Origin of the sequence: Geoalkalibacter ferrihydriticus DSM 17813 (assembly GCF_000820505.1) — a bacterium.
Lineage (GTDB): Bacteria > Desulfobacterota > Desulfuromonadia > Desulfuromonadales > Geoalkalibacteraceae > Geoalkalibacter > Geoalkalibacter ferrihydriticus.
In genome coordinates this window covers 971,501-1,086,843 of sequence record NZ_JWJD01000001.1, presented here as the reverse complement: position 1 = coordinate 1,086,843, position 115,343 = coordinate 971,501, and the positions used below count along the sequence as shown (strand labels likewise).

Annotated in this window: 90 protein-coding genes (1 of these 90 cut by a window edge); 21 read left to right on the top strand and 69 right to left on the bottom strand. The window is 60.6% G+C overall.

Going from position 1 to position 115,343, the window contains the following annotated elements:
• Positions 1 to 186, top strand: the final stretch of a protein-coding gene (locus GFER_RS04975; protein ID WP_235264004.1) for a circularly permuted type 2 ATP-grasp protein. 2,385 nt of this gene lie to the left of the window's left edge; only the last 186 of its 2,571 coding nucleotides appear in the window; the start codon falls outside the window, past its left edge; it ends in the stop codon at positions 184 to 186.
• Complete coding sequence (locus GFER_RS04970) at positions 183 to 1,094, top strand: transglutaminase family protein (RefSeq protein ID WP_040096590.1); 912 nt, start codon at positions 183 to 185, stop codon at positions 1,092 to 1,094. Before GFER_RS04975 ends, GFER_RS04970 begins: the two co-directional genes overlap by 4 nt.
• A gap of 19 nt (positions 1,095 to 1,113) precedes the next feature.
• On the opposite strand, the gene GFER_RS04965 is transcribed toward GFER_RS04970, so the two are convergent.
• The 6 genes from GFER_RS04965 to GFER_RS04940 form a co-directional block, all read right to left on the bottom strand.
• Complete coding sequence (locus tag GFER_RS04965) at positions 1,114 to 2,184, bottom strand: zinc-binding metallopeptidase family protein (RefSeq protein WP_040096587.1); 1,071 nt, start codon at positions 2,182 to 2,184, stop codon at positions 1,114 to 1,116.
• Positions 2,185 to 2,200: 16 nt separating this feature from the next.
• On the bottom strand, positions 2,201 to 2,713 hold the full coding sequence (locus tag GFER_RS04960; RefSeq protein WP_040096585.1) for a lipocalin family protein: 513 nt from the start codon (positions 2,711 to 2,713) through the stop codon (positions 2,201 to 2,203).
• A gap of 71 nt (positions 2,714 to 2,784) precedes the next feature.
• Positions 2,785 to 3,105 carry a YajD family HNH nuclease gene (locus tag GFER_RS04955; RefSeq protein WP_052446057.1) on the bottom strand — a complete coding sequence of 107 codons (321 nt, stop codon included), beginning with the start codon at positions 3,103 to 3,105 and terminating at the stop codon, positions 2,785 to 2,787.
• A 472-nt stretch (positions 3,106 to 3,577) separates the two neighbouring features.
• Entirely contained in the window at positions 3,578 to 3,991 is a 414-nt protein-coding gene (locus GFER_RS04950) for a hypothetical protein (RefSeq protein ID WP_040096580.1), read from the bottom strand.
• 53 nt (positions 3,992 to 4,044) lie between these two features.
• Positions 4,045 to 5,271, bottom strand: coding sequence for a vWA domain-containing protein (locus GFER_RS04945; protein ID WP_052445970.1), 1,227 nt, complete (start codon positions 5,269 to 5,271; stop codon positions 4,045 to 4,047).
• 74 nt (positions 5,272 to 5,345) lie between these two features.
• Complete coding sequence (locus tag GFER_RS04940; RefSeq protein ID WP_040097456.1) at positions 5,346 to 6,407, bottom strand: hypothetical protein; 1,062 nt, start codon at positions 6,405 to 6,407, stop codon at positions 5,346 to 5,348.
• Positions 6,408 to 6,623: 216 nt separating this feature from the next.
• Here GFER_RS04940 and GFER_RS04935 point away from each other — a divergent pair, with 216 nt between their 5' ends.
• The gene (locus GFER_RS04935; protein WP_040096578.1) at positions 6,624 to 6,818 is read left to right on the top strand and encodes a hypothetical protein; all 195 of its coding nucleotides are present in this window, start codon (positions 6,624 to 6,626) and stop codon (positions 6,816 to 6,818) included.
• A 141-nt stretch (positions 6,819 to 6,959) separates the two neighbouring features.
• Here the strand turns inward: GFER_RS04935 and tpx are convergent, their stop codons facing one another.
• From tpx to GFER_RS04840, 19 genes are all read right to left on the bottom strand, one after another.
• Entirely contained in the window at positions 6,960 to 7,478 is a 519-nt protein-coding gene (gene tpx, locus GFER_RS04930) for a thiol peroxidase (protein ID WP_040096575.1), read from the bottom strand.
• A gap of 46 nt (positions 7,479 to 7,524) precedes the next feature.
• On the bottom strand, positions 7,525 to 7,893 hold the full coding sequence (gene sugE / locus GFER_RS04925; RefSeq protein WP_052445969.1) for a quaternary ammonium compound efflux SMR transporter SugE: 369 nt from the start codon (positions 7,891 to 7,893) through the stop codon (positions 7,525 to 7,527).
• Between the two features lie 80 nt (positions 7,894 to 7,973).
• Positions 7,974 to 9,698, bottom strand: coding sequence for a radical SAM protein (locus tag GFER_RS04920; protein ID WP_040096572.1), 1,725 nt, complete (start codon positions 9,696 to 9,698; stop codon positions 7,974 to 7,976).
• A gap of 352 nt (positions 9,699 to 10,050) precedes the next feature.
• Positions 10,051 to 11,214, bottom strand: coding sequence for a cell division protein FtsZ (gene ftsZ / locus GFER_RS04915; protein ID WP_040096570.1), 1,164 nt, complete (start codon positions 11,212 to 11,214; stop codon positions 10,051 to 10,053).
• A gap of 66 nt (positions 11,215 to 11,280) precedes the next feature.
• A complete protein-coding gene (gene ftsA, locus GFER_RS04910) occupies positions 11,281 to 12,510 on the bottom strand; it encodes a cell division protein FtsA (RefSeq protein ID WP_040096568.1) in 1,230 nt (409 codons plus the stop codon).
• Between the two features lie 25 nt (positions 12,511 to 12,535).
• Positions 12,536 to 13,378 carry a cell division protein FtsQ/DivIB gene (locus GFER_RS04905; RefSeq protein ID WP_040096566.1) on the bottom strand — a complete coding sequence of 281 codons (843 nt, stop codon included), beginning with the start codon at positions 13,376 to 13,378 and terminating at the stop codon, positions 12,536 to 12,538.
• Positions 13,379 to 13,419: 41 nt separating this feature from the next.
• A complete protein-coding gene (locus GFER_RS04900; protein WP_040096564.1) occupies positions 13,420 to 14,346 on the bottom strand; it encodes a D-alanine--D-alanine ligase in 927 nt (308 codons plus the stop codon).
• Positions 14,347 to 14,407: 61 nt separating this feature from the next.
• A complete protein-coding gene (gene murC, locus GFER_RS04895) occupies positions 14,408 to 15,805 on the bottom strand; it encodes a UDP-N-acetylmuramate--L-alanine ligase (protein ID WP_040096562.1) in 1,398 nt (465 codons plus the stop codon).
• A gap of 41 nt (positions 15,806 to 15,846) precedes the next feature.
• Positions 15,847 to 16,926, bottom strand: coding sequence for an undecaprenyldiphospho-muramoylpentapeptide beta-N-acetylglucosaminyltransferase (murG, locus tag GFER_RS04890; protein ID WP_040096560.1), 1,080 nt, complete (start codon positions 16,924 to 16,926; stop codon positions 15,847 to 15,849).
• The gene (gene ftsW / locus GFER_RS04885; protein ID WP_040096558.1) at positions 16,923 to 18,029 is read right to left on the bottom strand and encodes a putative lipid II flippase FtsW; all 1,107 of its coding nucleotides are present in this window, start codon (positions 18,027 to 18,029) and stop codon (positions 16,923 to 16,925) included. Before ftsW ends, murG begins: the two co-directional genes overlap by 4 nt.
• A gap of 2 nt (positions 18,030 to 18,031) precedes the next feature.
• A complete protein-coding gene (murD, locus tag GFER_RS04880) occupies positions 18,032 to 19,396 on the bottom strand; it encodes a UDP-N-acetylmuramoyl-L-alanine--D-glutamate ligase (RefSeq protein WP_040096556.1) in 1,365 nt (454 codons plus the stop codon).
• Between the two features lie 5 nt (positions 19,397 to 19,401).
• Positions 19,402 to 20,478 carry a phospho-N-acetylmuramoyl-pentapeptide-transferase gene (gene mraY, locus GFER_RS04875; RefSeq protein ID WP_040096554.1) on the bottom strand — a complete coding sequence of 359 codons (1,077 nt, stop codon included), beginning with the start codon at positions 20,476 to 20,478 and terminating at the stop codon, positions 19,402 to 19,404.
• 8 nt (positions 20,479 to 20,486) lie between these two features.
• Positions 20,487 to 21,881: a UDP-N-acetylmuramoyl-tripeptide--D-alanyl-D-alanine ligase gene (locus GFER_RS04870; protein ID WP_040096551.1), complete on the bottom strand. Its 1,395-nt coding sequence runs from the start codon at positions 21,879 to 21,881 to the stop codon at positions 20,487 to 20,489.
• Complete coding sequence (locus GFER_RS04865; protein ID WP_040096549.1) at positions 21,881 to 23,401, bottom strand: UDP-N-acetylmuramoyl-L-alanyl-D-glutamate--2,6-diaminopimelate ligase; 1,521 nt, start codon at positions 23,399 to 23,401, stop codon at positions 21,881 to 21,883. The genes GFER_RS04870 and GFER_RS04865 overlap by 1 nt, the downstream gene beginning before the upstream one ends.
• Positions 23,402 to 23,433: 32 nt before the next feature.
• Entirely contained in the window at positions 23,434 to 25,425 is a 1,992-nt protein-coding gene (locus tag GFER_RS04860; protein ID WP_052445968.1) for a penicillin-binding protein, read from the bottom strand.
• A 28-nt stretch (positions 25,426 to 25,453) separates the two neighbouring features.
• A complete protein-coding gene (gene ftsL, locus GFER_RS04855) occupies positions 25,454 to 25,771 on the bottom strand; it encodes a cell division protein FtsL (RefSeq protein WP_052445967.1) in 318 nt (105 codons plus the stop codon).
• A gap of 21 nt (positions 25,772 to 25,792) precedes the next feature.
• Positions 25,793 to 26,746, bottom strand: coding sequence for a 16S rRNA (cytosine(1402)-N(4))-methyltransferase RsmH (rsmH, locus tag GFER_RS04850; RefSeq protein ID WP_040096546.1), 954 nt, complete (start codon positions 26,744 to 26,746; stop codon positions 25,793 to 25,795).
• A gap of 3 nt (positions 26,747 to 26,749) precedes the next feature.
• Positions 26,750 to 27,193 (bottom strand): division/cell wall cluster transcriptional repressor MraZ, encoded by a 444-nt coding sequence (gene mraZ / locus GFER_RS04845; protein WP_040097450.1) that lies wholly within the window; start codon positions 27,191 to 27,193, stop codon positions 26,750 to 26,752.
• Positions 27,194 to 27,389: 196 nt separating this feature from the next.
• Positions 27,390 to 28,652: an HlyC/CorC family transporter gene (locus GFER_RS04840; protein WP_040096544.1), complete on the bottom strand. Its 1,263-nt coding sequence runs from the start codon at positions 28,650 to 28,652 to the stop codon at positions 27,390 to 27,392.
• Between the two features lie 395 nt (positions 28,653 to 29,047).
• Here GFER_RS04840 and ligA point away from each other — a divergent pair, with 395 nt between their 5' ends.
• Both ligA and GFER_RS04830 read left to right on the top strand, forming a co-directional pair.
• Positions 29,048 to 31,069 (top strand): NAD-dependent DNA ligase LigA, encoded by a 2,022-nt coding sequence (gene ligA / locus GFER_RS04835; protein ID WP_040096542.1) that lies wholly within the window; start codon positions 29,048 to 29,050, stop codon positions 31,067 to 31,069.
• Positions 31,066 to 31,344, top strand: a complete 279-nt coding sequence (locus GFER_RS04830; protein WP_040096540.1) for an acylphosphatase — start codon at positions 31,066 to 31,068, stop codon at positions 31,342 to 31,344. The genes ligA and GFER_RS04830 overlap by 4 nt, the downstream gene beginning before the upstream one ends.
• A gap of 29 nt (positions 31,345 to 31,373) precedes the next feature.
• Here the strand turns inward: GFER_RS04830 and rsmI are convergent, their stop codons facing one another.
• Genes rsmI through GFER_RS04810 form a run of 4 tightly spaced genes read right to left on the bottom strand, consistent with a single transcriptional unit; the run spans position 31,374 to position 35,207 of the window.
• The gene (gene rsmI / locus GFER_RS04825; protein ID WP_040096538.1) at positions 31,374 to 32,216 is read right to left on the bottom strand and encodes a 16S rRNA (cytidine(1402)-2'-O)-methyltransferase; all 843 of its coding nucleotides are present in this window, start codon (positions 32,214 to 32,216) and stop codon (positions 31,374 to 31,376) included.
• A gap of 9 nt (positions 32,217 to 32,225) precedes the next feature.
• The gene (locus GFER_RS04820) at positions 32,226 to 34,184 is read right to left on the bottom strand and encodes an NAD(+) synthase (protein ID WP_040096537.1); all 1,959 of its coding nucleotides are present in this window, start codon (positions 34,182 to 34,184) and stop codon (positions 32,226 to 32,228) included.
• Between the two features lie 19 nt (positions 34,185 to 34,203).
• Positions 34,204 to 34,566 carry a YraN family protein gene (locus GFER_RS04815; RefSeq protein WP_040096535.1) on the bottom strand — a complete coding sequence of 121 codons (363 nt, stop codon included), beginning with the start codon at positions 34,564 to 34,566 and terminating at the stop codon, positions 34,204 to 34,206.
• On the bottom strand, positions 34,563 to 35,207 hold the full coding sequence (locus GFER_RS04810) for a ribonuclease HII (protein ID WP_040096533.1): 645 nt from the start codon (positions 35,205 to 35,207) through the stop codon (positions 34,563 to 34,565). Before GFER_RS04810 ends, GFER_RS04815 begins: the two co-directional genes overlap by 4 nt.
• Before the next feature lie 156 nt (positions 35,208 to 35,363).
• On the opposite strand from GFER_RS04810, the gene GFER_RS04805 reads away from it, so the two are divergent.
• On the top strand, positions 35,364 to 35,546 hold the full coding sequence (locus GFER_RS04805; protein ID WP_040096531.1) for a hypothetical protein: 183 nt from the start codon (positions 35,364 to 35,366) through the stop codon (positions 35,544 to 35,546).
• A 69-nt stretch (positions 35,547 to 35,615) separates the two neighbouring features.
• Here GFER_RS04805 and rplS read toward each other — a convergent pair whose 3' ends face one another.
• The 7 genes from rplS to GFER_RS04770 all read right to left on the bottom strand — a co-directional run bounded on the left by rplS (position 35,616) and on the right by GFER_RS04770 (position 39,719).
• Entirely contained in the window at positions 35,616 to 35,963 is a 348-nt protein-coding gene (gene rplS, locus GFER_RS04800; protein WP_040096529.1) for a 50S ribosomal protein L19, read from the bottom strand.
• A 44-nt stretch (positions 35,964 to 36,007) separates the two neighbouring features.
• Positions 36,008 to 36,757: a tRNA (guanosine(37)-N1)-methyltransferase TrmD gene (gene trmD / locus GFER_RS04795; protein WP_040096527.1), complete on the bottom strand. Its 750-nt coding sequence runs from the start codon at positions 36,755 to 36,757 to the stop codon at positions 36,008 to 36,010.
• A 17-nt stretch (positions 36,758 to 36,774) separates the two neighbouring features.
• Entirely contained in the window at positions 36,775 to 37,317 is a 543-nt protein-coding gene (rimM, locus tag GFER_RS04790) for a ribosome maturation factor RimM (RefSeq protein WP_040096524.1), read from the bottom strand.
• Positions 37,314 to 37,547, bottom strand: coding sequence for a KH domain-containing protein (locus GFER_RS04785; RefSeq protein ID WP_040096522.1), 234 nt, complete (start codon positions 37,545 to 37,547; stop codon positions 37,314 to 37,316). The genes rimM and GFER_RS04785 overlap by 4 nt, the downstream gene beginning before the upstream one ends.
• 60 nt (positions 37,548 to 37,607) lie before the next feature.
• Positions 37,608 to 37,871: a 30S ribosomal protein S16 gene (gene rpsP, locus GFER_RS04780; RefSeq protein WP_040096520.1), complete on the bottom strand. Its 264-nt coding sequence runs from the start codon at positions 37,869 to 37,871 to the stop codon at positions 37,608 to 37,610.
• A gap of 99 nt (positions 37,872 to 37,970) precedes the next feature.
• A complete protein-coding gene (gene ffh / locus GFER_RS04775) occupies positions 37,971 to 39,320 on the bottom strand; it encodes a signal recognition particle protein (protein ID WP_040096518.1) in 1,350 nt (449 codons plus the stop codon).
• 123 nt (positions 39,321 to 39,443) lie between these two features.
• Positions 39,444 to 39,719, bottom strand: a complete 276-nt coding sequence (locus tag GFER_RS04770; protein ID WP_040096516.1) for a DUF3343 domain-containing protein — start codon at positions 39,717 to 39,719, stop codon at positions 39,444 to 39,446.
• Positions 39,720 to 39,921: 202 nt separating this feature from the next.
• On the opposite strand from GFER_RS04770, the gene GFER_RS04765 reads away from it, so the two are divergent.
• Positions 39,922 to 40,182, top strand: coding sequence for a hypothetical protein (locus GFER_RS04765; RefSeq protein WP_052445965.1), 261 nt, complete (start codon positions 39,922 to 39,924; stop codon positions 40,180 to 40,182).
• The gene (locus GFER_RS04760; RefSeq protein WP_040096514.1) at positions 40,179 to 40,712 is read left to right on the top strand and encodes a DciA family protein; all 534 of its coding nucleotides are present in this window, start codon (positions 40,179 to 40,181) and stop codon (positions 40,710 to 40,712) included. The genes GFER_RS04765 and GFER_RS04760 overlap by 4 nt, the downstream gene beginning before the upstream one ends.
• Here the strand turns inward: GFER_RS04760 and GFER_RS04755 are convergent.
• From GFER_RS04755 to alr, 12 genes are all read right to left on the bottom strand, one after another.
• Positions 40,679 to 41,434, bottom strand: coding sequence for a tRNA1(Val) (adenine(37)-N6)-methyltransferase (locus GFER_RS04755; RefSeq protein WP_040096512.1), 756 nt, complete (start codon positions 41,432 to 41,434; stop codon positions 40,679 to 40,681). The two genes, GFER_RS04760 and GFER_RS04755, sit on opposite strands and share 34 nt — an antisense overlap.
• A 171-nt stretch (positions 41,435 to 41,605) precedes the next feature.
• On the bottom strand, positions 41,606 to 43,867 hold the full coding sequence (locus GFER_RS04750) for a hypothetical protein (protein WP_040096510.1): 2,262 nt from the start codon (positions 43,865 to 43,867) through the stop codon (positions 41,606 to 41,608).
• 327 nt (positions 43,868 to 44,194) lie between these two features.
• Positions 44,195 to 44,845 carry a cytochrome c3 family protein gene (locus GFER_RS04745; RefSeq protein WP_040096508.1) on the bottom strand — a complete coding sequence of 217 codons (651 nt, stop codon included), beginning with the start codon at positions 44,843 to 44,845 and terminating at the stop codon, positions 44,195 to 44,197.
• A gap of 273 nt (positions 44,846 to 45,118) precedes the next feature.
• Positions 45,119 to 46,180 carry an NHL repeat-containing protein gene (locus GFER_RS04740; protein ID WP_040096505.1) on the bottom strand — a complete coding sequence of 354 codons (1,062 nt, stop codon included), beginning with the start codon at positions 46,178 to 46,180 and terminating at the stop codon, positions 45,119 to 45,121.
• A 41-nt stretch (positions 46,181 to 46,221) separates the two neighbouring features.
• A complete protein-coding gene (locus GFER_RS04735) occupies positions 46,222 to 47,217 on the bottom strand; it encodes a cytochrome c3 family protein (RefSeq protein ID WP_052445964.1) in 996 nt (331 codons plus the stop codon).
• Between the two features lie 124 nt (positions 47,218 to 47,341).
• Complete coding sequence (locus GFER_RS04730; protein WP_040096503.1) at positions 47,342 to 48,418, bottom strand: 6-bladed beta-propeller; 1,077 nt, start codon at positions 48,416 to 48,418, stop codon at positions 47,342 to 47,344.
• Positions 48,419 to 48,483: 65 nt separating this feature from the next.
• Positions 48,484 to 50,109, bottom strand: coding sequence for a cytochrome c3 family protein (locus GFER_RS17490; RefSeq protein ID WP_052445963.1), 1,626 nt, complete (start codon positions 50,107 to 50,109; stop codon positions 48,484 to 48,486).
• Positions 50,110 to 50,413: 304 nt separating this feature from the next.
• Positions 50,414 to 50,737: a cytochrome c3 family protein gene (locus GFER_RS04720; protein ID WP_040096501.1), complete on the bottom strand. Its 324-nt coding sequence runs from the start codon at positions 50,735 to 50,737 to the stop codon at positions 50,414 to 50,416.
• A gap of 126 nt (positions 50,738 to 50,863) precedes the next feature.
• A complete protein-coding gene (purD, locus tag GFER_RS04715; protein ID WP_040096499.1) occupies positions 50,864 to 52,141 on the bottom strand; it encodes a phosphoribosylamine--glycine ligase in 1,278 nt (425 codons plus the stop codon).
• A 110-nt stretch (positions 52,142 to 52,251) separates the two neighbouring features.
• Positions 52,252 to 53,817, bottom strand: coding sequence for a bifunctional phosphoribosylaminoimidazolecarboxamide formyltransferase/IMP cyclohydrolase (gene purH / locus GFER_RS04710; protein WP_040096497.1), 1,566 nt, complete (start codon positions 53,815 to 53,817; stop codon positions 52,252 to 52,254).
• A 67-nt stretch (positions 53,818 to 53,884) separates the two neighbouring features.
• Positions 53,885 to 55,096 carry an ASKHA domain-containing protein gene (locus GFER_RS04705; RefSeq protein WP_235264002.1) on the bottom strand — a complete coding sequence of 404 codons (1,212 nt, stop codon included), beginning with the start codon at positions 55,094 to 55,096 and terminating at the stop codon, positions 53,885 to 53,887.
• 106 nt (positions 55,097 to 55,202) lie between these two features.
• Positions 55,203 to 56,324, bottom strand: a complete 1,122-nt coding sequence (gene alr / locus GFER_RS04700) for an alanine racemase (RefSeq protein WP_040096494.1) — start codon at positions 56,322 to 56,324, stop codon at positions 55,203 to 55,205.
• A gap of 162 nt (positions 56,325 to 56,486) precedes the next feature.
• Here alr and GFER_RS04695 point away from each other — a divergent pair, with 162 nt between their 5' ends.
• The 6 genes from GFER_RS04695 to GFER_RS04670 all read left to right on the top strand — a co-directional run bounded on the left by GFER_RS04695 (position 56,487) and on the right by GFER_RS04670 (position 65,606).
• Positions 56,487 to 56,675: a CooT family nickel-binding protein gene (locus GFER_RS04695; protein ID WP_040096492.1), complete on the top strand. Its 189-nt coding sequence runs from the start codon at positions 56,487 to 56,489 to the stop codon at positions 56,673 to 56,675.
• A gap of 112 nt (positions 56,676 to 56,787) precedes the next feature.
• Positions 56,788 to 58,200, top strand: coding sequence for a bifunctional hydroxymethylpyrimidine kinase/phosphomethylpyrimidine kinase (thiD, locus tag GFER_RS04690; protein ID WP_052445962.1), 1,413 nt, complete (start codon positions 56,788 to 56,790; stop codon positions 58,198 to 58,200).
• Positions 58,201 to 58,387: 187 nt separating this feature from the next.
• On the top strand, positions 58,388 to 59,695 hold the full coding sequence (gene thiC / locus GFER_RS04685; protein ID WP_040096489.1) for a phosphomethylpyrimidine synthase ThiC: 1,308 nt from the start codon (positions 58,388 to 58,390) through the stop codon (positions 59,693 to 59,695).
• A 154-nt stretch (positions 59,696 to 59,849) separates the two neighbouring features.
• The gene (locus GFER_RS04680) at positions 59,850 to 60,947 is read left to right on the top strand and encodes an efflux RND transporter periplasmic adaptor subunit (protein WP_040096487.1); all 1,098 of its coding nucleotides are present in this window, start codon (positions 59,850 to 59,852) and stop codon (positions 60,945 to 60,947) included.
• Positions 60,944 to 64,120 (top strand): efflux RND transporter permease subunit, encoded by a 3,177-nt coding sequence (locus GFER_RS04675; RefSeq protein WP_040096485.1) that lies wholly within the window; start codon positions 60,944 to 60,946, stop codon positions 64,118 to 64,120. Before GFER_RS04680 ends, GFER_RS04675 begins: the two co-directional genes overlap by 4 nt.
• A gap of 241 nt (positions 64,121 to 64,361) precedes the next feature.
• Positions 64,362 to 65,606: a ChaN family lipoprotein gene (locus GFER_RS04670; RefSeq protein WP_235264001.1), complete on the top strand. Its 1,245-nt coding sequence runs from the start codon at positions 64,362 to 64,364 to the stop codon at positions 65,604 to 65,606.
• Positions 65,607 to 65,658: 52 nt separating this feature from the next.
• On the opposite strand, the gene GFER_RS04665 is transcribed toward GFER_RS04670, so the two are convergent.
• Together GFER_RS04665 and GFER_RS04660 are read right to left on the bottom strand one after the other, a co-directional pair.
• Complete coding sequence (locus GFER_RS04665) at positions 65,659 to 65,973, bottom strand: DUF3024 domain-containing protein (protein WP_040096482.1); 315 nt, start codon at positions 65,971 to 65,973, stop codon at positions 65,659 to 65,661.
• A 416-nt stretch (positions 65,974 to 66,389) separates the two neighbouring features.
• Positions 66,390 to 67,370 (bottom strand): class II fructose-bisphosphate aldolase, encoded by a 981-nt coding sequence (locus GFER_RS04660; protein WP_040096480.1) that lies wholly within the window; start codon positions 67,368 to 67,370, stop codon positions 66,390 to 66,392.
• Positions 67,371 to 67,598: 228 nt separating this feature from the next.
• On the opposite strand from GFER_RS04660, the gene GFER_RS04655 reads away from it, so the two are divergent.
• The 4 genes from GFER_RS04655 to GFER_RS04640 are packed head-to-tail and all read left to right on the top strand — an operon-like array spanning position 67,599 to position 74,316.
• The gene (locus tag GFER_RS04655; RefSeq protein WP_040096479.1) at positions 67,599 to 69,650 is read left to right on the top strand and encodes a TonB-dependent receptor plug domain-containing protein; all 2,052 of its coding nucleotides are present in this window, start codon (positions 67,599 to 67,601) and stop codon (positions 69,648 to 69,650) included.
• A complete protein-coding gene (locus tag GFER_RS04650; RefSeq protein WP_052445961.1) occupies positions 69,638 to 70,303 on the top strand; it encodes a YfiR family protein in 666 nt (221 codons plus the stop codon). The genes GFER_RS04655 and GFER_RS04650 overlap by 13 nt, the downstream gene beginning before the upstream one ends.
• The gene (locus GFER_RS04645; protein ID WP_052445960.1) at positions 70,300 to 72,309 is read left to right on the top strand and encodes a hybrid sensor histidine kinase/response regulator; all 2,010 of its coding nucleotides are present in this window, start codon (positions 70,300 to 70,302) and stop codon (positions 72,307 to 72,309) included. Before GFER_RS04650 ends, GFER_RS04645 begins: the two co-directional genes overlap by 4 nt.
• Positions 72,310 to 74,316 carry a TonB-dependent receptor plug domain-containing protein gene (locus GFER_RS04640; RefSeq protein WP_052445959.1) on the top strand — a complete coding sequence of 669 codons (2,007 nt, stop codon included), beginning with the start codon at positions 72,310 to 72,312 and terminating at the stop codon, positions 74,314 to 74,316. It abuts the gene before it with no gap.
• A gap of 7 nt (positions 74,317 to 74,323) precedes the next feature.
• On the opposite strand, the gene GFER_RS17485 is transcribed toward GFER_RS04640, so the two are convergent.
• Positions 74,324 to 75,535 carry a rhomboid family intramembrane serine protease gene (locus GFER_RS17485; RefSeq protein ID WP_052445958.1) on the bottom strand — a complete coding sequence of 404 codons (1,212 nt, stop codon included), beginning with the start codon at positions 75,533 to 75,535 and terminating at the stop codon, positions 74,324 to 74,326.
• 193 nt (positions 75,536 to 75,728) lie between these two features.
• Between GFER_RS17485 and GFER_RS04630 the strand changes: the two genes are divergently transcribed.
• Complete coding sequence (locus tag GFER_RS04630) at positions 75,729 to 76,385, top strand: fumarylacetoacetate hydrolase family protein (protein ID WP_040096477.1); 657 nt, start codon at positions 75,729 to 75,731, stop codon at positions 76,383 to 76,385.
• Positions 76,386 to 76,393: 8 nt separating this feature from the next.
• Here the strand turns inward: GFER_RS04630 and nfi are convergent, their stop codons facing one another.
• The 6 genes from nfi to recO form a co-directional block, all read right to left on the bottom strand.
• The gene (nfi, locus tag GFER_RS04625) at positions 76,394 to 77,086 is read right to left on the bottom strand and encodes a deoxyribonuclease V (protein WP_040096474.1); all 693 of its coding nucleotides are present in this window, start codon (positions 77,084 to 77,086) and stop codon (positions 76,394 to 76,396) included.
• 102 nt (positions 77,087 to 77,188) lie between these two features.
• On the bottom strand, positions 77,189 to 77,623 hold the full coding sequence (locus GFER_RS04620; protein ID WP_040096471.1) for a hypothetical protein: 435 nt from the start codon (positions 77,621 to 77,623) through the stop codon (positions 77,189 to 77,191).
• A gap of 170 nt (positions 77,624 to 77,793) precedes the next feature.
• A complete protein-coding gene (gene ppdK / locus GFER_RS04615; RefSeq protein ID WP_040096468.1) occupies positions 77,794 to 80,457 on the bottom strand; it encodes a pyruvate, phosphate dikinase in 2,664 nt (887 codons plus the stop codon).
• A gap of 74 nt (positions 80,458 to 80,531) precedes the next feature.
• The gene (gene glyS, locus GFER_RS04610; RefSeq protein WP_040096466.1) at positions 80,532 to 82,598 is read right to left on the bottom strand and encodes a glycine--tRNA ligase subunit beta; all 2,067 of its coding nucleotides are present in this window, start codon (positions 82,596 to 82,598) and stop codon (positions 80,532 to 80,534) included.
• A 70-nt stretch (positions 82,599 to 82,668) separates the two neighbouring features.
• Complete coding sequence (gene glyQ, locus GFER_RS04605; RefSeq protein WP_040096464.1) at positions 82,669 to 83,541, bottom strand: glycine--tRNA ligase subunit alpha; 873 nt, start codon at positions 83,539 to 83,541, stop codon at positions 82,669 to 82,671.
• A 139-nt stretch (positions 83,542 to 83,680) separates the two neighbouring features.
• A complete protein-coding gene (gene recO, locus GFER_RS04600) occupies positions 83,681 to 84,451 on the bottom strand; it encodes a DNA repair protein RecO (RefSeq protein WP_052445957.1) in 771 nt (256 codons plus the stop codon).
• 311 nt (positions 84,452 to 84,762) lie between these two features.
• Between recO and GFER_RS04595 the strand changes: the two genes are divergently transcribed.
• Entirely contained in the window at positions 84,763 to 85,287 is a 525-nt protein-coding gene (locus GFER_RS04595; RefSeq protein ID WP_040096462.1) for a hypothetical protein, read from the top strand.
• Positions 85,288 to 85,373: 86 nt separating this feature from the next.
• On the opposite strand, the gene mgtE is transcribed toward GFER_RS04595, so the two are convergent.
• Both mgtE and GFER_RS04585 read right to left on the bottom strand, forming a co-directional pair.
• Positions 85,374 to 86,729 (bottom strand): magnesium transporter, encoded by a 1,356-nt coding sequence (gene mgtE, locus GFER_RS04590; RefSeq protein WP_040096459.1) that lies wholly within the window; start codon positions 86,727 to 86,729, stop codon positions 85,374 to 85,376.
• A 103-nt stretch (positions 86,730 to 86,832) separates the two neighbouring features.
• Positions 86,833 to 88,044, bottom strand: coding sequence for a cytochrome c biogenesis protein ResB (locus tag GFER_RS04585; protein WP_040096457.1), 1,212 nt, complete (start codon positions 88,042 to 88,044; stop codon positions 86,833 to 86,835).
• A gap of 103 nt (positions 88,045 to 88,147) precedes the next feature.
• Here GFER_RS04585 and GFER_RS04580 point away from each other — a divergent pair, with 103 nt between their 5' ends.
• Positions 88,148 to 88,837 carry a hypothetical protein gene (locus tag GFER_RS04580; protein WP_040096456.1) on the top strand — a complete coding sequence of 230 codons (690 nt, stop codon included), beginning with the start codon at positions 88,148 to 88,150 and terminating at the stop codon, positions 88,835 to 88,837.
• A gap of 187 nt (positions 88,838 to 89,024) precedes the next feature.
• Here GFER_RS04580 and GFER_RS04575 read toward each other — a convergent pair whose 3' ends face one another.
• The 10 genes from GFER_RS04575 to GFER_RS04530 all read right to left on the bottom strand — a co-directional run bounded on the left by GFER_RS04575 (position 89,025) and on the right by GFER_RS04530 (position 115,209).
• Complete coding sequence (locus GFER_RS04575) at positions 89,025 to 93,524, bottom strand: fibronectin type III domain-containing protein (protein WP_152611415.1); 4,500 nt, start codon at positions 93,522 to 93,524, stop codon at positions 89,025 to 89,027.
• Positions 93,502 to 96,921, bottom strand: a complete 3,420-nt coding sequence (locus tag GFER_RS04570) for a cytochrome c3 family protein (protein WP_459542342.1) — start codon at positions 96,919 to 96,921, stop codon at positions 93,502 to 93,504. The genes GFER_RS04575 and GFER_RS04570 overlap by 23 nt, the downstream gene beginning before the upstream one ends.
• Positions 96,922 to 97,665: 744 nt before the next feature.
• Positions 97,666 to 105,795 carry a cytochrome c3 family protein gene (locus GFER_RS04565; protein WP_040096453.1) on the bottom strand — a complete coding sequence of 2,710 codons (8,130 nt, stop codon included), beginning with the start codon at positions 105,793 to 105,795 and terminating at the stop codon, positions 97,666 to 97,668.
• A 238-nt stretch (positions 105,796 to 106,033) separates the two neighbouring features.
• Complete coding sequence (locus GFER_RS04560; RefSeq protein WP_082047850.1) at positions 106,034 to 106,969, bottom strand: right-handed parallel beta-helix repeat-containing protein; 936 nt, start codon at positions 106,967 to 106,969, stop codon at positions 106,034 to 106,036.
• Positions 106,970 to 107,007: 38 nt separating this feature from the next.
• Positions 107,008 to 108,057: a hypothetical protein gene (locus tag GFER_RS04555; RefSeq protein WP_040096450.1), complete on the bottom strand. Its 1,050-nt coding sequence runs from the start codon at positions 108,055 to 108,057 to the stop codon at positions 107,008 to 107,010.
• On the bottom strand, positions 108,054 to 109,424 hold the full coding sequence (locus tag GFER_RS04550; protein WP_040096449.1) for a right-handed parallel beta-helix repeat-containing protein: 1,371 nt from the start codon (positions 109,422 to 109,424) through the stop codon (positions 108,054 to 108,056). The genes GFER_RS04555 and GFER_RS04550 overlap by 4 nt, the downstream gene beginning before the upstream one ends.
• Entirely contained in the window at positions 109,402 to 110,433 is a 1,032-nt protein-coding gene (locus GFER_RS04545; RefSeq protein WP_139172209.1) for a carboxypeptidase-like regulatory domain-containing protein, read from the bottom strand. Before GFER_RS04545 ends, GFER_RS04550 begins: the two co-directional genes overlap by 23 nt.
• A 50-nt stretch (positions 110,434 to 110,483) precedes the next feature.
• Entirely contained in the window at positions 110,484 to 111,677 is a 1,194-nt protein-coding gene (locus GFER_RS04540; RefSeq protein ID WP_040096444.1) for a right-handed parallel beta-helix repeat-containing protein, read from the bottom strand.
• Positions 111,674 to 112,768: an MSCRAMM family protein gene (locus GFER_RS04535; RefSeq protein WP_040096442.1), complete on the bottom strand. Its 1,095-nt coding sequence runs from the start codon at positions 112,766 to 112,768 to the stop codon at positions 111,674 to 111,676. Before GFER_RS04535 ends, GFER_RS04540 begins: the two co-directional genes overlap by 4 nt.
• Positions 112,769 to 112,779: 11 nt before the next feature.
• Positions 112,780 to 115,209, bottom strand: coding sequence for a spermine/spermidine synthase domain-containing protein (locus tag GFER_RS04530; protein ID WP_161807381.1), 2,430 nt, complete (start codon positions 115,207 to 115,209; stop codon positions 112,780 to 112,782).
• Positions 115,210 to 115,343: the final 134 nt, after the last annotated feature.

The following is a 115,343-nucleotide window of genomic DNA, read 5'->3' as shown; positions in this document are numbered from 1 at the left end:
CTGGCCGAAGTCGCCCAGCTCACCCGGGCAGATGAAAACACTGACGACCTTGAGGTTCTTGCTGAATTGCTCGACAACCAGGCTGCCGGCTTGTGGCGCCTCTCCGAAATCATCACCAGCACCTATTTCAGCCATGCGCAGCCGTCCCAGCAATTGGCTCCGCAACTGCAGGACGAAGATGTATGAAATACCGTGTGACTCACATCACTGAGTTCATCTACGAGGCGCGCGTCGGGCTCTGCTACAATTTAGCGCGCCTGGTGCCGCGCCAACTCCCCCATCAGCAGGTCCGCGACGCCAGTTTGCACATCGACCCATACCCGCAGGACCATGACCGGGAAATCGATTTTTTCGGCAACCAGACCGACTATTTTTCCATCCAACACCCTCATGACAGCTTACGGGTGACGGCAGTCAGCGAAGTCGAAGTGCAGGGGGCGAAACCGGAACCGCGCGGCCGGACAGAAAACCTGTCCTGGGAAGAGGCATGCGAGCGGCTGCGCAACGACCACTCCCCGGAAAGCATCGACGCCCTGCAGTTCACCCTGGATTCTCCCATGATCGCCGTGGAAGATATTCTGGCAGACTATGCCCGCCCCTCCTTCCGGCCGGGGCGTCTCCTCGATGAGGCGGTGCATGACCTGATGTGCAGAATTTTCAAAGACTTCAAATATGATCCCGAATTCTCCAGCATCGCCACGCCGCTCAAGGAGGTCATGGAACACCGCAGCGGGGTTTGTCAGGATTTCGCCCATCTGGCCATCGGCTGTCTGCGCTCCCAGGGTCTGGCGGCGCGCTATGTGAGCGGCTACCTCGAGACCGATGCGCCGCCGGGCAAAGAGCGTCTGATCGGTGCCGACGCCTCGCACGCCTGGTTCTCCGTCTATCACCCCGCAAGCGGATGGCGCGATTTCGACCCGACCAACAACCAGCGGCCGGGAGAGCGCTATATTACCCTCGCCTGGGGTCGCGATTTTGCCGATGCCACGCCTTTAAAGGGCGTGGCTTATGGAGGCGGAGAGCATCAGTTGAAGGTGTCGGTGGATGTCGCGAGGATCGACCGGTCTGGCCGCAAATCCCTTGCCGAAAGATAAGGTCGAGACTAGGGGGGCGCTAACGATATGCCGAGACAAGGCGGTGAATAAAAGCGAGCTTCTCCATCACCGCCGGGACAATGACAAAAGGATAGGCAAGAGCATGCCCCATGCTCCGGTTGAGGCTGTTCAGGGCAAAGGTCAGAGGCAGCCAGTCCGTGATGAGCTCATCAAAAGAGATGGGCTGATAGGGATCAAGCGTCTCAAGCCCGACGGCCAGCTTCGGGTCCTGGCCCGCCGAGGGAGCGATCCGAAGCCCGAACTGCGATGCGGTTTCCAGAGTGTCGGCGATGTGCAGGTAGTGCGCCCAGGTTTCCGCCCAATCTTCCCAGGGATGGGTGCTTGCATAGGAACTGACAAATGATTCCTGCCAGTTCGCAGCAGGTCCCTGGGCATAGTACCTTTCCAGCGAAGCGCCATAATCGGCGGTCTCGTCGCCGAAAAGTTGTCTGAACGGTTCATGCCAGGAGGTTCCGGCCACGAGCCTGCCCCAATAATAGTGCCCGGCCTCATGGCGAAAATGCCCGAGAAGAGTCCGATAAGGCTCGGCCATATCGTTGCGCATCTTTTCGCGTAAAACAGGGTCGGCTTCGGCAATGTTGAGGGTAATCAGTCCCGCCGCATGACCGGTTAAGACGCGTTTGCGCTCGCTAAACAGATTGGCGTTGTCAGCTAGAAAATCAAACTCCAGCCCATCCTGCCTTTGTGAGCGTGGTGCCAACGGCAGACCCATCCGCAGCAGGGAATAAACCAGCCGGTGTTTTTCAATTTCAAGGGTATGCCACAAGCGGATATTGTCGCCGATACTCAAATCGGGGATTGTCCGGTTTAAACGGCACGCCGGGCAAAACGACTCCTGACTCTGCTGCGCAACCATCCAATTGCAGACCTGATGGACCGCGTAATTTTCACACATTTTATAGCGACGCTGGTTGTGCTGCGCCAGCCAGAGGTTGTCCGTCCCAGTGGGTGTCATCGCACCGAGGATCATATCGTCTGGAAAAAATCCGAGTGCGGCGCCACAGCTGGTGCACGCAGTATTTTCAAAATACAGAAGATTTCCGCAATTAAAGCAGGTGAAAAGTTTCACGGCAGCCCCCTCCTAATTAGTCATGGTCGACAAACAACAACTTGCTGGTATCAAAACCAGACTCTGCTGCCTTTGCTACGAGGCTCTCCCTTAAATCCTTTTCCATCTCCGGAGTTCTGGACAAAATCCATAAATAAGTTTTTTTCGGACCGGAGACGAGTGCATATTGATAGCCCTCATGGTCAAGCTCAAACACGATATACGAGCCATAAAAGGGGCCAAAGAAAGAAACTTTCAAAAACCCCAGGTCAGGCCCTTTAACAAAGTAGGCCCGACCTTCGGCTTCTTTCCAGGTCTTGTTTTTTTCGTCATAACCCCGGTTTAATACTCTTATACCGCCATCATCACGCAATCGATAATCAGCGGTTACGTGAGTCAACCCTCGTTCAAAAGAATGATCAAGTCTTGCAATTTCGTACCAGGTTCCCAGGTATGCATTTAAATTGAAATTATCAACCGGTTTCACATGTTCCGGGATTCTGACGCATCCTGCTAGCGACACAATAAACACCATAAGCAGAAATTTCATCCAGCCTCTCCTCTGCTATGAAAAATAATCTGTTCAGCGACGCGAGCAGATCCGTCCCCAGACACCGCGACTTACTTTTTAAACCGCTCCGCCAGCGCCGCAAAGGGTGAGTGTACCAGCGAGGGGCGGGTTGTCTCGCCCGAGGAGCTGTCTGCGTCGCGTTGCTCCTGTACGCCGCGAGTATGCTCGTGGTCGTGGCAGTAGATGCACAAAAGCTCCCAATTGCTGCCGTCGGGGGGATTGTTATCGTGATTGTGGTCTCTGTGGTGAACGGTCAATTCGCGCAGCTTTTTGCCTTCGAATTCGCGCGTGCAGCGACCGCACACGTGGGGAAAGAGCTTTAGGGCCTTCTCCCGATAACCGGCCTGGCGCTGCTCCTCTTCCTTGCGCATTTCGGCCACAAGGCGTTCACGTTGTTCATCCTTAGAATTTTTGGACACGGTCTCCTCTTTTCATCAAAAAATGTGAATTTGCGCAGTTCCTGCCGGGGTAAGCTCCCCCCTGGTCATCTCCGCTGGAAACGACCAAGCGGGGCCGGACCACGGAAAGCACCCGCCCTATAACAGCAATCCCCTCAAGGATAGCATTGATGGCGTCGCAAAAAGTCCGCCCTACGGCGTTACGGCGTTTTTTCAGGACCTCGACATACCTGATGTATGCCTTCGCCCCTGAAAAACCACCNGATGGCGTCGCAAAAAGTCCGCCCTACGGCGTTACGGCGTTTTTTCAGGACCTCGACATACCTGATGTATGCCTTCGCCCCTGAAAAACCACCAGGCCTTGTAGGACGAAATTTTTGCTTAGCCATCCTCTGAGTTTTTGCGAGTGCATCATAGCATTGATTCGGGCGGCGAAATTGGATGTCTACAAATCCCCCGTCAACTCCTGCAACTTGAAAATCTTCGGATTGAGATCGCGCACCACGCCGATGATCTCACGCAGGGTCGCCTCGTCGACACTTTCTTCCTCGTCGCGTCCCTGAAACCAAGCATAACCACGAGGCAGGGGGGAGTAGCCGCCGTCACGCAGCAGAGCCACATCGACCATATCGTTGACACGGCCGGCGGCTTCCCAGGGATCGCGGTAGTTGTATTGGCGGGCGACGACCTGCAAGCCCAAACCGTTTGGGAACAGGGCGCGCACTTCAAAGGAGAATTCACGCGGCGCACCATAGTTGTTGGAGCGTCCGCCGCGCGAACCGACCCGCGCACCGGCTTCTTCGAGCAGCGTGCGCACGGATTCTTCGGTCATGGGGGATAAAGTCTGGTCCTTGGTCATTTGTCCTTTGTCCTTTGGAGAAGCTCAGTCGCTGTTGCTGATCTCATCACCCGTCATTCATCCAGCCGCAGCTCAACGCCCCACTCAACGGGTTTTTGGCCGTCTTTGGTCAGCGCCCAGAGGGTGGGGAATTCCATGTGTTCGGGGGCTTCGCCGTAGCCGTCGGTGAGGTAGATGACGGCTGCGGGGCGCGGCTGCAGGGTGCGGGCGTAGTCGAAGACCGGGCGCAGATCGGTGAAGCCGCCGCCCTGATAGACTTCGGCGACGGCTTCGTTGCCGCGAAAACTCGCGATCTTCTGAATGCGGCTGCCGGCGTAGAGCACCGTCAGCAGAGTATCGCGACTGCGGGCGATGCGCAGCAGTTCGGCAGCGAAGGCTTCGCGCAGGGCGTGAATGTTGGTGGAATCGCTGACGTCGACGCCGATCAGCAGGTTCAGACGGCGGCGTTTGCGCTGGCCCGGGGTGGCGTGGGCGAAGCGCCGGTGTTCGCGCTTCCAGGTGCTCCGGCGCCCGACCCGCCCGGCGGTGGCGACGAATTGCTGCAGCACCTGCCGCCAGGCAATGGGCGCCGGGGCGAGCATGGCCGCAACCAGCGCCCGGAGATCGCCCGGCACTTCGCCGTCGCTTTTGCGCCAGGCATCCTGCACCAGCGCGCGCACCCTCTGTTCCGCCAGGCGCCGGGGTACGGCATCGGCTTCAGCCCAGAGGCTGTGATCATCCAGGGGCGAGGTGTCGTGGGCGACATCGAGGGTGCTGCTGCCCGCGCCGCTGTCGCCGCTGCTTTCCTGCGTAGCGTCACCCAACCCCTGCCCTTCGAGATTGCCGGTGTCGAATGGACGCGACAGCAGACGGTAATATTCCTCGGCAGCAAGTCCCGCATCAAGTTTGAAGCGCGCGGGTCCCGGCGCCTCGACCGGCATCCCGGCGATGCCGGGATTGATGGCGAGATCGCAGGCCACATCCCAGGTCAAGCCGTGGCGCTCCTTGCGCCGCGTCATGTGCAGATGCAGCACATGCTTGATAACATGCTCGAGCAGCGCCTCCTGCTCTTGGGCCGGATAGGCGGCAAAACGCTCCGGATTGACCTCCAGCAGCGGCGCCCCCCCAACCAGCGTCACGCCCAGAGGATAAGCCCCCGCCCCCAGCCGCCGACGAAAGTTCAACAGCAGATGGCCGTAAAAGGGCCGGCGCTTGAGCAAGCGGATGATCGCATCTTCAAGAAGCTGCGTGTCCCTTGTCCCTTGTCCTTTATCCTTTGCTGAAAGGCGCTGGTTGCTCATCCTAACCCCATTGCTCGCTCAATCCTGTCTTCGCCCTCAACAAAGAACAAAGGAAATGCTCAGGGACAGCTTTTTTAACTTGCCTCCCGGCTGATCTGCTCGATGGCATCGAATACCACCGCATCATGCTGATCCTTGCTCAGCACCGCCGCCACGGCGGGGATCTTGAGCAGAGACTTGACCAGACCGAAGCGCAGATCGCGGGGCAGCACGTCGATATAGGCAACGAGATTTTCTTCCTGAGCGGTGGTGAGGCGCGCATTGTTCTGCAGGCGCGTGACCAGCAGGTTGAGAGTGGCGGCCTGCAGATCGTCGCGCTGGGCGCGCACCCGCGCGGCGCTCTCAGCCCAACCGTCGAGCACCTCTTCGGCCGTCACCGGGCGCTCGCGGTTTTCCAGACACCATTGCAGAAACAGGCCGGCCGCCTCGTTGCCGACGATGCCGGCGTAGATTTCCATCTCCAGATCCTGGGGAAAGCGGCACTTGCGGCGCAGGGTGCTGACCATCTCCCAGGCGCGCTCACTGGGCTCCATCTGCATATCCAGCGGACTGCCCTGGCAGGCGAGCATCTGGTTGTGGGCGGCGAGAAACTGGCGTACGTCGCGGTCGAAATTTCTGCTCTCGGCATAACGCGCCCAGCAGCGGTAGTCGGTTTCGACGTAGATCATGACCATGCGGTCGAGCAGCGCGCGGTCGAGCGTGGCGACCTGATAGGTGCCGTCGGGGGGATTGATGGTGACCACCACCTTGTGCCGCGGGTCGAGCTGATGGGTGTGCAGGGCGCGGTGCTGGCCCTCGGCGGGTGGTTCGACAAACTGGAAGATGGCCTGCAGGGTGTCTTCCTGCTGGGCCCGGTTGAGCTCGTCGCAGTGCACGATGGTGGGCGGATCGGTCTCCATGGGCCACCAGGAGGGACGCGACCAGCGCATGATGTCGCCCTCGCGATAGGGGATGCCGACGAGATCGCCGACTTCCATCTGCCCGAGGCGCAGGGGCACGTAACGCAGGCCGGCCTCGCGGCACACCTGAATGATGCCGGCGGTCTTGCCCACGCCGCGATGGCCGACTACGCAGGGGGTAAGATCGGTGCGGGTGAGAATCTCGCGCACCACGTGTTTCATCTGCTCGACGTTCATGGTTTTTTTGGCCTTCTTGCGGGTCAGCCGAGTATCCCGAGACACCGGCGGTCAATGGATTGTTCCTTACGCTTTTTTGTTTTGATGAAAATGTCCGACGTTTCACGATAAATCAAGCGCTGCCGGCAATGCAAGTTGCGGCGCGGGAAAACCTTGTCTTTGCCAGGTGCCTCGGGCTATGATCGGAGTCAATTCAGTCGTTCTGGAGTTTTCCTCATGTTTGGTTTTGGTTTCCTGGAAATCGGCCTGCTGATTCTGCTGCTAGTGGTGCTGTTCGGCGCCCGCCGCGCCGGTGACATGCTGCGCCGCGGCATGGAGATTCACGGCCAGGTCAACCGCGCGCGCAGCGACCTGCGCAGCTTCTTCTCCATCGACACCCTCCTCGGCCGCAACCGCGATCGCAAGCCCTGAAACGCAGCAAAGCCCCCGACCGCGTGGCCGAGGGCTTATTGCCTGAAAAAATCACTGGGACGCAGATTTTGCGGATCAAGTCTTTATCCGCCTTGATCCCGCCTCTTCCGCGTGCATCTGCATCCCCTGCCCTTGCCTGTCTCAGGCCAACTTTTTCACCGCTTCCAGCGCCGCGTTGTAATCGGGCTCCTCAGTCACTTCCTTAACGATCTCGCGGTAAGCCACCTTGCCCTGCGCATCGATGACGAATACCGCACGCGCCAGGAGTTTCAATTCCTTGATGAGCATGCCGTAATTCAGACCGAAGGAGCGATCCTGATAGTCGGAGAGGGTCTGGACCTTATCGATGCCGGCGGCTGCGCACCAGCGCTTCTGGGCAAAGGGCAGATCCATGCTGATGGTGTAAACCGCGACGCTGTCGGGGAGTCCGGCGGCATCCTGGTTGAACTTGCGGGTCATGCTGTCGCAGACCGGGGTATCGATGGAAGGCACCACGGTGATCAAGCGCACCTTGCCTCCCGAGTCGGCCAGAGTCACGGGTGCCAGCCCATTGTCGACCACGCGAAAGTCAGGAGCCTTGTCGCCGACTTTGACGTCGGGGCCGAGCAAAGTCATGGGGTTGCCTTTAAAGGTGATGATGCCGGTTCTTTCCTGAGCCATGGGGAATCCTCCTTGAGCAGGGATAGAAAGATAATCGAATCGGTCATCATTCTACCTGGCGGCGGCCCTCTGTCAAGCCGACCTCTGGTGTTTTTTTCTGTTCCGCCGACCATTTGAGCCCGGCGATGCCGATAACGATCAGGGCGATGAAGAACAGCCGTGACCAGGTGCGCGGTTCGCCGAGAAACAGCATCCCGATGATGGCGATGCCCACCGCGCCGATGCCGGTCCACACCGCATAGGCGGTGCCCACGGGCAGGGTGCGCAGCGCCTGAGTGAGAAACCAGAAACTGGCGGCCATGGCGACGAGGGTAAAAATGCTCGGGCCGAGGCGGGTAAAGCCGTGGGTGAACTTGAGGCCCAACGCCCACAGCACCTCAAAAAACCCCGCGATAAACAACTGAATCCACGCCATGCTTTTTTGTCCTTTGTCCTTTGTCCTTTGTCCTTTGTCCTTTGTCCGTCCGCCCTCAGACCTCAGCTTCCATCTGCCTTCTACCCACAGACCCCGCAGCGCCGACATCCAGGGGCGCAGCGCGGCGTTATCTGCCCCTGCCGGGCGCGTTGATATTCCTGCCACAGGTAATCGCGACGCACCCCGTTATCGATGACTTCCCAGGGAAACATCTCAGCTTCGCCGCGCGGGCGCGTGACGTAGAAATCCGGATCGAGGCCGAGTTCGCGGCACGCCGCCTTGAGATTGCGTCCGGCGGCCAACAGCGGCAGCGCTTCACCGACGCGCCGATCGCCGCGGGCGAAAAAAGCTTGCAGGGTCGCCGCGCGCAGAGATTCGCAGATCATTTCGGTGTTGGCCAAACGCGCCACCCCAGAGCGGATGCGCCGCAGGGTTTTCTGCAGAGTCTTCTCCGATGCCATAGGCGCCCACTGCAGGGGTGTAAAAGGCTTGGGCACAAAGGGGTTAAGCGACAAGGTCAGATGGCCGAGGCGTCCGCGCTTGCGCCCGGCCTCCAACCACAGCCCGCGGATCGCACCGACCAGGCGCAGGAGTTCATCCACATCCGCCTCGTTCTCGCTCGGCAGACCGATGAGAAAATAGAGCTTGAGGTTTGGAATCCCGGCCTCGGCGAGCAACTCAACGGCTCTGAGAATAGCCTCTTCGGTCAACCCCTTGTTGACCAGATCGCGCAGGCGCTGGCTGCCCGCCTCGGGAGCGATGGCCACGGTGCGATGTCCGGCGGCGGCCAGCGCGGTGACTTCTTCTTCGCGCAGGGCATCGATGCGCAGACTCGACACCGACACTCCGCCACCCTGGGCGACGATGTGATCCTGCAGGGCCGCGGCATCCGGATGGTCGGCCACCGCCGCGCCCACCAGGCCGATGCGGCGGCGGCTGCACAAACCTTCGTCAGCCTGCGCGGCGAGATTTTTCAGGCTGCGTTCGCGCGGCGGCAGATAGAGAAATCCGGCGGCACAGAACCGGCAACCGCGCGAACAACCCCGCGATATCTCGCTGAGATACATGTCGCCGAATTCCGTCTCCTCGGTGAGCACGAAAGAGACGCTCGGCGAGGCATCCAGATCGGCAAGCCATTGGCGGCGCACGCGCGCCGGGGCACCGTTTTTGGCCCGCCGTGCAGCCAGGCTGCCGTCCGGGTTGTAATCCAGTTCGTAAAGACGCGGGACATAAATGCCCGCCAAACCCGCCAGCCGTTCAAGGAGCGCCTGCCGCGAGAAGGCTTCGTGTTTAAGCGCATCTATCAAGCCGGGAAGAAGCGGCTCGGCCTCGCCCACGGCAAACAGATCCATGACCTCAGCCAGGGGTTCGGGATTAAGAAAGGCGCACACCCCGCCGGCCAGCAGCAGCGGATGCCGGGCATCGCGTTCGGCCGCGCGCCAGGGCAGGCGCGCCAACTCGAAAATGACCGGCAGGTTGAGATAATCGTTTTCAAAGGAGATGGAGAATGCAACCAGATCGAATTCGTCGAGAAAACGCCCTGACTCCAGGGAAAAGAGCGAATAGCCGGTGGCGCGATGTTCGACGAGATCCTCCTCGTCGGGCAGAAAAAAGCGCTCGCACAGGACATCCTCACGGCTGTTGAGCATATGGTAAACGGTGAGAAAACCGAGGTTGCTCATAGCGTGACGGTAGGTGTTGGGATACACCAGCGCCACTGCCATCCGCCCCCCCCAGGGGTTGGACCGGCAACCGCTTTCCGCTGCCAGGCGGCGATGGGCTTTATCCAGAAGTCGATGGCTCACGAGGTTGTCCGTTGTCCGTTGTCCGTTGTCCGTTGTCCGTTGTCCGTTGTCCGTTGTCCGTTGTCCGTTGTCCGTTGTCCGTTGTCCGTTGTCCGTTGTCCGTTGTCCGTTGTCCGTTGTCCGTTGTCTCGATCATAACGAAAGGTTTTACAAATGACCAATGGCAAAGCAAAAAATAAAGGGACCGCACGCAGCAGTCCCTTGGGGGGGGAGGATTTATACACACAACATTGCATACACTCTTCCCCTCAAGCGCCGGGCGGAGAACCGGCTCGGGGATGTGAGAAGAAACCCGTCTTTTCAACAACCTGCCCTGACGGGGAATGCCTTTGTAACGCGCTTGCGCCCTGCCTCAGTCGACCCGCTTGCGCAGGAAGGTGGGGATGTCGTATTCATCGTCCGTCCCGGCGATATTGGGGCCGAGGTTACTGCGCATGCTGCGGATGCTTTCGCGCTGGCGCTCGCGGATGAAGGCCGGAATATCGCGATTTTCCTTGCCGCTCAGGGCCAGGGCCGCCTGGGCCTTGAGTTCTTCGGTGGCGCCGCGAGTCTGCTCGAAGGATTCGCCGAAACCAGTGGCGATCGCAGTGATTTTGATATTCTCGCCCATCTCTTCGTTGACCACCAGACCGATGATGATGTTGGCGTCTTCGTGAACCTTGTCGTGGATAATGCGTGAAGCCTCGTCGAACTCCTCCATGGTCATGCTGCTTGAGCCGCAGATGTTGACCAACACGCCCTTGGCGCCGGAGATGTCGATTTCTTCGAGCAAGGGGCTGCTGATGGCTTTTTGTGCCGCTTCAGCAGCGCGCTTTTCCCCGGAAGCCAGACCGATGCCCATCATTGCCATGCCGCGCACGCTCATGATGGCCTTGACGTCGGCGAAGTCGACGTTGATCAGGCCGCTGGTGGTGATGAGGTCGCTGATCCCCTGTACGGCCTGACGCAGCACGTCGTCGGATGGCTTGAAAGCATCAAGGATGCTCATGTTTTTGCCGGCCAGCCCGAGCAGCCGATCGTTGGGAATCACGATCAGCGAGTCGACCACCTTTTTCAGACAATCCACACCCTGGGTGGCCTTCTTGGCCCGCTGCTTGCCTTCGCGGGTAAAGGGCTTGGTCACAACCCCGACGGTGAGAGCGCCCAGTTCTTTGGCGACCTCGGCAATAATCGGCGCGGCCCCGGTACCCGTTCCGCCACCGAGTCCCGCTGCGATAAACACCATGTCGGTGCCTTCGAGAAACTCGGCGATACGGGCGCGATCCTCCTGCGCAGCTTCACGGCCGATTTCGGGGTTGGCGCCGGCCCCCAGGCCCTTGGTGAGCTTGTTGCCAAGTTGCACCTTCATCGCCGCCTTGCTGTTTTTCAGCGCCTGAGCGTCCGTGTTGGCCGTCAGGAACTCGACGCCCTCAAGGTTACAGTCGATCATGGTATTGACCGCGTTACCACCGCCGCCGCCGACTCCGATGACCTTGATTTTCGCCGGGCGATCCAAACTCTCGTCAAATTCAAACATATATCCCTCCCCGTTAGCTGTTCCGGGTATCTCCGCGACCCCGGAAGGTTTGTCTTCCGAACCTGATCAGAAAAATTCTCCGAACCATTCCTTCATGCGACGAACGATCTTTTCGAAGGTATTTTCCTGGCCGATACTGAAATTTTTCGTTTCCAGGTTTTTGCATCCATATTTGACCAGGCCGACCCCGGTCGCGTATACGGGAGAATTGACCACGTCGGTCAATCCGCCAATGTCGCGCGGTACTCCACGGCGCACCTGCATGCCGAAAATCTGCTCGGCCAGTTCGGGCATGCCGGGAAGAATCGAGGTTCCCCCCGTAATGACGACGCCCGAAGCGATGAGATCCTCGTAACCGCTGCGAATGATCTCGCGGTTGACCAAGGTGAAAATCTCTTCGACCCGCGGCTCAAGAATTTCCGCCAGAAGCTGGCGCGACAGGATTCGTGGTTCGCGGCCGCCCACCGACGGCACCTCGATGGTGGCATCCTTATCGACCATGGAGGTCAGGCAGCAGCCGTAGGCGTGCTTGATTTTTTCGGCCTCGTTCATAGGGGTGCGCAATCCGACCGCGATATCATTGGTCAGATGATTGCCACCCAGGGACAGCACCGAGGTGTGCTTGATGGCGCCGTCGATGTAGATGGCAATATCAGTGGTCCCACCGCCGATATCGACCATGGCTACGCCCAGTTCCTTTTCATCGCTGGAGAGTACCGCTTCGGCCGAGGCGAGCTGTTCGAGCACAATGTCGGCCACGTCGACGCCGGCACGGTTGCAGCTCTTAATGATGTTCTGGGCGCTGGCCACGGCACCGGTCACGATATGCACCTTGGCTTCCAGGCGCACGCCGCTCATGCCCAGGGGCTCCTTGATGCCGTCCTGATCGTCGATGATGAATTCCTGCGGCAGAATGTGGATCACCTCGCGGTCCATGGGAATGGCCACCGCTTTGGCAGCGTCGATGACGCGGCGCACATCTTCGCCGGTCACTTCGCGGTTCTTGATAGCGATCACGCCCTGGGAATTGAAGCCCTTGATATGGCCGCCGGCGATGCCCGCGAACACCGACTTTATTTCGCAGCCGGCCATCAACTCGGCTTCCTGCAGAGCTTTGCGGATAGCCGCCACGGTACTCTCGATGTTGATTACCACGCCTTTGCGCAGTCCCTTTGAAGGGCTGACGCCGATACCGACGATGTCAAGACCATCTGCGGTCAGATTACCGACAATGGCGCAGATTTTGGTGGTTCCTATATCCACCCCGACGACCAGATTTTCTCTCCTGTTGCTCATAACATTTTCCTTTCCTCGGCGGCTGCTATCCTCTGCCTCGCTGCGGTCTGTTTTCAATCTTGACGATCACACGGCCGGGCACCTTGAGATCGATATACTCCAGGGCGGTCAAGCGCGGCTCCAGTTCTTTGTAAATATGCTCCAGGCGATCGAGCTTGCGCCCGTAATCTCCTTCACCGAGCCGCACCGGGATACCGCCCATGTAGGTGTAAAGGGCAATCCCTTCGTCGGGGTGCAGGTTGATCTCGGAGACCGATTCCAGATTGAATCGGCGCCGCTCTCTCAATTCATCAAGCACCGCCAGGGCTGTCCGCAAGCGCTCTTGCGTCTTCTCGGGCTGCTCCAGCATGTCCTTGCGGGCGATACCGGTAATCACGGGATAATCCAGGCGATCACCGGCATTGAGCATTTTGAACACCTCGCCCCCGGCATCGAGGTAATAGAGATAGCCGAGATTGACGATGGCCCGCGGTTCGCGCTCTTCAATACGGATCACCACCTCGCGCGGGAAAATCCGATCGATACGCGCGGTTCTGATCCAGGGATTCTCCTCGATCTTGCGCCCGATCATCTCCAGGTTGAGGTCGAAAATCGAGCTTCCGACAGCGATATCGGAAAGGCCGAGAACCTCATCCACGCCAACCCGCACGGCGTTTTCCACCCGCACCGTTTCGATGCGAAAATAATCAGAGGCAACCAGCATGCGCGCGGCGATGAGCGCGCCGCCGACAATGAGAGCCGAGCTGACCACCGTGACCGTACAACGCAAGATCTTCTGAAAAAGCGCGCGCCAGTCTCGCTGGCGGCGCTCGCGCCGCACTTTGTTCTTTTTGACCTTTGGCGGGGTCGATGCCTTATAGTCTCGCATACGCGCTCGCCCGAAAAGGCTCCTGAAAGAACATGCCCAGCCTATTTACCGAGGGCGGCGCCTTCAAGAATCCTCATGACCAGTTCACCGAAATCCATCCCGGCGGCCTGCGCCGCTTTGGGCAGCAGGCTCGTTTCCGTCATGCCCGGAATGGTGTTGACTTCCAGACAGTAAAACTCGCGCTCCTTGGCGCGAAAATCAACACGCGCCGCGCCTGAACATCCCAATACCGCACAGGCCGCGACGGCGGCTTCCTGCATGCGATGATAAAGCACCGGCTCCAGGGGAGCAGGCAGCAGATAGCGGGTCTGGCCACTGGTATATTTAGCGCCGAAATCGTAAAACCCGCCCTCGGCTTCGATCTGAATGATCGGCAGGGCCGTGCCGTCGAGAACCGCGACCGTGAGTTCGCGCCCGGCAATGTACTCCTCAACCAGCAGCTGATCATCGAAACGCAGCGCTTCGGCGAGACCCCGCCGCAGTTCGTCCTCATTGCCGGCAATGGTGATGCCGAGGGTCGAACCCTCGCGCGCCGGTTTGACCACCAAGGGGAAGTGGCGGCAGCGCACCAGCAGCGCCTCCATATCCTCACCTCGCCGGAAGGTCTCGAATCCCGGAGTGGGCAACTCATGGTAGAGCAGCATTTTCTTGGTGGCGATCTTATCCATGGCCAGGCTGGAGGCCAGAACCCCGCTCCCCGTATAAGGAATTCCCATGAGTTCAAGCAGCCCCTGCACCGTGCCGTCCTCGCCGAAACGCCCATGCAGAGCGATAAACGCGACTTCGGTGCCGGTCTGGCGTAATTGCATCGCCAGATCGCGGCCCGCATCGATGGCCGTGCAGCGATAGCCCTTTTGCTGCAGGGCATTGAGAACCGCCTGCCCGGTACGCAGGGACACTTCCCGTTCACCGGAAAGGCCGCCCATGAGGACGCCGATCTGTTTGGATTTCAATTCATCACGATGCATAATTTGCCCATTCCGAAGGCAGCGGAGACCAAATGACGTATTTTGTCACACCCCTGCCTCATCATGCTTTTACCGCAGCCGGCCCGTTGTGCTCGCGCAAATAGCGAATCAGATCTTCGCCGACCTGCCAGATATTGCCCGCCCCCAGGGTGATGACCATATCTCCCGCGCGCAGCAAGGGGGCAAGGTGCGGCACCACGGCACTGCGATCAGCCACATAGTGGACATTTTTGTGTCCATGCCGACTGATGCTCTGCACCAGATGTGCGCTGTCGGCTCCCGCGACGGGTTCTTCACCGGCAGCATAGACATCGGTAACCACCAGATGGTCGGCCTGGTAAAAAGCGGTCACAAAGTCATCGAACAGCGCCTGGGTGCGGCTGAAACGATGTGGCTGAAATACCGCGATCACGCGACGATCCCAGCCGGACCGCGCGGCCGCTAGAGTCGCCTTGATTTCGGCGGGATGATGGCCGTAATCATCGACCACCATGATCCCCTGGGCATCGTGTTTGATCTGGAAGCGACGCTGCACCCCCCCGAACTCTTTGAAGCCTTCGGCGATCACTGAAAAGGCCACACCGATTTCCATGGCCACCGCGATGGCCGCCAAGGCATTGAGCACGTTGTGGCGCCCAGGCATGCCGAAGGAGATTTTGCCGAGTTCGCGACCATGCAGATGGGCCTTGAAGGATGTCCTCCCGGACTCGTGCACGATGTCGGTGGCAAACAGATCCGCCTGACCGGCCAGCCCATAGGTCAGAAAGCGCTTTTTGACCCGGGGGATGATGGCCTGAATATTGGGATCGTCGAGGCACAGCACTGCCACCCCATAGAAAGGGACCTTGTTGATGAAGTCGACGAAAGTTTCCTTGATCTCTTCCAGATCCTGATAAAAGTCGAGATGGTCGGCGTCAATATTGGTTACCGTGGCGATGGTCGGCGAAAGCAGCATGAAAGAGCCGTCCGATTCGTCGGCCTCGGCCACCAGAAACTTACCCTGACCGAGTTTGGCATTGGAACCGAGGGCATCAACTCGCCCCCCGATAACCGAGGTCGGATCGATCCCGGCATGATAAAGCAGGGTCGCCACCATGCTGGTCGTGGTCGTCTTGCCATGGGTGCCGGCCACGGCGATGCCGTATTTCATGCGCATCAACTCGGCGAGCATTTCCGCGCGCGGAATCACGGGAATCAGCCGCTTGTGGGCGTCGATCACCTCGGCGTTGTCCTTTTTAACCGCTGTGGAAATCACCACCACATCGGCTTCACGTACATTTTCGGCCCGATGCCCGTAGGAAATCTCGCCGCCAAGCTCGGCCAGGCGCCGGGTAATTTCGCTTTCGCGCAAATCGGACCCGGAGACCTGATATCCCAGATTGAGCAGCACCTCGGCAATGCCGCTCATGCCGATGCCGCCGATGCCGACAAAATGAATTTTTCGAATCTTTCCGTACATAATTTCTCCAGAGGCGGTGAGAAGTGATCACCCATCACGCATCACCGGCTTTTGCCGGCAATCACCCGGCACTCCTGCAGGATGGCTTTGGCCGCATCTCTTTTCCCAAGGGCATGCGCCGCGCCGGCCATGGAGGTAAGCAGGCCGGGATCGGCCAGCATCTCGCGCAGCAACTGTCCGAGGCGCGTCGCATTCAATTGGTCCTGAGGCAGCAGCATGGCCGCGCCCTTCTCCGCCAAGGCCTGGGCATTGGCCGTCTGGTGGTCGGCGGCGGCATGCGGATAGGGCACCAGGATCGCGGCGCGCCCGCAGGCGGTCAGCTCCGCCAGAGTGGTGGCCCCCGCCCGGCACAAGACCAGATGGGCCGCGCCGTAGGCTGCCGCCATGTCGTCGATAAACGGCACCACCCACTGTGGGTTCCAGCCGGCATCACGGTACCCGGAACGCACCCGTTCCAGATCGTCTTCCCCCGTCTGGTGCAACAGAGTCATTCTGCCTTTGAGATCCGCCAGCTCGGGCAGCGTGGCGAGCAGCGCGTCGTTGATGGCGCGCGCCCCGAGAGATCCGCCGAAGACCAGCAGATGCGGCGGCCCATCCGGCAGCGAGGGGCAATCGGCGAGGCCCAGCCGCACCGGGTTACCGGTCACCACTTTGCGGGCACGGCGCATAAAATCTCCACTTTCCGGAAAAGACAGGCACACGCGCTGCACCCAGGGGGCAAGCAGGCGATTGGTCAAGCCGGGCCAGGCATTCTGCTCGTGGATCAGAACCGGGTACCCCATCATGCGGGCCGCGGCCAGAACCGGCCCCGAGGCATAGCCGCCCACCCCGACCACCACGTCGGGCGAAAAGTCCCGCAAAATCACGCGGGATTGCCGAAAGCTTCTCTCCAGTTGCGGGATCAGGGCGACCTTGCGTCGCCAGCCCTTGCCGACAAAACCACTGATGTCGATTTTGCGCAGGTTAAAGCCAAGGCGTGGCACGATGCGATTTTCCAGCCCACGTTCAGTGCCGACGAACAACACTTCAGCGGCGGGATCTTCGCGCAGCAACTGTTCCGCGAGTGCGACTGCCGGAAACAGATGCCCGCCGGTTCCGCCTCCCGCCAGAAGCAGCTTCATACCTTGGCCTCCCCGCTTTGGCGTGAAATGTTGAGCAATACCCCGACGGCAAACAGCGTCGTCAACAGGCTTGTGCCACCATAGGACAGCAGGGGCAGCGCCAACCCCTTGGTCGGTAACAGGCCGAGCACCACGCCCATATTGATGAAGGCTCCCAGGCTGATGAGAAAAGTCAGCCCAAAAGCCAGATGGCGACCATAATCATCGGGCGCCTGCTCGGCGACCCGGATGCCGCGCAGACAGAACACCAGAAACATGGCGGTAACCACCAGCACCCCGATAAAGCCCAGCTCTTCTCCAACCACCGAAAAAATGAAATCCGTATGGGCCTCGGGCAGATAGAACAGTTTCTGCTGTCCCTCCCCCAGTCCCTTACCGAGCAGGCCGCCGAGTCCAAAGGCCGTCCAGCTTTGCAGGATCTGAAACCCCGTATTGAACGGATCGTCCCAGGGGTCGAGAAACGCCAGGATGCGGCGGCGTCGATAATCAACCTGCATGATCGCCAGATACAGCACCGGCAGGGCAATCAGCGCCACGGAAAAAAGATAGCTCAAGCGTGCTCCGGCAACCAGCAGCATGGCCAGCGCCACCCCGGCGATGACGATGGCGCTGCCCAGATCCGGCTGCAACAACAGCAGTCCGAGAAAACATCCCACCACCAGCATGTAAGGCAGAAAGCCGAGCTTGAAGCTCATGAGCTTGTCCTTTTTCCGCGCCATGCTATGGGCCAGGTAAAACACCAACGCAAGTTTGGCCAGCTCCGCCGGCTGCACGGAGAAACCCGGAAAACGCAGCCAGCGCGAGGCGCCGCCGACATTGGCACCGACACCTGGGATCAGAACCGCGATTAGGAAAATCACTGCTGCCGCAAGCCCCAACCATGTTAAGCGGCGCCAGAACCGGTAATCGATATGCATGGCGGCTGCCATGAGCAAAAATCCCACCACGGCATACAAACCTTGCCGCTTGAGAAAGTAGAAGCCATCGCCGAAGCGCTTGGCCGCCATGATCGATGACGACGAATAGACCATGACCACGCCAAAGCAGGTCAGGACCACCACGAGAAGCAGAATCGTCGTATCGAATTCGCGTTGCGCCGTCATAATCAGACGACCTTCGCCGTCTGTTCAGGCAATTTTGCGACCAGGTCGGCGAAAACTTCGCCGCGCTCCTCAAAATCGCGAAACATGTCGAAACTCGAACAGGCCGGCGAAAGCAGAACTGTCCCGCCCGATGGAGTCAGTTCGCGCGCCCTGTGTACCGCGTCTTCCATGTCCGCCGCGTGCAGGGTGTGTGTGCAATCCCCCAAGGTTTCGGCAATGCGTCCAGCCGCTTCACCTATCAGGATCAGATGCGCCACGCGTTCGCGCACCAGGGGAATCAGGGGCGCATAATCCCCACCCTTGTCTTTGCCGCCGGCGATAAGAGTGACGGGCGCGTTCAGCCCGGCAATGCTTTTGACGACACTGCCGACATTGGTTGCCTTGGAATCGTTGTACCAGTTCACCCCATCAAGACAACGAACCGGTACCATGCGATGGGGCAACCCGGAAAAAGCGCAGACTGCCTGCCAGGCAACCGGCGCGGGACAGCCGGCGAGCAGAGGCGGAATCAGCGCGGCCATGGCGTTTTCGATGTTATGCAGGCCACGCAACTGCATGTCAGCTGCAGCAAATCGTTCTTCGTGGCCATCCATACGCCACACCAGGTGCCGCCCATCGAATCCCATCCCCTCGTCGAGCAGTCGCGCCGAAGAGAAAAACACCTTGCGCGCCAGGGTATCGGTAGCGGCTTTGAGTACCAAAGGATCTTCCCGGTTAAGCACGGCCACGTCGGTTCTGGTCTGACGGGCAAAGATTCGCGCCTTGGCCCCCAGATAAGTGTCCATATCCGGATAGCGGTCAAGATGATCCTCGCTGATGTTGAGCAACAGCGCAAAGCGCGGACGAAAATCCACCACCGCTTCCAACTGGAAGGAAGACAGCTCGGCCACCAGCCAATCCCAATCAGTTTCGCGCGTCGCCTCAATCAGAGGCAGGCCGAGATTGCCGCCGACGAAGGTTTTCTTGCCCCAGGCGTGAAAAATTTCACCGAGAAGGGTGGTGGTCGTCGACTTGCCATTGGTACCGGTCACCGCCGCAAGCGGCGCGCGCAGCGCGCGCCAGGCGATTTCTATCTCGCCCAGCACCGGTATACCCTGGGCAGCGGCTGCGGCCAGCGCGGGCTGATCGAGAGGCACGCCGGGACTGACCGCCACCAGATCGGCTTGCCGCATGACCTCTGCGCTGTGCCCACCCAGGTCGAGGCGAATTCCGGCCTGAGACAGTTTATCGATTCCGGCGATACGCTCGGCTTCACGCCGGTCGGATACGGTGAGACGTGCGCCCTGGCGGAGAAAGAATCCGACCAGCGCCAGGCCCGTGCGACCCGCACCGACGATGACCACGTTTTTTCCAGCGTAAACTTTCACCTTGGCTACCTCAGCTTAAGCGTCGAGAGCGCGACCAGGGCCAGAATGATACTGATAATCCAGAAGCGCACAATAATCTTGGGCTCCGGCCAGCCTTTGAGTTCAAAATGATGGTGAATCGGCGCCATTTTGAAAATCCGCTTGCCGTACAGGCGAAAAGAAATCACCTGAAAGATTACAGAGAGGGCTTCAACCACGAAAATTCCGCCGACAATCACCAGGACGATCTCCTGCTTGGTGATGACGGCAATCGTTCCCAATGCCCCGCCCAACGACAGGCTGCCCACATCGCCCATAAAAACCTGCGCGGGATAACTGTTGAACCAGAGAAACCCCAATCCGGCCCCGACCATGGCCCCGCACAAAATCGACAGTTCGCCCGCGCCCGGCACCGGATTAATCTGTAAATACTCGGAAAGCTGCGCATTGCCGGCCAGGTAGGCAAAGAGCAGATAGGTTCCCGAAGCAATGATCATCGGCCCGATAGCCAAGCCGTCGAGACCGTCCGTGAGATTGACGGCATTGCCCGCGCCCACGATGACCAGCAGCACGAAAGGAATGTAAAAGATTCCCAGCTCCGGCCGCACATTTTTGAAAAACGGCACGCCCACCGTCGTCTGAAAGGGTGGGTACTGATAGAGGATGGCCGCCGCCACTAGAGAAATGACCAGCAGCCAGAACATCTTGTGCCGGGCGGAGAGCCCATCGCTGTTGCGCCGCTTGACTTTGAGATAATCATCGCTGAAACCGACAATGCCGAAGCCCACCGTCACCAGCAGGGTCACCCATACATAGAGGTTGGTCAGGTCGGCCCACAATAAAGTCGGCAGTACGATGGCGCAAAGAATCAGGGTGCCGCCCATGGTCGGCGTTCCCTCTTTTTTGAAATGCGACTCCGGGCCCACCTTGCGGATCGATTGCCCGATCTGCAAGGACTGCAACTTTTGGATCAGCCAGGGCCCAATGAGAAACGAAATCGCCAGAGCGGTAATCGTCGCATAAATGGTCCGGAAAGTGATGAACCGGAACACATAGAACGCCGAGTACTCGGTATGCAGCGGATAGAGCAAGTGGTAGAGCATATCGGTCCTCAGATCACGACTGCCAGCCGGAAATCCTGGCGTTCCTGCAGCAACGTGCAGATTTTCTCCATTTTCATTCCTCGCGAGCCCTTGACCAAAAGCCGATCACCGCGCGTCAGCACATTGCGCAGGCGCGTGGCGATTTCCTGATGGTCGCGCGCAACCCAGACACGGCCCTCGGCCATGCCGGCGGCGCGGGCGCCCTCGGCAATTTCCTGCGCCATACGCCCCAATGCGATGAGCAGATCGCAGCGACGGGCCGCCTCGGCACCGATTTCCCGATGCAGGCGGGCCGCCTCCTGGCCAAGTTCGAGCATGTCGCCGAGAACGGCTATACGTCGGCCGCCTCCCGGCATCTCATCCAGCGTGGCAAGAGCCGCCTTAACGGACAGCGGGTTGGCATTGTAACTGTCGTCGATAAGCAGCGCACCGCCGGGCAGGTTGGCCAAATTGAGACGCCCGGCAATGGGTCGATAGCGGCCCAGGCCGCGAGCGATGGTGGCCGGATCGACGCCCAGGCTCGAAGCCGCGGCGGCCGCGGCCAGCGCGTTGTGTACATTGTGGCGCCCTGGAACGCGCAGGCGCACAAGAATTTCCTGTTCCCCGAGGCAGAGCTTGAATACGGCTTCATGCCCATGAATGCGAATGTCGCGGGCACGCACCTGGGCGCGTTCGCATTCACCGAACAGCAGGCGCTTCACACCGTTGGCCACGGGCAGTTCACGCGTGCGCGGATCATCGGCGTTAACAATGGCGGTGCCGCCGGCCGGCAGGGAGGCAAAGAGTTCGCCCTTGGCCCGCGCAACGCCTTCGACACCCTGCAAGGTTTCCAGGTGCGCCGGACCGATGTTGGTGATGACACCAATCCTGGGCCGGGCGATCTCGCTCAGGCGGGCGATTTCCCCGCGTGCGCTCATGCCCATCTCGATCACTGCCCAGCGATGCTGGGGTTCGAGCTTGAAGAGTGTCAGGGGCACACCAATGAGATTGTTGAAATTCCCCTCGGTTTTGAGACCCACGCCGGTCTGCTCAAGAATGCAGGCCAGCATTTCCTTGGTGGTGGTCTTACCCGAAGAACCGGTCACCGCCACCAGCGGCCCCTCAAAACCCTGCCGCCAGGCAGCCGCCAGATCGCCGAGGGCACGCAGGGTGTCGCCCACATGCACCACCGGAATGGGAAATCCGGCAACGATTTCTTCGGACAAACACGCCGCGGCACCACGCCGCGCCGCCTGCACGAGAAAATCGTGCCCGTCGAAGCGATCGCCGCGCAGGGGCACGAAAAGTGTGCCCGGGTCGATGGATCGACTGTCGGTGGACACACCTTCAGCTTCCCCACGTGCGCCTGCTGGGCTCAATGTTCCACCGGTAATACGAGCAATAGTCGCCAGATCGAACTTCATCAGGAAACCTCCTGTTCCCCAAGCGCGCGCTTCACCTCTTCGCAATCATCGAAATGAAATCGCTCGCCGCCGACAATCTGATAATCTTCATGGCCCTTGCCCGCTACCAGCAGCAGATCGCCGGGAGCAAGCAGGGAAACAGCCAGGTCGATGGCGCGGCGGCGGTCGAGCTCAATTGTGTAGCCGCGACCATCGGTGTGCCGCAACTCAGCAACAGACAGCTCCGGCACTCCCGCCAGTCGCAGGCCGGGGATGATTGCCGCGATGATCTCGCGAGGTTCTTCGCTGCGTGGATTGTCGCTGGTGACAACGACCAGATCGGAAAGACGCGCCGCCACCTCGCCCATGACCGGGCGCTTAGCGCGGTCACGGTCGCCACCACAACCAAAAACCGTAATAATGCGTCGCGGCCGCAGGCGACGCACCGCATCCAATGCCTTTTCCAGGGCGTCGCCGGTGTGGGCATAATCGATCAGAATCACCGCACCGCGTGTGTTGGCCACCCGCTCCAATCGCCCAGGCACTTGCGGCGCACGGCGAATTCCCTCTTCAATGGCCGGAATCGGCAATTCGAGTGCCGTAGCCGCCGCCACGGCACAAAGCAGATTTTCCAGGTTGAACTGCCCGAGCAATGCAGACTCCAATTCAAGGATACCACCTGGGGTATGGACCCTGCCTCTGATTCCTTCCAGGGAAAGATCCATGGACAGCGGCCTTACATCCGCCGTCTCGCCGCAACCGCAGGTCAAGGCACCGGATATTTCCCGTGCGAGGCGCCGGCCATAGGGATCGCCCACATGAATGACCGCCCGTCCGCCGTCGCGCGGCAGCAATTCCGTAAACAAGCGCTTTTTGCCGGCGAAATAGGTTTCCATATCGCCGTGATAATCGAGATGCTCAGGTGTGAGGTTGGTAAAAACCCCCACGCCGAAATGAATTCCGTCGGCACGGCGCTGCTCAAGGGCATGAGAAGAAACTTCCAGAACCAGGCTGTCAGCCCCCTTATCACGAAACTCGCGCACAATCTTTAGCATTTCCAACGCCTCAGGCGTCGTGTGCGGCGCCTTCAACCGTTGGTTGCCGAAACGGTAATTGACCGTACCGATCACCGCAGGGTGGTGTCCGGCTACCGACAGAATGGATTCAAGCAACCAGGTGGTGGTGGTTTTTCCGTTGGTGCCCGTCACCGCCACCACGCTCATTCCCGTACTGGGATCCGCAAAAAACACTCTGGCCGCCTCCGCCAGCGCCGCACGGCTGTCAGGCACCACCAACCCCACCACCGGAGCGGGAAGATCCTGCGCCTCCTCCATAACAACCGCCACCGCGCCACGCCCGATAGCCTGGGAGATGAAGCTGTGCCCATCCGCCTGTCCCCCGCGCAACGCAAAAAAAACGCTGCCCGGCTCCACCTTGCGGCTGTCATGGCACAGGGCCTTGACCGGCACATCGGGTAGACCTGGCTGCGCCGCCGCGAAGAGGCCGGGAAACAGACGAGAAAGTTTTACGGAATCGGGCATTTTGCTATTCCAGTCGGAAAAAGTCAAAGCCTTCAGGTGGAGGCCGCCAAGCGCACCCGCACCTCGGAATCATAACGAATGGTTTCCCCGGAACGGGGAACCTGTTCAACCACTTTGCCCGATCCTTCCAGGCGAATGTTGAGCCCCGTGCGCTCCATGACCTGGAGCACCTGTCGATAGCTCATACCCGAGAGATCCGGCATACGCCCCGGACCCTCAGTGTTCGGTTCGGCGTCAACGAGCGGAGCCAGGGGCGCCAGGTTTCGCGCCTCGATCACCGGAGGCAAGGGATCCGCTCCTCTGGGCAGCGTCGGCGACACACCCAACTGGCGCAGCGCCTGCCCGGCGATTCGTGAAAAAACCGGTGCCGCGACCAAACCGCCATACGTCTGCTCCTCAGGCTCATCGAGCACGACCACCATGACCAGGCGCGGATCTTCCGCGGGGACAAAACCGATGAAGGACGCAATTCGCTTGTCCGCTGAATAGCCTCCGGCCACCGGATCAACCTTTTGCGCGGTCCCCGTTTTGCCGGCCACCCGGAAACCCGGCACCGCCGCCAGGGTACCGGTGCCCCCCGATTCGGTAACCGCAACCATCATATCGCGCACCAGGGCGGCGGTTTCCCGCGAGACGACGCGACGCACCACAGTCGGCGTCTGTTCGCGCACCACCTGACCCTGACCATCGATAATCCGCTCCACCAGATAGGGACGCATGAGTCGACCGCCGTTGGCGATGGCGGCCGTCGCCGTCGCCAACTGCAGAGGAGTGACACTGATGCCCTGCCCAAAAGAAATGGCGGCAAGATCGATTTCGAACCATTGCGCCGGACTGCGCACCATTCCCGTCACTTCACCGCGCAGATCAATACCGGTACGCGCACCGAAACCAAAGCCTTCGATAAATTGATGAAAGCGTTCCCGCTCCAGCGCCTTGGCGATTTTTGCGGTGCCGATATTGGAACTGACCTGGAGAATTTCGGCGACCGTAAGATTCTTGTAGGGCCGATGGTCATGAATGGTCCGCCCTCCGATTCGATAACGGCCATTTTCGCAATAAAAGGATTGACCGGGCTTGACCACGCCCTGCTCGAGAGCCGCAGCCATGAGAAATATCTTGAAAGTCGACCCAGGTTCGAAACTGTCGCAGATCGCACGATTGCGCCAGTGATCGGGCTTGTGCCGCCAGAAAACATTGGGATTGAAATCCGGCTGACCTGCCATGGCCAGAATACGTCCCGAGTCCGGCTCCAAAACCACCACGGTCCCCGAGCGCGCACGCATGGCGCGCACCTGGGCGGCCAATTCTTTTTCCACCACATATTGAAGATTGCGATCAATGGTCAAATACAGGCTGTGACTGAGCTCCCCGTCGCGCACGATATCGTTGCCCGCGGTCATGCGACGACCCAAGGCATCCTGCTCCATCAACAGATAACCACCAGCGCCCAGCAATTCAGCATCATAGGACAGCTCCACTCCTTCGAGACCCTGGGGGTCGAGACCGGTGAAGCCGATCACCTGGGCGCCGATTTCCGAATTGGGATAGTAGCGCTTATGCTCCTTGATAAAACCGATGCCGGCCAGGCCCAAAGCTCTCACCCGATCACTCTCGGCAGGCGTCACGCGACGCTTGATCCACACGAAGCCGCGCTTGCCGGTCAGTTTTTCCTGCACATCCGCCACAGGCAAATTGAGCGCCTGCGCCAGTTTTCGCGCCGCGGCCCCCGGGTCACGCAACCGCGGAGGCTCGGCATAAATGGAGTCATTTTCCAGGCTGACGGCCATTTCTGCGCCGTTGCGGTCATAGATGTTGCCGCGCTGCGGCGCCAGGGGAATGGCCCGTTGAAATTGCTGCTCCGCGCGCTTTTGCCACATTTCACCGCTGACGACCTGGAGATAGTAAGCGCGCCCCACGACCAGGGCAAAGGCCGCCGCAAAGACAATGCCGACCAGGCGCAACCGCACACGGAACCAGCGGTCGGCCTTATCGGAAGAATTTTGTGTCGGTCGCGCGGCCACGGCGAATAGTGGTCCTTTCCCTCAGCGTTCAGCGTACATTGATGATCTGTTCGAGCGACGGCTCCCGCAGCCCCAGTCGTGTGCGGGCAATGTTTTCGATTCGCGAGGGGCTGCGCAGACTTGCCGCCTCCAGCCGCAACTGGCTGTTTTCTTGCCGTCCTTCGCGAAGGGCGGTTTCCAGGGAAGAGATCTCGTATTTGAGCTGAAAAACTTCAATACGCGACCAGACGAAAAGAAGGGACACAGCCAGCACCACGCCGAGGAAAAACAGTACCGGAAACAGCCGCGGCCGCCCCAGGCTGAGGCGTGAAAAGATGGGAAATCGGTTGGCAACGGAATGGGCCATGACGTTCTCCTGCAGATCCAATCAGGGCAGCGCCAGGCGGCGAGCCGCCCGCAGTACGGCACTGCGCGCCCTGGAGTTTTCCTCGACTTCATCCGCCGCGGGGCGCACCCCCTTGCGGGTCAGCAGTTCGACGCGCGGCTGGTGATTACAGACACAGCCAGGAAGGCGCGGCGGGCAAATGCAGCCGCGCGCTTCCTGACGAAAGAAATGCTTGACGATACGATCCTCGAGGGAATGAAAACTGATAACCACCAGCCGCCCTCCCGGCAACAGCAGATCAACGGCCTGGTCCAACCCCGCCTCGATATGCCGCAACTCGTCGTTGACAAAAATTCTGAGCGCCTGAAATACCCGTGTCGCCGGATGAATCCTGCTCGGCACCTTGCCGCCCGGCACCGTATCACGCACCAGATCGGCCAGCTGCTGAGTGGTGAGGATGGGAGCGGATTGCCGGATCTCGACGATTTTGCGAGCTATGCGCCGAGCGAAGCGCTCTTCTCCGAAGTCGCGAAAAATCCGCGCCAGCTCATGGTCTTCCATGGAACCAAGAACCTCGGCGGCGGTCATGCCGATGGTCGGGTCCATGCGCATATCCAGAGGAGCATCGCTGCGAAAGGAAAAACCCCGTTGCGCTTCATCGAGCTGATAAGATGAAACACCCAGGTCGAGAAGGATGCCGTCAAACCCGGCCACTCCCAGATCCCGCGCGACGCCCGCCATCTCGGCAAAATTGCGATGAAAGAGCCTGACCCGCGAACCGAACCGCGCCAAGCTCTGCCGGGCCCGCTGCAGGGCCTCAGGGTCACGGTCAAGCCCGACCACGCGGCCATCGGGAGCTGAAGCCTCGAGAATCAATCGGGCATGCCCGGCACCTCCCAGAGTGCCGTCGAGATAGGTCTCTCCGGAAGCGGGCTGCAAATGCGCCAGCACCTCGGCAGACATGACCGGCACATGTCCCGGCGCGACCCCAGACATGGTCTAGAGCCCCAAGTCGGCGACGAATTGCGGATCGGCGCGCAGCAGTTCTTGAGACTCGCGATTGACTTCGGCGTAACGCGCCTGGCTGAAAATGTCGATTTTTTCGAAACCGCCGACCACCACCACATCCTGCTCCAGGCCGGCATGAGCGCGCAGCGCCTGAGAAAGCTGTATGCGGCCCTGCTTATCAAAGGAGCAGCTTTCCGCCGGATTGAGAACCAAGCGGTTGAGGGCGGTGCGGCGAGGACCGGCGGGGATTGCAGCAATGCCTTTTTCGATATCCTGCCAGTGCGCGCTCGGGTAAGCGGAAAGGCCTCCATCCATATTCTTGGTCAGGGTGAGGCTTTCGTCGCCGAGTTGACGCAGAGCTTCCCGAAACCTTGCCGGAATGCTGATGCGCCCCTTGGCGTCGATGCTGTTGTGAAATTCCCCCGTAAAACTCAATCCGTCCCCCGCATGGCCGCAAATGACACTTTTCCCCACATTTTGGGAAAATATAGCTGCCGCCTTGCGGAGTGTCAAGGAGATTGTCTTAAATTTTTTTAGATTTTCTGAGAGGTTGCCGATATCAGCGGCAAAAAAAAAGGCCCTCACAGGGAGGGCCGAAATACAGCAGGAGAACTCAATCAATGAATATTACTTAAGTATGTGGCTCTTCTTCCGGAAGAACCATCTCGATCTCCTCAATGCGTCGCTCGACCACGCGCCGCACGGTAAAAACGAGGCCGTCGGATTCCCAGACCGCGCCCTTCTCGGGGATGACCCCCAATTTATGCATGAGAAAACCGGCCAGGGTGTTGGCGTGCTCTTCAGAAAGCTGCAAGTGAAAGCGACGGTTGAGAATACGCAGGGAAGCACTTCCATCGACCAGATAGCGGCGCGGCCCAAGCTCGCGGATTTCCACCTCTTCGGCATCATATTCATCCTGAATTTCGCCGACGATCTCCTCAACGATATCTTCCAGGGTCACAATTCCTTCCATGCCGCCATGTTCGTCAACGACGATGGCCAAGTGCACGCGTTTTTTACGAAAAGCCTGCAACAGCGTACCGACACGCTTGGATTCCGGCACGAAATAGGGGGGGCGACAGCTCTCGCGCAGCGAGAATTCATCGGTGCAGCCGACGAAACGCAGAATATCCTTGGAATGGATGATGCCGACCACCTGATCGAGACTGCCCTCATACACCGGAAAGCGCGAATGCCGCGCTTCTTGAGCCAGCAACAGCGCCTCGTCAAACGAAGTGTTGGCCTCGATGGCCACCACCTCGGTACGCGGAATCATGATATCGCGCGCACGAATGGCGGACAGATCAAAAATGCCGTGGAGCATGCGCCGATTTTCCTTGGGCAGCACTCCGGCCTCTTCGCCCACCGAAATAATGTTGCGGATTTCGTCTTCGGAGAGAATCGGCGAGGGCTTGTCGTCGCCCTGCATCCACTGGGTCAGCAAACGCGAAACGCGGGTCACCACCCAGATCACCGGAGCGAGCAACCACATGACTGCAAGAATCGGCCGTAACACCCAGAAGGAAACTCTTTCGGGATTTCTGGCCGAATAGGTTTTGGGGCAGATTTCAGCGAAGATGAGCAGTATCGGGGTCAGGACCAGGATGGTGAGCAGTTCTCCGCGCTCACCGTAGAGATGCACGAATAGACCGGTGGCAAACACCGACGCGGCGATATTGACCAGATTGTTGCCGACCAGGATCGCGCCCAGCAGGCGATCCGGTTGGTCGAGCATGCGCTCCAGGCGTTCGGCATGCTTCTTTTTTTTCTTGACCAGGTACTTGACGCGCAGCTTGTCCAACGCCATCAAGGCGGTTTCCGAGCCGGAAAAAAACGCTGAAAGAACGAACAACACACCAAGCAGGGCAAGGCGCAGCCAAATATCTTCAAACATTCCCTTCTCCAGTGCGACAAAACAGACATTGAATTCCGTGGAATTCTACCTGATGTGAAGACACATGACAATCAACAAGCCGGGCCTCGGGCAAGATTGAAGGAGAATCCACGCTGTGCTATAAAACCTGCACCGCAAGGCAAACGTAACTATTCAGCGGCAACGTCCGAGAGTACCGCAGGGTGCGGCGGTTGAGTGCTGCGGCAAATGTTTGAGCCGCAGGTGAGTTTTTGCCGCACNGTAACTATTCAGCGGCAACGTCCGAGAGTACCGCAGGGTGCGGCGGTTGAGTGCTGCGGCAAATGTTTGAGCCGCAGGTGAGTTTTTGCCGCACACGATGCTGCCGTACCCTGCGGTGCATGCTGAACAGTTACAGGCAAACAATGGAGATCCCCATGAACCGCAGTGACGCGCAGACCCGCCACCGGCAGTTGTGTCGACAGATCGAGCACCATAACTATTTGTATTACGTCCTCGATCAGCCGGAGGTTTCCGACGCCGAGTACGACCGGCTGATGCGTGAGCTGCTTGATCTGGAACGGGATTTTCCCGACTTGGCGACGCCGGAATCACCCACGCAGCGGGTCGGAGCACAACCGCTCGACAAGTTCGAACCGGCCCCGCACTCTCTACCCATGCTATCCCTGGAGAACGCTTTGGGCGAAGCTGAATGGCGAGAATTCGACGCTCGTGTGCGACGCTTTCTCGCCGACGAGGCCGAGGTTGAATACGTCTGTGAAATGAAGCTCGACGGGGTTGCCGTAGAGCTGGTTTATCACCAAGGGCGGCTGATCTCGGGCAGCACCCGTGGCGACGGCATCACCGGAGAAAACATCACGGAAAACCTCAAGACCCTGCCCACGATTCCTCTGCGCCTGCGCCCGCCCTACCCCGATGTTCTCGAGGTTCGCGGTGAAGTCTACATAGACCTGGCTGATTTCCGCGCCCTCAATCGCGAGCGGGAAGAAGAAGGCGCCATGGTCTTCGCCAACCCGCGCAATGCCGCCGCGGGCAGCTTGCGCCAGCTCGACCCGCGCATCACTGCACGACGCCCCCTGAAAATCTTCTGTTACGGGGTCGGCTTGCTCAAAGGAAAGAACAGCGAGACAGACACGCACTTCGAGCTTCTGGAGCAGTTGCGCGCCTGGGGATTGCGCGTCAACCTTGAACAAACCCAGGTGGTGCGGGGGGCGAGCGAGGCCTGGACGCACTACCAGAAGTTGCTCGACCTGCGCGAGGAGATACCCTATGAGATCGACGGCGTGGTGGTTAAGGTCAATAGCCGCGCTCTGCAGGAAGAACTCGGCGCCAAATCGCGCTCTCCGCGCTGGGCCGTGGCGCTTAAGTTTCCGCCGCGCCAGGCACACACCCGGGTTGAGGATATCGTTCTGCAAGTCGGCCGCACCGGCGCCATCACACCCGTGGCCCAGTTGCAACCGGTGCAGGTCAGCGGCGTCACCGTGTCGCGCGCCAGCCTGCACAACTGGGACGAAATCGCCCGCCTTGATGTACGCATTGGCGACCAGGTTGTGGTGGAACGCGCCGGCGACGTCATCCCCGACGTGGTACGGGTCCGCGTTGACCAACGCACCGGTGATGAGCGCCCGGTGCCGCCGCCGCACCATTGCCCGGTGTGCGCTTCGCCTGCGGTGCGCCTGGAAGGTGAAGTGGCTTACCGTTGCCGCAACCTGAGTTGCCCGGCGCAACTCAAGGAAACGATCCGCCACTTCGCCACGCGCGGCGCCATGGATATCGAAGGACTGGGTGAGCGCACCATCGATCAGTTGCTGCGCCTGGAACTGATCCGCAATGTGGCCGATCTCTACGCGCTGCGCAAGGAGGACCTGCTGCGCTGTGAGCGCATGGGCGACAAGTCGGCCGAAAACCTGCTCTCGGCCATCGCCGCAAGCCGCCGCAGGCCCTTGGCGCGCTTTATCTTCGCCCTGGGGATGCGCCACATCGGAGAGCACGTGGCCAAGGTTCTGGCGCGTCGTTTCGGCACTCTGGAGGCGCTGCGGCAGGCTCAACGCGAGGACCTGCTGGCCGTTCACGAAGTCGGCCCGCAAGTCGCCGACAGCGTCCTGGGCTTTTTTGCCGATCCGCACAACCAGGCGATGCTGAACCGCCTGCGCGATCTTGGGGTCGAGCCTGTCGAGGAGGAGGAAAGGCAGGAAACGAGTCTGCAAGGCCAAACCTTTGTCTTTACCGGCGCCCTGACGCGCATGACACGCAAAGAGGCCGAAGAGCTGGTGGAACGGCACGGGGGACGTGCCTCGGGTTCTGTGAGCGGCAAGACCTCATTCGTGGTGTCCGGCGAAGAAGCCGGCAGCAAACTCGACAAAGCGCGCAGGCTCGGCGTTCCCATTTTGAGCGAGGAAGGGTTTCTGGAAATGCTCGACAAGGAGGCGAAGAAATGAAAAAACTTTGCGCACAGCTTCGCATTGAAGGGCAGGTGCAGGGCGTGAGCTTTCGCTACCATACCCGTGAAACGGCGCGGCGCCTCAACCTGTCGGGTTGGGTCAAAAACCTGCCCGACGGGGCGGTGGCCGCAGCGTTTGAAGGCGATGAAGCGGGGGTGCGGCAGATGATCGACTGGTGCCGCCAGGGACCGGCTGCGGCCCGCGTCGATAAGGTTGATGTCTCCTTGGCGGACAGCTGCGGCCAGTTCTCGTCTTTTGAGATTGTTTTTTAGGGATTTATGGGAACGGAAGACCTCAGCGCTTACTCTGCCCGGTTATTTTTCCACCTGAGGTATTCCTGGTAGACTTCGCTGCGCGGCACCCCTGTCGCCTTGGCCGCGCGGCGGACCAATTCACTGGGGGGCAGGCTCTCTTCACCACAAAGCCGCGCCAGGGCTGTCGGCACGTCCTCAATATCCGCTGCGGATTTCTCCGCCGGGGCGATCAGCAGCACAATTTCGCCACGCACCGCGCCGTCGGCAAAATGGGCGATGGCCTCCTCGGCACTGCCAGTGAATAATTCCTCGTGTTTTTTCGTCAATTCGCGGGCCACCGCCACCTGGCGTTGACGACCGAAAATCCGCGCCACGGCCTCCAGTGTTACTTGCAGCCGGTGTGGAGCCTCATAAAAGACCAGGGTGCGCGGCTCGTCCCTGAGGGTCAGTAAAAAATCCTCGCGCGCCTTTTTCTTCGGCGGCAAAAATCCCTCGAACGCGAACCTGTGACAGGGCAGACCGGCCACCGAAAGAGCGGCCGTCAAGGCAGAAGGCCCGGGCACCGCCACGACCTCCACCCCGGCCGCGCGACATCGACGCACCAGAAGAAAACCCGGGTCGGAAATGGCCGGGGTTCCCGCATCGCTGATCAAAGCCACGGATTCGCCGCCCTGCAACCGCGCCAGGAGCTGAGCGCTGCGAGCCTCCTCATTGTGCTCATGGCAGGCGACCAGCGGCGTACCTATACCGTAATGGCTGAGCAGCTTGCGGCTGTGGCGGGTGTCCTCGGCGGCAATCACCGCAACCTCTTTGAGCACCCGCAGGGCGCGCAAGGTCATATCTTCGAGATTGCCGATGGGCGTGGCGACAATGTAGAGAGTAGCGGCCATGGTTCGAACTCAGTCGGAGGATTTTTCCAGAAGCTCAAGTTCAGCGACCCACAGAGCGGCGCAGGCATCGCTCGGCATGCGCCAGTCGCCGCGGGGCGAAAGCGCGAGGCTGCCGATTTTGGGTCCATCGGGCAGGCAAGAGCGCTTGAACTGCTGAGAGAAGAAACGCCGGTAAAAATTCTTCAGCCAGCCCAGAAGTTCGGCACGGCTGAACTGATCGGCAAACACCTGCTCGGCAAGAAACAGAATACGCGCCGGCGCAAACTGCATGCGCACCGCTTGAAACAGGAAAAAATCGTGCAGCAGATAAGGGCCGATGTGCTCTTCGGTCTTCTGGCGGATCGCACCCTCGGCATCGGGCGGCAGCAATTCGGGCGACACCGGAGTCGCGCAGATATCGTGCAGCACTTCTGCCGCCGCGCCGGTGAATTCCGTCTGCGCGCACCATTCCACCAGATGACGCACCAGGGTCTTGGGCACGCCGGCATTGACGCCGTACATGGACATATGATCGGCGTTGTAGGTGCACCAGCCCAAGGCCAGCTCCGAAAGATCCCCGGTCCCGACAACCAGGCCGCCGGCAGCGTTGGCGACATCCATGAGAATCTGGGTGCGCTCACGCGCCTGAGCGTTCTCATAGGTGATGTCGTGGGTCTCGCCGTCGTGGCCGATATCCTCAAAATGCTGAAGCACCGCAGCATCGATGGAAATAGTTTTCAAGCTAACCCCGAGCAGTTCCGCCAGTTTTTCGGCATTGCCCCGCGTCCGGGTGGTGGTGCCGAAGCCCGGCAGGGTCAGAGCCAGAATACCCTGGCGATCAAGGCCGAGCTTGTCGAAGGTACCCACGGCGACCAGCAACGCCAGGGTCGAATCAAGCCCACCGGAGATCCCGATCACCACCTGCTTGCTGCCCGTATGGCGCAACCGTTTGGCCAGGGCCGTGGTCTGAAGGGCAAAGATCTCGCGACAGCGAGCGCTGCGTTCCTGTTCGCCACTCGGCACAAAAGGCCGCGCCGCGACGTCCCGGCGCAGAGCGGTCAGGGGTGCATCGGCGCACTCAAAATCAATCATCCGCCAGGAATTGCGGGGCGCCTGCGCGGAAAACGCGTTGTTACGCAGGCGTTCCTGCTGCAAGCGCAACAGATCGACATCAGTCACCGCCCAGCGGGAATCAAAGCAGAAGCGTTCGCTTTCGGCAAGAAGCTGCCCGTTTTCCGCAATCAAGCTGTGTCCGGCATAGACCAGATCGGTACTCGACTCGCCGGGGCCGGCCGAAGCATAGGCATAGGCGGCAAGGCAACGCGCCGACTGCGACTGCACCAGGGCGCGGCGATAGTCCTGCTTGCCGAGAATTTCCGGACTGGCCGAGGGATTGACCAGCACGGTGGCGCCCGCCAGAGCCTGGGTGGAACTTGGTGGACAGACCGCCCAAAGATCCTCGCAGATTTCGATACCAACAATGCAGTCTGGCCGTTTGGCCCAGCGGAACAGCAGGTCGGTGCCGAAGGGCAGCGTTGCCGCACCCAGCCGCACCTCATCGCCAAACGCCTCGCGCGACGAGGCGAACCAGCGCTCCTCGTAAAACTCGTTGGTGTTGGGCAGGTAGGTTTTGGGCACCAGGCCCAGAGTGCGACCTTGCGCGAGAAAAGCCGCACAGTTGAACAGGGCGCCTGCCTGACGAACCGGCAAGCCGACCACCACCGCGATGCCGAGCCTTTCGGCATGGGCGGCAATCCGCGGCAAGGCTTCGGCGGCAGCCTTCAGCAACAGATCCTGGTAGAACAGATCAGCGCAGGAATAACCGGTCAGGCACAATTCGGGAAACACCGCAAGCTGCACATCTTCTTCGCGCAAACCGTCGAGGACGCGCAAAATCTCTCCGGTGTTAAAGGCGACATCGGCGACGCGCAGAGCCGGCGTCGCCACGCCGAGGCGCAGATAACCCAGGGTAGCGAAGCTGTTGTTCATGACTCGTCCTTGATGCGGCTTAGAGGGTGAAAGCATTGGCAATATGCTCGATTTGCGGTTCCGCGGTCGCAGCCAGCACCGCGATCACATCAAAGCGCGGCTGTAGCCCCGAGTGACGGCCCTGCCCCAAGTACCACTGGGCGGCGCGGATGATTTGACGCTGCTTGCGCGGGGTAACGGCATCCTGGGGCACGCCGAAGGCCGTGGAGCGCCGGGTTTTGACCTCCACGAACACCAGGGTACGGCCCTGGCGGGCAATCAGATCGATCTCCCCCAAGGGCGTGCGCAGATTGCGCTCAACAATCTGAAACCCCTGCCGTTGCAGAAAGTCACCGGCACGTTCCTCGCCCCAGCGCCCCAGACTTTGGCGCGCGACACTCACAGCGACTCCAGGTGCTCACGTACGCCGCGAAAGCTGCGACGGTGCTGCGGACAAGGACGCAGACGGGCAATCGCCTCCAGGTGACTGCGACTGCCGTATCCCTTGTGCGCGGCAAAACCATAGCCCGGATAGGCCCGATCGAAAGCCTCCATGATATGGTCGCGCACCACCTTGGCGACTACCGAGGCCGCCGCGATCGACAGTGAGCGTGAATCGCCCTGCTTCAGGGTGCGTTGCGCAATGGACGTGGGAACCGGAGTGATGCCGTCCACCAACAGATAATCGGCCGGCAGGGCTAGCCGTCCGATGGCGCGCTGCATAGCCTGTAAGGTTGCCTGGAGAATATTGAACCGATCAATGTCGACCACCGAAGCCACCCCCACACCGACGGCAAGAGCCTGCTCGCGAATGCGCGGATAGAAATCCAGACGTTGTTTTTCGCTGAGCTTTTTCGAATCGGTCAGGCCCTCCAGGGCAAATTTGTCCGGCAGGATAACCGCCGCGGCCACCACCGGACCGGCCAGGGGTCCGCGTCCGGCTTCATCGATTCCGGCCACCGCGCGATAACCGCGTCGGCGGGCCAGCATTTCAAAATGCCAGGGGGAAGATTCCTGCTCGGGAAAAAGGCTCAACTCTTTCATGGGCCCGGTCCTTGCGCGTGCTATTGAAGGGATTATACTCTGGATTCAGCTTACGGGCTGGTGTAGTATACGTGCGTTGGGCTGCAACACCAACACTTTCCCGCACTGTTTTTTGTATCGATTGTTTTACCAACCTGCCCTAGGAGGAGAGAGAAGATGACTGCCATTCTTATCGTTCTCACCGTGGTCGCCTACTTGGCGCTGCTGGTCGACTGGAAAGACTTGATCGGGGTTCTCGGTCAGGGCGGCTGGGTGTCCATTGTTCTTTATGTGGTGCTCACCGCATTTATTGTTGTCATCCTCACCAACCCCGACATCCCCCACATCGTTCCTCACTGATCTTGCCGCACATCGGTGAATGAGCAACAAAAAAGCCCCGGTTGCCCGGGGCTTTTTTGTTGTCCCTGATCAGGAGTAGCGCTTTTCGCGGATACGCGCCGCCTTGCCGCGCAGATTCCGCAGGTAGTAAAGCTTGGCCCGACGAACCCGACCGATGCTGACCACCTCGATTTTATCAACCGCAGGCGAATGCAGGGAAAAAACCCTCTCAACGCCGAAGCCGTCGGAAATTTTGCGCACCGTGAACGTGGAGCCCACGCCGCGGTTCATCCGTGAGATGCAGACCCCTTGATAGATCTGGATGCGCTGCTTGTCACCCTCGGTGATCTTCACGTGAACCCGCAGAGTATCCCCTGCCTTGAAGACCGGGATGTTCTTTTTGATATGTTCCATGCCAAGGCGATCGACGACGTTCATGTTGTCCTCCTGTATGTGGGTCGAAACGTTGATTGTCAGATACTCTATTTCTTATTTAATTCGGCCCCTGGGCCGGACTGCAGCGAAGCCAGAAAGCAACGGTCCTCCTTACTCAAAGGAGCCGCGTCCAAAAGATCGGGGCGGCGCTGGGCTGTGCGCTCCAGTTGCCGGCGCCGTCTCCAGCGGGCGATTTCTCCATGGTTGCCCGAGAGCAGCACTTCGGGCACCTTCATGCCCTCGAACTCGGCCGGCCGGGTGTACTGAGGATACTCAAGCAAACCGTCGGAAAAAGAATCTCCGGCGGCGCTGCCTTCGCACCCGAGAACCCCGGGGACCAACCGCGCGATGGCATCAATCATGACCATGGCGGCCAACTCGCCCCCGGTCAGGATAAAATCGCCAATCGAGTATTCAACATCGACGAAAGCACGAATGCGCTCGTCGAAACCTTCGTAGCGGCCGCAGATAAAAACCAGCCCTTGCTCGGCGGCCAGAGCCGCGGCGTCCTGCTGCGAAAAAGTCCGCCCCTGGGGGGTGAGCAGAACCACCTTTGCGCCCGGCACCGCAGCGCGCAGATCGCGCAGCGCGCCGACTACCGGATCGACCTTCATGACCATGCCGTCGCCGCCGCCGTATGGCGCATCGTCGGTGACCTGATGACGCCCGGCAGCCCAGTTACGCAGGTTGTGCGCTCTGACCTGGATCAGTCCGCGATCCACCGCTTTGCCGAGAATGCTCTCACCCATGGGCGAAGCAAACATCGCGGGAAACAGGGTCAGGATGTCAAAGGTCATGCCGGCCGTTTTCGAACTCAATCTTCCCTGCCCTCATCGACCAGCCCAAGGGGCAGATCGACCCGCAGGCAGGCGTTTTGCGCGTCGAATTCAAGGATGAACTCATCGACGGCGGGAATCATCACCTCGCCGTAGCGTCCCTGAACCACATACACGTCGTGAGCCGGGGTGGTGAAAACATCCTCCAGCGTACCGATCGAACCGAGACGCCGGTCAACGACCTCGGCTCCTTGCAACTCGTACCAATAGGATTCATCCACTTCGGCTTCGGGCAGATCAGCCAAGGGCATGAAAACCTCGGCCCCTTTGAGGGGCGCGACGGCATCGATGCTTTCCAATCCCTCCAGCCGCAGAAGAATAATTCCCTTATGAACACTCGCCTTTTTCAGACGATAAGACGCATATTCCTCGCCCCCGGCCTGACGCAGGCTGAGGCTGCGAGCCTCCAGCAGGGACGCGGACCCCTGGGTGAGCGGCCGCACCTTGAGATCACCACGCAACCCATGGGTGCCGATTACGGTCCCTACCTGAAACAGTTCTTCCCGCGCAACACCCATCATTCCACAATCTGCAGCGTCGCCCGCAGATTCTCGCGGGTGGCCTTTGCGTTGAGCAGGGTGCGCATCGCCTTGGCGGTTCGCCCCTGCTTGCCGATGATGCGGCCCATGTCGTCCTGCGCGGCCACCAACTTGACGAGGACCGTGCCGTCTTCGCCCTGTTCCTCAACGACGGAAACGGCTTCAGGATGTTCAACCAGCGACTTAGCGATGAATTCGATAAGCTCTTTCATGGGGTCCTACCTTTGGGAAAAGGCTGTCGCCGCTCAGCTATCGCTCACCGCGCAGATCGGTCAAGCCGGTTGCTTGAACTTGGTCCAGATCCCCAGGGTACGCAGAATCTGCCGTACGGTATCCGTCGGCTCGGCGCCCTGCTGCAGCCACGCCATCGTGCGATCTTCATTGAGGCTGATCATGGGCGGGTCCTGCTTGGGGTCGTACTGACCCAATCGCTCAATAAACCGGCCGTCACGCGGATTACGCTCATCAGTTACAACCACCTGATAAAAAGGCTTCTTTTTCGCGCCGCCACGGGCCAGCCTGATTTTTACCGACATGCTCTGTTCCTCCTGGATTGACTCTGGGTTCTTTAACTTCTGCTTTTAATTATAGCCCGAATTGCACTGTCGGGCGAATCGCCCCCGGGCACGCCCTGTTCACATAAAGGGCCCGCCGCCGCGCATCAGGTTCTTCATCCCCTTGGGACCAAGTTTTTGCATTTTTTTCATCATCTTCTGCGCCTCGCTGAAGCGCTTGATCAGCACATTGATGTCGTGCACGGTCGTGCCGCTGCCCTTGGCGATGCGCATGCGTCGCGATCCGTTGAGAATGCGATGATCGCGGCGCTCCTGCGGCGTCATGGAGCTGATGATCGCTTCGATCTTCTTGAGTTCCTTGTCCGGCAGCTGCATGTCCTTGACCTGCTTCATCTGCTTTCCGGCGCCCGGAATCATCTTGAGAATCGACTCCATGGAGCCCATCTTCTTGATGGACTGGAGCTGGTCGCGAAAATTCTCGAGAGTGAAGCCCTCCTTGCGCAGGCGCTTCTCCATCTCGGCAGCGTTTTCCTTGTCGATGGCCGCCTCGGCCTTCTCGATCAGGGTCAGCACATCACCCATGCCGAGAATGCGTTGCGCCATGCGGTCGGCATGGAAAACATCCAGGGCATCAAGCTTTTCGCCCATACCCACAAATTTGATGGGCTTACCGGTGACTGCGCGAATGGACAGCGCGGCGCCGCCGCGGGCATCGCCATCAAGCTTGGTCAGAATGATACCGGTGACATCAAGACGCTCGTTGAAGCTCTGGGCGACATTGACGGCGTCCTGCCCGGTCATGGCATCGGCGACAAAGAGGATTTCGCGCGGCTTGAGTGAAGCCTTGATGCGGTCGAGCTCACCCATCAGCTCATCGTCGATGTGCAGACGGCCGGCGGTATCGAGAATCAGCGTATCAAAACCATTGAGTTCCGCATAGCGGCGCGCGTCCTCACAGATGCGCACCGGATCCTGCCCCGGCATCGATTCGTACACCGTTACCCCGAGCTGCCGGCCCAGGGTTTTGAGCTGATCGATGGCCGCGGGCCGATAAACGTCCGCAGGCACCAGCAGCGGGTTGCGCTTGTCGCGCCGCAGACTCAGGGCGAGCTTGCCACAGGTGGTGGTCTTACCCGAACCCTGCAGGCCGCACAGCATGATGGGCACCGGCGGGCGCGCCGTCAGATCGAGACGATTGTCGACCCCTTCGCCCATGAGCCGCGCCAACTCATCGCGCACAATCTTGATGACCTGCTGAGCGGGGGTGAGGCTTTTGAGGACTTCCTGACCCAGGGCGCGTTCACGCACCGCCGCCACGAAGTCCTTGACCACCTTGAAGTTGACATCGGCTTCAAGCAGAACAAGGCGCACCTCGCGCAGGGCCTCGCTGACATCTTCTTCCGTCAGGCGACCTTGCCCGCGCAACTTGCGGAAAACCGACTCAAGTTTATCGCTCAGGTTGTCAAACATGGACCAATCCGCTCACACAGAAAACAGGACAAAGCTGGAACTATAGAGAAGGCCCCATACCTTGTCAAGGAAAAAGCCGGAAGGCCGGACACTTGTTCCGGCCGGACGCCGCGGGGGAAGTTTTCAGCCGGGATTTCCGGCCGACGACAAGAGAAGTTCGTAGTCCCGGCCGCTGCGCCGATAGAGTTCCACCGGGTTCAGATCGGCCTCGGCGAGCACTTTCAGCACTCGCTCCCGCTCGGCGGGCACAAAGCGAATCGCCAGGCCGCAATCCGAACTCAGCTCGCGCGGGGTGGGGATCAACAGAATCTCGGCCCCAGCCTCTTTGAGTATCTTCTCGGCTTTCATTACCCGATGAATGCCATGAAAAATCGCCACGATGTCGTTGTCACGAACCATTTGCGCCACCTTCAGCATTCAGCCTTTTGCCACCAATACAGAATCGGGCGGCATGATGCCACTTTTAACCGGCGGATGCAAGGACGCAACGCGTTCAACGGTTGACTCCGCGCATCAAGTGAGAGTATTTTAGTCAGAAATATTCCGTCAAGCCGATTCATCCTTGGTCGCTTATCGTCTTTTCCATAGGATACGTGCCACCGTGATTTACGCTCAGACGCTTCCCCTTTCCACCCTGCTTATTTTTGCCCTGGGCGTCAATGTTCCCCTTGGCTATCTGCGTCAGGGCGCGCGCAAGTACTCCCTGGCCTGGTTTACCTACATCCACCTCTCCATCCCATTCATCATCATCTGGCGCCTGGCCGAAGGCCTGGGCTGGGAGATCGTGCCCTTCACTCTAGGCTGCGCATTGCTCGGCCAGTTTCTCGGCGGCATGCTGCGCCGCGGCAATCTCCGTCCATGACAAAAAGCGATCGCGGCCGCATGTTCCGGGCCCTGCCCTTGGGAGAGATCCTTGAGCAGGTGCTCAAGGAGCGCGGCCTGAGCGACCGGCTGCACAAATACCGCGCTTTTTCCTGCTGGGCACGGGCGGTCGGCCCCCAGGTCGCGGCCCAGACTCAACCCCTGCGCATTCGCGACGGCATCCTCGAAGTTCGCGTCGCCCACCCCGTGTGGATGCAACAACTGCAATTGCTCAAACCGCGCATTCTCGCACGCCTTGCCGAATATCTCGGACCCGGAGTCATCAACGATCTCTATCTGCGCCAGGGGCGCATCGAAAAGAATCCGTCCACCACCGGCGCGCCGACTCCTCTTGCATGGAAAAGCATCAAGCTCGGCCCTGCGGAAGAAGAGTATATCGCCGCCACCCTGGCAACCGTCACCGACCCCGATCTGCGCCGCAACATGGAGCGGGTCATGCGCCGCCAGGCCCAGGTCGAAAAAGCGCGACGCGAGGCTCAAAAGTCGTCAGCCGGTTCCTCTTCGTCGTAAATCGCCCGCACCTCGGCAGTGTAACCCTCTTCCGCAAAAACCACCAGCGGCGCCTCCAGCGCCAGTCCGGGGCGTCCGCCGCGTCGGCCCTCCACCAGCACCAGGCGCGCCGGCTCCCCGCCGCGCCCATGCACGCAGCGCAGCCGTTTGGGCTCCAGCCCGACGCGGCGCATGCCTTCGAGCAGATCGACCAAGCGCTCGGCCAGATAAACCACATAGAAGCGCCCGCCTGTGGCAAGCAAGGCCGCCGCCGCGCGCAAAAAATCCGCCAACCCACCCGCCAGCTCGTGACGCGCCGCCGCGCGCTCGCCCACCGGAGCCAGCCGGCCACTGCCCGGAGCACGAAATGGCGGATTGCTCACGACCACCGAAAACGAATGCGGTTCGAGCACCTCATCAACATGGCGCACATCGGCGGTGAGAATGCGAACGCGCGCCTCCAGCCCGTTGAGCACCACGCTGCGCCGTGCCCGCTCGGCCAACTGCGCCTGCACTTCAATCCCAACGATATGCTCAGCCGCCGTGCGGCGCGCCAGCACCAGGGCAATCACCCCTGAGCCCGTCCCCAGATCCACCACCCTCTCCCCCACCCCCACCCGCGCAAAGGCACAAAGCAAAATAGGGTCGAGGGAAAAGCGGTAGCCGTTTTTCTGCTGGAGAATTTTTAAGCCGCCGACGCGCAGTTCGTCGAGGGTTTCTTCGGAAAAGCTGTCCTTTGTCATTGGTCAGAAATCGTCAGTTGTCAGTTGTCAGTTGTCAGTTGTCAGTTGTCAGTTGTCAGTTGTCAGTTGTCAGTTGTCAGTTAAGAGATTAACGCTTTTCCTTTGCTTTTCACAACGGACAACGGACCACGGACTACTGACAAAAAAAATCCGGGTCTAAGCCCGGATTTTTCAGAACGTCTTCCTCGCCCGCATTTCCCAGCGGTGTTCCTTTCGCTCTGGGACAATTGCACCTTCGTCGCGGGTGCCGTAGGAGTAGTCGAGGGCGATTTGGAGTTTTTCCCAATTGATGCCGGCGGTGAGGTAGGTGGTGTAGATGGTGGTGTCCTCGGGCTCGAGGTAGCGGTAGCGCAGGCGCAGACCGAGCAGGGTGCGGATGCTGGGGAAGAATTCTCCCGACAAGGTCAGAGTGCGGGCCATGCGGGTATCGGCGAGGGGCGAATCAAGGCGCTCCCAGATGAATTCCTCGCCGAGCGCGTAGAGCTTGCGGCCCATGCCGCCGCGTTGAAAGTAATTGTAGCGCAACCGCTGCTCGACCAGATACTGATGGGAATCGCCGGCGTTGAGGGTCCGCCAGTCGTGATCGATGCGCAGGGAAGTTTCCACCGAGCGCACGGGAAAGTAGGCCATGTGCAGACGGGTTTCCAGGGTGCGCTTGGCTTCACCAGGCGAACTCGCGGCAAGAGCAGAGCCCGATCCGACCCCACCGGTGACCCGATGACTACCCATCACCAGGCGGTTTTGCAGGGTCGCGAGAAAGCGGCGCTGATCGTAGCGCAGGCGATGGCTGAGCATGGTGACTCCGTCCTCGCCGCTCTCATCCGAGAGAAAATCGTAGACCAACTCAAGGCGGCTGGTCAGACGCCGGCTGCTGCGATATTCGCCAAACCAGGTGGAGGTCGAGCGCAACACCGTACCGTCGCGCCGCTGTACGCCTTCGCCCGAAAGCAGCAGGCCGAGGTCGCTGCGCGGCAGGATGTATTCCGCCACGTTGCGATCCAGGTTACCGGTGCCGTAGAGGAATTCCTGCGTCAGTCCGGTGCGGTAATTGGGTGCAAGATCGGTTTCGATACGCCCGGTCAAAGTCTGCTCCCAGAAATCGACCCCGTCCCCGCTCACCCCTTCGCCGCCGAAATAAGCCAGAGAGTAGGCACTGAAGATATCGTACTGGGGCCGATGGGCGCGGTTGGTGAACAATTCGGCCAGGGCGCGTAACGCGACTCCCTCACCGCGATCGCCGGTCTTGCGTTCGGCGTCGAACTGGCCGGTGAGGCTCCAGGGCTGGCGTTGCAGGGCCTCAATGCGGTTGCTGAGAAACACCACCTCGCGCGTCGATTCCTCATCTGAGGCAAACAGCAGGCGATCCTCGCGGGCACCGATAAAACGCGTCCGCAGAGTGGTTTCCGGATCAAGGTTCTTGCTCACGTAAATTGGCACCGTGAGATCGCGCTGGAGGCTGGTTGCCGTGCTGTCGCGGCGAAAGGTGGTGAAGTTGGCGACCTCCCAGCCTTTGCGCCGCGCCACAGTGAAAGCATTGAGATCGTAACGGCGGTCGGGTTCACGTCCGCCGGCCGACATGCTACTTGTGGAATAAGTGCCGTCGACGGAAAATTCGATCCAGTTGGTCAACCGCACCCAGCGACGCTGCAAGGTATGGTCGATGGTGCCGATGATATAGGCCTTTTCGATGAAATCGTTGTTGGGGTTGATGAAATCCTTGTGGTCGAAGACCCGATAGTGAAACCAGTTGTCCTTTTTGTTCAAGGAGACGAAGGCCAGGTTGCGATCACGGTAATGCTGGGGGGTAAATCCCTTGAGGTCACGTACATAGTGCTGCCGATAGTCGATGAGCAGGCGTGGCGCATGGGCGAGAACATCGCGATACATGCCCTCATAGTCGCCACTGGCCGAGCCGAGCATGAGAGTGAGGCCGGTCGTGTTTTGCTGACCGTTGTGAATACCGACCACCGCATTTTGCGCCCCCAGACCCTCGGAGCCGAGACTCTCAAACAGGCCTCCAGGAGATGCGGTGGAAAAGGTCGAACGATGCAGGTCGTGGGAATAGAGATGCAGATGCAGGGGCAGGCCGCCGGGGGCAATGAGGATATCGCCCTGGTAGAGGATCTTATCGAGACTGACATCGGTGCTTTCGCCGTTGATGGAGCCATCAAGCGCTGTCCACTCGTAACCCAGGGCCAGGTTGTAATTACCGGCGCGGCCGCGGGCAAGATCACCGGCCGTGCGGTACAACAGGGAGTACTGCTGCGCAAACCAGGACGCATCGAGGACTTTTTCGCCCCGCTCTTTGGCTGAGTGGGCGCCATAACGCCATTCCAGCGAACCGTCCAGTTCGCCGCGCACGGCATGGGTCGTCAGCGGCGCAAAGCCGACACAGACCAAAATCAAAAGGATGACACGCAGCCAAAGGATCATCGTCTCGTGGTACCTGCCTCAGGTATGCAAAAAAAAGAAAGTCCTTAGCCGTATTTGCAACAATCATTCCGAAAAAAACAATCCTTAATCAGATGTTTTTCAAAAACAGAATCCAATCTTATTTCTTCAATCTCTGCGTTTTGGCGGGGCCCTTACGCTGTTGCGCGGCATTCACTCTTCCGGCCGGCGAAACCCAAAAAGCTTCCCCCAGGGCAGGGCGGCGCCACAATCACCTTCATTAAATGTCAATTCCTATTTGCGGCACTTGCAACATAAAAAAAGCGGAGGCCATGGCCTCCGCTTTGAAAAGCTCGATTCAGGTGCAAGTCATTTGTCGTGACAGGCGAGACAGAGGCTTGACCCGCTGTTGTCCATGGCAAGAAATGGCTGATGGGTGTTGCTGTGCACATCATGGCAGGAGGCACACCACATGACCCCGTCGAAGAACCGTATACCCGCCGGTGCAGCGCGCAAACCCGCATCGTCTCCTTGCGCGGCGGCGTAATTCATGCCGATGGGGTGGTCATTGGTCAACATATTCGTCGCGTCGAACAAATTAGCAGCGCCGGAAACGGTGTCGACGCCGTTCAAAAAAGTCGGCTGCACCCCGCCTGGGGGATTGACCAGACCGCTGGCCATGCTTGACCCGTCGTGGCAGGACAGACAGAGCCGCGCATCGGAACCGTTGATCTCGGCAAGCACGGCAGCCGGTTTCGAGGCATCGGTCAGCGAGGGGCTGTCGTAAAGATCCGCCACGTCAAGCGCGCCCCCAATTCCCCTATTCCATAGCGGCGCATTATCCACGGATGTCGAGGCGGCGTGCGGCGTGTGGCAGAACACGCACAGATCGTCGACATTGTCCGACCTGATCGTGGCAGAACTGCTCGAGGACAAGTCATGCGGCGTATCCCTGATACTTGCCGCAGCCGGGGTGGCGAACAGAGCCAGAGCCACCGCTAAAGAAAAAACCCTCTTCATTTGTCAACCTCCTTGTTGTTGGTGTCGGCGCTTTCAAAAAGCCCGACAGTTTATGTTCCCTGACCTGGCTAGACCCCTGTCGCTAAGCGCAACTGCGACCAAGATGCTTGAAAAAGATTCAAATTCCCGTTACTGAAAACTCCTATTAAGCAAAATTAATGCCAGCCTTACGTCTGCGGCTTTTCGGCCTATGTGCCCCTGATTCAAAAATTCATTCCGCAAAATCACCCTGGGCATTTACGTGTTTTGGCAACCCTCTTTCGAGCTTTGACGTTATCGCTCCCCCGGCGAAGCTCCTGAAGACTCGCCGAAGGGGTTAGAGCGCAAATATTCTTCAGAGAAATATCGCCAATGCACGAAGCGCCGGTTAAGGCTGTCCGTAATGTAAATTTGGTCGTTCCCGTCAATGGCGAGGGACACCGGCATGCTGAAACCTACCGGACTGATGGTGGGCTTGCCGCCCGTGAACAGCAGCAAATCGCCCTCGGGCCTGTAGGTGATCAGCGCCGCTTTTCGCGTATCAACCACATGCAGGTTGCCGTCACTGTCGAAGGCGAGGTCTTTGGGCATCTCGAAATTCCATTGGCGATTGCCGCGCTCGCCGAAAGCATAAAGAAACTGACCCTCGGCATCGAACACTTGAATGCGCGCATTGAACTGATCGGCGACAAACAGGCGATCCTTATCGTCGATAGCCATCCCTTGGGGGGAGTAAAACTCTCCATGCCCGCTCCCATGATGGCCAAAGCTGAATAAGTGCTCTCCCTGCATATCAAAAACCGCAATGCGGTGACCCGCCCCATCGGACACGTAAATTCGTTCCAGTCGTTCGTTGATGGCAAGCTTTACCGGTCTCTCGAAGATCTCTTCATCTCCAAAGGCGAACAAAGGGCGGTGAGACGCCGAGAAAACCAGAACCTTGCGCGTGCCTCCCTCGGCGATGTAGACGTTTCCGGAGCTGTCCACTTCCACCCCCAGCACCCCTTGAAAGCGGCGGCCATCAGCGAAAGGACGAACGATGCGCCGGTTGAAATCAAAAACCCTGACTATGCGCTTATCGGCATCGGAGACATAAACCAGCCCTTTTCCATCGGTCGCAATACCCAAGGGGCGTCCGAAATAATCCAGGCCCGCGTTGCCCATGGCGCTTTGCACCAGGGATTCCCCCCTCGATCTGGGAAAGTCCGCTTCGGAATAATAGACCCCAAGCCACTCAAGGCGCGGCGTATCTGGCAATGGCGGCCAGAGTACGCGAGGCGGTTCCGGCTTGGCGCAACCGCTCATGAAGCCCACCGCGACCATTAAAAAAATCACTTTCCACAGCCGACGTTTCATCTTTTTTCTCCCTGGAATAAATGCCGACGAATCAGACTCCGTCATTTCTGGTGACACAGGTTGCACAGACCGAATTTGGTTTGCGCTCCACCCTGGAACAAAAACTGCGTGTCGCCCCCATGGGGGTCGTGACAGCTGACGCAGGAAAACTCCTTGCGCTCATCCAAGGGGTTCACCGGCCCGCTCAGGGGATGGGGCTTGCCGCCGATGCCGCGCACCACATGCGTGCCCTGATCGAGCCCTTCGTGGCAGGCCAGACACACTTCGTTGGGTTTGGCGCGCAAAAATCCGGAATGATCCGATGAATGGGGATCATGGCAGATGGTGCACAGCCCCACGCCAACGGGCCCATGGGCGAAGCGCCGCTGTTCGAACTCCTCGACTTTTCCGATATGGCAGCTGTTGCACAGCTCGGCTTCACTCGCCACCAGGCGGTGGCGGTTGGGTTCGCTGTCTTCGAGATGGCAAACGCTGCACTCCCAGACCCCGGCCGGACCGTGGACGTGCTTCTTGTCGAGTAACCCCTGATGGCAGTCGCCGCAGGCGTTGGTGGCGGCGGTATCGCCGCGCCGCACAGCCGGAACCGGCTGCATGAGGTGGCAAGGCGCACACAGGGCCTCGCCTTCAGGGGTGTGCATGACAAAGGGCTCGAAGCCCTTGGGCGGAATGGCGCTGAGATCGCGCAGATAGACGATGTTGGCCGCCTCGCGCGCCAACCGTCGCCCTTCGCGAAAACCGGCCACCACGATCTGGTTGTTGCCGGGGCGCCAGTTGGGCAGCAGGATGATGATGTCGCCAAACGCATTGCGATACACCTCGTCGCTGATGTCGATGAGGTCGCTCTCGGTGCCGTTCAGAGTGACCGTCACCCCGGTGATCTGAGGATCGCCGGTCTTGAGAATCAGGTAGTTGGACTTGGTCACATAGGTGCGATCCGCCGGGTAGACGATCTGCAACGCCATGGCCGGCGCGGCAAGCAGCAACAGCCCCAGAAGCAGGGCGGTGCAGAAGATGTTTGTTGCGAATCGTCTGTTCACGTTAACTCCCAAAGTCCTTTTCACCGCAGAGGACGCTGAGTCCGCGGAGTAAAAACAAGAGCAGGGCAAGACTTCTCTTGCTGGTCTCCGCGCCCTTTGTGTCTCCGCGGTGAACCCGTTCGATTTATTTCGCCGCTGCCTCGCCCGGCCTGATGGGATGCGCGGCGAGCCATTCATCGTTGATGTATTGAAAGCGGTGCACCATGCGATTCAGACCGTCGACGACGTAGATGCCGCCCGCTGGGTCGGCGTCGATGCCGCCAGGCAGCAGAAAGCCCCCCGGCGCCACACCGTCTGCCGCCGAGTGCTTGGCGCCGAGAGTAAGCAGGTGGCGCCCTTCAAGGTCAAAGACCACAAAGCGGTGGGCGCGCGCGTCGGTGACGTAAACATGACCTTCAGGGTCGACGGCCAACGCCTTGGGAATCTGAAACGAACCCAGGGCCGTGCCGCGCTCGCCGAACAGGCGCAGAAACTTGCCCTCGCCGTCGAAGACCTGCACACGCGCGTTGAGAGAGTCGAGCACATAGAGATTGCCCTGCGCATCCAGATCCACGTCCAGAGGGTAGTTGAAACCGCCCGGTCGGTTGCCCCGCCGCCCCAGGCGCTGCACCAGGTTTCCATCGGCGTCGAGGCGGGTCAAGCGGTGCTGCTGGGGCTCGGCCGTCCAGATACGCGCCCCGTCAGGGGAAACGGCGAGCCCGGCGGGATTTTCCAGATGTCCCTGCCCGAGACTGCGCAGTTTGCGGCCATCGGGTCCAAACACGAAAATCTGGTGGGCGTGGATGTCGCTCACGTAAACCAATCCCTGGGCGTCCACCGCCAGGCCGTGAGGCAGGCGAAAGCCAAAAGGTTGACCGTTCTCATCCTGCAGAACGCGGGTCTCGAAGCGATTCAGATCAAAGACATGCACGCGGCGACTTTCGGCATCGGAGACGTAGAAGCGTCCCTTACCATCGGAGGCCACATCCACGGGCCGAGAAAACAGCGGTCGCGGCCTCTCGCGACCCAGAATCGCCTCACTGATGCGCGCCGGCGCGCCGCGCCGCACATCTTCGGCCTTTTCGTAAAAGTCAAGATATTCGATGCGCGCTTCACTGGTGTCCGGCGGCCAGAAAAAGCGCTGACGATCCGGCTGCGCCGGCGCGCAGGCACCCAGCAGCGCCAGCGCGGCAAAAACCACCATCCAGCGCCAAACAGCCATTCCCTTCCGCCCTTTTGGTCGGTCCGTGTAAATCCGGGCAGGTTCGTTTCTGTCCCTGTACCCTCTCACGGCCAATACCTCACCGGCTTCACCCGGTCATAAGTCTTGGGCTTGTGGCAGCCGACAAAGCAGGTGGCACCGGTGTCGTGCTGCTCAAAACGAATGGGTATCTCCCAGGCGCCGAAACCGGGAATGCGGCTTTTGATAAGCTTGGGCTGGTCGGCGCCGTGTATCCCGTGGCAGCTTTTACAGGTGCGGCTTTTCACCGGTCGATTGACATGCAAATAGTGCAGGTTCGCGTCGCCGTTGCGAAATCCCGTCAGATCGGCAGTGCGCTCATAAATAAAAGCCTGATGATCGTGGCAGGCAAAGCACAAATCGTAATTGCCGAGATGGAAGTCGGTGTAGAACTCTTCCGGGTAGTAAATATTGAGCAGCGGTTCATAAGGGGCGCCATGAGGATTGTGACAGATCCAGCATTCTCCGATATCCACCGGGCCATGCCCGAAAGCGGCGTCGTTGACCGTCTGAGCCATGGGCGTATGGCAATCGAAGCAGAGCTGAGCGCCGGGTTCGTGGAGCAGTTTGTGATGCCCGGTGCCATGGGGGTCATGGCAAACGGCACACCCCTCATCGGCGACCACGCTATGGTGCGACTTGGCCTCGGCCACCTGGCGTCCGATATCGCCGTGACAACTGATGCACAGGTCGTCGCCCACGGCGGGCAGCATGGCCGCCGCCTGGTCGCCGTGCGGATCGTGACATTCAACGCAACCCTGCACCAACACGGGGTGCAGATTGTCCATATCGCGCAAGGATTCCATGTCGGCATGGCAATAAAGGCACAGCTCATTGCCCGCGGCGGGCAGCGAAAAAGCATGAGCCGATCCATGCACGTCGTGGCAGGCGGTGCAATCGCCCTCGCGTACCGGGGTGTGCTGCACCGGCGCGCCCTGCTGGCCACTGTGGCATTGCGCACAGAATTGCGCGCCGCGCGACGGCAGCATTCCTTTTTCCTTGCCACCGTGCGCGCCATGACAAGCCGTGCACTCGCCCTGCCCCACGGGGGTGTGCAAATGCTGCTTGTCGCGCGTGACGCCACTGTGGCAGCGCAAGCACAGGTCGCCGCCGGGGGCGATGAGCAGGGCTTCGCCATAACCGGAATGAGGCCGGTGGCACAGGGTGCAGGTGCCAGCCTTGACCGGCCGATGGGGAGCCGCGAAGGCATCTGCCGGATTGTCGTGGCAGCTCAGGCAGAGCCGCGACGCAGGCTGGGCAAGCATGCCGGCATTGGACCCGCCATGGGGATCGTGGCAACTTGTGCAGCCCATGGCCAAGGCTGAATGTGCATTCTCATGGCGGCCACGCGGATCGGCATGGCAAAGCAGACAAAGGTCATCGCCCTCGGCCGCCAGACCCATCCTTGCGCCACCCTGGGGGTGCTTGCCCGCGCTCGGCTGGTGACAACTCAGACACTCGCCGATGGCCACCGGACCGTGCAGATGCCGCGATTTGCCCAGATCACCATGGCATTCGGCGGTTAGGCAACCACCGGCAAAAGCCGCGGCCTCAACCGCTGGGACCAGAGCCGGGAGCAACACCAACCCCAACAAAAATAGCGACGGCAGCAGGAAGATGCGCCGTGCCCTGGCAAAACCGCGCCGAACTGCAAGCACCGGGAAATCGTTCATTAACCAAAATTCCTGTCAATTATCTGATTAACATTCGACAATCTCTCTCATGGCCATACAAAATACATGCCGTTGCAGATGGGTCATTCCGACAAATGCTTTTTCACCGCCGAGAGCGCGAAGCACGCAGAGTAAGGCTCGAGACGGCCTAAAAACCAAGGTTCTCGCACTGATTTTCTCAGCGATCTTCGCGCTCTCGTCGGTAAATTTTTTTCGGTCTGTCAAAAATCAGGCAGGCACAACAAAAAACCGACGCGCCGGAAGACCGGGCGTCGGTTTGGGGATGGGCAGAATGAGCGAGGAATCAGCGGATATGACAGTCCGTGCAGGCGGTGCTGATACCTTCCTCACGGTGGCAGCCTTTACACTGCATGTGAAAGGCATCGGTTTTTTTGCGCGCGTCTTCCAGCACCCCATGACAGGAGCTGCACTTGGGAAAGTCACCGGTGTGATGACAGGCGGTGCAATCCGGCACCCAGTGGGCGTGGTCGACGTGACTGAAATGCACCTCGCCGAGTCGCGCCGGGAAAATCACCTCATCGGGAACTTCGCCCTGCGCCTGTTCGGCGAAAACCGGCGCTGCGGCAAACAACAACAGTATCAACGCGACAGGCCAAAGAATTTTCATGGTACAGACCCTCCTGAGCTGGAAACCAATCCGTTTCAAAAACATTAAGGCCCATACACCTTTTTGTCAAGTAAAACACTCGGCCTTTCAACCGATTCGTCGCATAAGGCTGCGCGCAGCGGCTTCTCAGTTGTCGCGATTCAGAGCCTTCCGGCCAATATCGCTACGGTACTGTGCCCCTTCCCAGGAGATAACCTTCACGCCCTGGTAGGCCTTGTCGATGGCCTGCGCGACGGTCTTGCCCAGGCCGGTAACACCCAGCACGCGGCCGCCCTTGTTGATGACCTGGCCGTCCTTCGAAGCGGTGCCGGCATGGAAGACGATAAGGTCATCGATTTTTTCCGCATCGTCCAGGCCGGAAATGGGAAAGCCGGTCTGCGTATCGCCGGGATAGCCGCCCGAAGCCATGACCACACAGACCGCCGCTTTATCATGCCACTCAAGTTCACTCTGGCGCATTTCACCGCGCGCGCAGCCCAGCAGCACCGGAACGATGTCGGATTTGAGGCGTACCAGCAGCGGTTGGGCTTCAGGATCGCCGAAGCGGGCATTGTACTCGATAACTTTCGGTTTACCTTTGACAATCATCAGACCGATGTAAATGATTCCGGCATAAGGACAACCCTCGCGCTCCATGCCACTGATGGTGGGGCGCACAATTTTATTGACGATTTTCTCATAGAGTTCCGGCGTGACCACCGGCGCCGGTGAATAGGCGCCCATGCCACCGGTGTTGGGCCCCTGGTCGCCGTCGAAAATCTGTTTGTGGTCCTGCGCCGAAGCCAAGGGCAGGATATTTTTACCATCGGTAAACACAAAGAAAGAGGCCTCTTCACCTTCCATGAATTCTTCGATGACAACTTCGGCACCGGCTTCACCAAAGGCCCCGGCAATCATCATGTTGTCCACCGCCGCAACGGCCTCATCAATGCTTGCCGCCACCACCACGCCTTTGCCGGCGGCCAGGCCGTCGGCCTTGACCACGATGGGCGCACCCTGGTTGCGAATGTAAGCCACGGCTTCGTCGCGATCGGTGAAGCGCCGATAGGCGGCTGTAGGTATGCCGTATTTGGCCATGAGATCCTTGGAAAAACCTTTGCTCCCCTCCAGACGCGCAGCCGCGCGGGAAGGGCCGAAAATAGTCAGGCCGGCGGAGCGGAAGCGATCGACGATGCCCAGGGTAAGAGGCGCTTCGGGGCCGACCACCGTCAGATCGACATCCTGCTCCAGAGCAAATTCGAGCAAGGCATCGATATCGGTTGCGGCAATAGGTACGCATTCGGCATGGCGGGCGATTCCGGGGTTACCCGGTGCGCACCAGACATGCGACACCCGAGACGATTGAGCGATCTTCCACACCAGCGCATGTTCACGACCACCGCCACCGACAACCAGAATCTTCATTGACCTTGCCTCCTGAGATAAATTCTTCGTAGGGGCGCAGCATGTGCGCCCTTGGACAAATACCACCACCGCCGACACCGGGCGCAGCATGCTGCGCCCCTACGCCACCATCAATGCCGGAAATGCCGCATGGCGGTGAACACCATGGCCATGCCGTGTTCGTCGGCGGCGGCGATGACCTCCTCGTCGCGAATGGATCCTCCGGGCTGGATGACCGCAGCGATACCGGCCGCGGCGGCATTGTCGATGCCGTCGCGGAAAGGGAAGAAGGCATCGGAAGCCATGACCGAGCCCTTGACATCAAGCTTCGCATGCTCGGCCTTGATGGCGGCGATGCGAGCCGAATTGACGCGACTCATCTGTCCCGCGCCGACGCCGATGGTCCTGCCGGCCCTGCCGTAGACAATGGCGTTGGATTTGACGAACTTGGCCACCCGCCAGGTGAAGAGCAGATCCTCCATCTCCTGGTCGCTGGGCTGGCGTCTGGTCACAACCTTGATCTCGTCGAGCAGGGCGAGATCCGTATCCTGCACCAGCAGCCCGCCGTTGACCCGCTTGAAATCCAGACGATCCATCGACTGTTCGGACCAGAACCCGCATTCAAGCAGGCGCACGTTCTTCTTGGCGGCCACCACCTGCGAGGCCTCGGCGCTGACCCGCGGAGCAATGATGACCTCGACGAACTGCTTGTCGACGATCGCCTTGGCGGTGGCGGCATCGAGTTCGCGGTTGAAGGCGATGATGCCGCCGAAGGCCGATTCGGGATCGGTGGCAAAGGCCCGCTCATAGGCTTCGAGAAGATTCGCGCCCAGGGCGACGCCACAGGGGTTGGCGTGTTTGACGATGACACAGGCCGGCCCCTCACTGAACTGCTTGACGCATTCGAGGGCGGCATCGGTGTCGCCGATATTGTTGTAGGACAGCTCCTTGCCCTGCAACTGGTGGGCGGTGGAAATGCAGGCCTCGCGGATTTCCTTTTCCACATAAAAGGCGGCTTTCTGGTGGGGATTTTCCCCATAACGCATGCCCTGCGCCTTGTGAAACTGCAGACTCAGGGTCGGAGGGAAATCCCTGGTCTCCTCGCCGAGTTTTTTACCCAGCCAATTGGAGATGGCCCCGTCGTAGGCCGCGGTGTGCTGATAGACTTTGACCGCCAGGCGGAAATTGGTGTCTCGGGAAACCGCGCCCTGACTGGCCTTCATTTCCGCAAGAACGCCGGAGTAGTCGCCGTGGTCGACGATAACCGTAACGTCGCGATTATTCTTGGCGGCGCTGCGCAGCATGGTGGGGCCGCCGATGTCGATGTTCTCGATGGCATCTTCAAGAGTGCAACTCTCTCTGGCGACGGTGGCTTCGAAGGGGTAGAGATTGACCACCACCATATCGATGGGCTCGATGCCATGTTCGGCCATGGTCGCGACATGTTCGGGATTGTCGCGCAGACCGAGCAGCCCTCCGTGGACCTTGGGATGCAGAGTTTTGACCCGTCCGTCGAGCATTTCGGGGAACTTGGTGAAATCGGAAACGTCCTTGACGACCAGACCGCTGTCGCGCAGCAATTTGGCGGTACCACCGGTGGAGAGGATCTCCACCCCGAAACTGGCGAGTTCGCGAGCGAATTCGACAATGCCGGTTTTGTCCGAGAGACTGATGAGAGCACGCTTGATGGCGGCCATGAAGCAATCCTTTCCCATAGGTTTAGAATGCCGAAAAAACAAAAAAAACCGACGGTGACGGCGGTTTTCAGAAATTGAGCGCTGCGATAAAAGCCTTTTCGAAGGCAGGGGTGCCGGACAGGGGATAAGGGCGCAGGGCCGCGGCCAATTGCGCCACTCGCGACTCAGCTCCGGCGGTGGTCAGAAAACGCTCGACGCCTTGCAGGGCTCCATCCACCTCAAATCGCACTTTTTCTATCACGGATTCCGGCAGCATGGCAACTTTTTTCAGGGTTTTTCGCCCCAGGGAGGTGCCGAACGCGCCCGTGACCACCACCTCGCGCAAGGCTTCGGGATGCGCCCCGGCACGCTCCAGCAGACAGGCGACTCCAGCATGCACCGCCCCCTTGGCGAGCTGAAAGGCGCGAATGTCTTCCTGGGTAAGATAGAGGTCGGTTGCGGCATCGCGATAAAGGCGCAGCACCCGTTGCCCATCCTTTTCGCCAAGATAGCGTGCCAGGTTGGTCGCCACCTGCTCCGGTGCGCGCAGGGTTCCGGCCTCATCAATCAGTTCACCCGCCAACCCTGCGGCCACCGCCGCCACCAGGCCGCTGCCGCAGATACCGCGCGGGACGCCCTGACCCACCACCTCAAGCACCAGGCGATCTTCGACCAACCGCACCCCCTCGACCGCCCCCGCGCAGCGCTGCATGCCGCAGGTGATATCGCCTCCCTCGAAGGCTGGTCCCGCAGCGACCGAACTGACCAGCCAGTTTCCCCCGGCATAGAGCGCGAGTTCGGCATTGGTGCCGATGTCGACCAGCAGGGTGGCCTCGGCAGGCTCGCCGCGACCAAACAGAAAGGCCGTCAGGTCACCCCCCACATAGCCGGAGACCAGGGGAAAGAGATAAACCGGACAGGGGAAATCAAGCCCGAAGCGGGTGGCCGGGAAAAATGCGCCGCCGCGAAAGGAAGGACGATGGGGAGGAAACAACAGACTCTCGACCGGCTCGGCGGCCAGCAAATGCGCAATGCCCGGATTCGCGGCAATCGCCACCACCGCAAGTTCCTCGCGGCCCGCGCCAGCCTGGCGCAATAGCTCGCCACTCAAGGTGCGCACACCACCCGCCAACTGCTCTTGCAGCTCAAGGGCCCGCCCGTCCCGCGCCGCCTCCAGGCGCCGAATAATATCACCGGCTACCACGCCCTGGGGATTCGAACAACGCCCCGCGGCCCGCACCGCCCCGGACGCACCGAGCAACCGCCCGACCAGTGTGGTCGTACCGAGGTCCAGGGCCAAGCAAAGGCTGTCCTTTGACAAAGGCTTTCCGTAGTCCGCAGTCCGTGGTCCGTGGTGTTTCAAAACCTCTCTAATCCCCCTGACAACTGACAGCTGACCAAAAGTTTTAGCTTTTGAAAATTCTCGGCACCCGCTTGCTCACCTGGCAGAACACCTCGTAGGGAATGGTGCCGATCTTTTCCGCCCAGTCCTCGGCGCGGATCCATTGGCCGTCGGCCTGTCCCAAGAGGGTCACTTCGTCGCCGACCTGCACGCCGGGCACGTCGGTGACGTCGATCATGGTCCAGTCCATGCAAACAGTCCCGGCCACCGGGACGCGGCGGCCGCGCACCAGCACCTCGCCGCAATTGGTCAGGCGCCGATTGTAGCCGTCGGCGTAACCCACCGGCAGGGTCGCTACCAGGGTCGGTCGCGTGGCGATGAATCGATGCCCGTAACTCACGCCGCTGCCCGTCGGCAGGGTCTTGAGGAGGGCGATGCTGGTGCGCCAGTGCATGACCGGCCGCAGATCGAGGCGGCCCGCGAAATGGCCCGACGGCAGGGCCCCGTAGAGTACGATACCGGGCCGCACCAGGTTACATTCAGGGATGTCGTGAGCAAAGAGCGCGGCGCTGTTGTCGATATGCAGAAAACGCGGACGATGGCTGGCCTCGCGCACTCTGGCCAAAGCACGGCGAAATCGTTCAACTTGCTCGGCCGTGAAGGGATGCCGGGGCTCGTCGGCCACAGCCAGATGCGACATGACCCCGTCGATGCGCAGGTTGGCGAGCTTATTCAATTCAGGCAACATATCCTGCAGTTCGCCGTTGAAAAAGCCCACCCGCCCCATGCCCGTATCGATTTTTATATGACAACCGAGGATGCGCCCCGCGCTTTTTGCGGCGGCATTGAGGCGCCGGGCCGTAGTCAGATCAAAAATGCAGGGGATCAGGTCGGGCTCGAAGAAGCCGGCCTCCTGCCCGGGATAGATGCCGCCAAGGATTAATATCGGCGCACGAATGCCGGCGGCACGAAGCTCCCTGGCTTCTTCCAGCAGAGCCACGCCGAACAGATCGGCCCCTTCGGATTCCAGCGCACGCGCCACGCCCTTGGCGCCATGCCCATAGGCATCGGCCTTGACAACGGCCAGCACCTGCCGACCGGCGCCGGCCTGACGGCGCACCAGACGAAAATTGTGGCGCAAAGCAGCGAGATCGATGTCAACATGGGTGGGGCGAGCAACGGGCATGACGATGGAATTTCCCCCGAGACGTTTGTGGGCAAGACTTCTTATTTACCATGGCCACCAAGGCATGTAAAGCGCGCAGATTCACGCTCTTCGGATCAAATCTGTTGACACCCCCGCGCGATTGCTTTAGCTTCGGAGGGCAGGACTTACAGGAGGTTTGCCATGTGTTTAGATCCCGGCCATTTTCATCTCGTTCTCGGCGACGAAGAACGCACCTTGCAGCATGTCACCTCGATCCTTGCAGGCAAAGAGGGCTTGCGCCTGATTGACGCCTTCGGCAAGATCGAAAACATTACCGGCGCCATCGAAGAGATCGATCTGCTCAACCGCCGCATCGTCATTGCCGCCTGAGATCCACACGACGGGTCTTCGACCGCCACCCCGACTCGTTTAATTTATCGCCGCAGCGGTCCCGCGACCGGTCGCGGCGATTTTCGTTTTGCCCCAAACTCCAGAGGCTTGCATGTTTCACGGACTTTATCTGATCAGCGACGCCGCCGATGTCCAGGCCGAAAAAATCATCGCGCAAGCCCTGCGCGGCGGCGCGCGCATTCTGCAATATCGCGACAAACAGCGCCCGCCGGAACAGCGGCTGGAAGTCGCTGCGCGCCTGCGGCGCCTGTGTCGCGAGACCGGAGCCCTATTCATCGTCAATGATTCGCCGCAACTGGCTCGCGATTGCAATGCCGACGGTGTGCACCTTGGGCAGAGCGACGCCGGGGTGAGCGAAGCGCGCCTGCTTCTGGGCACTGACAAACTCATCGGAGTCTCGACCCGCACCGTCGAACAGGCCTTGAAGGCCCAGAGTCAGGGTGCCGACTACATCGGCCTGGGCAGCATGTACCCCACCGCCAGTAAGGACGACGCGGTGGTGGTCGGAGTTGACACCCTGCGGCGGGTGCGCAAAGCCGTGCAGATCCCCATCGTCGCCATCGGCGGCATCGATAGGGAGGGAACCGCCGAATTGATTGCCGCTGGAGCCGACGCGGTCGCGGTGATCTCTGCTGTCACTCAGGCGCCCGAGCCGGCCCTGGCAGCCCGGGAAATCGCCCTGCAGTTCAATTCCCGCCACACCTTCCCCCGCGGCCGAGTGTTGACCGTTGCGGGTTCCGACTCAGGCGGCGGTGCCGGCATTCAAGCCGACCTCAAAACCATTACCCTACTGGGCAGTTACGGCACCAGCGCGATAACCGCACTCACCGCCCAGAACACCCTCGGCGTGCGCAGCATCCATCCTGCCCCGGCGGATTTCGTCGCCGCGCAACTTGCGGCCATCCTTGAGGACATCGGCAGCGACACCCTGAAAACCGGCATGCTGTTTAATGCCGACATCGTCGCCGTGGTCAGCCGCGCTATTCATCGCCACAGTCTGATTTCCGTCGTCGACCCGGTGATGGTGGCCAAGGGCGGAGCGCCCCTGCTGGAGCAGGAAGCGGTCCGCGCGGTGCGTGACCTGCTGCTGCCCGAAACCTACCTGCTTACCCCCAATCTGCCCGAAGCCGAAGCCCTCTGCGGGATGGCAGTGCGCAACCTCGACGAAATGGAAGCCGCGGCGCGCAAACTTCAGGAGATGGGCGCGCGCAATGTGCTGATCAAAGGCGGGCACCTGGCCGGCGAAGCCGTGGATCTGCTGCTGGAGGGTGAGCGCCTGCATCGCTTCAGCGCCCCGCGCATCGCCACGACCAACACCCACGGCACCGGTTGCACCTTTTCTGCGGCCATCGCCACCTATCTCGCCCAGGGCCGGCCGCTGGTGCAGGCGGTCGCCGCCGCGAAAACTTTTATCAGCACTGCCATTGCCGGCGCCCGCCCTCTGGGAGGCGGTCACGGCCCGGTCAACCACTGGCAGGCGGCGCACAAAGGGCAAGAAGGGTAAGCACTTGCAGATTCTGCCATTTTTTCCGTGCCGTTTTTTTCTACCCGACCTATAATGTATACCCTTTTCAAAACCCAAAACCTTTGCTCACGGAGCAAATTTATCCGCCCTGATCAGATTTGATCCGTGTCCGAATTACACGTTTTCCAGGGTTTTGACATCTTTAAAGATCTGCGAGGTTTAGTCCATGACGCAACTTGAAGCCGCCCGCCAGGGCATCGTGACCGATCTCATGCGCCAGGCCGCGGCCGCCGAAGGCATCGACGCCGAAATCCTGCGCGCGCGCATGGCTGAAGGCACAGCCATCATCTGCCATAACGTCAAGCGCAAAAACGGCAGTCCCCTGGCCGTGGGCAAGGGCCTGCGCACCAAGATCAACGCCAATATCGGCACCAGCAAGGACGACACCAGCATCGACAAGGAGCTGGAAAAAGCACGTGTTGCGGTGCGCGCCGGCGCCGACGCCATCATGGATCTCTCCACCGGCGGGCCGGTAGACGAGATTCGTGCCGCCATTATCGCCGAAACCGGGGTGTGCATCGGCAGCGTGCCTCTTTACCAGGCCGCCGTCGACAAGGTGCTGCGCCAGAAAAAAGCTCTCGTCGACATGACCGTCGATGACATCTTCAATGGCGTCATTAAACACCTCGATGACGGTGTCGATTTCATCACCGTGCACTGCGGCGTGACCCGTGCCGTGGTAGAGCGCATGAAGAACGAGGGACGGCTCATGGATGTGGTGTCCCGCGGCGGATCCTTCACCGTCGAATGGATGGCCCACAACAACGCCGAAAATCCTCTTTACGAGTACTTCGACCGGCTGCTGGAAATCGTCAAGCCTTACGATGCCACTCTTTCCCTGGGAGACGGCTTCCGTCCCGGTTGCCTGGCCGATGCCACCGACCGCGCGCAGATTCACGAGCTGATCGTCCTCGGTGAACTGACCCAGCGCGCCCAGGAGGCTGGGGTGCAGGTCATGATCGAGGGTCCGGGCCATGTGCCCCTCAACCAGATCGAGGCCAACATCACTCTGCAGAAGCGCCTCTGCCACGGCGCGCCCTTTTACGTGCTCGGCCCTCTGGTGACGGATATCGCGCCGGGCTACGACCACATCACCTGCGCCATCGGCGGCACCCTGGCAGCGGCCGCCGGTGCCGACTTTCTCTGCTACGTGACACCCAGCGAGCATCTGCGTCTGCCCACCGTGGAGGACGTGCATGAAGGGGTCATGGCGTGCCGCATCGCCGCGCATGCCGCCGACATCGTCAAGGGGGTGCCCGGCGCCATCGACAAAGATATCGCCATGGCCCGCTGCCGGAAAAACCTCGACTGGGAAGGCCAGTTCAACCTGGCCATCGACCCCGATAAGGCCCGTCGTCTGCGCGCCGAGTCCGGTGTCGACGAAGAGCATGGCGCCTGCACCATGTGCGGAGAATTCTGCGCTTACCAGGTGATGAGCGACGGCAGCCGCCGGCGCAAAGCAGCCGCCGGCTGAGCCCTTGAACCCAAAAGCCCCGGAGCCACATGCTTCCGGGGCTTTTTTTTCGGCCCGCATCGGCCCTTCTTGACAGCAGGGCAGTCTGCGAAATAATTAAGCAGCTATAGTCCAGGCCTTGCCCGAAGCCGTCCGCCGAAAGGAAGTCTCCTCGATGCCCGCTCTTTTCGCACTGCTGCTGATTCTGCTCGCGCCTCTCAGCCTCCACGCCCAACCCCGCCCCGGCGGCGGTCCACCAGCCGCTCTCGTCGTCACCGCGCCGGTGGAGGAAGGGCAACCGCGCATTCCTACATCCCTGGTCGGCATCAGCGAGGCCCGCTACAGCACCGCGGTCGCCGCCGAGGTTGAAGGACTGGTGGAATCCCTGACCGCCCGGCGCGGCCGCCAGGTTGAGCAAGGCGCAGTGCTTGCGCAGCTGCGCACTTACCGGACCGAGCTGGCACTGGAGGAAGCCCGTGCCGCCCTGGGCGAGGTTCAGTCACGCATTGTCAAAGCGCAGGCCGATCGGCGCCGGGCGCGGGAACTTTTTGATCAGAACTTCATTTCCGAAGAGGAGTTGCAGAGCCGCGAGACCGAGCATGACGCCCTGCAGCAATCCGCCCAAAGCCGACGCGCCGCGCTGCGCAGCCTGGAGGACCGTCTGGCGCGCATGACCATCCGCGCCCCCTTCGCCGGGCGCATCGCCTTCGAGGCCACCGAGGTCGGCCAATGGGTGCGCGAGGGCGACGAGGTGGTGCACCTCGACGATCTGTCCGTGGTTCACGTCATGGTGCCGGTTCCCGAGCAGCATCTGTCACTGATCAGCCTCGGAAGCCATGCGCGGGTTCGCTTCGACGCCTTGCCCGGCCGCGACTTTTCCGGAAAGGTCAGCGCCATCATCCCGCGCGCCGATGCGGCGGCGCGCACCTTTCCGGTGCAGGTCGAGGTGGCCAATCCGCACAGCGAAATTCTCGGCGGCATGTTGGCACGGGTCAGCTTTACCCATGAACTGCAACAATCCGCCCTGCTGGTACCCAAAGACGCCTATGTGCTGCGCCCTGACGACGAGGGCTTCGTGGTGCGAGTGGTCGAGGGCAAAGCGGAAATCGTCGAGGTGCGAATTCTCGCCGCCGTAGCCGACACTTTTGCCGTGCAGGTGCGCAACGGGCGACTTGAAGCCGGCGACCGCGTGGTGATCCGCGGCAACGAGCGATTGCGCAGCGGTCAGGCCGTCCGCGAGGCGGCCACCAACGCCGGAGATTCCGGATCATGAGCCTCATCACTCTCTCGGTCAAACGCCAGGTCGGCGTCACCGTCGGGGTTCTGCTGGTGGTGCTGTTCGGCATGATCTCGCTGCTGCGTACGCCGATTCAGCTCACGCCGGAAGTCTCACGCCCGGAAATCACCGTCAGTACCCTCTGGCCCGGGGCCGCGCCTGAAGAGGTGGAAAAGGAGATCGTTCAGCGCCAGGAGGATGAACTCAAGGGCGTTGAAGGCGTCGTAGAAATGAAATCCGAGTCTCGGGACAGCCAGGGGCGCATCGTGCTGACCTTCGTTCCCGGCACCGACATGGATTCGGCCCTGCTCAAAGTCAGCAACCGCCTCAATCAGGTGCGCAACATCCCCCTGGATGCCGAACGGCCAGTCATCTCCACCGTCAACACCGACGATCAGCCCATCGCCTGGTTCGCCCTCAAGCCCGGCCCCGGCAACCCTAATCCCGTCTATACTTACAAAACCTTTGCCGAGGATTACATCAAGGCGCGCTTCGAACGTGTGCCCGGCGTGGCCCGCAGCAACCTGTTCGGAGGTCGCGAGCGGGAAATGCAGGTGATCGTCGACCCGGAAAAGCTTGCCGCCGTCGGCCTGACCCTGGGCGAATTCATCCGCGCTCTCGACGCCGAAAACGTCAATATATCCGCGGGGAGTTTCGACGAGGGCAAGCGCCGCTACCTGGTGCGCACTCTTGCCGAGTTGACCACTCCCGAGGACGTGGGGAATATCGCCCTGCGCACTGCGTCGGGGGAACGTGTTTTTGTGCGGGATCTGGCCGAAACCCGCCTTGGCTACGAGCAGCCGACAGTGTCGGTGCGCCAGATCGGCGAGCCGGCCATCGCCATCAATGTGCAGCGCGAATCAGGCACCAACGTCCTTGAGGTCATGGAGGGACTCAGGGAAGCACTGCGCGAACTCAACGCCGGCATCATCCCCGAGGAAAATCTCACCCTCGATCAAGTCTATGACGAAACGGAATACATCGATTCGGCCATCACCCTGGTCATGAACAACCTGTGGATCGGCGGCAGCCTGGCGATTTTGATTCTGCTGCTGTTTCTGCGCTCTGTCGCGCCGACTTTCATCGTCGCCACGGCCATTCCCGTTTCGGTGGTGGGCACCTTCATCGTCATGACCCTGTTCGGGCGCACCATCAACGTCATTTCCCTGGCCGGGTTGGCCTTTGCCGTGGGCATGGTGGTGGATAACGCTATCGTCGTGCTCGAAAACATCTATCGCCACCGGCAGATGGGCAAAGGCCGCCAGGAAGCCGCCATCGACGGCACCCGCGAGGTTTGGGGCGCGATCCTGTCCTCGACCCTGACCACCATCGCCGTGTTCCTGCCGATCTTTTTCATTGTCGAGGAAACCGGGCAATTGTTTCGCGACATCGCCATCGCCATTTGCGCCGCCGTCGCCCTCTCCCTGATCATTTCCGTTTCGGTGATTCCCTCCGCCGCCGCGCGCCTGCTTACGGACCGCGCCGTGGTGCGCGCAACCGACTCCGGCACCAAGCGCCGCGACCTGCGGGAATTGTTCGGTCTGGTCGCGCTCGCCGAGCGCTTTACCAACCATGTGGCCCGCGTCGTTTATTGGGTCAGTCGCCGGGTTTGGGTCTGTCTGGGCGTGGTTGTGCTGTTCACCGTCGGCGCCCTGGGCACGGCCTGGCTCCTCGCCCCCGAGGCCGAGTATCTGCCCACAGGCAACCGCAATCTGCTCATCGCAGTGCTGCTGCCCCCGCCGGGCTACAATGTCGAGGAATTCATCCGCATCGCCGAAGACCTTGAAGCCGACATCGCTCACTTATGGGATCCTGATTACGACGACCGCGGTCGCACCCCGGCCATGGGCCATTTTTTCTATGTCGCCTCGGGTCGCCAGATTTTCATGGGCACGCGCACCCGCGACCCGGCGCGGGTGCGCGAACTCATCCCCTACCTGCAGGAGCGCCTGGCGCAAACCCCGGGCATGATCGCCATCGTCGCGCAGACCTCGCTGTTTGAGCGCGGTCTCACGGCGGGGCGCTCCATCGAGGTCGAATTCAGCGGCGTCGACCTTACCCGCCTGGTCGACATCGGCAGCAAGGCCTTCGGCGCCCTTCGCGAGGAACTTCCCGGCGCCCAGGTCCGCCCGGTGCCAAGCCTTGATCTGGGCAATCCCGAGATCCGCGTGTTGCCCGACCGGGTGCGCCTGGCCGATCTCGGTCTGAGCGCCCGCGACCTGGGGATCATCGTCGATGCACTGCTCGACGGCCACCGCGCGAGCACTGTCAATGTCGACGGCAGCGAGATCGACCTGGTCGTCATGGGCGCCGAAGCTTTTGCCGGACGCACCCAGGATCTGCCCAATCTGCTGCTACGCGCACCGGGCGGGCAAAAGGTGCCTCTGGGGGCGGTCGCCGAAGTGCGACTGGTGGCCGGGCCGGAGCAGATCAATCGCTCCGAGGGAATCCGCACCATTGCCCTTGAGGTGCGTCCCCCCGAGGACATTCCCTTGGAAACCGCCATCGAAATCATTCAGACGCAGGTCATCGAACCCCTGCGTGCCGACGGTGTCCTGGGCAGCGATGTCCGCGTCCGCCTTGCCGGCACCGCCGATAAGCTGGAGGTGACCTTCGACGTTCTCAAGTGGAATTTTGTTCTCGCCCTGATCATCACTTACCTGCTCATGGCCGCATTGTTCGAGAGCTTCTTCTATCCCCTGGTCATCATGTTTTCCGTGCCCCTGGCCATGGCCGGCGGCTTTCTCGGCCTGTGGCTGGTGAGCAATCTGCTCACCTATCAACCCCTGGATGTTCTCACCATGCTCGGCTTCATCATCCTGGTGGGCACCGTGGTCAACAACGCCATACTCATCGTGCACCAATCGCTGAACTTCATGCGGGATCAGGCCATGGAGGCGCGTGAGGCCCTGCGCGAAGCGGTGCGCACCCGCATCCGCCCGATTTTCATGTCGGTGGGCACTTCGACCTTCGGGATGCTGCCCCTGGTGCTGTTTCCCGGCGCGGGCAGCGAGCTTTATCGCGGGTTGGGCAGCGTGGTCATTGGCGGGCTGGTGGTTTCAACCCTGTTCACTCTGCTGTTGGTGCCCGCCCTGTTCAGCCTGCTGCTCAGTTTGCGCACTCTGCTGACCGGGCGCGCCGCCAAGGGGGTGGAAGAAAGCCGAGGTTGAAGTGCCGTCGCTGCCGACCAGGGAAAAAAATTCAAAGGCGAGAAATGCAGGGTGGACAGAATGGACTGGGTGGACAAGGTGGACAGGATGAAGAGCGCTTTAAGCCCAAGCCTTGGTTTATTATCCTCTGTTCATCCTGTGCATCCCTGTTGATTGCCCTTGGGTGCTCAGATCTGTGGTCAGGGCTCTTGAGGTTTGTTATGATCCGCAATCCCCATAACTTGTTCAAGGAGTGTGCTCCATGCGTCTGTTCCCCCTTTTTTTGCTTCTCGCTCTGGTGGCGCTCATGAGCGCCTGCGCCCCCACCCTCACCGCGCCCCTCGGCGACCCACAGCGACCCTACGAACCCGAGCGGCCGCCGCAGGTCGGCGACATCCTGCACAATCCCACGGGTTTTTACGTCGACGAAGAGGCCATGCTCAACGCCGCCGCTGATGCCCGCATCGTCTATGTCGGCGAAACCCATGACAATCCCGCCGCTCACCGCGTCCAGCTCCAGGTTATTCAAGCCCTCGCCGCGCGTCATCCCGGGCAGGTCGCCATCGGCATGGAGATGTTCGTTCCGGCACAACAAGAGGTTCTGGATCGCTGGGTGGCTGGGGAATTATCGGAAAAGGAATTTCTCAGGGAATCCAGGTGGCACGAGGTCTGGCGCATGGATTTCGCCCTCTACCGCGACATCCTGCTGCTGGCCCGCGACCAGGGCATTGCGGTCATCGGCCTGAACGCCGAGCGCAGCCTGGTGCGCCAACTCAGCCTCCATGCGCCCGACGCCCTGCCGGACGAGGTGCGTGCCGCCCTGCCGGAGATGGATATGGACGATCCCTACCAGCGCGCGCTGATCGAGGCCATTTTCGCCGGCCATGAGGCGGGCCGCGGCGGTCTGGAAGGTTTTGTGCGCGTACAGACCCTGTGGGATGAGACCATGGCGGACAATATCGTCCGTTACCTCGCCGACCCCGCCAACGCGCGGCACCGCATGGTGGTGCTGGCAGGGGGCAACCACGTGCGCTTCGGCTTCGGCATTCCGCGACGCGTATTCCGCCGTCTGCCGACCTCCTATCTGATCATCGGCAGCAAGGAAATCCACATTCCGCCAGACAAGCAGGATCGCCTCATGGATGTGGACATCCCCCACTTCCCCATGCCGCCCTATGATTTCACGGTGTTCACGGAATACGAGGATCTGCCCGCGCCGCCGGTCAAACTGGGCGTTCTGCTCGAAAACGCCCCGACCGGCGTCGGCGTGGCCGGCGTCATGCCCGACTCTCCGGCGGCGCGCGCGGGTATTGAAAAAGGAGATGTGCTGCTGGAAATGGATGGAACAGAGTTGCAGGAAAGTTTCGACGTCATCTACCTGGTCCGCCGGAAACAACCCGGCGACACCGCCCACCTGCGCATTTTGCGCGACGGCACGGAGGTGGAGGCAAAAGTGGACTTCTTCATCCCGGAAGAAAATGAACAACCAATGACCAGGGACAAATAACCAAGAACAGCGTCACGGGGAAGAAGGCTTTGCCCCATCCCCGTGGCGCTTCTCACAAAACCTTATGAAACAGGTTGGCGGCCTGATCGCCGAACATCACTTCAAGCGCCAGGTGCAGCTTCTCGTAGGATGCGTAATAGTGCCAGCGGAAATCGCCGCTGATCCAGAACAGATCCCACTCGTCACGGCGCTCATCGAAAATCAACCGGCCAGCCGGCTCGTCAACGGCGCAAGCCTCGAAGTGGCTGATGTGGTTGAAGAAGACGACGTAACCGTTTCTCACGCTGGTCACGTGAACGTCGACGTTACGGGCGCTGAAAAATCTTTCAACAATGCGGCGGCTGAATTCGTTCGGATGCTTAACCATACTCTTGACTCCTCGATGCCGCTCGGAGGTGCGGCGCTGGTCCCCTCCCGACAGAAACCGGATCTTCATAAATAAACTCAAATCATCTTCTTGTTTTCTTATCGGATAAGAGCGATGAATATTTAATTTCTTTCGCTCTATATTTACTATTCTATCACCAGATGCAGTGCTCGTGCCGTATACGCGACCATTTTAGTAATATTTCGTTTTGGATAAAAAAAGAGGCCGCATTTCCCAAGAAATACGACCCCTTTTTCACCGCGGTTAAAACGAGCTTTTTTTTCTTGCAATTTTTTCCCACGCGATTTTGTTCAAATTTTAGTCAGAAATCGCGAAGGCAGTCAAAAATTCCGCGGCCAAACCACCTTCCGTGTCAAAAATGGTCAGCCGACAAGTCAAAAAGTGCCACTTTTGTCTCAGGCCTTACCGGCGCTGCCAAGGACGGTCTCGTTCTTATGCTTGATCAGCTTGATCAGCTCCTTGCGCGCGGCACCGAGATATTTGCGTGGGTCGAATTCGCCGGGATTGTTGGCCAGAAATTCGCGCACCCGCGCGGTCACCGCCAGGCGCCCGTCCGAATCGATATTGATCTTGCATACGGCACTGGCCGCAGCCCTGCGTAACTGCTCCTCGGAGACGCCGACCGCCCCTTCCAGCTTGCCGCCGTAAGCGTTGATCAACTCAACGTATTCGGGAACGACGCTCGATGCGCCGTGCAGCACGATGGGAAAACCGGGAATGCGCCGCTCGATCTCTGCCAAAATATCAAACCGTAGCGGCGGCGGCTCTTCACCCTCCTTGACCTTGAATTTGAAGGCGCCATGGCTGGTGCCGATGGAAATGGCCAGGGAATCCACGCCGGTCTTCTGCACGAAATCCTCAACCTCTTCCGGCCGAGTGTAGGTGGAATGCTCGGCCTGCACCTCATCCTCGATCCCGGCCAGTACGCCGAGTTCGCCCTCCACGGTCACATCATGGGCATGAGCGTACTCCACGACCTGACGGGTCAGCGCAACATTTTCCTCATAAGAATGGTGCGATCCGTCAATCATCACCGAAGAAAAACCCGAGTCGACGCAAGACTTGCACAACTCCAGGGTATCGCCGTGGTCGAGATGCAGGGCAATGGGGATCTGCGCGCCCATCTCGCGCACCATTTCCACGGCCCCCATGGCCATGTAACGCAGCATGGTCTGGTTGGCATAGTCGCGCGCCCCTTTGCTGACCTGCACGATGACCGGCGAAGACGTCTCGGCACAGGCAGTCACAATGGCCTGGAGCTGCTCAAGGTTATTGAAATTGTAGGCGGGAATGGCATAGCCGCCGTTGACCGCTTTTTTAAACATCTCCCGGGTATTGGCCAGACCCAGTTCCTTGTAACTGACTTTTACTCCCATCGGAATACGCCCTCCTTGAGGCAGGTGTGATTAACAAACTGTTTATTATACGCCACTGCTTATTTTACATGGCGGCGCCCGAAGGGCAAGCCTGAGGTTAAAAACATTGCTTGCCGAATCAATGCGCCAAAGCTTAACTTTCTCTCACCCCTAGTGACAAATTTGTGGTAAATACCTTTCCCATCTGGCAAAATGCAATTCTTTTTATTTTCACTTTTGGATGCGGTAATGCCATTTTTTCTGAAACGCTTTGCCTTTCCTGCGCTGCTGATCGTTCTCCTTTTGATCCCTCGCGCCTGGGCCGCACATAAATCTCTGACGGAATTCTCCCTCGAAGAGCTCATGGAGATCGAGGTCACCTCGGTATCCAAGAAATCCCAGCCTCTCTCTCAGGCCGCGGCTGCGGTTTTCGTCATCAGCGCTGAAGATATCCACCGCTCTGGCGCCACGACCATTCCCGATCTGCTGCGCCTGGTGCCGGGCATGCAGGTGGCTAAGCTCGATGCCAACAAATGGGCGGTCAGTGCGCGCGGTTTCAACGGCCGCTTCGCCAACAAGCTGCTGGTCATGATCGATGGGCGCAGTATTTACCTCCCGGTGTTTTCCGGTGTTTTCTGGGAAATGCACGATCTGGTTCTCGAGGACATCGAGCGCATCGAGGTGATCCGCGGGCCCGGTGGCAGCCTGTGGGGCGCCAATGCCGTCAACGGCGTCATCAATATCATCACCCGCCATGCCGCCGACACCCGGGGCACCCTGGTGAGCGCCGCCGCCGGCACCCAGGAGTACGTCTCCGTTGCCCTGCGCCAGGGGCTGCGGTTGGACGACGACTCTCATCTGCGCCTCTACGCCAAATATCGTGGCCACGGCGAGAACGATGCCGCAACCCATGACCCCGCCGATGATTTCTACAATCTGCATGCGGGGCTACGCTGGGACCGGGAGATCGATGCGCAAACCTCCATGATGCTCTCAGGCGAGATTTCTCAAGGCAAAAGCGGCCAGACAATTGTCGAGCATTCGCTGAGCGAACCTTTTTTCCGCCAGGTGGACGATGATACCGAGCATGGCGGCGGATTCCTCCTGGGGCGCTGGGAGCGGCGGTTGCGCGACAGCGACGAAATCCGGGTTCAGGGCTACGTTGATCGTTCTCGCTATGAGGATCTGGGTTTTGACTATCGCCTGCATACCTACGACCTGGAATTTCAACATCGCTTTGTGCCCCTCGCCCGCCACGAAGTGACCTGGGGCCTGGGTTATCGGCGCACGGCTGATCGCCTGGTGGACACGCCCCTGACTTTTTTTCCTCCGCGAAAGCGCACCGACCACCTGTACAGCGCTTTCGCTCAGGATCGCATAACTATTGTTGCCGATCTCCTGGAGGCAACCGTCGGCGCGAAATGGGAGCATCACGACAGCTCCGGCCTGCAATTCCAACCGACTCTGCGCCTGCTCTACACCCCCGGGCCCCAGCACACCCTCTGGGCTGCCGCATCCAGGGCCGTGCGCACCCCCTCGCGCGGCGAAGATGACATTCGCATCAATATGGGTTTTTTCCCTCCTGACACGGCCCATAATCCGGCCGCGCCCCTGCCCACGCGGGTCGCAGTCAGCGGCCGGCGCGATCTGCAGGCAGAAACCGTGGATGCCTATGAGGCGGGCTACCGCTCACAGTTGCACCCCAGTCTTTTTGTCGACCTGGCGCTGTTCTATAATCGCTACAAAAACCTCCTCGGCGGCCGTATCGCCGGGTTTTCCCTGGCGGAAGAGCCCTTCGTCCACGGGGTCCTGGCCGTTGAAACCACGGATCGGATTGAAGGACGCAGTCACGGCGCCGAGGTTGCCGCAAGCTGGCGGGTGCTGGACAATCTGAAGCTGCAACTTGCCTATACCTTTTTGAAGCTCAAGATCAAAACACCGGACATCCCCGAACCAACCCTGAGCCAATTTGAAGACACCGAAGCTCCCAAACACCAAATTTCCCTGCGCTCGGCCTTCGCTGTCTCAGACAATCTTGATCTCGACCTCTGGCTCCGCTACGTAGACTCCCTGTCAAATGTAGCCGCCGACGTCAATGTTGAGAAAATCAGCGTACCCAGCTATATTACTCTCGATGCCCGCATCGCCTGGCGTCATCCTCATAAAAAGCTGGAATTCGCCCTTGTCGGACAAAATCTCCTGGAGCGCCGTCACGCCGAATTCGGCGGACACGATTTTTTTGAGGTGCTCGCCACCGAAGTCCCGCGCGGCATTTACGGCAAGGTGACATGGCACTTCTGACCCGCCTCACAGCGATACTCCTGCTCATCCTCGATTGCCTGGGGATCGACAGCAAGATTCGCCCCCGGCGAAATCGGGCATTTTTGTATCTGGTCGGCGTGTGCCTGTGCCTGGGGCTGCTCGGGGCAGTCGCGCCGCAGGTCAATGCAAGCCCATCTTCCACCAGCCTTGAAGAATACGAAGCCAAGGCCGCCTTCCTTTTCAACTTCGCAAAATTCGTTTATTGGCCTGAAACCGAAATATCCGCCGCGCCCACCAACGCGCCCTTCTGCATCGGGGTCATCGGGGAAAATCCCTTCGGGCCACACATCCAACGCCTGGAGGGCAGCACCATCGAAGGACGACCGGTGCGCATCAGCTTTCCGGACACGACAGCCGCCATCCGCGAATGCCAGGTGCTGTTCATCGCCGAGTCGGAAAGCGCGCGGCTTGAGGATGTGCTGGCGAGGCTGGAACTGTTTCCAACTCTCACCATCGGGGATATGGAGGATTTCGCGGCGCGCGGCGGCATGATCGAAATGTTCTTGCACGACAACCGCATCCGCTTTCGCATCAACCTGGACGCGGCGCACGCCGCGGGACTTGTTATCAGCTCGCGCCTGCTGCAACTGGCCGCCAACGCCGAAGAACTCATGCGGGGGCAGCATCCATGAAAGCTTTTTTCAGCCGCCTGCCTATTCGCCGCAAGCTCACGGCCATGACCCTGGTCACCAGCACCGTGGTTCTGCTCTTGACGGCCACGGCGTTTATCGCAATCGAAGTGGTCAGCTTTCGCGACAACGCCATCGACAAACTTGCTTCCCTGGCGCGCATTGTCGCCAACAACAGCCAGGCACCGCTGCTGTTTAATGATCCCGGGGCCGCCGATGACCTTCTGGGCACCTTGCGCGTGCAAAAAAACCTGATTGAGGCCGGCATCTACGACGCTCAGGGCAATCCGTTTTCGCTCCTGCAGATCACCCCGCCAGAGGGGCAGATTTCCTGTTGCTGCGAAACCAGCATTTCTCGGATTGAACCGCAGGAATCCGGGCATCATCAAATCAGGGCCCGTTCCCTGTGTTATTTTCAGCCGATTTATTTCGACACCGAATATCTCGGCCTCGTTCACCTCAAGACCGACATGGACGAACTCTTTTGGCGTCTGGCCTGGTTCGGGGCAGGCAGTCTCGCCGTTCTTGCCCTGTCTCTGGGCATCGCCTATCTGCTCGCATCGCGCCTGCAATCCATCATTTCCCAGCCGATTCTGAAACTGGCCGACGCCATGGAGGAAGTTTCACGCCACCGCAACTACGCCCTGCGGGTCGGGCGCGAGAGCAACGACGAAATCGGCACTCTGATGGACGGTTTCAACCACATGCTTGAGCAAGTCCAACAACGCGATCGCCAACTCGACGAACATCGCCAGGGGCTGGAGGAGCAGGTTTCTCACCGAACCGAGGAATTGTCCCAAGCCAATGCCACCCTGGCCGAAACCATCCAGAATCTGCGCCGCACCAAAGAGGCGGCCGAGGCCGCAAACCGCGCCAAGTCAACGTTCCTGGCAAATCTCAGCCATGAACTCCGCACCCCCATGGTCGGCGTCCTCGGCATGTCGGACCTGCTGCTTTCCTCCCCCCTCGACGAGCGGCAAAAACAGCTGACCGAAACCGTGCGCGGCTCGGGCGAGGCGTTGCTGGGGATTCTCGATGATTTGCTTGACATCGCAAAAATCGAGGCAGGGCGGCTGACGCTGGTCTCATCGGCATTTGATCCACACCAAATCATCGAAGATGCGGTGCGTCTGCTTGAAGTGACGAGCCGTAACAAAGGTCTGCGTCTCGGTTGTCACATCGACCCCGGCGTTCCCCATCATCTTCTCGGTGACGGCGGGCGCCTGCGCCAAATCATTATCAACCTGGTGGGCAACGCGGTGAAATTCACTCCCGCAGGCGCGGTACAAGTGGAGATGCGGCCCCTGAATATCGCGTCCGAAACTGCGCTGCTGCGCCTTGAGGTTCAGGATACGGGGATCGGCATCGAGAAAGAAGTACAGGAAAAGATCTTCGAAGCCTTTGCCCAGGGCGACAACTCAACCAGCCGCCAATACGGCGGATCGGGCCTGGGGTTGGCCATCGTGCGCGAATTGGTTCATTTGATGGGCGGCACGGTTGCGCTGCACAGCACCCCTGGGCAGGGAACGACCGTCACCTGTGAAATACCCTTTGCCGTCCCCAGGGAAGAGCCTGAGACATCCCTTGCTGAACAAGCCGGGTCAGGTGTCGCGCCTGCACATTCCCTTGGTACGAACGGACGCAAACGCATACTGCTGGCCGAAGACAACCCCACCACGCAGAAACTTATCGGCCTGCTTCTTGAGCCCCACAACCTGGCGCTAAAAGTGGCGCAGGATGGTGTTGAGGCCTTGGCGGCCGTTGCAGCCGAACGCTTCGACCTCATTCTTATGGATTGCCAGATGCCCGGCATTGACGGCTTTGAGGTGACTCGGCGTTTGCGCGCGGCGGGCGATCACACCCCCATCATCGCACTGACGGCCAACCTGCAGCGCAGCTTCCGCGAAACCTGCCTGCAAACCGGCATGAACGACTTCCTTGGCAAACCCTTCCGCCAAGCCGAATTACTCGCCCTCATCGAGCGCTGGCTGAGCCTCCCGGGAGAATAGATGAATTACCCTCTGATTGTTTTTCGTGGACTGAATTTACTCGTCGTGCTCCTCTGCGCGTCCCTGGCGTTGGGCGCCGGAAAACCTCTGACCGATTTTTCCCTCGAAGAACTGATGGCCATGGAAGTCACCACCCAGGCCAAAACACCTCAGCGCCTCTCTCAGACGCCGGCTGCCGTCTTTGTCATCACCGCCGATGACATCAGACGCTCGGGCGCCGTCACCATTCCTGATGTGTTACGCATGGTACCCGGCATGCATGTCGCGCACATCGACGGCAACAAGTGGGCGGTCAGTGCACGCGGCTTCAATGGTCGTTTCGCCAACAAACTTTTGGTGCTCATCGATGGACGCAGCGTCTACACCCCGACCTTCTCCGGGGTCTACTGGGACATCCAGGACACCCTGATGGAGGACATCGAGCGCATCGAGGTCATCCGTGGCCCCGGCGGCAGCCTGTGGGGCGCCAATGCGGTCAACGGTATCGTCAACATCATCACCAAAAGCGCCCGCGACACCCAGGGCGGCCTGGCCACGGCGCGCGCGGGAAATCTCGAGCGCGGCAGCGGGGCGCTACGCTACGGCGGCAAAACGGGCGACAATTTCTACTGGCGCGGGTTTGTGAAGTACTTCGACCGTACTCGCCATCATGGATTGCCGGGTGAAACGGCAGAGGGCGATTGGGACAGCCTGCGCGGCGGATTTCGCAGCGACTGGTACCCGGCGGCCGGTGAGCAGTTCACCCTGCAGGGCGAGGCGCACCAGACCCGCGCCGGAGCCCTGCGCACCGAGCCTCTTTTTACAGCGCCTTTCGCGCGACTCAACGACGAACCGACCGAAACCGATGGCGGATTTCTGCTGGCACGGCGCTCCTGGGAAACTGATGATTCCACGCGTTACCGCCTCCAGGCTTATGTCGATCACTTCCAACGCCGCCGCAACCTGCTCGACGAGGATGAAAGACGCACCACCCTGGACCTCGATTTTCAGCACGAATTCGCGCCGAATGCGTTGCTGGACATCACCTGGGGCCTGGGTTACCGCGTCAGCCGCGACGCCATTGACAGCGGGCAGGTCATCACCTACCGTCCTTCAAAAAAAACCGACCACCTGCTGAGCGCCTTTGCCCAGGCCGAACTGCCCCTGGTCGCCGAGCGACTGACCCTGTATGCCGGAGCCAAAGCCGAGCATTTTGAGTCCGTAGGGCTTGAAGTGCAACCCAGTCTGCGCCTGCTGTGGACTCCCTCCACCCGCCATTCCCTGTGGCTGTCGGCCTCGCGGGCAGTGCGCACTCCAAGCCGCACCGAAGAGGACGCCCTGATCGTTCTGTCCGTACGGCCCTTTGATCCTCCCTTGCCCCTGACTTCGGCCGGCAACACCAACATCGCTACCGAAAAGGTCACGGCCTTCGAACTCGGCTATCGCGGTCTGCTGAACGACAGGGTCTCCTTGGATCTTGCCACCTTTTTCAATTTTTACGATGATCTGCGAAATTTTGAAGGGGTTCCGGCCGCGTTTGTCTTGCCGCCGCCCCTGCCGCCACTCGACGCCCTCTTCACCACCCGCAACAGCGAGACCAAGGCTCGCTCCCACGGTTTAGAGGCGGCCCTGTCCTGGCAGGCGCATGAACGTTTGCGTCTCATGGGTGCATATTCCTATATTCTGCTGCATGTCGAGCCGCGCCTAGGCGAGGAGGACTTTGATTTCAGCGAGGAAAAAACTCCGCGGCACCAGGCCTCTCTGCGTGCCTGGCTGGACTTGCCCCATAACCTGGAGTTGAATACCTGGCTGCGCTATGTCGACGCCCTGGAACGCGGTCCCGTTCCTTCCTATCTCGAACTCGACACCAAGCTGGCCTGGGCGGTACGCGACAATCTGTCTTTTGCCCTTGTGGGCCGCAATCTTCTGGATAGTCGGCACCAGGAGTTCCCCGTCGAAAGCTTCCTGAAAAATTCCGTCACCGAGGTCCGCCGGCAGATCTTTGCCGAGGCGATCTGGAAATTCTGAGGCGTCCTCAGTCTGCGCGGCCGTTGTCCTTCCGGCCCCGGCGTTCAATGGCCCGCAGATGCAGTCGGGCCTGGTCCTTGACGGCGTCGCTGCGCGCCACATCCAGTGCCTGAAGAAAATACTGATAGGCGCTGGTGATGTGCCGAGGATGGCGCTCCAAGGCCTGGCCGGCTCCGAGAAAGGCGCGGTCAAGGCCGGCAGCGCCCGGCCGCTCGGCAATGAAACGACGAAAAACCGGCAGCGCCAGGTCATCGCGCCCCTGCGCCAGAAGATGGTCGCCGATGGCCAGAACATCGTCGGCATCAACACCAAGGCGCTCAGGGCGCTGCTTCAGGCGCAGGTAAAGATCGGCCGCCTGCCGCGGATGCCCGTTGATGAGGTGATGATGAATAAGAGCCGCAGGAGATAACCGCGTGTCGTTTTCGGCGGACGCTTCGACCCTCTCCTTGCGGTAGCGCTGTTCACTGCGCCAGAGATTGAGGCCCGGCACTTTTTCCAGCCCCCAGGCCAATCCCAACCCCACGAGAAACCCGCCGATATGCGCCCCGTAGGCCACACCCGACTCAGCCCCGCCGCGCGTCAGCAGAAACGGCAAGATATTGTCGAGGACCAGATAAAAACCCAGCACCAGGCGGGCCGGCACCATCACCGTGGTAACGATAAAGGGAAAGAGGAAAATAAACACCCGCACCAGGTTGCGCGGAAACCACAGGAAATAAAAGCCGAGCACCCCGGAAATCGCGCCGGAGGCACCGATGAGCGGCGTTGTGGAATCGGGGACAAACAGGGCGAAGAACAGGGTGGCTGCCACCCCTGCCCCCAGATAGCAGCCCAGATAGCCCAAGGACCCCAGACGGTGTTCGACATTGTTGCCGAAAATCCACAGAAAAAGCATGTTGCCGAACAGGTGCATCCATCCCCCGTGGAGAAACAACGAGCTGAAAAGGGTCAGCAGTGAAGGATCCGCCGGTCGGAAACCATACTGGTAGACAAACAGATCATAGGCACTGATCTGATCGAAAATGGCCTGGGCCGGCACCGCGCCCCGCACCCCGAGATCATAGAGAAATTCGAGCAGCACCGGATCATTGAGTTCGGGGGGCACATTGCTCATCGGCAGTGCAATCAGCAGCCACACAGCCAGGTTGATTCCGAGCAGGAGGTAATTGACCCAGGGAGTCGAGCGGGGATTGGGATGGTCACCGATGGGCAGAAACATGCCGCATCCTTTCAGGGTATGGGGAAAGGTCACGCATCTTCAGAGGTCTGCGAGCGCTCTTGTCAGAGTTTACCACAGCGGAGCACGGCACCGCCGCGGCGGGAAGCTGCCTTGCAACCCTCGATCCTTATGCTATATCTGAACAGAGGATACTCTTATTTTCTTGAGAATTTTCCACAAAGGATGACTTCTTATGATCACTGTGCGTCTTCAGGAGAGCAACCGCAATTTTTCCATCGGCAAGATCATCTGCCTGGGACGAAACTATGCCGCGCATATCCAGGAACTCGGCAACGAAGTTCCCGAAGAACCCGTGGTCTTCATGAAACCGGCGACCAGCATTATCCGCGCCGGTGAAAAAATCGTCATCCCTCCCTACTCCCGCCAATGCCAGCACGAGGTGGAACTGGCGCTGCTCATCGGCCGTTACGGAAAGAACATTCCCGCAAATGAGGCCTTGAACCACATTGCCGGCTACGGCGTGGCCCTCGACATGACCCTGCGTGATGTGCAGAACCGCCTGAAAAAGAAAGGGCTGCCCTGGGAAATCGCCAAGGGTTTCGACACCTCCTGTCCGATTTCCGATTTCGCGCCGCGGGCCTGGGTTTCGGACCCGCACAATCTGGCTGTCCGCCTGTGGGTCAATGGAGAGCTGCGCCAGGATGGCCATACCAGTCAGATGCTTCATCGCATTCCGAACATCCTCGCCTATCTGTCGCGAATTTTCACTCTGGAAGAGGGGGATCTGATTTTGACCGGCACCCCCGCGGGAGTCGGTGAGGTGGTCGCTGGAGACAGGCTGCGGGCCGAAATTGAGCAGGTCGGCAGCCTTGAGGTCAGCGTACTCTGAGGGGAAAGTCAGGAAGGCAAATCCGCGGCGGCGCGCCGCAGTTCATTGCTCAAGAGGTGGGCACTGCGCGTGGGTTCGGGCTGGCGATAACGGCGGCAACAGGCGAGAGTGATTTCCACCGCCCGGCGTTGATCAATCAAGTGGCCGGGTGAGACGTACAGCGGACGCGTGCCCGTGCGTGTGGTCAGCACCGTACCGAGGGTGTCCTCGCCGTCGCGCAAGGGAACCGCATCGCCTTTATCCTTCCCCGGCGCCGGATGCTCGCCGCACAGCCGGCTCTTGGCGCAGCCGATGGTCGGCACCCCCAACCACAAACCGAGGTGGCTCGCCAACCCCAGGCGGCGTGGGTGAGCGATGCCCTGCCCATCCACCAGGATCACGTCAGGGGCCTGCGGCAACCGCCGAAAGGCCTCCAGAACAATGGGGAGTTCGCGAAACGACAGCAGGCCCGGAATGTAGGGAAACTCCGACAGTCCCTGCGCGGTTGCGCGGCTCAGCGGTTCAAGATCGGGGAACGACAACACCGAGACGGCCGCAAAAAACATTTTGCCGTGTTTTTTATACGAGACATCGACCCCGGCCACCTGGCGGACCTCAGGCGGCAAATGATCCTTGACCACCACCTGCGCGGCAAGTTGCCGCTGCAAAGCCGCCGCATCTCGCGGCGCCAGATTCCATGGATGGAGATCAGAAATTATCACGGGACGAAAAGCCTTTTGGGTCCGGCCGCAGGCATTGTCGGAACCTTTTGCCGCAAGGGATGCCGCCGCGATCTGCGCTGCGGACTGAACAGCCCCGTGGGATCAAAGGCGACAGCGTAATGTCTTACGTCCCTGCTCGAACAACACTTCCATCTTATTGGGCTTGATGGTGGCCGTGACCACCCCGAGACCGAACATGGGGTGACGAATCAGTTCATCGGCGCGAAAAACGTCATCCATGCCGTAGGCACGCGCCTCACCCTGGTCCTTGTCCGCCACCGCCCTGTTCCATTGTTCATGATCGGCGCTGCGCGAGGCCGCTGCGGGCTTGTCGGTAACCCGGCGCGGCACGGCAGCGCGGGCCTTGGGCGCGGCCTTGGGGGCACGGTAGCCATGCAGGCCGCCGCAGGTATTGCATTGCACTTTGACCGGGCGATCAGCGACCATGGCCACCACGGTATGGTTGGTCAGCATGCGGCAACGGGTGCATTGGGAATCGATGTGACCGCCGACGGTTGGTGTATTCCTGGAACTCATGGGACTCCGATAGAAAAAAACGGTTGGGGAGCTTCCCCCCCGCAGCATTGCGGAGCGGATGCAAAGGGACATCTTTTACCATTGTGCCTGGCGCGCCGTCAAGGATCAGGACGAAATGAAAAGGCCGCCCTGAACGGGGCGGCCTTTTGCGGTGAGACGAGAAAGGAACTCTACTTTCCGGATTTAAGCGCGGCATGGGCCGCGGCTAGACGCGCCACGGGAACCCGGTAGGGCGAACAGGACACATAATCCAGTCCGATGTCGTGACAGAAGGTCACGCTCTGCGGATCGCCGCCATGCTCGCCGCAGATGCCCAACTTGATATCGGGCCGCGCGCTGCGGCCTTTTTCACAGCCCATACGAACCAGTTCGCCGACTCCCTTTTGATCGAGGGTGACGAAGGGATCGTTGGGCAGGATATCTTTTTCAACATAAAAGGGCAGAAACTTTCCGGCATCGTCGCGCGACAGGCCGAAGGTGGTCTGAGTCAGATCGTTGGTGCCGAAGGAGAAGAAATCAGCCTGGGTCGCCACCTCATCCGCGGTCAACGCCGCGCGCGGCAACTCGATCATGGTGCCAATGAGGTAAGTGACCGCCACACCGTAGCGCTCGATGACCTCGTCAGCCACGCGTACGGCGTTGGCGCGCATGATTTCGAGTTCCTTGACGTGCCCGACCAGAGGAATCATGATTTCCGGCACGATCTCGAACCCTTCTTCTTTGATCAACTCACAGGCCGCTTCCATGATGGCCTGCACCTGCATGTCGTAGATTTCGGGATAGGTGATGCCGAGACGGCAACCACGATGACCGAGCATCGGATTGAACTCATGCAGGCTTTCCACCTTGGCCTTGAGCGTCGCGGCATGGACCCCCATGACCTGGGAAATTTCCTCGATCTCCTCATCCTTCTGCGGCAGGAATTCGTGCAACGGCGGATCAAGGAGGCGGATGGTGACCGGCAACCCCTTCATCTCGCGGAAAATGCCCTTGAAATCACCTTTTTGCATGGGCAGAATCTTGGCCAGGGCCTTGCGCCGTCCGTCCACATCATCGGCCAGAATCATCTCGCGCACCGCCATGATGCGCTCGGCGTCAAAGAACATGTGCTCGGTGCGGCACAGGCCGATGCCCTCGGCGCCGAATTCGCGCGCCACTTTGGAATCCTGCGGCGTATCGGCATTGGTGCGCACCCGCAAGCGGCGAAATTTATCGACCCACTTCATGAGCCGCGCAAAGTCTCCGGTCAGTTGCGGGGTCACCGTGGGCACCGCGCCCTGCATGACTTCGCCGGTCGCGCCGTCAAGTGTAATGACGTCGCCCTTTTTAAAGACCTTGCCGTCGCGCGTCGTGAACTGTTGCTTAGCGTAGTCGATCTTGATGTCGCCGCAACCGGCCACGCAGCATTTTCCCATGCCGCGAGCGACCACCGCGGCGTGCGAGGTCATGCCGCCACGGGCGGTAAGGATGCCCTGAGCGGCGTGCATGCCGTGGATATCTTCGGGACTGGTCTCGATGCGCACCAGGATGACCTTGAGACCGATCCGCGCGGCTTCCTCGGCATCGTCGGCACTGAACACCACCTCACCGTTGACCGCCCCCGGCGATGCCGGCAGCCCCTTGGCGACCACCGTGCGGGGGGCCTTGGGATCGAGGGAGGGATGCAGCAACTGATCAAGCTGCGTCGGTTCGACGCGCAGCACAGCGATTTTTTCGTCGATGAGCCCTTCCTGCACCATATCGACGGCAATCTTCACCGCGGCACCCGCGGTGCGCTTGCCGTTGCGGGTCTGCAGCATGTAGAGCTTGCCCTTTTCAATGGTGAATTCGATATCCTGCATATCCTGGTAATGGGTTTCCAGGGTCTGCTGGATCTTCATCAACTGAGCATAGCTCTCGGGCATGACCTCTTCCATGGAAGGGAGAGTGCCATCGCCCTGACTTTTTTTGATGGGCTGCGGCGTGCGGGTTCCGGCGACCACGTCTTCGCCCTGGGCGTTGACGAGAAATTCACCGTAGAACACGTGCTCCCCGGTGGAGGGATTGCGGGTAAAGGCAACGCCGGTGGCGCAATCATCACCCATATTGCCGAACACCATGGACTGCACGTTGACGGCAGTGCCCCACTCGGCAGGGATGTTGTTGAGCTTGCGGTAGGTGATGGCGCGCTGGTTCATCCACGACCCGAACACCGCGCCGATTGCACCCCACAACTGCTCATGGGGATCGTTGGGGAAATCGCGACCGAGGGTTTCCTTGACCTTGTCCTTGAACAACGCCACCAGCTTTTTGAGATCTTCGGCGGAGAGCTCGGTATCCTCATGAACGCCCTTCTCCTCCTTCATCTCTTCGAGGATGTCCTCGAGCAACTCGCCCTTCATGCCCATGACCACATTGGCGTACATCTGAATGAAGCGCCGATAGGAATCGTAGGCGAAGCGCTTGTCGCCGCTCTGGGCGATGACGCCCTGAATGGTGTCGTCGTTGAGGCCGAGATTGAGCACCGTATCCATCATGCCCGGCATGGAGGCGCGCGCCCCCGAGCGCACCGACACCAGCAGAGGGTTTTGCGCATCGCCGAACTTCTTGTTCATGAGACTTTCGACCTGAGCGAGGGCCTCTTCGACCTGCCCCTTGAGCTCGGACGGATACTGGCGATTGTTTTTGTAAAATTCGGTACAGACTTCAGTGGTGAGAGTAAACCCGGGCGGCACGGGCAGCCCGATGGATGTCATGTCCGCCAGGTTGGCCCCCTTGCCGCCCAGCAGATTCTTCATGTCCCCACGCCCTTCGGCTTTCCCCTCGCCGAAGAAATACACATACTTCGCTGTCATCAACCTACTCCTCCTCGTTCAGTGATGATATGCCGGGCCACCATGACCCACTTCTACGCCTACGATCTCTGGAATTAATCAGAAATCCGTGAAAAGTCGGCAATCCCCTCAAATAGACGAGCCACCGCGGTGAGCAACGCCAGGCGATTGGTGCGTAGCGCCGCATCCTCCGCCATGACCATGACCCCGTCGAAAAAAGCATCCACCGGAGGGCGCAAGGCCGCAACGGCTTGCAGCGCTGCGGCATAGTCCCCTTGCCCAACCAGAGCGCGAACCTCCTCGGCGGCACGCTGCACCGCCGCCGCCAGCTGCTTTTCACAATCGGCCTGCAACAACTCCGGGCGCACGGCCTCGGGCACTCCACCCTTGATGATATTGACCACGCGCTTGAAAGCAACCGCGAGAGCTTCGAAATCTTCGCGCTGTTTCATTTCGGCCAGTGCCCTGACCCGCTGCAGGGCATCGACGGGCTCGGCAAAACCTGCCGCCAAGACCGCGTCGACCACATCCTGGGGATAACCCTGCCCGGTGAGCATGTTGAAGAACCGCAGGCGAATGAATTCCACCACGTCGCCACGCACCTCATCAAAGGGGCGGGTGAGCTTCTCGCGCAGCAATTCCAGACTCTGCTCAATCAGTTCGGGGATCGACAGGCGGAATTTGCGGTCGAGGATGATATTGAGAATGCCGATGGCATTGCGCCGCAGGGCATAGGGGTCGGCGGTGCCGGTGGGAATCAGACCGACGCCGAAGCAGCCACACAGGGTATCGATCTTGTCGGCGATGGAGATAAACGCGCCGATGCTGTCAGCGGGCAGCTCACCCCCGGCATGCAGGGGCAGGTAATGTTCGTAGATGGCGGTGCAGACACGCGCGTCCTCGCCTTCGAGGCGCGCGTACTCGCGGCCCATGACACCCTGCAGTTCGGGAAACTCGTAGACCATGCCCGTTTCCAGATCGCATTTGGCCAACAGGGCGGCGCGCGCGGTCAGGTCTCTGGCCTGGGGCTCAAATTTTTCCGCGAGAGATTCGGCAATGACCTTAAAGCGCATGACCTTCTCATAGCTGGTGCCCAGCTTGGCTTGGTAGACCACGCTCTTGAGAGCCTCCAGGCGGGCTTCCAGTTTGCTTTTCTGATCCTCTTGCCAGAAGAACATGGCATCGTCAAGACGTGCCCGCAGAACCCGCTGGTTGCCTTTCACGACTACCTCCGGATCCAGAGGCTCGGTGTTGGCGATGGTGATGAATCGCGGCAGCAGCCGGTCGTCCGCGCCGGCCAGGGTGAAATAGCGTTGATGCTCGCGCATGGTGGTGATGAGCAGTTCACGGGGCAATTGCAGGTATTTTTCTTCGAAAGAGCCGCACAGGGGCACGGGAAACTCAACCAGATAGGAGACTTCTTCGAGCAACGCCGGATCGGGATTGATGCGCCCGCCTGCGGCGGCCGCGACCCGCTCGATCTCGCGAGCGATAATGTCCTGGCGGCGCTGGGGATCGGGCATCACGAAATGCCGCTCGCATTCGGCCAGCCAGTTCTGCTCGCCGCTCACGGCAAAGGTGCCGGGCGCCATAAAGCGATGCCCGCGGGAAATGTTTCCGCTGTGCAGATTTCCAAAGGCAAAGGGCACCACCTGGCCTTCGAACAAAGCCACGATCCAGTGCACCGGGCGCGCGAAGCGAATATCGAGATCCTTCCAGCGCATGGATTTCTTGAAGGGAATGGCGGTCAGCAGACGCGGCAGCATCTCCGGCAGCAGCTCGGCGGTCGGGCGCCCCTCAATGACCTTGGCGATGAACAGGTATTCGCCCTTGTCCGTTTGCGCACGAGACAACGCGTCAACCTCAACGCCGTTGGCGCGGGCGAATCCCATAGCCGCCTTGGTCGGATTGCCTTCGGCGTCAAAGGCCACCTTGACCGAGGGCCCCATGAGACTCAGTTCCTGGCGCTCCTGGGTTGCAGCCACGCCGCTGACGACCAGAGCCAGGCGCCGGGGCGTGGCGTAGGTGCGCAGCGTATCGAAGCTGATACGCGCCCCCTCGAATTCCTTGCGGATCAGCCGTTGCAGATCGGCCATGGCCTGGGGCAAAAAACCGGCGGGGATTTCCTCGGTTCCTATTTCAAGAAAGAGTTCGGCAGACATGAAAACTCCGAAAGGTGGATAACAGGTTCCAGGTAGCGGACATCAGGCACAATCGGAAACAAGCAGGGACTCACCCCTGCTTCAACAGCGGGTAGCCCAGTTTTTCGCGCTGGGCGACATAGCCCTGGGCGCAAAGTTTCGCCAGGTTGCGCACCCGTCCGATGTAGTTGGCGCGCTCCGTGACGGAAATGGCGCCGCGGGCATCGAGCAGGTTGAACGTATGGGAACACTTGAGCACAAAATCATAGGCGGGAAACACCAGCTCTTTTTCCGCCAGGCGGATGCATTCCTTCTCGTACATGCCGAACAAGGCGAAGAGCATGGTCGTATCGGCGACTTCGAAGTTATAGGTGGAAAATTCCACCTCGGTCTGGTGATGCACATCGCCGTAACGAATCCCCTTGATCCATTCGAGGTCATAGACATTGTCGACCCCTTGCAGGTACATGGCGATGCGCTCGATGCCATAGGTGATTTCCCCGGAGACCGGCTTGAGATCGATGCCGCCGGCCTGCTGAAAATAGGTGAACTGGGTAATTTCCATGCCGTCGAGCCACACTTCCCAGCCCAGTCCCCAGGCGCCCAGAGTCGGAGATTCCCAGTCGTCCTCGACGAAGCGGATGTCGTGCTTCGCCGGGTCGATACCGAAACTGCGCAGGGAATCAAGATACAGATCCTGGATATTCATGGGCGAGGGCTTGAGGATGACCTGGAACTGATAGTAATGCTGCAGGCGGTTGGGATTTTCGCCGTAGCGCCCATCGGTCGGCCGGCGCGAGGGTTCGACGTAAGCGACGTTCCAGGGTTCCGGCCCGAGAACGCGCAGAAAAGTGGCGGGATTGAAGGTGCCGGCGCCCTTCTCCAGGTCATAGGGCTGCTGGATGATGCAACCCTGCTCGGCCCAGTAGTTCTGCAGAGCCAGGATCAATTCTTGAAAAGTCACGCTGCCTCCAGGAAAAATCAAGATGTTTGCGTCCGCTCCGACGCAAAAATTCGTATACTGTATACAAAAAGAACAGGTGGAAAAGGGTAGCCCACAAAAATGGAGCTGTCAAGGACGAAAACCTCGGCAAAATCCCATTTTACCTGACTTCGCGCGGCGCGCAGAACGCCGTGAAACGCTCCAGAAACCTCTGGCTGCGCAACGGCCGGACAAGATGCAGACGCAGAGCATCGGCCAGCAACGCCGCGCCCTCGTCCAGAGTCTGCGCGCCAAAACGAAATCCGGTGAACAGCTCATCCGGGGTCTTCAGGCAGCGCGCCAGCGTACCCAGGGTCAAGGGCGAAAGCCGCAGGACCGCCTCGCCACCGCAATCCAGACACAGGCGCCCACCCCGCGCGGCCGCAAACAGTACCGCCTCGCCGCCGGCACAACCACATTCAGAACAATGCAGCAGATGAGGCACATACCCTGCCGCCCGCAACAACCGCAACTCCAACAGCAGCTTCAAGACAGCCGGGCCTCCACCATCGCCCGCCAGCGCGTCAAGAAAGGCGCGCAACAGATCGAACACCTCAGGATGCGGCGCGCCGCCGCCAAACAACTCTTCCACCAGCTCACAGCCATAAGCCGCCAGGGCCAGAGCCTCCAAACGGGTGCGCAAAGCGGCGCGCAGATCCTCCAGCTCAACCTCTTGCAGACTCACCAGCCCCTCGCCGCGGGCCTTCTTCCATTGCACCCGGACCTCGGCAAAAGGCTCAAGCGCCGCGCCGAACCGTCGTCGGCTGCTGCGTGCGTTACGCGCAAAACCCTTGAGCAGACCGACGTCGCGCGCATAGAAGGTCACGATGCGATCGGCTTCGCCGTAGTCGACATGACGTAAGACAATGGCTTCGGAGGTATGAGTCTGCATGGGTTGGGGGTGCAAGCACCTTATAATCAAACCTGAAAAAAACGCCGTGCCATACCGCGATCAAGGCAGAGCTGAAGACAGATCAAGCCAATGTAAAAGGCCCTCGGTGAGAATGCCAGAACTTTTTAAGACTTCGTTGAACCCCGAGCTTAAAATTTCGAAAGGTTACAGACAAAATAAGTCTTTTAACCTTTCTCAAGAACCTTACCGCCTGCGGCTTTCTTCAAAAAAAAACCGATTTGACAAGCCCTTACGCTCTGCTATACAGATGAGAGCCAATCACGGCCCAAACAAACCTGCTGGAGATATTTATGAAAGAAAAATTACTTCTCATCCTGTCCACTGTTTTACTCCTCGGTTTTCTTTCCCCAACCCTGGGGCTTGCAACCGAGTGCTTAACCCTCAGGGGCCAGGCATACACCAACAGCCTCAGCGAGGTCACGACAATGGGCTCAGCCCGCCTCAAAGGAATCAAGGGAGTGGATTTGCGCTGCGGACTTCAGGGCGCCTTGCAGGGAATAAACCAGGACGACGGATCGCTTTATTTCAAACATACCGTTGTCTGCGATGACCACACGGTGTTTATCCTCGATTCGCATACCGTGATGCAGGTCGAAGGGGATTGTCAGGCTCAGGGCCGTCCCGGAATCATCGCCGGCTTTGAGGAATCCTCATCCATGGTGGGCGTGGACGGCCCCTTTGCAGGCTGGGCGGGAACCGCCTGGATTTCGGGGCGAGCTGAATGCGGCTGGAACCGGATGGAAGTAAAAGCAGAAATCTGCGGCGCGGCGCGGGCTCCCGGCGACTATGCGAAACCGCGCATTCCGGCGCGGTAGTGGCGTCCCAGGCGTAACAACACCAATCCCCCTTCTCGGAGGGGGATGCTTTTTCGCCATCTCCTGACGGGGGAAGGCGTGGAGAGCTAACGCAGATATTGCAAAAATATCGTCGCCGTTCCGAAATAGATGAGAATACCGGTGATGTCGTTGGCGGTCTGCACGAAGGGGCTCGAGGCGATGGCGGGATCAACCCCGATTTTCTTGAAGAAACTGGGCGCAAGCACGCCGGTTGAAGCCGCGACACTCATGGCGGAAACCATGGCCAGGCCGACCACCAGCCCAAGGTAGGGGTTGCCGTGCCAGATCAGCGCCACCACCCCGACCACCAGCCCGCACACCGCGCCCATGATCACCCCCACCCGCAATTCCTTGAAAAACACCTGGCGTAGAGTGCCGAAATCGATGCGACCGGTGGCGAAACCGCGCACCACGATGGTCGCCGACTGCCCGCCGACGTTGCCGCCCATGCCGGTGATTACCGGCACGAAGGTCACCAGAGCGATGATCTGCTCCAGGGTCGCCTTGAACATCCACATAAGATAACCGGTGATGACCCCGCCGAAGAGGTTGGTGATGAGCCAGGGCAGGCGCAGGCGCGCGATTTTGAAAGCCTGGAAGCCGTAAAGAAGTTCCTCTTCGCGGGTACCCGCCATTTTGAAGATGTCGTCGGTGGCCTCTTCGCGAAGAACGTCGATGACGTCGTCGACCGTGACGATACCCATGAGCTTGTTGTGCTCGTCGACGACGGGAATCGCCAGAATGTTGTAGCGTGCCACCAGATGCGCCACCTCTTCCTGATCGGTGTCCGTCGCCACCCGGATCACGTCGCGCGTCATGATGTCCTTGAGGTGGGTGTCCGGTGCCACGGTCAGCAACTGGCGCAGCGACAACACCCCCACCAGGTGTCCATAGTCGTCGGTGACGTAGACATAGAAAACCATTTCCGCGTCTTGCGCCTGCTGCAGCGCTTCAATGGCCTCGCGCACGCGCATGTCCTCGCGCAGCGAAAAGATTTCCGTGGCCATGATCCCGCCGGCGGTATCCTCGTCGTACTGCAGCAGTTGCTCAATCTCGGTGGAATCCTCATCCTGCATGATGTTGAGGATTTCCTCGGCCAGCTCTTCAGGCATGTTGCGAATGATGTCGACGGCATCATCGTAGGGCATTTCCTGAAGAACCTCGGTAATGGTCTCCTTATCAATCTGTTCAAGCAGCAGGGCGCCCACGGCATGATCGAGTTCGGAGAGTACATAGGCCGAAGTCTCCGCATCCTCGAGAAGATTGAAGAGGATGCGCTGCTCCTTGAGATCGAGATAGCGAAAGAGATGGGCGATGTCGGCGGGATGAATCTTACCGAGCAGTTTGGAGAGGTGGGGATAAGCGCCGCGGCGGATAAGGCGGCGTGCCGTGTCAAGGAGAATCTGGTGCTTTTGTTCCATGGCGGATCTCCTCGGGCGCGGTGATAGGTCACTGGCGGACGAGGCATTCTAAGAACCTGCCCCCCCGACTGTCAACCACCATAGGTGGGCAGCCCTACCCCCTTCAGTCTTTTCCGCCGAGCTGCGCCGCGAGTCGTTCAAGGGCGCCCGCGCCGCCTTCGCCGTGAAAACCGCGCAAGGCCGTCAGATGCAGGACACCGTCGCGCTCGGCCACGCCCACCACTTGGTAAGGCAGCAGAAAGGCCAGCAGCAGGCCAAGCAGCAGCGTAATCGAGCCCACCCACACCAGCGGCTTGCCCGGATCGCGGGTGAACTGGAACCCGGCATACCAGAAGCCGTACGCGTCCCGATCGAAGGAGGTCTGGTAGATGGCCACGCCCTCATGGACCAAGGGGCGATTGATGTAGATGTCGCCCTCCGCCACCACCCGGCCCTCCTCAAGGATACTCACGGTGCTGCGTGTCTGCTTGAGAATCGGATCGCGGAATCCGGTCGGCATGAAGACCACACCGACATCCACACCCTCCCAGAAAGTCTTGGCGCCCGCCGAGGCGCGGTATTCGCCCAGGTTCCGCCCACCGGCAAAAAGATCGAGGGTGAGGATTGCGAGATGCGGGTCAAAACCTCGCACCCGCGCACTCACGCCGGCCTCGGCGAACTCGATGGTTTGCCCCTCGGCGGTAGTCCAGACGCTGAGGACTTGGCGGGTGTCCGGCGCATAGGCGGTAATCTCGACATCGATGGGATAATATTCGGCGTCGAAATCCTCAAGGCGAAAGGTGAAGCCCAGGTCGCGGTCGGCCTGCGCTTTCCAGTCGAAATATGTCGCCGATTCGTGATCGACGTAAATATTGAGGGTACCGACAAACCCCAGGCTCGCGGCCAACGCCCCGGCCATGATCACCAGCACCGAAACATGCACCACCGTCGAACCCCAGCGTCCGACCCGCCCTTTTTCGCCAAGCAGTGCCTGCCCGCGCTGTCGCACCCGGTAGCCCGATTTGCGCAGAACCCGGTCCAATCCCTCAAGATCGCTCCCGCGGTGAAGATCGCACCCCAAAGCCGCGCCGCCCAGCAAAAGACGGGAAAACAGGTTATCCCGATCATGCCTGTTGCGGCGGATGGTTTTGAGGGTGCAGGCCGCCATGTTCAGGGCGAGCAGCGCCAGAGCCAGGCGGAACCAGAAGCTCTGGAAATAGACCTCATAGCGGCCCGGCGAGGGCACGTTGAAGGTGCCGAACACCGCTGCCAGAGCCAGGCCGAGCAGTAAAAACAAGGTCAGGCGGACCGAAGTGAGAAGGTCGAAAATTTTCATGGGACTCCCGCAAGTCTTGCCCCGCTAAGGGCGGGTTTTCTCCTGGATTATTTCTGGCTCTTTATTTATAATATTTTTTTAATATTTTGAACAGAGGTTTTTTATGTCGAAACTTATTCCCCTCGTCCTTTTTTTGGTTCTGACCCTTGTCGCCGGATGCGACCCTTCGCCACCGACTGCACCCGCGGACAATCACTCCGCGCCGCAGTCGCCACCCGACCAGGACGTACAGCCCCCGACACCACCTCTTCATGAAACATTCGACGACGTGCCGCAACTCTCTCTGTTCCCGCGTCTCGGCGACTATCGTCCCGCCGACGACGACCCCGAGAACCTGGCGTTGTGGCTGACCTTCGTCGAGCATCTGGTCAAGACCTCGGGCGTGGTTTACACCGAAATGAATGGCGGCAACCGCGCCTGGAGCTTTCGCGGAATGCGCGACATCGACTCGACGGGCTTCTTTTCGCCCCTTTCAGTGGAGCCCCTGACCCCCTACAGGGTCAGCTTCCGCCTCAAGGCCGATCTGCCCGAAGGCGGCAGCACCGGAGTCGGCATACTGGAGTACGATGAGTTTCTGTGGATCGGCGAGCAATTCACGGCGGAACTCGACGCGCGCCACCGCAGCGGCACGCAAAATGGCCTGCGCCTTGAGGGCGACCATGACTGGAGCGAACATGTCTTCACCTTCACTACCGGCCCGCGCACCCGCATGATTCATCTGATCCTGTTTCGCGAAGGCACCGCCGACCGCCGTCCGGTGGGGTTCGATGAAATTCTTATCGAGCCACTTTAATCCTTGAACAAACCCTCTTGAACAGCCGAAGGCCCGGAGCGATCCGGGCCTTCGGCGTTTAGGGTGAATATCCACGGTTCCGACCACCCTGGGCTTGATGTACGGCCTTCTTTCTCAATAACCGCTCAGCATGCACCTCAGGCCGGGACGCGAGAGGGCGTTGCCGCTGAACAGCGACCCTTCCCCATTAATTGTTGTTATACCAGGTCGAGGTTTCCTCCCAGGGTGTGATGCGGTTCCACCCCGGCTCCTCCACCACGCCGTTGACCTCGACGTAGCGGTGACAGTTCTGCGCGCTGGTGGCGTAGGCAAACTGCTTGTTGCGCGGCTTGCCGCTGACGTCGTCGCCAGTATAAGGCATGACCTCGGCCCTGGTCCCCGAGCCGACCCCCGACCAGCGCACCGGATCCGAAACATTGTCGCGCCCCTCATCCCAATCGGGATCGTCGGCAAAAAGGTCGTCCCACTTGTTGTGGCTGACGTCCAGGCAGTTGGTGATCATCAAGCGCGGCAGGCGCGAAGCGTGAGGGTTGTGACACTTGGAGCAACTGAAGCGATGATACATGGGCTCGGATACGTCTGTCTCCAGACTCACGCCCCAGGCGAACTCTTCGTAGGCATAGCGATTTTCTCGCTCGGTGGTACTCCAGGCATAGGGATAAACGCCGCGGCCGCCACTTTGGGTGCGATGTCCATCATTGATGTAGGTACTGCTGCTGTCGTTGTTGCGCAGGCCGTACATGCGGATGATGTCGGAGCCGCTCTTCATTCCGTCGGTGTCTTGATAACCAATCCCCGGCTTACGCGAGACACTGCCTTCTTTGCGCACGTTCGGGTTGTAAACGTTGAAGCGGTTTACCCCACTCCCGCCAATCACCGCGTTGGAATGGCCATTGTCACCGACCCAGGCGTTGTCGGCATTACCCTGCTCATCCACATCGAATTTGTTCATGTTGTTGACGTCGGTGCCGTGGCACAGGGTGCACAGTCCCGCCGAATTCTGCAGAGTCCAGGTCACGGTGGGATAGTCGCTGTTCTGATCGATCCAGTAGCCACCCATCTTATTCATGGAGGCAGAGGCGCGCGGCACCATGCCATAGTCGTCCCGTTCGCCGGTGTAGTAATACTCGGCCTTGCGCCGGTTCGTGGAGAGATCGGCGAACCCCGCAAAACGTCCCGGGGCGCCGTCCTCGAAATAGGGATTGCCCTGCCAGCTGCCGCGCAGATAGGGCCGGCCGCTGGATTCATCCCCCGGCGCCAGGTTGAGGTCGTGGACGTCGTGACAGTAGCTGCAACGCAGTTGCGCGACCTCGTCCAGGCCCGGGCGGATCACATCGGGATTGACCGAGTGGGTTGATTGCACCACCCCGGTTTTATACGGGAAATAGGCACTGTCCCAGGTGCCCGCCACCCAGTTGGAACTCGGTGTGCGGTCGCCCCAACTGCCGCTGCCGTCGTGCAACAGGCCGTAATCAAAGCTTGTAGCCAGCTTCCAGCGCGCCCCTGTGGAACTAAAGCTGCCGCTCTGGCTGTTGCTATCTAGGCTGCTGGTATCAGTGTTATCCAGGGTAAAAGTATTTGCACCGGTGCGGGTGATGGTGCCCGCCCATCCATTGAGCACGGTAACGCCGTTGGGCATGAAGATCACCACCCGGTCGCCGGTCTGCAATCCGTGACTGCTGCTGGTAATGGTGGTGGTCGAGCCCTGACTCACACCAGTGATCGAGCCTTCGATATTTTTGCTTGAAGACAGCCCGGCGTAGCCCCATTCGGAGATGCGCGGTGTCTGGGCGTCGTGGCAGCCCCAGCAGATTTCGGCTTCGGTGTTGAAGGGGCCTCGGCCGCCGATTTCCTTGCGCAGGTGAATGCCGCCGGAGCTGTAGTCGATGCCGACCATGGGGAAGTTGGGGATGAAGACCGTCTCTTCGCCTTCGGGGTTGCGCCCCTCGGCAGTTTCGTCGCCCTGGGGATGACCCTCGACATGGCACCAGGTACAGTCGCGCACGAACCCGCCATCGCTGGTATGGGGGATGTGCTCGGTGGGCAGCACTTCGCCGTCGGCAAAATCAATCCCAACCGGAATCGGTCGATGTAAAGTCAGCGTCGTACCTGCCTTGGCGACGACTTTGAAGAAGGTCTCGTCCTTTTTGAAACGATCGCCAACCTGCAAGTTGTTGCCGGTACTTGAAACGGTCAAAGTCGTTTCGATCCCGTCGCCGCCCTGGCTGCCGCTCACCGTCGAGGAACGCCCGGCGGCAGCCTCGACCAGGGTAGCTCCAGGCCAGAAGACATTGGACGTGTGACCGTGGCATTCGTTGCAATTCACCAGCTTGGGGCCGTCAGGCTCTGCGGCACGCGGCATCCATTGGGGCGGCTCGGCATTGTCGCCGTGGCAGCGCATCTGCGAGGTTCCCATGCAGGTGCCGGGATCGCCCCCCTGAGGCGGCACCCATGCGGCGTTGTTGCCGGCGGCCGGATGCAGGCGCACATCCACCGTGCCGTCGGCATGATCGGCGCCCAGATGGCACAGCGAACACTGGTCGCCGGTGAACCTATAGGAGAAGTTGAGATGGCGCAGATGCTGGCCAACGGCGAAATCGTTGCTGTTGCCCAGCAGGCTGATGGGCGGCGCCGCCATGTAGATAGGCTTGTTGCCGCCATAGCGGGTATCGGTGGTCAGATCCTCCCAGGTCCGGCCGTAGTAATCCTTATCCGAGCGCTCAGGATCGCCGTGGCACAGGGCGCAGGACACCGAATCGCGCTCGCCCCACACGGGCGAGCCACTGCCGTGGCAGCCGGTGACTCCGGTGGCGTTGAAGCCGAAGCAGCTGCCACTGTCGACATTCTGCATTTCGATGGAGAGGTCGTTGAAACCGCCCGGACCCGTCGTGTCACGATAGATCAGCACCCCGTCATCGTGATACTCCACCAGGTTGGAACTCAAGGTCGTATGGGGGGATGCCTCGTTGACAATGCCCTTTTTCGGGTTGTTCCACCCCAGCTTGATGTTTCCTTCATTATGCTTAAGATCGTAGTTAATCGCCTCCTCGCCGTGGCACTTGGCGCAATCCGTCTGGGTGTAGCCATGCATCTGGTGACTGCCCTTGGTGGCATAATCATCGGGAGGGTTGCCGTGGCAGACGCCGCAGCGCAAGCCCCCCTTGGCCGAAGGCGAGTTGGACAGCCCCGACCAGTTGCCCGCTGCGTCGGCGGTCTTGACCGCAAAGAAATAATCCTTGCCAGGATTCAGGCCCAACACCTCGAAACCCTGGCTGCTGCCCGGCTCGGCGGGAAGAGGCGGAGCGCCGACGACGGGGGTTGCCGCCGTCCATTTGGCCTCGCTGTCGATGGCGTCGGCGGGATTGTAGGGCACCGACTCCTGATAACGGATGTCATACTGATGGGCGCGCCCCTCCATGCCGTCGTCACCGGGCGCATGCCAATAAAGCCACACGGTGCCCGCCTTGGGCCGGTGCTCGGCCATCAGATCGGTAATGGCGGCAGGCGGCGTGACATCCACCGAGTTGTCGACGCTGAAGGTGCCGGTCAGGGCGTAGCGCCTGTCGTGGAAGCTGCCGACTTCAAGCCCTCCGGGATCAACGTCCAGAATGCGGTGCATCAGACCGTCGCCGGCCCCCACCCGCACCCGCACGTTGTTGAGTGGCGCGGTCAGTGCCAGACCATCCTTTTTGGTATCCCACAGCGCGCTGGTGCCTTCCTCGTCCAGAGCGATGATATAAGGCCAGCTCTGTCCGCCGTCCACCGAACCATAGACATCGTAGCGCACCTCATCGCCTTCAGGGTCCGTGGCCGCATTCCAGGTGATGGGCACGACCCCGCTCGCCGGCGAACCCGGCGTCGTGACGCTGAAGGGATCGGGCAGCAGATTCTGCTCCTGTTCGTAGACAATCAGCATGCTGGTGCCGCGCTTGGAGCCGAACCAGATCTCCATCTCGCGCGTGCCGTCCTTGCGCACTCTAAGAGCCAGGCGCTTGCCCTCGGGCACGGTCACGACCTTACCGTCTTCGGACGGGAAATACGCCTTGACGCTGCCGCGATGGCGACGCGGCAACACCCGCGTGTAGCTGTCAAGTTGCACAAAGCCATTATCCCAGTAACCCAGGTCGAAATGCACGGTGATGGTGTTGCTGTCCTCGCGATTGCGCATATACAGCGTGAAGGAGCCGCCGTGAATGTTGGTATTGGTAGTATAGGCGCTGTCCAGCACCCAGGTGACGATATTGCCGCTGCTTTGGATATTGCGAAGGCGGTTGCGGTCGCGGTCGCGGCTGCATTTGTAACCGCCCGGCTGCATAAGCGAGATGAGAGGGGAGCTAAAGTCCGTGGAACTGTCGCAGCTCAAGCTCAGGTTGGTGCTAGTGCCACCGATGTTGGTGCCGCTGTCGGCCACCGCAAAGTACATGCGCCCGAAGATGTCATTTTCACTGGGCGACTGCGGGATGGCGATGCGGATCACCGCGTTGGCATCCACGTTCTGCGCCGGTGAGGCATCGCGCGCGCGCACCGCGAACAGATAATCGAGCCCGTTCTGCAGTCCGGTGACGTGAAAGGCCGTCGCCGTGGTGGTGGCCTGGGGATTGTTCCAGTCGATGGTCTGGCTTGACGGAACCCAGTACACCAGATAGGTGAGGGGCTCGGTGTCGTCAGTCGCCGGGCTCCACTGCAAATCCACNGCCGTCGATGTAGGCCGGACGTGCCGACTCCAGCCCCTGGAAGCGCGGCGCGAAGGTATCCACCAGCGCCTGGGCGCTCTGGCTGTTGGACACCGGCGAATGATTGATCATGGTTTCATCAAAAGCCTTGACCCCGAAGTAATAGATGGTGCCGGGCTGCAGTCCGTGCACCCACATGGTCTGGGTACGCGGGTCGTCCTCGTAGTTGCGGATGGCCGAGGGCGGCCCCGCGGCAACGGTCGAAGTGGCCCAGTTGTCATCGGTCACCGGCCCGTCGGTGCGGTAGCGGATCTCATACCCATAGACCCCCGGGCCCTTGGGACCCAGGTAATCGGGCGGCAGATCGCCGTCGTTGTCCGGCGGCGTCCAGGAGAGCTTGACCGTGCCCACCAGATTGCCGGTGGCAGCCGCGAGATCTTCGATCTTGCCCGGTGCGATCTTGTCCTCGTACCAGGTCCAGGTGTAGTCGCCGTTGCTGTGACAGGCGATGTTGGAGCAGCGCTGAATCACCGGATTGTAGAAGCCGGTCACATCGACATTGCCNTCGTACCAGGTCCAGGTGTAGTCGCCGTTGCTGTGACAGGCGATGTTGGAGCAGCGCTGAATCACCGGATTGTAGAAGCCGGTCACATCGACATTGCCGAAAAGATCTGTAAAGTTGGTGTCGTTCCAGACATCGCCGTGGACATCGGCAACCAGATCGCTCCGTCCCCCGATGGGTTCGGAGTGCGGCCCGCCCTCGGCGTTGCGCCCGCCCGGATCGGGATGGCAGTGGCTGCAGGTCGCGTTCTGGTAGCCGAGTTTGTTGCTGTAAGCCGCCCAGGCACCGTCGTCCAGTCCGGACAGCGCCTGGCCGATGGCATTGACATGAGTGAGGTGCGCCCCCCCGCGATCGGCGATGGTGTAGCCGTCACGCAACTGCCCGTCGGGCCAGAAGTTATCCGTAGGCGGCTCGTTGTTGCCGCCGCCGTGGCAACCGTTGCAGCCGGTGGGCGCAAAAGCCATCTCTTCGCCGTCATGCATGTGGCAGCTGATGCACAGACCCGCAAAGTGTGTCGGCGCTTCGACACTGCGATTAAAATAATTGACCGCGCTTGATTCATGACAGACCTGGCAGATGCCGTACTGATTGCTACCGCCGTCGTTGGGCAACTCCAGGTAGTAGCTTGCGCGCTCGTTGCGGTCGGCAAAACCCACCACCTGGCGGCCATCGATTTCGGCGCGCACCATGGCGTCAAGGCTCGCGCTCTGACCGTGGGGATCATGGCAGGCGATGCAGGCCGAGGCGTCGTGGCTTGTGCCGCCGGTGGCGTAGTGAACCTGAGCCGCAAAGCTGTGACAGGCGCTGCAGAAACCGCTGGGATCACTGCTGAAATCCTTGCCATCGAGGGTGCGCAGACGCGTGGTGCTGGTCGCGCCCATGTGCGCGGCATCGAAAGCGTCGCTATGGCAATCGCCGCACACCTGACCAAAGGAAATGGCGCCATGCCCGGCGGAAAAATACACGCTCTTGGCAGAGGCTGTGCGCTCCTGGCCGCTGGCGTCTACATACACGGTCGTTTGTGCGCCGGTGTGGCAGGTCAGGCAATCGGCGCTCTCGGAGCTGCCCCACACCAGGATGATCTCGGGCGACTCCACTCCGTGGCAGCTATTGCAGGCGCTCTCCATCACCGTGAGCGCGCCGTCGACGTGTCCGGAATGGCCGCCCACATCAGCTCCTTCGCCGTGACAGGCCGCGCAACCGATATTGGCGCCTGCGGGATTGACGTGCACGGCATGGCTGCCGCCCAAACCTGGAGCATCGGTTGCGTGACAACTGCCGCAAGCACCGCTTGCGGCATCGCCCCATTCAGGCGTGGCGTAGTTGCCCTGGCCGTCGGAATGGCAGAATACCGCGCAGCTGCCGTCCACACTGCTGTAGGTCGCCGCGCCGAGCAGCGCGTTGCCGAGGTTGTAGTTGCCGTCAAAGACTACATCCACCACCCCGTCGACGTGGGTAGTGCCGCGTGCCCCAGGCGTGAGTTGTGTGGCACTGCTCGCAGTCTCCACGTGACAGACGTTGCAGGCGTAACCGGCGGCCAAGTGCTTGAGATGCGTGTTTGAATTTCGCCCGTCCATGCTCGCCGCATCGTTGCCGTGACAGGCGGTGCAGGTGGTGATGGCGCCCTTGCCGTTTGCCCAGGAAACGCTTTGGGTGGTGAAGTCGCTCAGCGTTTTGCCCGAAGAATTGTGCTTGCCGCCGCTGCTGTGGCAGTAGAGATTGCTGCAGGTGCCGCTGCCGGCCGGATCATAAGATGGATTCAGGATACCGCCGCCGGTGACCAGGGGATCAAGCGTGTTGCCCGCGAGAAACACATCCTGAAAAGTTCCCTGGCTGTGCGTGGCAGCGAAATCATCGGCGTTGTGGCAGAGGTTGCAGGCAAAGGCGTAGCCGCTGGACGCGCCGGCATGGGAGGTGTGCGGGGCGAGAGCTTCGTTCTTGTAGAAATTGTCATCGGCATAATTGTGTCCACCTTCGACGGAAGCATAACCGTCGGGGCCGCCCGCGACATTCACCGCAGGCGGAAAACCATGACAATCCGTGCAGTTGGCGGCGAAAGAATAGGCCATGTCGGGAGCATTATGGCTATGACAGTCGAGGCAATTTTCGCCTTCGATGTGGGCACGCGAACTGTTGGGCATGGTGGTCAATTCACCGTGGCAGCGTTCGCAGAAGCCATCCGCCGCGCCGGACTGGCCTGCCCACTGGGCGGCGACGGTGGAAGTGCCGCCATGCACGTCGGGCAGAGCTGTGTAGCGTAAACCGCCGACCTCTCCGAAAACCCCCGTCTGCGCCTGATTGCGCAGCACGAAATAATTAATCTCGCCGGCGTTGTAGGAATGGCCGCTGTGACACACCAGGCAACCCACCGTTTCCGTGGGACTGCCGTGGGCCTTGTAAGTATGACAGGCTTGGCAGAGTACCGAAGCGTCCTCGGCCAACAGCCCGTCGGAACGCAAGAGTTTGCCGTCCCCATAGCCCGCCGCGCCGGGCTCAATCGGAGTCGCCGAACGAGAATCGGCAAAATGCACTCCGTGGCAGGAGGTGCACACCACCCCGCCATCCACCAATTTCACCTCGCCGGGCGCGTCCGCCACTTCATCAGCCAGGCGGAAGCGGTCCTGTTTGTCCGCCACCGCCGCCGTGTAATCCGGCACGATGGGGTGCGACAGCAGGCCGCGGTCCGGTGTGCCGACCACCCAGGGCACATGGCACTCGACACACATCTGCTCGACGCTGCCGGCTCCCAGGCGCAGAAGTTTGGTGTTTTCCGGGTCACGGCTGTGAGGATCGTGGCAGCGCTGGCATGTGACTTTTCCGGTGGAAATTCCGTAGCGCCCGTAAAACATGCGGTCGCTCGGTGCCTGGGCACCGGCCGCGCTGTTGACATCCGGCGACGCCCACATGTGCGAGGTCTGCGAACCAGGGGTCATGCCTTCGGGATAGGAACCCAGGGCATTGCTGGCATCGCCCGGCGCGAACAGGCCGATGGGTGTTTTGCTGGAACCGTCGAGCATGGTCCAGGAGCTGGGGTTGTCCTTATGGCACTGCAGGCAGATATTGGTGTGAGCCTGACCCAGGTCGGTGAAACTCACACCGACCTTGTGGCAGTTCTTGCAGTCGAAATTATGGACGACCGTAGCACCGGAAGGAAACGCCGTCACAATTAGAAAAAAACACGAAAACATCCATTTTTTCCAGCACTGCATAACACACCTCGCAAAACACTGTTCTACAATTTATGAAATCACGTAAAAACACCAGCAAGTTCAGCCATTGCACGGCATGCTTGCGGCACTTCATCGACCTGTGATCTTGTTTCCCTGCACAACGGCCCGGGAAAACGGCGACTTATGCTATTTTCGGCAAATCATTTGTGAAACCTAATGCAAGACCGGGGCCAGGCGGGAAATTCTTTGTCAGCGGATGCTGGAGGAAGCAAAGCCAGGCATCCCGTTCAGGGGTATTCATCTGAACGGGATGCCTGCGCAAGTCAAAGAACCAGGGGGGGGGCAGTTCAGCAGGGATGGACGTTTGCGCTGCCGCTCCCTTTTGGTTTGATGTGGATTTTCAAAGGCTTATCCGTTGCACCCCTAGTTGTTGTTGTACCAGGTCGAATTTTCCTCCCAGGGCGTGACGCGGTTCCAACCCGGCTCCTGGATGGTGGTGCCCACCTTGACGAAGCGGTGGCAGTTGACGGCGCTGGTGGCGTAGGCGAACTGGCGGTTGCGCGCCTTGCCGCTGACGTCGTTGCCGGTGTAGGGCATGACGTTGGAGGTCGACCAGTTGATATTGGTGCCGTCATAGCGCCCCGAGGTCCAGTCGCCATCGACCGAATAAAGATCGTCCCACTTGTTGTGGCTCACGTCCAGACAGTTGGTGATCATCAGACGCGGCAAACGCGAGGCATGGGGGTTGTGACACTTGGAGCAACTGAAGCGGTGATACATGGGCTCCGCCGCGTCCACCCCGGATTCCATGCTGACCCCCCAGGCAAACTCTTCGTAGGCATAGATATTTTTCTGCGCAGTCGGACTCCAGGCATAGGGATAAACCCCCACGCTGTTGGTCGAGGTGCGATGGGTATCCGAGATGAAGGTACTGCTCTCATCCTCGTTGCGCAATCCCCACATGCGCTCGGGGCGATCAACACGGTAGCCGACCGTATCCTGGTAGCCCATGCCCGGCTTGTTGAAGGCATTGCCTTCCTTGCGCACGGCCGGGTCGTAGACGTTGGCGCGGTGAATGCCGCTGCCGCCGATGACGGCGTTGGAATGTCCATTCACACCCAGCCAGGCATTGTCAGGGTTGCCCTGCTCGTCGACCGCGAACTTGTTCATGTTGTTGACGTCTGTGCCGTGGCACAGGGTACACAGACCAGCGGAATCCTGCAGGGTCCAGGTGACGGTGGGATAATCGCTGTTCTGATCGATCCAGTAACCGCCCATCTTGTTCATGGTGGTGGCGCCGCGCGGCACCATGCCGAAGTCGTCGCGTTCGCCCGTGAAATAGTACTGAGCCTTGAGGGCATCGGTGGAGAGGTCCATAAAACCCTTGAAACGGCCAGGCGCGCCGTCCTCGAAGTAGGGGTTGCCTTTCCAACTGCCGCGCAGGTAGGGTCGCCCGTTGTACACGTCGCCCGGAGCATGGTTCATATCATGGACATCATGACAATAGCTGCAACGGATCTGCGCTACGTCGTCGACACCGGGGCGGGTCACGTCGGGATTGGCGGCGTGCGTCGACTTGACGGTGCCGGTCTTGTAGGGGAAATAGGGGCTGTCCCAGGTCCCCGTGACCCAGTTGGAGGTTGGTGTGCGGTTGCCCCAGCTTCCGGAGTTCGTATGAAGGATTCCATAGTCATAGTGGGTGGCGAATTTCCATGACCCGGAGCTGGTTGAGGTGGTGATGGAATAGCTTTCCGTATCAAGCAGCGTAAAGGTGTTGGTGCCGGTCCGGGTGATGGTTCCGGCCCAGCCGTTGAGCTGCCTGCTCCCCGTGGGCATGGAAATGACGATCCGATCTCCTGTCACCAGGCCATGTCCGTTGCTGGTGATGCTGATGGGCTGGCCTAGGGATTTGGAGACACTGCCGATGGCAGCACCGACATTCCTGCCCCTTTCCACGCCTGCGTAACCCCACTCGGAAATGCGCGTCGCTTGCGCATCATGACAGCCCCAGCAGATCTCGGCCTCGGTGTGGAAGGGGCCGCGCCCGTTGATGGTCTTGCGCAGGTGAATGCCGCCCGAGCTGTAATCGAGGCCCACCATGGGAAAGTTGGGGATGAACACCGTCTCCTCGCCCAGGGGATTGCGGCCCTCGGCAGTCTCATCGCCCTGGGGATGACCCTCCACATGGCACCAGGTGCAGTCGCGTACCACACCGCCGTCATAGACGTGGGGGATGTGCTCGGTGCGCACGAGTTCACCGTTGGTAAAATTAACGCCGACGGGAATGGGTTGATGCAGGGTCAGGGTGGTACCATCCTTGACCAGGATCTTGAAGAAGGTCTCGCCCTTTTTGATGCGATCGCCCACCTGCAGATTGTTGGCGGTGCTCGACACCGTGAGGGTGGTCTTGATGCCGTCGCCGTTCTGATTGCCGCTCACCGTGGAGGCGCGCCCTACCGTGGCTGCGGCCACCGTGGCGCCCGGCCAGAATACGTTGCTTTCGTGGCCGTGGCATTCGTTGCAGGTGATGAGCTTGGGCCCGTCGGGCTCGGATGCGCGCGGCCGCCATTCCGGCGGATCGGCATTGTCGCCGTGGCAGCGCATCTGCGAAGTGCCGATGCAGGTGCCGGGGTTGCCGCCCTGGGGCGGAATCCACTGGGCGTCGTCGCCCGCGGCCGGAGACAGGATGACGTTCACCGTGCCGTCGGCGTGATCGGCACCCAGATGGCACAGGGAGCACTGATCGCCGGTGAAGCGATAGGAGAAGTTGAGGTGGCGCAGATGCTGGCCCACCGAGAAGTCATTGCTGTTACCCAGCAGGTTGATGGGCGGGGCCGCCTTGTAGATGGGCTTGTTGCCGCCGTAACGGCTGTCGGTGGTCTGATCCTCCCAGTCGCGCCCGTAATAGTCTTTTGCGGAGCGGTTAGGATCGCCGTGGCACAGCGCGCAGGACACTGAGTCGCGCTCGCCCCACACGGGCGCGCCGCTGCCGTGGCAGCCGGTGACGCCGGTGGCGTTGAAGCCGAAGCAGCTCCCGCTGTCGACATTCTGTTTCTCGATGCTCAGGTCGTTAAAGCCACCCGGGCCCGTGCTGTCGCGATAGATGAGATGGGCGCCGTCGTGATACTCGACCAGACTGGCGCTCAGGGTTGTGTGCGTGGTCGCTGCGTTGAAATAGCCCTTCTTGGGATTGTTCCAGGCCAGGCGGATGCTGCCCACATCGTGTTTGAGATCATAATGCTGGGACTGCTCGCCGTGGCACTTGGCGCAATCCACCTGGGTATAGCCGTGCATCTCATGGCTGCCCTTGGTGGCGAAGTCATCGGGCGGGTTGCCGTGGCACACGCCGCAGCGCAGGCCGCCCTTGGCCGAGGGCGAGTTGGACAGGCCCGACCAGTTGCCCGCCTTATCGGCGGTTCTGACGGCGAAGAAATAATCCTTGCCGGGGTTGAGACCCAGCACTTCGTACCCCTGGCTGCGGCCGGGGTCGGCCGGCAGGGGCGGCGCACCCATCACGGGGGTCGCGGCGCTCCACTTGGCCTCGCTGTTGATGGCATCGGCCGCGTTGTAAGGCACCGATTCCTTATAACGAATGTCGTACTGATGGGCGCGCCCTTCCTTGCCGTCGTCGCCGGGCGCGTGCCAGTAGAGCCACACGGTGCCGGCCTTGGGCCGGTGCTCGGCGACCAGGTCGGTGATGGCCGCGGGCGGCGTCGTATCCACCGAGTTGTTCACTGTGAACGTGTTGGTCACGGCATAGCGACGATCATGAAAAGTGCCCGCCGCCAACCCGCCGGGGTCGCTGCCGATGATGCGGTGCAGCATCCCGTCGCCCGCGCCCACCCGCACCCGCACGTTGTTGAGGGGCGCGTTGAGGGCCAGACCATCGTTCTTTGTCCGCCACACCGCGCTGGTGCCGGGCACGTCCAGGGCGATGACATAGGGCCAGGTCACGCCGCCGTCCACGGATCCGTAAACATCGTAGAAGATCTGATCGCCTTCGGGGTCGGTGGACGCCGTCCAGGTAATAGGCACATCGCCACTTACCGTTGCCCCCGGAGAAGTGACGCTGAAGGGGCCCGGCAGCTTGTTTTCCTCCTGCTCGTAGACGGTGAGCAGGCTTGCGCCGCGTTTGGAGCCGAACCAGACCTCCATTTCGCGGGTTCCTTCCTTGCGCAGGCGAATGGCCAGACGTTTGCCGGCCGGCACCGTATAGACCATTCCGTCCACCGACGGGAAATAAGCCTTGACACTACCGCGGTGGCGGCGCGACAAGACACGGCGATAGCTGTCCAACTGCTGGAAGCCGTTGTCCCAGTAGCCCAGGTCGAAGTGCACGACGATGGTGTTGCTGTCTTCGCGGTTGCGCAGATACAGCGACATGGATCCGCCATGAATGTTGGTATCCACGGCATAGGCCGTATCGAGTACCCAGGTGACGATATCGCCGCTGCTGTTGATGCTTTGAATACGGTTGCGGGTTCGATCGCCGCACACATAACCAGAGGCGCGCATCAACGAAATACGGTGGGACGTAAAGCTTAGGGAGCTTCCACACCCCAAACTCAGGTTGGTCGTTGTTCCCCCGAGATTGGTGCCGCTGTTGGCGATACCGTAGTACATGCGACCGAAGATGTCGTTCTCGTTCGCCACCTGGGGAATGGCGATCTTGATCACCGTGTTGGCATCCACGTTCTGCGCCGGGGAGGCATCCCGCGCGCGCACCGCGAACAGATAATCGAGACCGTTCTGCAGTCCGGTGACGTGGAAGGTGGTGGCGGTGGTGGTCGCCTGGGGGTTATTCCAGTCGATGGTCTGGCTTGACGGAACCCAGTACACCAGATAGGTGAGGGGGCCGGTGTCGTCGCGCGCCGGGCTCCAGTGCAGGTCCACGGAGCCGTCGATGTAGGCGGGCTGGGCCGACTCAAGCCCCTGGAAGCGCGGTGCGAAGCTATCCAGCAGCGCCTGGGCGCCCTGGCTGTTGGAGACCGGCGAGTGGTTGATCATGGTCTCGTCGAAGGCCTTGACGCCGAAGTAATAGGTGGTGCCGGGTTGCAGGCCGTAAACCGTCATGGTCTGGATGCGCGGGTCGTCCTCGTAGTTGCGCACGGCCGAGGGCGGCCCGGCAGCGATGGTCGAAGAGGTCCAGTTGGCATCCGTCACCGCACCGCCGGTGCGGTAGCGAATCTCGTAACCGTACACGCCCGGCCCCTTGGGTCCAAGATATTCCGGCCCCAGGTCGCCGTCGTTGTAAGGCGGCGTCCAGGCGAGGTTGACCGTGCCGACCGCGCTGCCGGTGACGGCGACCAGATCGGTGATCTTGCTCGGGGCGATCTGGTCCTCGTACCAGGTCCAGGTGAAGTCGCCGTTGCTGTGGCAGGCGATGTTGGAGCAGCGCTTGATCACCGGGTTGTAGAAACCGGTGGGATCGACATTGCCGTACAGGTCGCGGAACTGGGTGCTGTTCCACACATCGCCATGCACGTCGGCGGTGGTGTCGGCGCGCCCGGTCACGGGGCTCGAATGCGGGCCGCCCGAGGCGTTGCTGCCGCCCGGATCGGGGTGGCAGGAGGCGCAGGCCAGATTCTGGTAGCTCAGCTTGTCGCTGTAGGCCGCCCAGGCACCGTCGCTGAGCCCTGAAAGGGCCTGCCCGATGGCATCCACGTGGACGAAGTGAGAACCGGCGCGATCGGCGATATTGTAGCCGTCGCGCAATTCGCCGTCGGGCCAGAAGTTGTCGGCGGGCGTGGCGTTGTTGCCGCCACCGTGGCAGCCGTTGCAGCCGCTGGGAGTAAAAGCGGTGGTCTCGTGGTCGTGCTCATGGCAGCTGAGGCACTGACCGGCGAAATGGGCGGGAGCATCGACCGTGCGATTGAAATAATTGACCGCGCCCGCGTCATGACACACCTGGCAGATGCCGTACTGGTTGTTGCCGGAGGCGTTGGGGGTGGCAAGGAAGTAGCTTTCGCGAACGCCGCGGTCGGCAAAACCCACCACCTGGCGGCCGCCGATTTCGGTGCGCACCATGGCGTCGGAACTCTCACTCTGACCGTGGGGGTCGTGACAGGCGACGCAGCTTGAAGCATCCTCGCTTGCGCCGCTTGAGGCAAAGTGGCTCGGGGTGGAAGCACTGTGGCAGAAACGGCAGAAGCCGTTCGGGTCAGTGCTGAAATCCCTGCCGAAGAGGACGCGTAAACGCGTCGTGTCGGCCGCGCCCATGTGCGCGGAGTCAAAGTCAAGGCTGTGGCAGGAACTGCATGCCTGATCAAAGGGACTGGCGCCGTGGCCGGCGGAGAAATAGACGCTCTTGGCCGATGCCGTACGCTCCCGGCCGTCGGCATCAACATAGACGGTGGTCTGCGCACCGGTATGACAGGTGATGCAGTCGGCGCTTGCGGGGTTGCCCCACACCAGGAGGATCTCCGGCGACTCCACCCCGTGGCAGGCGTTGCAGGCATCCCCATCCACCGTCAGCGCGCCATCGACATGCCCGGCATGAGATCCCGCATGGGCGCCCGCTCCGTGACAGGTGCCGCAACCTATATTCGCGCCGGTGGCATCGACATGCACGGCATGACTGCCGCTCAAGTTTTCACCCGCCACGGCATGGCAACTGCCGCAGGCGCCGCTGGCCGCATCGCCCCAGGCGGGTGAGGCGAAGTTGCCCTGTCCATCGGAGTGACAGAACACCGCGCAGCTTCCGTCGCCGCTGTTAAAGCTGCCCGCGCCGAGCAGGGCGTTGCCGAGATTATAGCCCGTGGCGAACGCCACATCGACCGCGCCGTTGACATGGGTGGTGCCGCGCGCGCCGGGCTGCAGGGCTGTGGCGCTTCCCGCGGTATCCACATGGCAGACATTGCAGGCATAGCCCGCCGCCAGATGCTTGAGGTGGGCGCTTGAATTACGCCCGTCCATGCTGTCCGCATCGTTGCCGTGGCAGGCGTTGCAGGTGGTGATGGCGCCCTTACCGCCGCCCCAGGAGACATTCACCGTAGTGAAATCGCTCAGGGTCTTTCCGGAAGGGTTGTGTTTGCCGCCGCTGCTGTGACAGTAAAGATTGCTGCAGGTGCCGTTTCCTGCTGCATTGTAGGAGGGATTCAGGATGCCGCCGCCGGTGGTCAGAGAATTAAAGGAATTGCCCCCGAGAAAAATATCCTGGAAGCTTCCCTGATTATGCGTGGCGGCGAAATCGTCGGCATTGTGGCACAGGTTGCAGGCGAAACCATAACCGCTGCCCGCACCGGAATGTGAGGTGTGCGGGGTGAAATCCTCGTTCTTAGGATTGGAGCTGGCGGCATAATTGTGGCCGCCTTCCACATAGGCATAGCCACCGGGACCGCCGGCGACGTTGGCCGACGGCGGAAACCCGTGGCAGTCGGCACAGTTGGCGGCAAAAGAATACTCCATACCCGCGCCACTGTGGTTGTGGCAGTCCAGGCAGTTCTCACCTTCAATGTGCGCACGGGCACTGTTGGGCATGCTGGTGAGTTCGCCGTGGCAGCGCTCGCAGAATCCGTCGGCCGCGCCGGGACTGCCCGCCCACTGAGCGGCGGTGGTGGAGGAGCCACCGTGGAACGCGGGCAGCGCGGCATAGCGCAAGCCGCCCACGGCACCGTAAGTCAGAGTCTGGGCCTGGCTGCGCAGGACAAAGTAGTTGACCTCGCCATTATTGTAGGAATGGCCGCTGTGACACACCAGGCAGCCCACTTCTTCCACCGCGCTGCCGTGGGCCTTGTAGGTATGGCAGGCCTGACACAGCGGATAGGTTCCCGCCGACTGAGGGCCGTCACCGCGCAGCAGCTTGCCGTCGCCGGTGCCGGCCTGACCCGGCGCGGTCGGGGTATCCGAACGCGAGTCGGCGAAATGCACCCCGTGGCACGAGGAACAGCCAACCCCGCCGTTGCTGAGCAATTGGATGTCTCCGGGCCAGGCCTCGACCTCGGCGCTGGAGCGGTACTTCTCGGGCTGGGCGGCAACCACCGCCGCGTAGCTTTCGACGGTGGGGTGGGTCAGCAGGCCGCGATCTTCGCTGCCGACCACCCAGGGCGCATGACACTGGATGCACATCTGGTCGCGGCTGCCCGCGCCCAGGCGCAGGATCTTGGTATTTTGCGGGTCGCGGCTGTGCGGATCGTGACAGCGCTGGCAGGTGATCTTGCCGGTGGAAATATTGTAGCGCCCGTAAAAACGTCGATCGCTGGGGGCCTGGGCGCCGGCGGCGGCGTTGACATCCTTGGCCGCCCACATGTGCGAAACCTGATCGCCCTCATTCAGCCCCGCCGGATAAGAGCCCATGGCGTTGCTCGCATCACCCGGGGCGAACCGCCCTCCCGGTGAGCGAAAGGTGCCGTCGAGCATAAGGATCGAACCGGCGCCTTCCTTGTGGCACTGCAAACAGAGATTGGTTGTGCCCTGACCCAGATCGGTGAAGCTGACCCCGACCTTGTGGCAATTTTTGCAATCGAAATTGTGTACCACTGTGGCTTCGGCCGACAATGCGCCCAAAGCCACAAACACCAGAGAAAAGACCCACTGCCGCCACCACCACCGCATACATCGCCCCCAAATGCTCTTCCCGCACGGTTGATTTTTCGCATTATCACGACCAGAACAGTCAAATCGCGGCTTGTGCCGAGGCACCCCACCGACCTTGGACTTCGCTGCCGGGCTTGGCAAACCCTGCAGAACGGGAGCTTACAGTCAAATAGGCCTGATCAGTTAGATCTTACCAATGCAAAAAAGGCGCCACAAAGGCACCCTTTTGGATCAACGAAAAAGAAGGCTGAAAAACTCAGGGAAGCGCGAGAGACAGGGGGGCCGCGAGCGGCTCCGGGGCGTGCACCCGACCGAGATGCGCATCGAAGTCGTGGTCGAAGAACAGACGGCGCATTTCCACAGGATCTGCGCTACCCCACCAGTTGCGCGGCAGGGTTAGGTCGCCCGCCTGGTCGAAGCCGAGTTTAACGTGATACTGGCCGGCAGCGGTGATGTTGTTGTATTCGATGAGGCTGTTATCGTCGGAGCGGGTGACGACGAAGATGTTGATGTCGTTGTCGCGGATTTCGTTGTGATGCACATGGGCGCGCCCGCGCCGCTCCTCGAAGCGCAGACCGTGCGTGTTGTCGTGAATCAGGTTGCCGGAGACTTCGAGGTTGACGGTGGAAAAACGCACCCCGTCGACGTTGTGGCGAAACACCGAGTTTTTCACCGAAGCCTGGCAGAAATGCACCTGAATGCCGCTGAAAGCGTATTCGCTGATGATGTGCTCGATGACACCCTCGCGCGCGAAGTTGAGATAGAGAAATTTCCAGTCGGATTTTTGCGGATTCTCGGCCGCGCTGGTGAACAGGATGGGCTGCTCGGGGGTGCCGCGCGCGACGATGCCGCCCTCGACCAGCAACTCCGAATCGCCGATGCCGTCGCCGTCAATGTCGATGGGCGTGAACAAGACCCGCGTCCCGGGCAGAATGGTCAGGTGGCCGTTTTTCTTCACCACCACCACGCCGGTAATGCGCACCTCGCCGCTCCACACCGCCTCACCCTCGATCACCGCATCGGTCAGATGCAGTACCGGCGGCGCAACGGGCGGCCGCGCGCAACCGACCAGCAGCAACAGGCACAACCCCAGGATAATCCGTAGGGGCGACGCATGCGTCGCCCTTGGCGGGGTGCGGGACAATCCGGACGACGCATGCGTCGCCCCTACGTCAACAAAACCAATTTCCATGGATTCACCCTGGGCGCACGTCGGCGCGCCCCTTCGATTCACAGCTCAAACCCCAACGTCACCGGCTCGACCTCGATATCGATCCCCTCAAGAGTCTCTCCGGGCAGAATGGTCAGGCTGTGATCGGCGGTTTCGTCATACATGCCGAACAACTCGCCAGGCCGTGGCGAATCGCCGTATTTCTGCCGCGAGCCAACGAAATAGACGCCTGGTTCCCGCACGTAGACCACATAGCGACCGTCGACGCCGGTGGGCGGAGAAAGGGCCGCCGGGCGCTGATGGCCGATCACGCGATCCGTATAGGCGAAGACGTGCACCCCGGCCACAGGCTGTCCCTGGGGATTGGTAACGCGCCCTGAAAAGGCCATGCCCGTGGCGCGGACGAAGGTTTCGCTGCGGTTTTCCTCCTGCACCTTGCGCACCACCGGCAGGCTGATCTGTTGCGTCTGTCCGGCTTGAAGATACAGGGGATTGCCGGCATAAACCCCGAACAGATCGCCTTCGCGCACCGGACCCACCTGCCCGCCTCCGGCTCGCTTGCGGGCGACGAGGAAATAGCCGGTTTCGGGCAGGGTATCGAAGGCGAAACGCCCATCGACACCGGTCGGCGGCGACAGGCGATAACCCTGCCCCTTGAGGTCCTCCTCGGCGTCGAGATAGAGATAAACCCGGGCGTCGGCAACGGGTACGCCGTCAAGGAGCACCACCCCTTCAACCGCAGCGTTGAAGTCATCGTCATAGGGCAGCGCCTTAGCCGGAGCCGTCACCACCCCTTGCAGTCCCGCCCACACCGTCTCGTCGGCCAAAGCCACGGGGTTGCGCCCGCAAAAAGCGAACAGGCCGCGCTCTTCGTCGCGGGCGAAAAGAGCATAGAGGCCCACCGGCAGATTCAGCCGGTAGAAACCAAATTCATCGCTGGGGGCTGACACCGCCAGTGGCTCGCCGGAAAAATCCAGGTTCGTGTGAGCCTCGACGCGCATCCCGGCCAGGGGTTCTCCGTCAAGCACCACCCGGCCTTCGATGGTTGCGCCGAAAGCCGTCGTGCATATCAGCAGCATTGCGAAAAAAAGCAGAAATGTTTTTTTCATGGCACCTCCCGCGGTCCGGCATCGCTCACCGCCTCGTTCAGCCAGGGAGCAAACACCACCTGGTCGATAAGATAGGATTCCTCTCCCCAGCCTGCGTAACTGACCCGTCCCAGTTCGTGGCGGTCGCGAAAGAAGGATAACGCGCCTGCGTTGTCCGCCGCCTCCAGAGCCGAGGTGTCCGGCCCCCACCAGTTATCGCGCACATCCACCTCGTCGCGAAATTCCGTAGGCGCACGCGCCAGCAAAGGATTCTGACTCTGGCGCGCCTGCGCCTGGTTCATGACCTGCCCCCGGGAGCCCACACGGGTTTCAAAGTCAGCGCTCTGGAAACGCCCCAGCTCCACCGCCATGGCGTTGCCGATGAAGTTATTGCGGCGTACCCGCGGATAAGAGGAATAGTCGCAATACAGCACGCGTCGATTGGCGCGGAATTCGTTTTTTTCAACCACGGGATCGGACTTGCGGTTGTTCCACAGGGCGGTATCGTTTTCGGCGAATAGATTGTGGCGCACCTGAGCCGAGGCGAACTGATCGTTACGCATGGCCGTGCCGTTGCCGACGAAGCGGTTGTCTTCAACCTGCGGAAAAGAAAAGGACAAATTGGCCAAGGCGACTTCGCCGCCACTGAATTCGTTGTTGCGGATATGTGGGGAGCGCTGAGTCTGATTGCAGAAGATGGCGATTGCGTTGTCGATGAAACGGTTGCCGCCGATGGTTCCGTCAAAGCGGCTCTTGAGACCGATGGCCTGGCGGTTGTCCTCGAAACGGCAGTCGTCGATATCGCCGCCGCTGCCGTGACCGGCGATAAAAGCGCTGCCGCGATGGTTGCGGAACAGACTGCGCCGGATCTGGATGTGCGATTTCATCTGGGCCTCGATACCGATCTCGTTGTCCGTGAACAGGCAATCCTCGATCACCGCCTGGGATTCGCGCACCAGGTCGATGCCGTGCCCGCCGTCGCGAAACTCGCTGTGCGAAACCCGCAGACGGGCGCCCAGAACCCGCAGGGCGACTTCGACCCCCGCAAAGCGGGCGTAGCGAACCTCCACAGGCGCGGCCGGCTCCATCAATTCGATGCCCTGCCAACCGGGCGCAGAGGCAAACACCACCGGCGCATCCGCGGTACCGGCGATCTCCAACCGTCCCCGCACCAGAATGCGCGTCGCCGCCTCGGTCGCCTCGACCCGCGTGCCTGCCGCGATAAACAGCCTGGCATCCGTCGGGACCTCCAGGGGCTGCTTCAGTTCGACCACACCGCTCCAGCGGGTCTCGCCCGCCGGCAGACGCTCCGGCGATGAGGCCAGGGCACCTCCGGGCAGAATCAGCGCTGCCGCAAACAGCAGTCTAAAGAGATTTTTTCTCGACACGGATACGTACCTCGCTAACGCTGCCCTCGGCGCTCAGGGTCAATCCCGCAGCGCCTGCTTCATAGCGCCCGTACCATTCGCCCTCCCCGACCGGCCCACCGAAAGACTGGCGCGCCAGAAGATGCCAGGGGCCGTCGGCGCCCAGGGGCAGCTCAAAATGCCCGGCGGCGTCCGTCGCCGCGGAAAACACCTCGGGATGACCGGTCATCTCCGGGTTGCGGTAGGCAAACACCCGCACCCCCGCCAGGGGTTCGTCCTGCGGCCCCGTCACGACCCCGCGCACCCCGCGAAAGGCCGGCGCCTCGCCCTCTTCGAGCAAAGCCAGGCGGGTAATGGTTTCAATATCCACCCGGTGCATCTCGCCCGCGGCGATGCGCACCGGATTGCCGTAGTAGTAGTTGAAGTAGTCGCCGATTTCGATGGGGCCGAACATCCCGCCCTGGGCGCGTTTGCGCGCCAGCACCCAGTATTCTCCAGGCGGCAGGCGCAGGCGGAAATGACCCGATTCCACCGGCTGGATGGTATAGCCCGGCCCTTTGAACCCCCGCGCGGAATCGGTGTAGACGTAGAGATAAACGCGCTCCAGCAACTCTTCCTCAAAGGTGATTTCGCCCTCGATCCCGCTCATTTCACCCGGTTGCGGCGGCGGGGTTTCGCCCAGGCGAATGAGATTAAACCCCACGTTGGTGTAGTGCTCCGCGCTGACCCGCACCGGCGCACCGCTGTAATAACAGAAATGGTTGCCGGGCCCCGGCTCGCCCTCGAAATCGCGCGCCACCAGGTAGTAGTCTCCCGGCGGCAAATCCAGCCGATAGCTGCCGTCGACATCCACCGGCGGCGACACCGCCAGGACACGTCCGGCGGGGATGTCGGCAATGGCGCCATAGGCATGGACCTGGACCCCTTCGACCAGTTCGCCACGCCAGGCGACCCGCCCCTGCACTCCCGAAGCGGCCCAGGCCGGCACGGCAAGCGCAAGCAACACCAGCGAAATAATTATCGGTCGCATCAGGCCCACAGGTCCCATAGATCCCAAATAGAATTTTTTTCTGGTTTTCATCATTGCGTATTCCTTGCTGCCGGATTTAAAGGCGCCGCCCGCCAGGGTGCGAATTCAACCATATCCAGCGGATATTTTTTGCCCTCATCCTCAAAATACGGCTCATCACGGCCGTCGTGGATAAATGGGGGATTGCCGCGCCCGGCGCTGCGCGTCAATTCAGCGGTTTCGGCCGCGCCCCACCAGTTGTGCTTTGCATCCACCGTGCCGGTGAGCGCCCGAGGACGCCGCGCCTCGGCATCAGCGGGCTGGCGCGCCGTCTGGCCGAAGGCGCCGCGCCCGCTGCTCTCGGCGGCGCGGGCGGCCTCGCCGTTGGCGCGTTCCCAGGCCGAGGACTGATGGCTCAAGACCAGCGCCATGGCGTTGCCGGCCAGGTCGTTCTCGCGAATCACCGGATAGCTGGAATATTCCACTTGGACGCCGATGCGATTGCCGCTGATGCGGTTGTGGCGTATCCGGGCGTCGGCACGGCGCGACAGCAGAATCCCGGTGCCGCCGTCGACAAGGACATTGCTCACGAGAACCGGACGCGCCGCGCGGTCGACCTGAATGCCGACCTCGTTGCCCTCGAAGCGGTTGCCGCCGATCTCGGGATCGGTGCCGTAATAGGCGATCATCAAACCCACGGGATTGGCGCGCAGCAGATTGTCGCGAAACACCTGGGGATTAGAGCGATAGACATAGACGCCGAAGCGGGCGTTGCCCTGGATCAGGCAATCCTGAATGCGCGGCCGGGCCTCGTCCTTAAGAAACAGTCCCACGCCGTGATTGTCAAGAATGCGGCACCGCTGCACCTCCGCGCTGGTCTGACGGCGCAGCTCGATTCCCGTGCCATTTCCCGACACCTCTAAATTCGTGAGTCTGGGCGCGCCGCCGAGCACCAGCAGCCCGATGCGCGCACCGCTGATACGACAGTCGTCCAGCAGATGCTCACCGCCGTGCAACTGAATGCCCTCCCAGTCGCCGCCGGAAAAGAGCGCACCGCGCGCTTCCAGGTGTCCCAGGACTTCCAGGCCGCCGCCGCTGAAATGAATCTCGGTGCCCGGTTCCACACGCAGGGTCACGCCGCGCTCGACGCGGACCGTTTCTGAAAACTCCAGAGCCCCGCGCCACACCGTATCCGAGGAAAGGGAAAGGGCCTGCGCCGCCGTCGGCAAGAGTCCGAGAAAAATCAACAACAAGAATGCCTTCACCACACCTCCCGAACCTGCAAATCGTCCAGCAAGACCTGCGCGCCGCGCTCGATGTCGGCGCCGTGGTCGGCGCGGCCGCCGTAGGTACCGACTCGCTCGCCGGGTTCCAGGGGTCCGCCGAAACGGCTGCGCGCGCCGATGTAATAAGTGCCGCCGCTGCTCAGATAAAGAGTAAAAGAGCCGTCCTCGCTGCTCGGCTCGGAGATATAGGTCGGTTTTCCGACCATGCGCCGGTCGAGATAGGCGAACACGAAGATTCCTGCCTGGGGCGTACCGCGCCCATCCACCACCCGGCCGGTAAACGCGGTTTCCGTGGCGACAAACTTGCCTTCGTTGCGGCGCTGCGCGCGGGTTTCAGGCTCAACGACGCTGACCCGGATATCCTCCAGGTCAATTTCCTGACCCCGGATCACGACCACCGGATTGCCCGCATGAACCCCGTTGAGGTCGCCCGGCGCCGGCTCACCCAGGCGCGACCCGTCGCCGCGCCGGCGCGCCGCAAGATAATAGCTGCCGGCGGGCAGAGGAATGCGGTAACGGCCCACCTCGTCCGTACGTACCGCCTCGGCGTAGGAGGGACCCATGAGTCCCGAAGCCTGGTTCGTATACACATAGACCCAGGCCCCCTCGACCGGCCCGCCGTCGCTCACCACCCGCCCCTGCACTGCGGTGCCGGGTTCGGGCACCAACCCCGCGCCGCGCCCCATCTCGCGCAGGCTGAAAGGAGGCACCCGCACCCGCCCCCTCACCTCGACGGGGTTGGTCGGACATTCGGCCATAAGCATGCGATCACGGCCGTCGTCGCCCTCTTCGCGCTTCTTGCCGATGAGGTAATAGCGCCCCGGCGGCAGATCCAGGCGATAGCGCCCGCGCTCATCCGTGGTCGCCACGGCAAAAGGCGCAACGCTGCGGTCCTTGCCGCTCTTGAGATATATCTCGAGCTGTGCCCCGGCCAGGGGCCGCTCACCCACCAGCAGGGTGCCATCCACACCGCTGTCGCTCGGCGTGCAGGCCCAACAAAGAAAAACCGCAGAAAGAACAAACCAAAATCGCACCCAGTCCACTTTGTCCACTCCGTCGACCTTGTCCACCAAGCTCTTCCTCACACCGGCCGGAACCACCAGACCGCCGCCAACGCCACCAGATACACCCCGACCCCCGCCAGCAGGGTGAACGTAAAGCCGAAGTTCATGCTCAGCACCGCGGCGAAGATGGCACCAAATACGCTGGTGGCGCTGTTGATGCCCCAACTCCAGGGCACCGCCGCCGGCGTCGGATGAAAGGCACGCATGCCCAAAGGCAGGGGCATACCCAGGACAAGACCCAGGGGTGCCAGCAGCACCACCGCGAACAGACAGCGCAGCACCAGAGGCAAAGTCAGCCAACTGGTCAGTAGGGGCGGCAGAATAGCCGCATACACCAATGACAGCAAAACCAATGCCACCAGCAGCTTCAGCAAAACACCGCGCTCCTGCCCCGGGCGACAGCGTGCGGCAAGCAACGAACCGATGCCGGCAAACACCAACAGGGCGAAGAGCACCACCGCCAGAGCGTAGATAGGCGGCCCGAGAAAGACGGTAAAGCGGCGCAGCAAGCCGATTTCAATGAGCATGAACCCCAGCCCCAGACTGGCGAAATACGCCAGGCGCGGTGCCGTACCCGGCGTGCGCAACTCGCGTCCGCGCAGCACCGCCAGGGGCAGCAGCAAGCACACCAGAACCAGCCCCGTCACCACCACCAGCAGGTTGCGCAGGGTCAGAATGGCGCGGTCTTCAAACGGACTCTGCTCGGGAAAGGAGAGCAGGCGCACGAAATCCGCGGGCTTGAGCATGTAATAGAAAAAGGGGCGATCATCGCTCACCGGACGGATATCGAAGGGAAAGTCCCGATAAAAGGCGTCGCTGCCCCGAGAGGCGATAAGACGGTGATAATGACTGTCGCCGTCGCGGGCGTCGGGCATGAACACCAGGTCGTATTCACGCGCCCGGGCCTCTTCGCGCAGAAAGGCGAGTTCCTCGGCGGTGAAGGGGCTGCGCTTGAGCATGAAATTGGCCAGGCCGCGTTCGCGGATGACGGCAAGGTGGGCGGCCGGATCGGCCACGCCCTTTTCCTTGAGCAATTCCAGACCCAGGGACACCAGACGCAGGGTTTCACGCTCGAAGATGAAACGCGAAATGGACAGAATGCCATCGTCGCTGAGACGCTCCCAGTAGTCGCCAAAAGCCTCCACCGTGTAGAGATTGTTCTCCGCGAGGGTGAAGGCGCCCGCCGCAGGCGCCATGCGCCCAAACACCGCCGAGGCCTGGATGACGTCGTAAGTCTCCTTGGAACGCCGCACGAAACTGCGCCCCTCGTCCACCGCCAGGCGCACGCGCGGATCACGGTAGAGTTCGCCGGTGAAGGCGCCGAAGCGCTCATTGACCGCTTCGGCGATGAGGGAATTGAGTTCGACCGCCGTCACTTTTTCGGCGTCCATGGCCAGGGCGGCCAGCACGTCCTTGCCGCCGCCGGGGCCGATGGCCAGGGCATTGGCCCGCGGACGCAGGGCATAGGCCAGACTGATGACATTGGCGCGGAAAAACTCGCGGAAGCGCTCGTCATCGCGCCGAAACAGCGTGGTGTAGCCGCTGTCGTCGATGACCATGCCCAGTTGTTCGGGAATGGGTCCGCGGTAGCTGCGCGACAGGCCCCAGGCCCGCTCCTGTTCCTGCCCCTGGGAGGGATAAACCGCCACGCGCGAGAAAGAATTCCAGCCGCTCCAGATCATGCCCGGCTCGTAGCGGCCGCGGGCAAAGCGTATTTCGGCGTAGCTGTTGATGAAATTGCCGACGCCCGCCGCCGCCAGCACGGTCAGCACCAGCCACAGCCCCAGGCGCTGCCTGCGCAAACCGCCGTTTGGCAGAAGCAGGGCTGCTGCCCCCAGGCCCAGGGCGGCAATGACCAGGATGGCAGTAATCCCGCCCACCAGGTTGAGCACCGCGATAATGGCCAGACAACCGGCGCCGGCACCGAGCAGATCCCAGCAGTAGAGGCGGTTGATGTCGCGCAGGTGACGGGTCAGCAACAGGGTTACGGCCAGGCCGCTGCAATAGAAGGGAAAGGCGGTGACCAGATAGAGCACGGCCAGAGCCGGCAGCATGCCGGCGGGCACCGAAGTGCCGCCGGGACCCTGCTGAAAGGGCTGGTAATGAGGTTGATGAAAAAAGGACAGAACCGTAAAGCCGAACTGGGGATAAAGCCGGAACAGGACGAACAGACCGAAAAACAGCGCGACCCCCAGAGCGAACAAAGCGCTCCAGCGCGCCGCGATGAGCTCGCTGCGTTCCAGGGGAAACCAGCGCGGCTTCAGGGCGATGGTCAGAGCCGCCGCCCCCAGACCGAACAGCGCCAGCGAGATGGCCATGGAGGCGAAATGGTACCACATGAGCACCGAGAAGATCCGCGTCAGGATCAACTCGTACATGAGGGTGGCCATGCACAGCAGGAACATGCCCCAGCAGGTGCGGCGATGAAGTTTGATTGGATTATTCATGAAGTATTGACAATAGCAAGTGGTGTACCGAAAACGAAAGGGCGCGACATGCCGCGCCCTTTGCATTTCAAAAATCGTAGGGGCGAGGCATGCCTCGCCCTATTCCGTAATTCCCCGCAGAACCAGGGCGAGGC

Coding starts and splice junctions, on each gene's coding strand:
- GFER_RS04970 (WP_040096590.1), top strand. CDS start 183: ATGAAATACCGTGTGACTCACATCACTGAGTTCATCTACGAGGCGCGC.
- GFER_RS04960 (WP_040096585.1), bottom strand. CDS start 2,713: ATGAAATTTCTGCTTATGGTGTTTATTGTGTCGCTAGCAGGATGCGTC.
- GFER_RS04955 (WP_052446057.1), bottom strand. CDS start 3,105: ATGCGCAAGGAAGAGGAGCAGCGCCAGGCCGGTTATCGGGAGAAGGCC.
- GFER_RS04950 (WP_040096580.1), bottom strand. CDS start 3,991: ATGACCAAGGACCAGACTTTATCCCCCATGACCGAAGAATCCGTGCGC.
- GFER_RS04945 (WP_052445970.1), bottom strand. CDS start 5,271: ATGAGCAACCAGCGCCTTTCAGCAAAGGATAAAGGACAAGGGACAAGG.
- GFER_RS04940 (WP_040097456.1), bottom strand. CDS start 6,407: ATGAACGTCGAGCAGATGAAACACGTGGTGCGCGAGATTCTCACCCGC.
- GFER_RS04935 (WP_040096578.1), top strand. CDS start 6,624: ATGTTTGGTTTTGGTTTCCTGGAAATCGGCCTGCTGATTCTGCTGCTA.
- tpx (WP_040096575.1), bottom strand. CDS start 7,478: ATGGCTCAGGAAAGAACCGGCATCATCACCTTTAAAGGCAACCCCATG.
- sugE (WP_052445969.1), bottom strand. CDS start 7,893: ATGGCGTGGATTCAGTTGTTTATCGCGGGGTTTTTTGAGGTGCTGTGG.
- ftsZ (WP_040096570.1), bottom strand. CDS start 11,214: ATGTTTGAATTTGACGAGAGTTTGGATCGCCCGGCGAAAATCAAGGTC.
- ftsA (WP_040096568.1), bottom strand. CDS start 12,510: ATGAGCAACAGGAGAGAAAATCTGGTCGTCGGGGTGGATATAGGAACC.
- GFER_RS04905 (WP_040096566.1), bottom strand. CDS start 13,378: ATGCGAGACTATAAGGCATCGACCCCGCCAAAGGTCAAAAAGAACAAA.
- GFER_RS04900 (WP_040096564.1), bottom strand. CDS start 14,346: ATGCATCGTGATGAATTGAAATCCAAACAGATCGGCGTCCTCATGGGC.
- murC (WP_040096562.1), bottom strand. CDS start 15,805: ATGTACGGAAAGATTCGAAAAATTCATTTTGTCGGCATCGGCGGCATC.
- murG (WP_040096560.1), bottom strand. CDS start 16,926: ATGAAGCTGCTTCTGGCGGGAGGCGGAACCGGCGGGCATCTGTTTCCG.
- ftsW (WP_040096558.1), bottom strand. CDS start 18,029: ATGACGGCGCAACGCGAATTCGATACGACGATTCTGCTTCTCGTGGTG.
- mraY (WP_040096554.1), bottom strand. CDS start 20,478: ATGCTCTACCACTTGCTCTATCCGCTGCATACCGAGTACTCGGCGTTC.
- GFER_RS04870 (WP_040096551.1), bottom strand. CDS start 21,881: ATGAAGTTCGATCTGGCGACTATTGCTCGTATTACCGGTGGAACATTG.
- GFER_RS04865 (WP_040096549.1), bottom strand. CDS start 23,401: ATGCCCGATTCCGTAAAACTTTCTCGTCTGTTTCCCGGCCTCTTCGCG.
- ftsL (WP_052445967.1), bottom strand. CDS start 25,771: ATGGCCCATTCCGTTGCCAACCGATTTCCCATCTTTTCACGCCTCAGC.
- rsmH (WP_040096546.1), bottom strand. CDS start 26,746: ATGTCTGGGGTCGCGCCGGGACATGTGCCGGTCATGTCTGCCGAGGTG.
- GFER_RS04840 (WP_040096544.1), bottom strand. CDS start 28,652: ATGTTTGAAGATATTTGGCTGCGCCTTGCCCTGCTTGGTGTGTTGTTC.
- ligA (WP_040096542.1), top strand. CDS start 29,048: ATGAACCGCAGTGACGCGCAGACCCGCCACCGGCAGTTGTGTCGACAG.
- GFER_RS04830 (WP_040096540.1), top strand. CDS start 31,066: ATGAAAAAACTTTGCGCACAGCTTCGCATTGAAGGGCAGGTGCAGGGC.
- rsmI (WP_040096538.1), bottom strand. CDS start 32,216: ATGGCCGCTACTCTCTACATTGTCGCCACGCCCATCGGCAATCTCGAA.
- GFER_RS04820 (WP_040096537.1), bottom strand. CDS start 34,184: ATGAACAACAGCTTCGCTACCCTGGGTTATCTGCGCCTCGGCGTGGCG.
- GFER_RS04810 (WP_040096533.1), bottom strand. CDS start 35,207: ATGAAAGAGTTGAGCCTTTTTCCCGAGCAGGAATCTTCCCCCTGGCAT.
- GFER_RS04805 (WP_040096531.1), top strand. CDS start 35,364: ATGACTGCCATTCTTATCGTTCTCACCGTGGTCGCCTACTTGGCGCTG.
- rplS (WP_040096529.1), bottom strand. CDS start 35,963: ATGAACGTCGTCGATCGCCTTGGCATGGAACATATCAAAAAGAACATC.
- trmD (WP_040096527.1), bottom strand. CDS start 36,757: ATGACCTTTGACATCCTGACCCTGTTTCCCGCGATGTTTGCTTCGCCC.
- rimM (WP_040096524.1), bottom strand. CDS start 37,317: ATGATGGGTGTTGCGCGGGAAGAACTGTTTCAGGTAGGGACCGTAATC.
- GFER_RS04785 (WP_040096522.1), bottom strand. CDS start 37,547: ATGAAAGAGCTTATCGAATTCATCGCTAAGTCGCTGGTTGAACATCCT.
- rpsP (WP_040096520.1), bottom strand. CDS start 37,871: ATGTCGGTAAAAATCAGGCTGGCCCGTGGCGGCGCGAAAAAGAAGCCT.
- ffh (WP_040096518.1), bottom strand. CDS start 39,320: ATGTTTGACAACCTGAGCGATAAACTTGAGTCGGTTTTCCGCAAGTTG.
- GFER_RS04770 (WP_040096516.1), bottom strand. CDS start 39,719: ATGGTTCGTGACAACGACATCGTGGCGATTTTTCATGGCATTCATCGG.
- GFER_RS04760 (WP_040096514.1), top strand. CDS start 40,179: ATGACAAAAAGCGATCGCGGCCGCATGTTCCGGGCCCTGCCCTTGGGA.
- GFER_RS04755 (WP_040096512.1), bottom strand. CDS start 41,434: ATGACAAAGGACAGCTTTTCCGAAGAAACCCTCGACGAACTGCGCGTC.
- GFER_RS04750 (WP_040096510.1), bottom strand. CDS start 43,867: ATGATCCTTTGGCTGCGTGTCATCCTTTTGATTTTGGTCTGTGTCGGC.
- GFER_RS04745 (WP_040096508.1), bottom strand. CDS start 44,845: ATGAAGAGGGTTTTTTCTTTAGCGGTGGCTCTGGCTCTGTTCGCCACC.
- GFER_RS04740 (WP_040096505.1), bottom strand. CDS start 46,180: ATGAAACGTCGGCTGTGGAAAGTGATTTTTTTAATGGTCGCGGTGGGC.
- GFER_RS04730 (WP_040096503.1), bottom strand. CDS start 48,418: ATGGCTGTTTGGCGCTGGATGGTGGTTTTTGCCGCGCTGGCGCTGCTG.
- GFER_RS17490 (WP_052445963.1), bottom strand. CDS start 50,109: ATGAACGATTTCCCGGTGCTTGCAGTTCGGCGCGGTTTTGCCAGGGCA.
- GFER_RS04720 (WP_040096501.1), bottom strand. CDS start 50,737: ATGAAAATTCTTTGGCCTGTCGCGTTGATACTGTTGTTGTTTGCCGCA.
- purD (WP_040096499.1), bottom strand. CDS start 52,141: ATGAAGATTCTGGTTGTCGGTGGCGGTGGTCGTGAACATGCGCTGGTG.
- purH (WP_040096497.1), bottom strand. CDS start 53,817: ATGGCCGCCATCAAGCGTGCTCTCATCAGTCTCTCGGACAAAACCGGC.
- alr (WP_040096494.1), bottom strand. CDS start 56,324: ATGCCCGTTGCTCGCCCCACCCATGTTGACATCGATCTCGCTGCTTTG.
- GFER_RS04695 (WP_040096492.1), top strand. CDS start 56,487: ATGTGTTTAGATCCCGGCCATTTTCATCTCGTTCTCGGCGACGAAGAA.
- thiD (WP_052445962.1), top strand. CDS start 56,788: ATGTTTCACGGACTTTATCTGATCAGCGACGCCGCCGATGTCCAGGCC.
- thiC (WP_040096489.1), top strand. CDS start 58,388: ATGACGCAACTTGAAGCCGCCCGCCAGGGCATCGTGACCGATCTCATG.
- GFER_RS04680 (WP_040096487.1), top strand. CDS start 59,850: ATGCCCGCTCTTTTCGCACTGCTGCTGATTCTGCTCGCGCCTCTCAGC.
- GFER_RS04675 (WP_040096485.1), top strand. CDS start 60,944: ATGAGCCTCATCACTCTCTCGGTCAAACGCCAGGTCGGCGTCACCGTC.
- GFER_RS04670 (WP_235264001.1), top strand. CDS start 64,362: ATGCGTCTGTTCCCCCTTTTTTTGCTTCTCGCTCTGGTGGCGCTCATG.
- GFER_RS04665 (WP_040096482.1), bottom strand. CDS start 65,973: ATGGTTAAGCATCCGAACGAATTCAGCCGCCGCATTGTTGAAAGATTT.
- GFER_RS04660 (WP_040096480.1), bottom strand. CDS start 67,370: ATGGGAGTAAAAGTCAGTTACAAGGAACTGGGTCTGGCCAATACCCGG.
- GFER_RS04655 (WP_040096479.1), top strand. CDS start 67,599: ATGCCATTTTTTCTGAAACGCTTTGCCTTTCCTGCGCTGCTGATCGTT.
- GFER_RS04650 (WP_052445961.1), top strand. CDS start 69,638: ATGGCACTTCTGACCCGCCTCACAGCGATACTCCTGCTCATCCTCGAT.
- GFER_RS04645 (WP_052445960.1), top strand. CDS start 70,300: ATGAAAGCTTTTTTCAGCCGCCTGCCTATTCGCCGCAAGCTCACGGCC.
- GFER_RS04640 (WP_052445959.1), top strand. CDS start 72,310: ATGAATTACCCTCTGATTGTTTTTCGTGGACTGAATTTACTCGTCGTG.
- GFER_RS17485 (WP_052445958.1), bottom strand. CDS start 75,535: ATGTTTCTGCCCATCGGTGACCATCCCAATCCCCGCTCGACTCCCTGG.
- GFER_RS04630 (WP_040096477.1), top strand. CDS start 75,729: ATGATCACTGTGCGTCTTCAGGAGAGCAACCGCAATTTTTCCATCGGC.
- GFER_RS04620 (WP_040096471.1), bottom strand. CDS start 77,623: ATGAGTTCCAGGAATACACCAACCGTCGGCGGTCACATCGATTCCCAA.
- ppdK (WP_040096468.1), bottom strand. CDS start 80,457: ATGACAGCGAAGTATGTGTATTTCTTCGGCGAGGGGAAAGCCGAAGGG.
- glyS (WP_040096466.1), bottom strand. CDS start 82,598: ATGTCTGCCGAACTCTTTCTTGAAATAGGAACCGAGGAAATCCCCGCC.
- recO (WP_052445957.1), bottom strand. CDS start 84,451: ATGCAGACTCATACCTCCGAAGCCATTGTCTTACGTCATGTCGACTAC.
- GFER_RS04595 (WP_040096462.1), top strand. CDS start 84,763: ATGAAAGAAAAATTACTTCTCATCCTGTCCACTGTTTTACTCCTCGGT.
- mgtE (WP_040096459.1), bottom strand. CDS start 86,729: ATGGAACAAAAGCACCAGATTCTCCTTGACACGGCACGCCGCCTTATC.
- GFER_RS04585 (WP_040096457.1), bottom strand. CDS start 88,044: ATGAAAATTTTCGACCTTCTCACTTCGGTCCGCCTGACCTTGTTTTTA.
- GFER_RS04580 (WP_040096456.1), top strand. CDS start 88,148: ATGTCGAAACTTATTCCCCTCGTCCTTTTTTTGGTTCTGACCCTTGTC.
- GFER_RS04565 (WP_040096453.1), bottom strand. CDS start 105,795: ATGCGGTGGTGGTGGCGGCAGTGGGTCTTTTCTCTGGTGTTTGTGGCT.
- GFER_RS04560 (WP_082047850.1), bottom strand. CDS start 106,969: ATGGAAATTGGTTTTGTTGACGTAGGGGCGACGCATGCGTCGTCCGGA.
- GFER_RS04555 (WP_040096450.1), bottom strand. CDS start 108,057: ATGAAAAAAACATTTCTGCTTTTTTTCGCAATGCTGCTGATATGCACG.
- GFER_RS04545 (WP_139172209.1), bottom strand. CDS start 110,433: ATGCGACCGATAATTATTTCGCTGGTGTTGCTTGCGCTTGCCGTGCCG.
- GFER_RS04530 (WP_161807381.1), bottom strand. CDS start 115,209: ATGAATAATCCAATCAAACTTCATCGCCGCACCTGCTGGGGCATGTTC.